A 115,343-nucleotide genomic window follows, 5' to 3' on the forward strand; every position below is an offset into this window, starting at 1 on the left:
CAAGCACGTCAGCTAGCCAGTCAGCTTCAACAAGCGCCAGTCAATCAGCCAGCACATCAGCTAGCCAGTCAGCATCGACAAGCGCAAGTCAATCCGCAAGTACATCGGCTAGCCAGTCAGCGTCAACCAGTGCAAGCCAATCAGCAAGTACATCGGCATCTGAATCAGCATCAACAAGTGCAAGTCAGTCAGCAAGCACATCAGCTAGCCAGTCAGCGTCAACCAGTGCAAGTCAATCCGCAAGTACGTCAGCTAGCCAGTCAGCATCAACCAGTGCAAGCCAATCAGCCAGCACGTCAGCGTCTGAGTCCGCATCGACAAGCGCAAGTCAATCAGCAAGCACAAGTGCCTCTGAATCAGCATCAACCAGTGCGAGCCAATCAGCAAGTACATCGGCATCTGAATCAGCATCAACAAGTGCAAGTCAGTCAGCCAGCACATCAGCGTCTGAGTCAGCATCGACAAGTGCGAGCCAATCAGCCAGCACGTCAGCTAGCCAGTCAGCTTCAACAAGCGCAAGTCAATCAGCAAGCACATCAGCTAGCCAGTCAGCATCGACAAGTGCAAGCCAATCAGCCAGCACATCAGCTAGCCAGTCAGCGTCAACCAGTGCAAGTCAATCCGCAAGTACGTCAGCTAGCCAGTCAGCATCAACCAGTGCAAGCCAATCAGCCAGCACGTCAGCGTCTGAGTCCGCATCGACAAGCGCAAGTCAATCAGCAAGCACAAGCGCTTCTGAATCGGCATCAACAAGTGCGTCAGAATCAGCAAGCACATCAGCATCTGAATCAGCTTCAACAAGTGCATCAACATCAGCATCTGAATCAGCATCAACAAGTGCGTCAGAATCAGCAAGCACAAGCGCGTCAGAGTCAGCAAGTACATCAGCTTCTGAGTCAGCATCAACAAGTGCGTCAGAGTCAGCAAGCACATCGGCTTCTGAATCAGCAAGCACATCAGCTTCTGAATCGGCATCAACAAGTGCGTCAGAATCAGCAAGCACATCGGCTTCTGAGTCGGCATCAACAAGTGCATCAGAGTCAGCCTCAACAAGTGCGTCAGAATCAGCAAGCACAAGCGCTTCTGAATCGGCATCAACAAGTGCATCAGAATCAGCAAGCACATCAGCTTCTGAATCAGCCTCAACAAGTGCGTCAGAGTCAGCATCAACAAGTGCCTCTGAGTCAGCGTCAACAAGCGCCTCAGAGTCAGCATCAACAAGTGCGTCAGAATCAGCAAGCACATCGGCTTCTGAATCGGCATCAACAAGTGCCTCTGAGTCAGCATCAACAAGTGCAAGCACATCAGCTTCTGAATCGGCATCAACAAGTGCGTCAGAATCAGCAAGCACATCGGCTTCTGAGTCGGCATCAACAAGTGCATCAGAGTCAGCCTCAACAAGTGCGTCAGAATCAGCAAGCACCTCAGCTTCAGAGTCAGCGTCAACAAGTGCGTCAGAATCAGCCAGCACAAGTGCGTCAGAATCAGCAAGCACATCAGCATCAGAATCAGCGTCAACGTCTGCCTCAGAGTCAGCAAGCACAAGTGCGTCAGAGTCAGCAAGTACATCAGCTTCTGAGTCAGCATCAACAAGTGCATCAGAATCAGCAAGCACATCAGCTTCTGAATCAGCGTCAACAAGTGCGTCAGAATCAGCAAGCACCTCAGCTTCAGAGTCAGCGTCAACAAGTGCGTCAGAATCAGCCAGCACAAGTGCGTCAGAATCAGCAAGCACATCAGCATCAGAATCAGCGTCAACGTCTGCCTCAGAGTCAGCAAGCACAAGTGCGTCAGAGTCAGCAAGTACATCAGCTTCTGAGTCAGCATCAACAAGTGCATCAGAATCAGCAAGCACATCAGCTTCTGAATCAGCGTCAACAAGTGCGTCAGAATCAGCAAGCACATCAGCATCTGAGTCAGCATCAACAAGTGCATCAGAATCAGCAAGCACATCAGCTTCTGAATCCGCATCAACAAGTGCATCAGAATCAGCAAGCACAAGCGCCTCAGAGTCAGCAAGCACATCTGTTGTTACAAGTAAGGGAATGCCAGAGAGCTTATCACTTGATAGTTTAGATATCGATAGTGTGATTACATCGGATTCAATTAGCACATCAGTATCGCAATCACTATCATTATCAGTAAGCGTAAGCCAGTCAGTGATTCATTCGACTAGTCAAGCACCTCAAACTGATACAACTAAGACACGTAAGCAACTTCCAAATACTGGAACAGCAACTTCGGCTACAAATCTGCTCCTAGGAGCTGTAGCAGGTCTAACAGGATTAGGATTAGTAGCTAAACGTCGTAAGCGTGATGATGAAGAATAAGCTTTCTAACTAATCAGTAATTTGATTATTCTGATCAAAAAATCTGAAAGTTCAGATTGAAGACAAAGGAGTCTGGGATAATAGTCCGTATCTCCTAAAAAAAGCAACGGTTTTTGCCGTTGCTTTTTTACATGTTTACGATAGTTTTTTGGATAGTGGAGTGAATCTAAAATAGTACGATATGGATTCTAAAACATTGTTAGAAATGATAGTGAAATGAACTTAGAATAGTACGCTACGAATTCTAAAACATTTTTAGAGATTTATTTGACTTTCCTAACCTCTCTATTCATATCTTATTTCAATCCACTATATTTAACTTAAATCAACATTTTTAAATTAAAACTGACAAGTAGCTATATAAAAATTAGAGTATTATGAATAGAATAAATCTTTTCTACTTTTGTTTCCGGACATCCTAGACTCTGATAAACTTTTTTAAACTATATGTTTATTCAAATTTTAAACAAGATAATCTTTAGATTTCCTTTTTCTTCCTTTTAGTCTTTGTTTTATTGAATGTCTATCTTGATTTTTTGAGTATCCTAAAAGGTTATGCTATACTAGAAATATGTTAGATTTGGAGAAATATAGTGTGACCATGTGGGAAGAGGACAAGATTCTCTCTTTCCGTCAAAAATTATTAGCTTGGTATGACGAAAACAAGCGTGATTTACCTTGGAGACGGAGTAAGAATCCTTATCATATCTGGGTATCTGAAATTATGTTGCAGCAGACTCGAGTTGATACCGTCATTCCCTATTATGAACGTTTTTTAGACTGGTTTCCGACTGTTGAGAGCTTAGCAAATGCTCCTGAGGATCGCTTATTAAAAGCCTGGGAAGGACTTGGCTATTATTCTCGTGTCCGCAATATGCAAACAGCCGCTCAACAGATTATGAGTGAATTTGAAGGCAAGTTCCCGTCTACTTATGAAGGTATTTCAAGTTTAAAAGGGATTGGTCCTTATACAGCTGGTGCAATCTCTAGTATTGCATTTAACCTTCCGCAGCCTGCAGTAGATGGCAATGTCATGCGCGTTTTGGCACGTTTGTTTGAAGTAAATCATGATATTGGAAATCCTAGCAATCGAAAAATATTTCAAGCTATGATGGAAGTTCTGATAGATCCTGATCGTCCAGGTGATTTCAATCAGGCTTTGATGGATTTAGGTTCAGATATTGAGGCTCCTGTTAATCCAAGACCAGAAGAGAGTCCTGTTAAGGAGTTCAGTGCTGCTTACCAACATGGGACCATGGATCGCTATCCCATTAAGGCTCCAAAGAAAAAGCCAATCCCTATTTATCTAAAGGCTCTTGTAGTGCAAAATAGTCAGGGGCAGTTTCTATTAGAGAAGAATGAGAGTGAAAATCTCTTGGTTGGATTTTGGCATTTTCCTTTGATTGAAGTTGATGAATTCTCAGACCAGACTCAGGACTTGGACCTTTTTAGTCAAGTAGCGGAGCCGATTCTAGAACTGGGACCATCTCCACAGGAGAGTTTTGAACAGGACTATGATCTTAAAGTTGAGTGGCAAGATCTACGTTTTGAAGAGGTCAAGCACATTTTCAGCCATCGTAAATGGCATATCCAGATAATTGCAGGCCGAGTTGCTGAGACAAAGGAATATGCAGATAGAGAAGTCCTTTGGCTAAGTCCAGAAGAATTTAGCAATTATCCCCTAGCCAAACCTCAGCAAAAGATTTGGCAAGCCTACTTGAAAAGAAGCTGCTAGCATCGGTCTTGCGTGTCTTCTTTACTTTTTTTTGGTATAATGAGATAAGGAAAAAGGTGACTAAATGAAAAAAATACTAATTGTAGATGATGAAAAACCCATCTCAGATATTATAAAATTTAATATGACCAAGGAAGGTTATGAAGTTGTAACTGCTTTTAATGGTCGTGAAGCACTTGAACAATTTGAAGCTGAGCAACCAGATATTATTATCTTGGATTTGATGCTTCCAGAGATTGATGGACTTGAGGTCGCAAAAACTATTCGTAAGACAAGTAGTGTTCCCATTATCATGCTTTCAGCAAAGGATAGCGAATTTGATAAGGTTATCGGGCTTGAGCTTGGGGCGGATGACTATGTAACCAAGCCGTTTTCAAATCGTGAACTACAGGCCCGTGTTAAAGCTCTTCTCCGTCGTACAGATCTTGTCTCAGTTGATAGCCAAGAACCTGAAACGAAATTACAAAGTCTGCAGATTGGCGATTTGGAGATTTTACCAGATGCCTACGTGGCTAAGAAATATGGTGAAGAGTTAGACCTAACCCACCGTGAATTCGAACTCTTGCATCATTTAGCTTCTCATCTTGGACAAGTTATTACCCGAGAACATCTTCTTGAAACCGTTTGGGGATATGACTATTTTGGAGATGTCCGTACAGTTGATGTAACCATTCGACGCTTGCGTGAGAAGATTGAAGATACACCAAGCAGACCTGAATACATCCTAACTCGTCGTGGAGTAGGATATTATATGAGAAATAATGATTGAAGTAATTAGACAAACAATTTTGACGAGCGACTTTATCTTTATCCTCATCTTAATTGGCTTTATTCTGTTAGTGTCTTTTCTCTTGCTTGAGAGTCGTCGTGATAATATTCGTTTGAGGCAGATCAATCAGAAAATAAAAGATTTGATTGATGGTGATTATTCTCAGGTTTTGGATATGCAAGGAAGCTCAGAGATAACTAATATCACTAACAATCTTAATGATTTGTCTGAAGTCATTCGTCTGACTCAAGAAAATCTGGAACAAGAGAGTAAAAGGTTGCATAGTATCCTGTCCTACATGACAGACGGAGTGCTTGCGACCAATCGTCGTGGTCAGATTATCATGATTAATGACATGGCCAAGAGACAACTTGGAGTTGAAAGGGATGATGCTCTTAATCAAAATATCTTAGAGTTACTCAAGATTGAAGAAGAGTATGAGCTGAGAGAACTTATTACTCAGAGCCCTGAGCTGATGATTTATTCGCAGAATCTTAATGGCGAATATATCAGTTTGCGCGTTCGTTTTGCCTTGATTCGTAGAGAGTCTGGCTTTATCTCTGGTTTAGTAGCAGTTCTACATGATACGACTGAACAAGAGAAGGAAGAACGTGAGAGAAGGCTTTTCGTTTCGAACGTTAGTCATGAGTTGCGTACACCTTTGACCAGTGTAAAATCCTATCTTGAGGCCTTGGACGAAGGAGCGCTGACAGAACCAGTTGCTCCAGATTTTATCAAGGTTTCTTTGGATGAAACCAACCGTATGATGCGGATGGTGACGGACCTCTTGCATCTATCACGGATTGATAACGCAACTAGTCACTTAGATGTTGAGTTGATAAACTTTACGGCCTTTATCACCTTTATCCTTAATCGTTTTGATAAAATGAAAAGTCAAGATGAGGAGAAGAAGTACGAGTTGGTGAGAGATTATCCGATTACTTCTGTTTGGATTGAGATTGATACGGATAAGATGACCCAGGTGATTGACAATATCCTGAATAACGCCATCAAATATTCACCAGATGGTGGGAAAATTACGGTTAGCATGAAAACAACTGATGATCAGATGATTTTATCAATTTCGGACCAAGGGCTTGGGATTCCTAAAGAAGATTTACCGAAGATTTTTGACCGTTTTTACAGGGTTGATAAGGCTAGAAGTCGTGCCCAAGGAGGAACAGGACTAGGATTGGCTATCGCCAAGGAAATCATCAAGCAACATAAGGGATTTATCTGGGCTAAGAGTGAATATGGCAAGGGATCTACTTTTACTATCGTACTTCCATACGATAAGGATGCCGTGAAAGAAGAGATTTGGGAGGATGAAGTAGAAGACTAGAATGAGTGATATCGGTTTTAAATACAGTATTTTAGCGTCGGGTTCCAGTGGAAATTCATTTTACTTGGAAACACCAAAAAAGAAAATTTTAGTAGATGCGGGACTATCTGGCAAAAAAATTACAAGCCTCTTGAGTGAAATCAATCGTAAACCAGAGGATTTGGATGCTATCTTGATAACGCATGAGCATTCAGACCATATCCACGGTGTGGGCGTCCTGGCTCGTAAGTACGGAATGGATCTTTATGCCAATGAGAAAACTTGGCAGGCTATGGAAAATAGTAAGTATCTCGGTAAGGTTGACTCGTCGCAAAAGCATATTTTCGAGATGGGGAAAACCAAAACCTTTGGTGATATCGATATTGAGAGCTTTGGTGTGAGTCATGATGCAGTTGCGCCCCAGTTTTATCGTTTTATGAAGGATGATAAGAGTTTTGTCATGCTGACAGATACAGGCTATGTTAGTGACCGTATGGCTGGTATTATCGAGAATGCAGATGGCTACTTGATTGAGTCCAATCATGATGTGGAAATCCTCCGAGCAGGATCTTACGCATGGCGACTCAAACAACGCATCCTATCTGATCTTGGACATCTCTCAAATGAAGATGGAGCAGACGCCATGATTCGCACACTAGGTAATCGTACCAAGAAGATTTACCTAGGCCATTTGTCTAAGGAAAATAATATCAAGGAGCTGGCTCATATGACCATGGTCAATCAGTTAGCTCAGGCAGATCTGGGAGTTGGAGTAGACTTTCAAGTTTACGATACTTCACCAGACACCGCAACACCACTGACTGAGATATAGACTGGAAATATAAAAAATGGTAAAAGTAATAGGGTTTTTAAAATTTTCAGATTTTAAAATTGAAAAAGGTTGTAAAAAAAATCATTTTGAAAAATTGATAGACGGTGAGCTGTTTTTTGCAAATTATTCATGGTTTGGTGAAAATGGTACAAAAGCACAGATGGCAAAAGAAGGAAGTGCTGAAAGAGTTGAATTTTTAAAAGTAGTTGGAAGTTCTGTAACTATTAATCCAAGATATTCAATGGTAAATCCTATTGGAATCAGATATAAAAGTTCTGAAGAAATTATAATTAACTCTGCAATGCTATATTCCTTAAAAGAAAGAGATTTAGTTAAAAAGGATAGGGTGAAATCAATTATGAGTACTCTCTTCCCAGATAGTGATGTTGTTATTTATCCTGAAGTTTATAAAAAAAAGACAAATCAAAAACTCATTATGAATTTGATAAACTTAATATTAAGTTTCAAAGTGATAGTGCTAATTGGAAGATATGCTGTTTTGTTATGATTACTGAGAATGATGTAACACAAGATAGAAAATTAAAATCGGAGTTTTTGGAATCTTTAAAAGAAAGAGATTCAGAAAGAGGAAGTATAGCCTATGATGAAAATGGGGAAGAAAGACCTTGGATAATGTTGCCACCAAATCTTTTAGGTAAACTGTTTCAAAAGTATCCCAATCTTAATTACGGTGCAATAGAGTATTATACGAGGGATAAGTATCCCTTTACCATTAATCAAATTAAACAAGATCCCAATTATTTATTACTGGCAAAGGAGGATTCTTATAAAAATCAAAGAGAATTTAGGATTTTTGTTGGTGGACCAAATAATAGTTTTAGTTCAATTGAAGGAAATATACTAAAAACTAATTGGCGGAAAAACATTACTTATGGGACAAACTTTAAAAAACTTGAGAATACACTTGAGAATACGACTCTTAATGCTAATTATAGATAGTTTATTTTTTGTAATAACATTATTTAAAATTTAATGTCGTTTGTTCTATTGTGGAATTCAAGATAACAGAATTTAATTTTGATAATACGAGGTTCAAAAAAGTTTTCGTAATCCTAAAAACGCATAACATCAGGTGTTTACCGCTCTGATGTTATGCGTTTTATCGTGAATATACTTATTAGATTAATACTCAATTAAAATCAAAAAGAGCAGAAATTTTCACCGAGCAAACAGATATATTATATTTTTTGATAAAAACCTTTCGTTGATATTCTAGAATACAGTAGAGTACATTGATTAGCTGGTAAAATTCCAAGGTAATACTTGGACTACGATATTTCTTAAACAAGTCTGTTAACAAAAAAGTGAACTTTGATTTTAATTTGAGTATAATTTCAAAAAGTTGAATTATCACCCAGCCTTTTAAAACCCAGCAAATTCTTTGATTTCTTGAGCTGACATCGAAGAGTCGCAACGGACATTTATTTGTCCATTTGCAACATGGACGAATCCTGGTACAGTAGAGATTTCATAGCGTGAGCGGAAGTCTTGTAAAGCTTCAAGTTGACTTGGTTCTTCGCTATTGATGAAGTAGATGTGAGCTTTGGTTTCAGCCACCACACCAGCCAATGTACCAGCAAATTTACGGCAATAAGGGCAAGTTTTACGACCGATAAAGAAGGTTGCAGTTTCTTTTTTATCAAGAGCTTCTTGCGCACGCGCAACTGTAGTGACTTCAAGATCTTTGATATTATCTAAAAATTGTTCCATGAGATTACCTCGCTTTCATTGATATGTCTAGTATGCCATAAAGTTTCTAAAATTGCTTAGATTTGATACGAAAAAAAGATGAGATTGGTTGGTCTCATCTTTTATAGGACTTTATTTTACAAAAGCATTGATTTCTGCTTCGATGTTAGCAATCTTAGCTTGTGATTCTTCGTTGCTTTCACCTACAACTGCAATGTAGAACTTGATTTTTGGTTCTGTACCTGAAGGGCGAACGGCGATCCATGAACCGTCAGCAAGTGTGTATTTCAACACATCACTTGGAGGAGTAGTTAAGGCTGTTACAGTGCCATCAGCGGCAGTAGATGTTTGTGCTTTAAAGTCTTCAACGACAGTGATAGTTGTTGCATTCCATTCTTTTGGAGCATTGTTACGGAATTTAGCCATAATCGCTTTGATTTGTTCAGCACCGTCAACACCAGAAAGAGTAACAGAGATAGTCTTTTCAGCGTAGTAGCCATATTCTTTGTAGATTTCTTCGATACCATCAGCAAGTGTCAAACCACGAGAGCGGTAGTAGGCAGCAAGTTCAGCAACGACAAGAACTGCTTGGATTGCATCTTTATCGCGAACGAATGGTTTAATCAAGTAACCGAAGCTTTCTTCAAACCCCATCATGTAAGTGTGATTGTGTTTTTCTTCGAATTCTTGGATTTTTTCAGCGATAAATTTGAAACCAGTCAAGACGTTGAACATAGTTGCACCGTAGCTTTCAGCAATCTTAGTTACCAAGTCAGTTGATACGATAGATTTGCAAAGAGCTGCGTTTTCTGGAAGTGTCCCAGCATTTTTGTGGGCTTCCAAAATGTATTTTGCCATGATGGCACCGATTTGGTTCCCTGAAAGGTTAAGGTAGCTACCATCTTTTTGAAGAACTTCAACACCAACACGGTCAGCGTCAGGGTCAGTTGCAACAAGAACATCAGCGCCTACTTGGCGACCAAGTTCTTCTGCAAGAGCAAAGGCTGCTTGACTTTCTGGGTTTGGAGATTTAACAGTTGAGAAGTCTGGGTCTGGAGTTGCTTGAGCTTCAACGACTTGAACAGAGTCAAATCCTGCTTGAGCAAGAGCACGACGAGCCAACATTTCACCAGTACCGTGAAGTGGTGTATAGACAATCTTCATGTCTTTACCAAATTCTTCAATCAAGGCTGGGTTGATGTTTACGTCCTTAACCTCTTTAAGGTATTCTACGTCAACAGCTTCACCGATGACTTCAATCAAACCAGATGCTTTTTCAGCTTCCACATCAGCAACTTCAACTGCAAATGGATTTTCGATAGCACGGATGTAAGTTGTCAAAGCATCAGCATCGTGTGGAGGCATTTGACCACCGTCTTCTCCGTAAACCTTGTAACCATTAAATGGAGCAGGGTTGTGGCTAGCAGTAATCATGATACCTGCGAAGCAGTTGAGGTGACGAACTGCAAATGAGAGTTCTGGAGTTGGACGAAGGCTTTCAAATACGTAAGATTTGATACCATGTTTGGCAAGAACTGCTGCAGATTCAAAGGCAAACTCAGGTGAGAAGTGACGGCTATCATAGGCAATCGCAACACCACGTTCTTTTTCATTTCCACCTTTTGACTCAATCAAACGAGCCAAACCTTCAGTTGCTTGACGAACAACGTAGATATTAATGCGGTTAGTCCCAGCACCAATCAATCCACGCATACCTGCAGTACCAAACTCAAGATTTGTATAGAATGCGTCTTCCTTAGTTTTTTCATCCATATTTTCCAAATCATGACGAAGATAGTCTGGAAGTTCTGCGAAATCAACCCATTTTTGGTAGTTTTCTTGGTAAGACATAGGAAATCTCCTTTAATATATAATCTAATCGCTTACATTATATCACGATTTGAAGTTTTAGTAAAACGTTAGCATGAGTTTCTGAAAAAGTTATGAAATAGAGCTAAACCACAAGTCTTGAATGGCTTAGAGAAACATGCTATACTAACTGTATGATTATTTTACAAGCTAATAAAATTGAACGTTCTTTTGCAGGAGAGGTTCTTTTTGATAATATAAACCTACAAGTAGATGAAAGAGACCGTATTGCCCTAGTTGGGAAAAATGGTGCTGGGAAGTCTACTTTGCTCAAGATATTGGTTGGAGAAGAGGAGCCAACCACTGGTGAAATCAATAAGAAAAAAGATATTTCCCTCTCTTATCTAGCACAGGATAGTCGCTTTGAGTCTGAAAATACCATCTATGATGAAATGCTTCATGTATTTGATGACTTGCGTCGTACTGAAAGACAACTTCGACAGATGGAGTTGGAGATGGGGGAAAAGACTGGTGAAGAACTAGATAAACTCATGTCAGACTATGATCGCCTATCAGAAAATTTTCGTCAGGCTGGAGGATTTACCTATGAAGCTGATATTCGTGCTATCTTGAATGGGTTCAAGTTTGACGAGTCTATGTGGCAGATGAAAATTGCAGAGTTATCTGGTGGGCAAAATACCCGTTTAGCCCTTGCAAAAATGCTCCTTGAAAAGCCCAATCTCTTGGTCTTGGATGAGCCGACTAACCACCTAGATATTGAAACCATTGCCTGGTTAGAAAACTACCTTGTAAACTATAGCGGTGCCCTCATTATCGTCAGCCATGACCGTTATTTCCTCGATAAGGTTGCGACCATAACACTCGACTTAACAAAACATTCTTTGGACAGATATGTAGGAAACTACTCAAGCTTTGTGGAGCAGAAGGAGCAGAAGCTCGCAACTGAAGCCAAAAACTACGAAAAGCAACAGAAGGAAATTGCTGCCTTAGAAGACTTTGTTAACCGAAATCTTGTCCGAGCATCGACAACCAAACGAGCGCAATCTCGACGCAAGCAACTGGAGAAGATGGAGCGCTTGGATAAGCCTGAAGTTGGCAAGAAATCAGCTAATATGACCTTCCATTCTGATAGAGTATCTGGTAATGTCGTTTTGACAGTTGAAAATGCTGCTATTGGCTATGATGGTGAAATCTTATCAGAACCCATCAACCTTGATCTTCGTAAGATGAACGCTATTGCCATTGTTGGTCCTAATGGTATTGGTAAGTCAACCTTTATAAAATCCATTGTGGACCAGATTCCCTTTATCAAGGGGGAAAAGCGCTTTGGTGCTAATGTTGAGGTTGGTTACTATGACCAGACTCAGAGTAAGTTAACACCGAGCAATACAGTCCTAGACGAACTCTGGAATGATTTTAAATTGACACCTGAAGTTGAAATCCGTAATCGCCTTGGTGCCTTCCTTTTCTCTGGTGACGATGTTAAGAAATCTGTTGGAATGCTCTCAGGTGGTGAGCGAGCGCGTTTGCTTCTGGCTAAACTTTCCATGGAAAACAATAACTTCTTGATTCTCGATGAGCCGACAAACCACTTAGACATCGATAGCAAGGAAGTCTTGGAAAATGCACTGATTGACTTTGATGGGACTCTTCTATTTGTCAGCCATGACCGTTACTTTATCAACCGTGTAGCCACTCATGTGCTGGAATTATCTGAGAATGGATCAACCCTTTATCTAGGTGATTATGACTATTATGTTGATAAAAAGGCAGAGCTAGTAGCTAGTCAAGCGGAAGAAGTGGCAGCTGTTAACCAAGAAAAAGAAGTTTCTCCAGTTAATGACTACCAAGCTCAAAAGGAAAGTCAAAAAGAACTTCGTAAATTGATGAGACAAATCGAAAGTCTTGAGACAGAAATCGAAGAACTGGAAACTCAAACCCAAGCAATCTCTGAACAAATGCATACCACCAATGATGCGGATGAACTCATGCAATTGCAAGCAGAACTCGATAAGATTAGCCAGCGCCAGGAAGATGCTATGCTGGAGTGGGAAGAATTGTCGGAGCAGGTGTAAGATGGAAAATCTTGGAAAAGTTTTTCGTGAATTTCGAATCAGTAAAAATTACTCTCTAAAAGAAGCTGCAGGAGAGGCCTGTTCGACCTCCCAATTATCCCGATTTGAATTGGGGGAGTCGGATCTGGCTGCATCTCGTTTCTTTGAAATATTAGATAATATTCACGTGACGATTGAGAATTTTATGGATAAGACTAGAAATTTTCAACATCATGAACATGTCGGCTTGATGGCTCAGATTATTCCACTTTACTACTCAAATGATATTGCAGGTTTTCAAAAGCTTCAAGAAGAACAACTTGAAAAAGCTAAGAGTTCAACAAATCCCCTCTATTTTGAACTGAACTGGATTTTGTTACAAGGTCTGATTTGTCAAAGAGATGCTAGTTTTAGTATGGAGCAAGGTGATTTGGATAAGGTGGCAGATTATCTTTTCCAAACAGATGAATGGACCATGTATGAGTTGATTCTCTTTGGCAATCTCTATAGCTTTTATGATGTGGACTATGTTGCTCGACTTGGTAGAGAAGTGATGGAGAGGGAGGATTTCTACAAAGAAATTGGACGCCATCGAAAACTGGTCTTGATTTTAGCTCTTAATTGTTACCAGCATTGTTTAGAACATCTTGTTTTTGAATATGCCAGCTACTTTGAAGCTTATACAGAGAAGATCATAGGTAAGAGCATCAAACTCTATGAGCGTAATGTATTCCACTTTCTTAAAGGATTTGCTCTTTATCAGAAGGGGCAAAAAGAAGAAGGTTGTAAACAAATGCAGGAAGCCATGCATATTTTTGATGTGCTAGGTCTTCCAGAGCAAGTAGCCTACTATCAGGAACACTATGAAAAATTTGTCAAAGATTAATTTTCCCAAATAAGGGAAAAAATAAAAAGCTCCTTTCAGTTTTGATACAATAGTTTCAAAATTTGAGAGGAGTTTTTATATGAATCGCTATGCAGTACAGTTGATTAGCCGTGGAGCTGTTAACAAGATAGGGAATATGCTCTATGATTATGGGAATAGTGTCTGGTTGGCTTCCATGGGAACTATCGGACAGACAGTTTTAGGAATGTATCAGATTTCTGAGCTCGTCACATCTATTCTCGTAAATCCCTTTGGCGGAGTCATTTCAGACCGTTTTTCTCGTCGCAAGATTTTGATGACAACAGACTTGGTATGTGGGATTCTTTGTCTGGCCATTTCTTTTATCAGAAATGATAACTGGATGATTGGAGCTTTGATCTTTGCTAATATTGTTCAAGCCATTGCCTTTGCATTTTCTCGAACTGCCAATAAAGCTATTATCACAGAAGTTGTAGAAAAAGACGAGATAGTGACCTACAATTCACGCTTAGAGTTAGTTTTGCAGGTTGTAGGTGTTAGCTCTCCTGTGCTTTCTTTTCTTGTTTTACAATTTGCTAGTCTTCATATGACGCTCTTACTAGATGCTCTGACTTTTTTCATTGCTTTTGCTCTAGTCGCTTTACTTCCAAAAGAAGAACCAAAGGTTCAAGAGCAGAAGAGTTTCACCGGGAAAGATATTTTTGCAGATATCAAAGATGGCTTGCACTATATCAGGCATCAAAAAGAAATTTTCTTTCTCTTGTTAGTGGCTTCCAGCGTTAATTTCTTTTTTGCGGCCTTTGAATTTTTACTCCCTTTTTCAAATAAACTCTATGGTGTTGAAGGAGCCTATGCGACTATCTTAACCATGGGTGCAATTGGCTCAATAATTGGAGCACTGATAGCAAATAAATTTAAATCGAGTATGAATACACTTTTGTTCTTATTGATCCTCACAGGAGTAGGAGTTTTCATGATGGGCTTACCACTGCCTAATTTTCTTACTTTTTCCGGAAACCTAGTTTGTGAATTATTTATGACAGTTTTTAATATTCACTTCTTTACTCAGGTACAGACTAAAGTTGACGGAGAATATCTGGGGAGGGTATTGAGTACCATTTTTACACTAGCGATTCTCTTTATGCCGATTGCGAAAGGTGTGATGACATTTTTACCAAGTGTGCACTTAGCTTCCTTTTTGATTATCGGACTTGGAGTTATTTTTCTTTCGTTGGTATCGATAGTCTATATTCAAAGACAGAAGAAGGATTCGAGTGAGCAAAATCAAAATTGAAGATAAAATTAAGTAAATCTGCCCATTATAAAACGTATCGTATCAGTTCATTGAAGTCTTGATATTATACGTTTTTTTAATTTTAAAGACTTTTTAACTATTTTATACGATTTGTTAAACTTATCAAGGTTAAAAAAATGCTACAAGACAGTAGACATCCTGAAGTTTCTATCTTATTTTTAATACTAATTGAGTTATAAAAGGGCATGCTCAAATAACACCTCATCTGTATACAATAAAATGGACTAGGTAATCATTTTAGGAAATTGACCGATTACAATAGTATAGATCCGTGAATGCCATCTGCTTCAGTCTTTTTTCTGTTAATGTAGTATAATAAAAGGTGTAGGGATTCAGTTTTTTAATAGGATTATTCTAAGAACGAAGCTCCAATTAGAAAGAGGAGAAGCATGAAGCAATCACTTGAATTTTTAAGAGAAAGAATCACCGATAAGATGCCCTTGGAGGATATGGTAGCAATATTTGAAGACTTGTGTCGTGAGCCTATTGATGATGAGATGATTTTGTTTGAAACAGGGACATTTACAAGTATATCTGATAAGCCCTTGTTTCAACTATCATTAGTAAGGCAAGCCCCAAATGAAGATGAAGAGTTTTATCAAGTTCACCTTGATATTTTCTATGAAGCAAGTCAAGACAATCAAATCTTTAGTGAATCAACCTGGGATGAAGATTTAGAGGAAAATATTTTTGACTACATTAGAAATTCAGAAGTATTTGTCTATGCTAAAGAGCAGGAATACCTAGCAGTCAAAATGTATCTTGAAGAAACTTAAGAAGGGGTAATAATATGTTTGATTTTTTTAAGAAAAAAACACACAAAAAACTTGAAATCGATCTTCAAAACAATTCAATGATTATTAACGGAACCAGCTTAGCTTTTCCTTTATCCTTGAAAGATATTGAAGCTGTATTGGGGAAGCCTGACCGATTTTTCAAAAAAGAAGGGCAGTTTATCAAATATATTTATGATGAACTTGGTTTCGTATTTGTGCATTCCTTTGAAATTAAACAACACTTAAAGAGTTGTGAGGTCTATATTGATGAGGAGCATTTAATTACTTCGCTTTATTTATATTTTGGAGAGAAGGTCAAACCCATGTGGGACGAGGAAGAATTACCTCTCAATCCTTGCAAGACCCTGATAACTTGTAATGGAATTCCAGAGACCATTACAGATACACTATCAATTTCCTACTTCCCAGAGGTCAAACATGAACGGGAAAGCTACAAGTTAAAAGAAACTGACGAAGAACTGCTACACTTTGACAATATAAATTTTAAACTAACTATTATCCAAGTTTTGATGTACGATTTACGAGTACTGAAACCCTACTTTGACATCTATGATTTTGCGGATGAATTTAGTGAACTGGAAATCGATACAGAAAGTATGGAGATTATTCAGCCAGCACTTGATTATATGATAAATCTTCCGATACCCAAAAAATATGCCGAACAAGTCCAAGAAATCTATATGGATGGCGGAAATGAAATTTATCTGAATTTGATTCCTCAGTGGGATGGAGAAGATGATGGTTTCGATCTAAATGAAGTTAGTCTTAAAGAACTGCAACAGTTTCCAAATCTGAAGCAAGCGACTATCATAAGCAGTAATTTTGAACATGTCAAAGAAACGTTCGACATGCAAGGGGTTCAAGTGAAGGTATTATAATTGTTGCATTTATCTGAATAAATCATAAATGGATGGTATAAGTTCTTTAAGGATAAGGGCTAAAAAGGAAAGAAATCTGGTGATAGATAGTGAACATTCTTGATCTTAATTTTAATCAGAAAGATACGATATTATTAATCCACCCGATGTTATCATCTGCTCAAGGGATGAAGTCCCTGATTGCAAACCAGATGGGGCAAGAGTTTAGATATATCATTCCGGATTTGTCGGCGCATGGGCAATCAGCTCTAGCCCTCTACGAATCGTCTCTTAAGGAAAGCCAGATGATTTATGATTATCTAAAGGAACACCATATAAAAGACTTGAGTTTAGCCTTTGGCGCATCCTTGGGTGGTGTTGTATTACTGCAATTATTGAATTACAAGGATATCAGGTTTGGGAAACTTGTTTTTGAAGGGGTTAGTTTATGGACAAATGCGCCCTTGCTTGATTTCTTTACTAGGTATTTATTGTTAATAAAGCATAGAAAAGCTCTGAGAAATAGAGATCTTGCTGTTCGTAAGATGGTTGCACTTTATGGAGAAAAAGGAGAGATGATGGCGGATTCTTTCATTGCTATGGATGAAGAAAGCATCAAACATATTTCCCATGATTGTGCCTTCGTAGCTTTGCCTAACCTTACGCCAGAGGAACAAAAAAATTGTGTTTTCTTTTATGGTTCAAAAGAATTCGACTTGATAGCTGCTAAAAAAGTTCTTCCAAAAAAGTATCCTCATGCCACATTTCACATTTGGCAAGGATATGACCACTGTCGCAAGATCACTGAAAATTCGGCAGTTTACTGTAAATTATTAAAAGAAATGATTGTAAAGAAAAATACCAGTTTTAATGAGGTAAGACATGACAAGCAAAAAATCTGATCTTGAACATTATAGAAATATGTTAAAACAACCTTGGGGAAAGATACAATATGAAATAACCTTTGCCCAACTTGATCATCTGGAAGGTAAGAAAATTCTTGATTTTGGATCTGGATTTGGCTTGGTCAGTGAATTTCTTTCTCGCAAGAATCAAGTTATTTCTGTTGAACCTAATGAGGAAATGCTTTATGCCAACTCTTCCACATCCTATGAAAAATTGTGGGGAAGTATTGCCCAACTCGCTCGTTTTACGGATAAATCCTTTGATCTTGTCCTTTGCCATAATGTTTTAGAATATATAGATCCTAATGACCGAAAAGACTATCTTCTGGAGTTCAAAAGAATTTTAAAAGATGATGGCTTAATTTCAATTATCAAGCATAATCAAGTTGGAAAAGTTCTACAAAGTGTTATTTTTGCTAATGACATCAACCAAGCATTTAGCTTACTCAATGGTGAAAATTTTGAGAGTCCATCTTTTGAAAGTGGTTCTACTTATAAGATAGAGGAATTATTAGCTTTGTCTGGTCTTAAATTAGAAAACTATTTGGGGATTCGAACATTTTACAGTCTACAACCAAATGAATTTAAGAGCAAAGAAAACTGGTTAGAAGAAATGACAAAGATTGAACTTGCAGTATGTGATTTAAAACCCTATAAAGATATTAGTTTTTTACAACATTTGTGGTTAAAAAAATAATAGAAGCATAGGTTTTGTTTTAAAGTAAATTAAAAACTGATGTATATGAAAAAAAGTAAATGAGATGATTTTTTCAGTTTGTAGCTTGATAGAATTTTTTCCACAAATCTATTTTTCCAATTTTGAAAGAATAATTCTTAGACAGTTCATGATTGTATCTATTTTAGTTTACTACTTTCAATTTTTGTTTTTAGAAATTTCATTATATAATAAAGTGTATCAAAAAAAGATATATTGATACCATAAATATGTGAATAGATATTGAGGAGAAAATGAATGCAAAAAATAATGTTGATTATCAATCCAACCTCTGGTGGCGAAAAGGCTTTAGATTATAAGGAAAAGTTAGAAAATAAGGCTAAAAAATACTTCGAGCAAGTCGATACCAGAATTACACAAAAAGCGCAAGACGCAACCAACTTCGCCACAGAAGCTTCTCGGGAGCATTATGAGGCAGTTCTCGTATTCGGTGGAGATGGGACCGTCAATGAAGTGATCTCAGGTATCGCTGAAAGAGACTACATTCCGAAACTAGCAATTATACCTGGAGGAACTGGAAATCTGATTACGAAACTTTTAGAAATTAATCAAGATATAGACGGGGCTATTGACGAGCTTGATTTCAATTCTACAAATAAGATTGATATCGGAAAATCAAATGGAAATTATTTTGGTTATATCTTTAGTATTGGTTCACTACCAGAGGCCATCCATAACGTTGGGATAGAGGATAAAACAAAGTTTGGTATGCTAGCCTATGCGGTTAATACTGTAAAGTCTGTCGTGACAGATCAAGAATTTAACATTCAAGTTGAAACAGAAAATGGAAACTATATTGGAGAAGCAAGTCACGTTTTAGTTCTTCTTACCAATTATTTTTCTGACAAAAAAATCTTTGATGAAGACAAGGAGGGTTATGCTAATATTTTGATTTTAAAAGATGCCTCAATTCTTACTAAATTGTCAGTTATTCCTGACTTATTAAAAGGGGATGTCGTTGAAAATGATCACATCGAGTACATAAAAGCTCGTCATATCAAAATCTCTTCAGATTGTGAATTGGAAACGGATGTTGATGGCGACAAATCTGATGACCTACCAGTAGAAATTAAGGTGCTAGGTCAGCATATCGAGGTCTATTCTCAACCGAAAGAATAATCTTATTTACCTTTAACAACAATTTTTTAAACAAAGGAAAGCCTATGAAAATTAAAAAATTAGCAACTGTTGGTCTTTGCTCAACACTTCTTTTGACCTTAGTAGCTTGTAGTCAAACTCAAAAGACTTCTGATAGTACTGCTGAAACTTCAGTGACTCAATCGCAGTCGAATCAGGTTTCTTGGAAAGCCACTTATAGCAATTTGAACAATCAACCGAGTGCAGAAGAAGTTCGGAAAGCCTTGGTTGCACATTTGGATAAAGATAGTGTCGATGCATTTTTCAACCTTGTCAATGATTATAACAATACTGTCGGTTCAGTAGGCTTAACTGGAGATTTTTCTACATTTACCAAAACAGACTATGATGTTGAAAAGATAAGCAATCTTTGGGCACCGAAGAAAGGTGATTTTGTTGGTACCAACTGTCGTATTAACAGTTATTGTTTATTGAAAAATTCTATCGAAATTCCGAAGTTAGAGAAAGATGATTCCCTTTTGTTTGTCGATAATGATGCCATTGATAAGGGAAAAGTCTTTGGTACGGAAGACAAAGATGCTTTTGATATTTTATTCTCAAGAGTCAAGACCGAAGCAACGACAGATGTTAAGGTGCATGCTGCTAAGATGGAACAATTCCTTTCTCAATTCAAGTTTAATGAAAATGCAAGAATGCTCTCCGTAGTAGTGCATGATGACTTGGATGGTCAATCCTTATTTATTGGCCATGTCGGGATACTTGTGCCAAGTGAGGATGGCTATTCTCTTTGTCGAAAAGTTAACCTTTGAGGAGCCTTATCAAGCCATCAAATTTGAAACCAAGGAAGATTGCTACAAATATCTAGATACAAAATACGAAAACTATACAGGTGAAGGTCTAGCGAAGCCCTTTATTATGGATAATGATAAGTGGGTTCAACTCTAAAAGTAGTATTTTGGGGATGATTTGCCTAAAGAGTAGGATAAGAAGTTACCAACCGAATGATAGTTAAATTGATATGATTAGAGTAGAGGACACCAAGCATGGATGAACATACATTAAGAGTTGTAAAAATTGATAAGGAAGCTATTTTTGAGCTGCTCTACGAGACTTTTATAGCGCAAGAGCAAGAACTGCTGGACCTGTCGCCAGTAGATCTTATCAATGATTGTGCTATGGATTGGGAAAATGAAGAGTTTATCTTTGCAGCACATCTTCAGGAAAATAGTCTGGGAGAATTGAATCCTCTTCCCAAAGATATTGATATTCAAGAGTTGCTGAAAAAACTACCTGTTACAACAGATTCCGTTCTTGGGAAAGAGAGGATTTATAGAGATTTTTCATTCGACCAATTAAAAAAAATAGTATAATAGTAGTAAATAAAATAGTCATAAGGAGACACAATGGATATTAAAGATTTTACAGAAAAAGAACAAGAAATGATTAAAAAGGGACTAACTTTCTCTAAGCTGAACGATAAGGAAACAGCTGATAAGATTATCGCCTTAATTCCTCAAGATATGATTAAACGGATTCCATTTTTTGTTAGAAAACATGCCATTACACGTACTGTCAAGAGAATCTCGCTTGAGTATCCAGGATTGTACGCTGTAGCTGAACAAGAAGGCCAACTTCCTGAAAAGGAAGCTCAAGAATTGCGCCAAATTCTTACAGATATTTTCCAAGAGAAAATGAACAAGCATAAGATTAAATAAGTTTTGAGATTTAGCAATAAGATGTCGATTGTGCATTAGGAGTTGAGTATGGCTATTGATGGCGTTAAAATCATTGACAGTGATCAAGGGTATGACATTTACAATGAGGTAGTTGGTCGCTATAGAGATGGTGATCATGTGGCCAATATTATCAAGGATATCCTTGATGCTGAGAAAGATTATTGTCAAATAACAGTGACTTCCTATTTTGGAATGAATATTATAGTCTTATCTGTCTAGATGAAAATTATTTGATGACTGATTTTGAACTAGCTGCCCAAGTAGCGTGATGTGAATAAATAGTTTAAGAAAAAGCCTATCGTAGGCTTTTTTCTGTAGATACTATAATAATTTTTTGATAATGTCCTAGGATTCTGATAAAATGGGGTATAAGAAGTTTTAAAATTTTAAATGACAGTTTTTTAAAATTGAAACATTTTGAGAGGTAAAATATGATTACAGGCGAATTAAAGAATAAGATTGATCAGCTTTGGGAAATGCTATGGACAGAGGGGAATGCGAATCCTTTGACCAACATTGAGCAATTGACTTATCTTTTATTTATGAAGGATTTGGACAGAGTTGAACTTGGACGAGAAAATGATGCTGAATTTCTAGGCATTCCCTATGAGGGAATTTTCCCAAAAGATAAACCTGAATATCGTTGGTCAACCTTTAAGAACTTAGGAGATGCGCAAGAAGTTTATCGCCTGATGTCACAAGAGATTTTTCCATTTATTAAGAATCTGAAGGGGGATACTGACGATACAGCTTTTTCACGTTATATGAGGGATGCTATTTTTCAAATCAATAAACCTGCTACCTTACAAAAGGCGATAGCTGCTCTGGATGAGTTACCTACGGATATAAAAGATATTGGTGACATTTACGAGTATCTATTGTCAAAATTATCTCAGGCAGGGGCAAATGGTCAATTTCGTACTCCTCGTCATATCATTGATATGATGGTTGAACTCATGCAACCGACAATTAAGGATATTGTTTCAGATCCTGCCATGGGTTCTGCAGGATTTTTGGTTTCTGCAAGTCGCTACCTAGACCGAAGAAAAGAAGAGTGGCAGACAAATATTGATAGTGTAAAGCATTTCCACAATACCATGTTTCATGGGAATGATACGGATACGACAATGTTGAGACTTGGGGCTATGAACATGATGCTCCATGGGGTTGAAAATCCCCAAATTAGCTATCTGGATTCTCTCTCTCAAGATAACGAAGAAGCTGATAAATATACTCTAGTTTTAGCCAATCCACCTTTCAAAGGTTCTCTTGATTATGATTCAACCTCTGGAGATTTGTTGGCTACGATTAAGACTAAGAAGACAGAGTTACTTTTCCTTGCTCTTTTCTTACGCACTTTGAAGCCAGGTGGACGTGCAGCTGTTATTGTACCGGACGGTGTCCTCTTTGGCTCCTCTAAAGCTCATAAAGGGATTCGTCAGGAAATCGTTGAGCACCATAAACTAGATGCAGTTATTTCGATGCCAAGTGGTGTTTTCAAGCCTTATGCAGGGGTTTCAACTGCTATCCTTATCTTCACTAAGACTGGAAATGGTGGGACGGATAAGGTTTGGTTTTACGATATGAAAGCAGACGGTCTGAGCTTAGATGATAAACGACAACCTATCGAGAACAATGATATTCCAGATATTATTCAACGATTCCATCAATTAGAGAAAGAAGCAGATCGCAAGAGAACAGACCAGTCCTTCTTTGTTCCAGTTGATGAGATTAAGGAAAATGATTTTGATCTGTCCATCAATAAATACAAAGAAATCGAGTATGAAAAAGTTGAGTATGAACCAACAGAAGTCATTTTAAAGAAAATCAATGATCTAGAAAAAGAAATTCAAGCTGGCTTAGCAGAGTTAGAAGAATTACTAAAATAGGGAGATGAACGTATGAAAAAAGTGAAGTTGGGGGAAGTTTGTGAGATAAGAATTGGCAAGACACCAAATCGTTCTCAAACTTTATATTGGGGAGGTGACTATCCTTGGTTATCCATTTCTGATATGAAAGGGAAAATATTATGTACTACAAAGGAAAAAATAACTCAAGAAGCTGTCCAAAAAGAAAAAATGCAAATTGTTTCAAAAGGGACAGTTGTGATGAGTTTTAAGTTATCTATTGGCAAGGTTGGGATTCTTGCTGAAAATATGTACACAAACGAAGCAATAGCTAATTTTGTGGTTAAAAATAATAAGATGCTTTTTAATGAATATCTTTACTATGCACTACAAGGAATAAATTTTGATAGTTTAACAGACAGGGCTGTGATGGGTAAAACGTTAAACAAGGCAAAGTTGAATAACTTGTCTATTGTATACAACGAGCCTTTTATGCAACAGCAAATTGTTTTGAGATTAGATGGTGTTAATAAATTAATTGAATCTCGTAAACAACAACTATCTGAATTATCAAAACTCGTCAAATCCCGATTTAACGAGATGTTTGGAGATCCTGTTTTGAATGAAATGGGTTGGGAAATTGAAACACTTAATAAAATTGGAACTATTGGACGTGGTGTTTCTAAGCATAGACCACGAAATGCTTCGGAATTATTTGGAGGAATCTATCCGTTTATACAGACGGGAGATGTAGCTAATTCAGGAAACTATATTGTAGATTATCATTCTACATATTCTGAGTTTGGTCTTAAACAAAGTAAATTGTGGGATAAAGGGACATTATGTATAACTATCGCAGCTAATATAGCTAAAACAAGTATATTGGCTTTTGATTCATGTTTTCCAGATAGCATTGTTGGTTTTATTCCGGGAGAAAGAACCAATAATATGTTTATTCATTATTGGTTTAGTTACTTTCAAAAGATACTAGAAAGTCAAGCTCCAGAATCAGCACAAAAGAATATAAATTTAAAAATATTAAGTGAACTCAAAGTAATCCTCCCTCCTCTTTCCCTCCAAAACGAGTTCGCAGACTTTGTGGCTCAGGTAGATAAATCACAATTGGCAATTCAAAAATCACTAGAAGAACTTGAAACTTTGAAGAAATCTCTTATGCAGGAGTATTTTGGCTGATATTCTGTCATTGTAATTACGGTAATTATTTGTTATAATACTTCAAAGGAGGAAATCAGATGGTAGTAAAAACAAGAAAACAAGGAAATTCAATCACCATTACCATTCCAAGTGAATTCAATATTCCAAGTGGTGTAAAATACGAAGCGAAATTGTTACCAAGTGGTGAAATTATCTTTACTCCCGAAGAGTCTGGACATCAGATTTCTTATGTATCTGATGATGCCTTTGACTTAAATTTGGACAAAATTTTTGACGAATACGATGATGTTTTCAAAGCTTTGGTGGAAAAATGACAGTCTATCTTACAGAAAGGCAAATTGAAAAAATCAATGCTTTAGCAATTCAACGGTATTCACCTAATGAAAAAATTCAAACGGTTAGTCCTTCTGCCTTAAATATGATTGTCAATTTACCAGAACAATTTGTCTTCGGTAAACCTCTTTATCCAACAATTTTTGATAAGGCAACGATACTATTTGTCCAATTGATCAAGAAGCATGTTTTTGCCAACGCTAATAAACGAACTGCTTTCTTTGTTTTGGTGAAATTTCTACAGTTAAATGGTTATCGTTTTTCTGTAACAGTTGAAGAAGCGGTCGATATGTGTGTAACTATCGCAGTAGAATCCTTAACAGATGAAAAGTTGTCTAGCTACACCAAATGGATCTCAGAACATTCATTTAGAGCTAATGGCCAAATTTAAGATTGGATATTTAAATCCTATAAGTAAAAAATAGATAAACAGACAGTATTAGAATTCTGTAATGCAGAAAACTAATATTGTCTCTTTTTATTGAAATAATGAAAGTGAGAAAATATGGAAACAAAAGTGACAATCATCATTCAAGAAATGCTACCTCTTTTAAACAATGCACAATTACTAGCATTACGGGAGAGTTTAGAGCGTCATTTAGTGAGTGGTGTAAATCAACAGAAGTATACGAATAATTCCTTGTTAGCCTTATTTATTACTGCTAAACAGGTGGAGGGGTGTAGTGCAAAAACCATTCGTTATTATCAAAGAACCATTGAAAACTTATTTACAAGCATAAAGCAGTCTGTAACACAACTGACAACAGATGATTTGAGAAGTTATCTAGCACAGTATCAGTCAGAAAAAGATTGCAGTAAAGCAAATTTGGACAATATCCGACGCATCCTGTCTTCGTTTTTTGCTTGGCTTGAGCAGGAGGAATATATCATCAAAAATCCTATTCGACGGATAAAAAAGATTAAGACCGAACAAACTGTGAAAGAAACTTATACTGATGAACATCTTGAAATCATGCGAGACAATTGTGAAAACTTAAGGGATTTAGCAATGATCGATCTACTAGCTTCTACAGGAATGCGCGTGGGAGAACTTGTTCAACTGAATCGCTCAGATATCGACTTTGAAAATCGTGAATGTGTTGTATTTGGGAAAGGTAAAAAGGAGAGACCTGTTTATTTTGATGCTCGTACGAAAATCCATTTAAGGAACTATATCAATAGCAGAGAAGATAATCATCCAGCACTTTTTGTTACTTTGCTTGGAAAAGCCCAGAGACTTGGAATAGCTGGTGTTGAGATTCGATTAAGAAAGTTAGGTCAAAAGCTTGGAATTCAAAAGGTCCACCCTCATAAATTCAGAAGAACACTAGCAACAAAGGCAATTGATAAGGGAATGCCTATCGAACAAGTCCAAAAACTGCTAGGTCACAGCAAAATTGACACAACCTTAGCCTATGCTATGGTCAACCAAAGTAATGTCAAACATTCCCATCAGAAATTCATCTCTTAAGTGCAAATCCCGATATTTCGAGGAGGTGGTTGCATGAAGAAAGTGAAACTAGGTGAAATTTGTGAGATACAAGCAGGAGGAACTCCTTCAAGAAATAAGCAAGAATTTTGGGTTCAAGGTAATATACCTTGGGTAAAAATAAAAGATATAAACTCAAAATACATCTCTAAAGTTGAAGAACATATTACAGATTTAGGATTGCGGTTTTCCTCTGCAAAATTATTTTCAAGAGGTACGATATTGTATACTATTTTTGCTACTATTGGTGAAGTAGCTATATTAGATATTGATGCTGCAACAAATCAGGCTATAGCAGGTTTACATTTAAAGTCTGAAAAAGTATTAAAAGAATATCTTTATTTTTTCCTTCTTTCTATTAAAAATAGAGTAAAAAACGATAGTAGAGGAGTAGCTCAGAATAATATTAATTTAACGTACTTAAAAAATATAGAGGTCCCTATTGTTGAAAATAGTATTCAGCAAGAAATTTGTAATAATTTAACTAAAATAAATCAAATAATTACTCTACGTAATCAGCAACTCATAGAACTCTCAAACCTTGTAAAATCCCGATTTAACGAGATGTTTGAAGATTATCCTGACTCAGTATTCTTAGATACATATATAAAAGAACTGAGAGCAGGTAAAAGTTTAGCTGGTGAGGAAAATAATAAGAATAAAGTATTAAAAACAGGAGCTGTATCGTACGATTATTTTAATTCCTCTGAAGTAAAAAATTTACCAATTGACTATATTCCCTTAGATGAACATAAAGTTGAAATAGGGGATGTAATTATTAGTCGTATGAACACTTCTGAACTAGTTGGGGCTGCTGGGTATGTTTGGGCTATCAATAGTGATAATATATATTTGCCAGATAGATTATGGAAGGTTATTCTGAATGATCGAGTAAATCCAGTTTTCTTATGGAAGCTTATTACAAATGAGAAAACAAAATTAAAAATTAAGAGAATTTCCTCTGGAACTAGTGGGAGTATGAAAAATATTTCGAAATCAAAATTTTTACAAATTAGAGTCCCCCTCCCCCCTCTTTCCCTACAAAACGAGTTCGCAGACTTTGTGGCTCAGGTTGACAAATCACAATTTACTTGTCAGATGGCTATAAAACTGTGGAGAAATAGCTTAAAATCTAGTATAATATAGCTATCTATTTAATCAAAGTGAGAGAAAAATGGGAAATTTTGATTTTCTTTTAAATAACAAGGAGTATGAATCTTTTTCGAGGCCCTGTATAGAAGCTGAGAATATGATTGGGACATCCACTGTAGCGACAGCTTTCATGGCGCGTCGTGCCTTGGAGCAGGCTGTTCATTGGATTTATAGCCATGATTCTTATTTGGAAGCCCCTTATCGTGCTACCTTGTCTTCATTAGTTTGGGATGATGACTTTAGAGAAATCGTAGATCCAGAGCTTCATAGTCAGATGGTTCTCTTGATACGCTGGGGCAATCATGCTGCTCATGGTGGGGAGATCAAGGAACGTGAAGCGATTTTAGCCTTACATCATTTGTACCAGTTCGTAAACTTTATTGATTACTGCTACAGCAATGAGTTTGTGGAACGTTTTTTTGACGAGAAGTTATTGCCAATTTCAGAGAATGTCAAGAAAAGAGAAACACCACAAGCCATGGTGGAACTGCAAGACAGTTTACCTGTTATGCCTGACTTTTATGAACAAATGGCTGTACAGTCCTTGGAAGTTCAAGAAAATTATACAGAAAAACGTGAAACTGCTGCTCAACGGCAAGAGGTTTCTTTTCATATCGATCAGTTATCTGAGGCTGAGACGAGAAAACTCTTTATTGACATTGATTTACGCTTAGCAGGTTGGACATTTGAAGAAAATTGTCGAGTTGAAGTCGCTGTTAATGGACTGAAACACGGCTCGGGAACAGGTTATTGTGATTATGTCCTTTATGGTAAAAATGGAAAGATTTTAGCCATTATTGAAGCCAAAAAGGCTGCAGTTAATCCAGAAGTCGGTGAAGTACAAGTCAAGGAATATGCTAAAGCGCTAGAGGAAAAAATAGGTTATCAACCGATTTGTTTTATTACAAATGGCCTCAAGCACTACATTCTTGATGGTGTAAATCGTCGCCAGGTTGCAGGATTCTATTCTCAAGAAGAATTGCAATTATTGATGGACAGACGACATTTGCAAAAACCACTGAAGGATATTTCTAGTAAAATCAGAGACGATATTTCTGGACGTTATTACCAGAAACATGCGATTGCAAGTGTTTGTGAGGCTTTTTCTAACAATCGAAGACAAGCTCTTTTGGTAATGGCAACTGGTTCTGGGAAAACTCGAACAGCAGTCTCTCTTGTTGATATCCTATCACGTCACAATTGGGTCAAAAATATTCTCTTTCTAGCTGACCGAACATCTCTTGTAAAACAAGCCTATGATTCATTTAGGAAATTACTTCCAGATCTTTCGGTTTGTAACTTTTTAGAGGATAAAGCTGGAGCACGATCAAGTCGTATGGTATTTTCTACTTATCCGACCATGATTGGAGCTATTAGTGATCAGGAAGAAGTCATTCAACGCCCTTTCACTGTTGGTCATTTTGATCTTATCATTATTGACGAGTCTCACCGCTCTATTTATCAAAAATACAAGGCCATTTTTGATTATTTTGATGCTAGAATCGTAGGCTTAACGGCCACACCTCGTCAGGACCTTGATAAAAACACTTATGGATTTTTTAACTTGGAAAATGGTGTTCCTACCTATGCTTATGATCTTGAAAAGGCTGTTGAGGATGGCTACTTGGTATCCTATCATTCGATCGAAACCAAGTTAGAATTACCTACAGATGGACTTCATTACGATGATCTATCCCAAGAAGATAAAGAATATTTTGATAGCCAATTTGAAGATGATAGTCTAGAAAAAGACATTGATGCTGGAGCTTTTAATTCCTTTATTTTTAATAAAGGTACAGTAGAGATTGTTCTAGATGAACTAATGACGAGAGGGATTCAGACGGCTTCGGGTGATGAGATTGGAAAAACTATCATCTTTGCAAAGAATCATCACCATGCTGAATTTATTAGAGAGATTTTTAATAAACGATATCCTGAAAAGGGGAGCGACTATGCTCAGGTGATTGATTACAGTATTAAACATTATCAAACCTTGATTGATGATTTTAAAATCAAAGAGAAATACCCTCAAATTGCAATTTCAGTTGATATGCTGGATACAGGTATTGATGTTCCAGAGGTTGTTAATTTAGTTTTTTTCAAGAAAGTGCGCTCAAAAACAAAATTTTGGCAGATGATTGGTCGTGGAACGCGTCTCTGTAAAGATTTGTTTGGACCTGATCAGGATAAGGAAAACTTCTTGGTATTTGATTATGGTGACAACTTTGAATACTTCAAAGCAGATCCGAGAGAAGGAAATGGACGTCATATTGTTCCCTTGACACAGCGTTTGTTTAATATCAAGGTTGACTTGATTCGTGAACTGCAAGACCTTCGCTATCAAGAGGATCCATTTGCAAGAGAGTATCGTCAGCAACTGGTCTCAGAACTTCATAGTCATGTAGAGGACTTGAATGAGTTAGACTTTAGAGTTCGTATGGTCTTAGATATGGTTTATACCTATAAGAAATTAGAAAATTGGCAAAATCTTACAACGATTTCATGTGAAAATCTTCATACTCATATATCTCCTCTCATGTTTGATGAAGATAAAGAAAATGAAATGGCGAGACGCTTTGATTTATGGATGTTAGAAATTCAAGTAGGACAACTAACCTCTAAGCCATCACGGACTCATATATCTCAAGTTATGAAAACTGCTCAGGCTCTTGCTTCTGTTGGCAATATCCCTCAGGTCTTTGCACAGGCTGAAATTATCAGGAAAGTGCAAGAACCTGAATTTTGGGAGGAAGTAAGCTTGTCTGAACTTGAAAAAATACGACTTTCTCTAAGAGATTTATTGCAATTCTTGGATAAAAAGATCCGAAAGGTATATTATGTCAATTTTGAAGATCGAATTCTGTCTACTGTATATGAAACCACCCCTTATTTGCAGGTAAATGATCTTCGATCCTATAACGAAAAAGTTGAACATTATTTGAAAGCTCATTTGGATGAGGAAGCAATTTCTAAATTGTATCATAACAAGAAGTTGACTCCTCAAGATTTATTAGCATTAGAAACTCTATTATGGGAAAAATTAGGAAGTAAAACTGACTATCAGCAGCACTATGAGAACAAGGCTATTCCTAGATTGGTGCGGGAGATTATTGGTTTGAATAGAGAGGCCGCTAATCAAGTCTTTTCTAAGTTCTTGTCAGATGAAAGCCTTAATGCTAAGCAAATTTCTTTTGTGAAATTGATTGTCGATTATGTCGTTGAAAATGGTTATATGGATAAGTCTATCCTGACACAAGAACCGTTTAAATCTTATGGCTCCGTACAAGTACTATTTCAACATCAAATACCAGTATTGAGGAATATTGTCCAAACAATTGACTTAATCAATAATCGCGCCGAAGAAGTAGCTTGAAAATAGAAAGAGAATCACCATGCAAACACAAGAAGAAATGAATGTTTTGGTACCTGAAAAACTTGCAGAAATTGAGCGTGATTATGATGTTACTGTTTTGTGGGCAATTGAGTCTGGTAGTCGCGCTTGGGGCTTTGAGTCTCCGGATAGTGATTTTGATGTGCGTTTCGTATACAAGCACAAGCAAGATTTTTATCTAAGCTTGAACGATCATCGAGATGTCATCGAACTACCAATTGACGATACTTGGGATGTGAGTGGCTGGGATTTGGACAAGGCTTTAAAGTTGCTTTATAAGTCAAATCCAACCCTCTTTGAGTGGTTACAGTCGCCAATCGTTTACCAGCAAGATGCAGATTTTATTAACCGTATCCGTCCGCTTGTTAGTCAGTATTTTTCAGAGAAAAAGATGCTCCACCATTACTTGAATACTGCTAGAACTCAAATGAATAAGTATCTTTCAGGAGATAAGGTCAAACCTAAAAAGTATTTCTATGCACTTCGTCCCATTTTAGCTTGTCGTTGGATTGAAAAACATCACTCTGTTCCACCGATTTTGTTTGATGATTTGGTCAAAGAACTCCTCCCTGATGAAATGAAAGACCATGTGTCTAGATTGCTTGATATCAAGGTAAAGGGCCCTGAAGGTATGGAAATTGAGCCGATAGAGCCAATTCAGGACTTTATCATCAAAAATATCCAAGAGCTGGATGACTACGTCCAAAGTGTTACAGAGGAAAAGAAAGACTGGGAAGCTCTTAATCATTTTTTCCTTGAAGAATTACGTCGTGACTGAGGTTAATTATGGGAAAATGGACTTGTAGATGTGGTCAAGCAATGAACAACCACCAAGCGTTCAATCTAAATATTTATTCGGTTTATTCAGATGAGTTCTTAGCAGAAATTTCTCAAGCTGAATTATTTTAACTGACATTCTGTCATTGTAATTACGGTAATTATTTATTATAATACGCCAGAGGAGGGAGTCATATGATTGTAAAAACAAGAAAACAAGGAAATTCAATCACCATTACCAATCCAAATGGTGAAATTATCTTTACTCCCGAAGAGTCTGGACATCAGATTTCTTATGTATCTGATGATGTCTTTGACTTAAATTTGGACAAAATTTTTGATGAATACGATGATGTTTTCAAAGCTTTGGTGAAAAAATGACAGTCTATCTTACAGAAAGGCAAATCGAGAAAATCAATGCTTTAGCAATTCAACGTTATTCACCTAATGAAAAAATTCAGACAGTTAGTCCTTCTGCCTTAAATATGATTGTCAATTTACCAGAACAATTTGTTTTTGGTAAACCTTTTTATCCAATAACTTTTGATAAGGCAACGATACTATTTGTCCAATTGATTAAGAAGCGTGTTTTTGCCAACGCTAATAAACGAACTGTTTTCTTCGTTTTGGTGAAATTTCTGCAGTTGAATAGTTATCGTTTTTCTGTAACAGTTGAAGAAGCGGTCGATATGTGTGTAACTATCGCAGTAGAATCCTTAACAGATGAAAGGTTAGCTAGCTACACCAAATGGATCTCTGAACATTCATTTATTGCTAATGGCAAAAATTAAGCTTGGATGTTTAAATCCTAAAAGTAAAAAAATAGATAAACAGACAGTATTAGAATTCTGTAATGCAGAAAACTAATCTTTTGAATACGTCAAACATTCAACCTTACTAAACAAGAAAAAGTAGCCCACTCAGGCTACTTTTTAAAATTCTTTATAAACATAAGGATTCTCTGGTTTATCGACTTTTACAAAGGATTGAACTTCAAGGGTTGGGAGGACTTGGTTGAGTTCCTTGTGATAGCGATTGCTAATCTTACCTTTGACTCTCACCCAAGTGTTATTTTCATACTGATTGTTGTTTCCTGTGGTCAAGAGGCCAAAAACTCCCGAATCAGCGATGCAGTGCATGATACCAAAGCGAAAGACAAATTGACTATCGCTGTGACTTGGATCGTTGTAGACAAAGCCAATAAACTCGATTTCCTTGCCTTCAAATTCATTTGGATAATCATAGATAGCTTCCATGACTTCCAAGTAATTCTCATCGGTGATGACAATACTAGATTGAGCTAAGTATTTATCAGCAATTTTACGAACAGTGTCTACATAAGCTGTGTGTGAATAAAACCTACTGGTATCCGGCTTAAGATACTGACTGCTCGTACCTTCGCTTGCTTGGATTGCCTTGTCCGTTCCTTCTGACAGAGGAAAATAATATCCTTTTGCCGATACTGTTTGCGAATCTAGCTCGACAGTTGGAAATGTAAACCCAACTAACAAAGGTAAACTTAGGAGGACAGAACTAGCAAGCTTGGCAGAAAACTTATGTAAGTGACTGTGTTCTTTCAAACGCTTGAAGCAAATATAGGCTTGAACAATGGCTAGTAACAAAGATAGAACCATTGTTATATAAGCCAGATAAGAGTAGTGGAGGTTTAGATATTGATTGAGCTTACCAGATAGGTGTAGATAAAGGGTTAAGAAAAAATAACTAATCAAAATAAGAAATCGTATCATATCATCACCCCGACTAGATAAGAATAGACAAGAACAACAAGAGTCACAATGGTCATGAACTGCCAAATAAAGCGAGTTTTAAGATAATTCTTCATCATGAGTAGGTTTTTGACATCAAGCATTGGTCCAATAACCAGAAAGGCAAGAACTGGCGCAAATCCGAAACTAGAGAGCAACGAAGAGCCAATAAAGGCATCTGCCTCACTACAAAGCGATAGTAAGAAAGATAAGAGCATTAAAAGAACAATAGCGAGTAGTGGTGTTGCACTAATTGATGTCAGAATACGAGTTGGTACATAAACCTGGACTATGCTAGCAAACAGACAACCGAAAACCAAATAACGTCCCATATCAAAGAATTCATCGATAGCTTGGATAAATACCTGAAGGATTTTTTGACTTTTACTCAAGTGAGAAAAATCATGCTCATGACAAGCCAATCTATTTTCTTTTTGAATAGGTTCTTCCCAGAAAAATCCAAGAAAGATACCCAATATAGTAGCAACTAGAATCGCGCCCAAAGCTCTTAGGAAAACCATTTGAATTGAATTACCAAAGGCTGAATAAGTCGCAAAAAGTACGATAGGATTGATGATAGGAGCCGTTACTAGAAAAGGTACCGCTGTATAGCTTGGAACCTTTTTCTCTAAGAAACGATTGATAATCGGAACGATTCCACACTCACAAGAGGGAAAGAGAAAACCGATGAAGCTACCAAAAAAGATTCTCCCCAAGCGATTTTTAGGGAGAAATTTATAAACCTTCTCAGGAGTCACATAGACTTCAATGGCACCAGAGATGATACTACCGATTAAGACAAAGGGTAAAGCTTCAATGATAATTGATAGAAAAATAGCGCCAGCTTGTAACACACTAGAAGGTAGACTTTGAAAGAGTGTCATCTATTTTTTCTTTTCAGCCTTATCTTTCTTTTCTTTATCATCTGGAAATGTCACTTGCTTCAAATCAGGTAGTTTAGCGAACTCTTCGAACATCTTATCTAAGTCATCAGTTTTTGTAAATTTAACAGCCATTGGGCATACCTCAATTCTTATTGTTTCCTCTATTATACTATTATTTCTGGGAAATAGTTGGATTTTAAAACAAACATTGCTTTTCTCTTTATAAAGTTGAAATAAAGCAACAAATTAAGGAAAACAAGCTTTCTTCCTTATGGTATAATAGATTCATGGATAAAAAATATGAAAAAATTTCCCAAGATTTGGGTGTAACCTTAAAGCAAATTGATACGGTCTTGTCTTTGACAGCAGAAGGAGCAACCATTCCCTTTATCGCTCGTTATCGGAAAGACATGACTGGTAGTTTGGATGAGGTGGCTATCAAAGCTATTATCGACCTTGATAAAAGTCTTACCAACCTCAATGACCGTAAGGAAGCTGTTTTGTCAAAAATCAAAGAGCAAGGTAAGTTGACCAAAGAGTTAGAAGAAGCCATCTTAGCTGCTGAAAAACTCGCAGACGTTGAAGAGCTCTATCTTCCCTATAAGGAAAAACGTCGCACCAAGGCAACGATTGCGCGTGAGGCGGGGCTTTTCCCTCTTGCTCGCTTAATCTTACAAAATGTTTCTGACCTAGAAAAAGAAGCAGAAGCATTTGTCTGTGAAGGATTCGAGACTCCACAAGATGCTTTAGCAGGTGCAGTTGATATTTTGGTTGAAGCTCTCTCTGAGGATGTCAACTTGCGTTCGATGACTTATCAAGAAGTTCTTAGACATTCTAAAATTACATCTCAACTTAAAGACGAAACTCTAGATGAAAAGCAAGTCTTTCAGATTTATTACGATTTCTCAGAGACGGTTCCTAACATGCAGGGATATCGTACTCTTGCCCTTAATCGTGGTGAGAAGTTAGGCATCTTGAAGATTGGTTTTGAGCATGCGGTTGAACGTATTCAAGCCTTCTTTGCTGCTCGTTTTAAGGTTAAAAATGCCTATATTGAAGAAGTTATTCAGCAATCTGTTAAGAAGAAGGTACTGCCAACTATCGAGCGTCGTATCCGTACAGAGTTAACAGAGAAGGCAGAAGAAGGAGCTATTCAACTCTTCTCAGAAAACCTCCGTAATCTTCTTCTGGTAGCACCTCTTAAAGGGCGCGTGGTTCTTGGTTTTGACCCTGCTTTTCGTACAGGTGCCAAGCTTGCGGTCGTTGATGCGACTGGGAAAATGTTGACGACACAAGTCATTTATCCAGTCAAACCAGCTTCAGCTCGTCAGATTGAAGAAGCTAAGCGTGATTTGGCAGATTTGATTGGCCAATACGGTGTTGAAATTATCGCTATCGGAAATGGAACTGCTAGTCGTGAGAGTGAAGCCTTTGTGGCAGAACTTCTGAAAGAGTTTCCAGAAGTTAGCTATGTCATTGTCAATGAGAGTGGTGCGTCTGTCTACTCAGCTAGTGAACTTGCCCGTCAGGAGTTTCCAGAACTAACCGTTGAAAAACGTTCGGCAATCTCAATCGCTCGTCGCTTGCAAGATCCCCTTGCTGAATTGGTTAAAATTGACCCTAAATCCATCGGTGTTGGCCAGTATCAGCACGATGTTAGTCAGAAAAAACTATCTGAAAGTCTTGATTTCGTGGTGGATACAGTTGTTAACCAAGTTGGTGTCAATATCAATACAGCTAGTCCAGCCCTACTTTCACATGTTGCAGGACTAAACAAAACCATCTCTGAAAATATCGTTAAGTACCGTGAGGAAGAAGGAAAAATCACTTCACGAGCCCAAATCAAGAAAGTTCCTCGACTAGGTGCTAAGGCCTTTGAGCAGGCTGCTGGTTTCCTTCGTATTCCTGAAAGCAGCAACATCCTTGACAATACTGGTGTTCACCCAGAAAACTATGCAGCGGTCAAGGAACTCTTCAAACGCTTAGATATTAAAGACCTAAATGAAGAAGCGCAAGCCAAGCTAAAATCCGTTTCAATCAAGGAAATGGCTCAAGAGCTAGAACTCGGTCAAGAAACACTTAAAGACATTATCGCTGACCTTCTCAAACCAGGACGTGATTTCCGTGATTCCTTTGATGCTCCAGTCCTTCGTCAGGATGTCTTGGATATCAAAGACTTACAAGTTGGCCAAAAGCTTGAGGGAGTTGTGCGCAACGTCGTTGACTTCGGTGCCTTTGTTGATATCGGTATCCATGAGGACGGTCTCATTCATATCTCTCACATGAGTAAGAAATTTATCAAACATCCGAGTCAAGTAGTTTCGGTTGGCGATTTGGTTACTGTTTGGGTGAAGAAAATCGATGCTGACCGCGAAAAAGTGAATCTGTCGCTCCTAGCTCCAAATGAATCTAACTGATTACGTTAAACAGGTTTCTTTAGAAGATTTTGGAAAACCTTTCAAACACCAAGCTCAATGGAATACTCGTCTACGGTCGACAGGTGGACGATTTTTCCCAAAAGATGGTCATTTGGATTTCAATCCTAAGGTTTATCAAGAACTTGGTTTAGAGGTTTTTCGTAAAATTGTTCGTCATGAGCTCTGCCATTATCATCTTTATTTCGAAGATAAAGGCTATCAGCATAAGGATTTAGCCTTTAAACAACTTTTAAAAGAGGTAGACGGGCTCCGCTTTGTTCCTCCCTTATCAAGTGCCAATCAAAAGCCAAATTTAGTCTATGCTTGTCAGTCTTGTCAGCAAATCTATCAACGAAAGCGAAAAATCGATACCAAGCGTTATCGTTGTGGTCTTTGTCGTGGAAAACTCTTCTTGTTAAATCGGCCTAAGGACTGATGTAGTAAATCTAGTTTAGTGCTATACTAAGATTAAGAAATCCGAAAGAGGAATAAATTATGAATACAAAATTTTATAAAATGAGACGAAATCGCATGATATCAGGTGTTCTTGCAGGTCTATCTGATAAATGGAATCTTGATGTAACCCTTGTTCGTTTCCTTTTTGCAATCTTTACAATCGCAAACTTTGGACTCGGAATCATTATCTACATTATCCTAGCTTCGATTCTACCAACAAAAGAAGATATCGAAGCTGAAATGTATGGAACAGGCCCACGCAAGATTAAAGAAGCCCAGCCTATCAATGATGACGAAGGTTGGTTTTGGTAAATCAAATTAACTGTCTATATTTTGATAGCAAAAAAAAGATACCGAGCGGTATCTTTTTTTAAATACTAAACAACTGTCCCAATAGATAGGTCACTCCCATAGTCAACAAACCGATACAGAGGTTACGAATCATGGCTGTTTTTGTTGGGGCTTTTCCAAGTTTAGCACTAGTGTAGCCGGTAACTAATAGAGAAATCGCTACGATAAAGACAGTGGCAGGAATTCTGTATTCGCTTGGGAAAATAATAATCGAAAGCATTGGTGGCAGGCTACCAAGTACAAAGGCGATGAAGCTAGATGCTGCAGCATGCCAGGGATTAGTGAATTCCTCATACTCGATTCCGTACTTTTCCTCAACTAAGGCTTTGAGAGGATTTTTAAGAAATGCTTTATTGGTTAAGAGTTGGGCTGATGTTTCACACTCACCATTTTGAAGATAAGCTGCATAGAGTGATTTTTTAGCAGCTTCCATATCTTTATCCAAAAGTAATTGTTCGCGGGCTACAGCAGCTTCCTCCGTGTCTTTTTGAGTAGATACGGATACATACTCGCCACCAGCCATAGAAAAGGCACCAGCAAGAATTGCGGCTAATCCTGAGAGGAAGATAATCCAGATATTGTTAGTCGCACTGGCAACCCCAATAACAACTCCAGCGATAGAGATGATTCCATCATTAGCTCCCAGCACACCAGCTCTCAAGATATTTAAACGGCCAGCAAAGTTTGCATCAATTTCATGTGTAATTTCTGACATAGTTTTCTCCTTCCTGTCCATTATAAAGTAAAGAGAAAGTGAATACAAACTTTTTAAACTATCTGAAAAAAGTTCTACAATTCTAATTTAAGACAAAGTAAATAGAAGTAGCCATAGCTATTTCTTATGCCAAGATATAACAAAGTTGTATTTGTAACTGACTGCCATAGATGATACAATTAATTTGATGAAATCTTTGGAGGTCTGATTATGACTCGTGAATTTAAATTTGAAACCCTACAATTGCATGCAGGACAAGTGGTAGATGCGACTACCAAGTCTCGTGCTGTCCCTATTTATCAAACAACATCTTTTGTATTTGAAGATACACAAGAAGGTGCAGAACTGTTTGCCCTTCAAAAAGCTGGAAATATCTATACACGTATTACCAATCCAACAACTTCAGCCTTTGAAGAACGTATTGCTGCTCTTGAAGGTGGTGTAGGTGCCCTTGCCACAGCTTCTGGAATGGCGGCTCTTACTTATACTATTCTTGGACTTGCTCATGCAGGTGATCATGTTGTTGCCGCTTCAACTATCTACGGTGGTACTTTTAACCTATTGAAAGAAACCCTTCCTCGCTATGGAATCACCACAACTTTTGTTGATATCGATAATCTAGAAGAAGTAGAAGCAGCGATTAAAGACAATACCAAACTTGTTTTGATTGAAACCTTGGGTAATCCAGTTATCAACATTCCTGATATAGAAAAAATTGCTGAAATTGCTCATAAACACCAGATTCCATTGGTTGCTGACAATACTTTTGCAACACCTTATCTTATCAATGTCTTTTCTCATGGAGTAGACATTGCAGTTCACTCAGCAACTAAGTTTATCGGTGGTCACGGTACAACTATTGGTGGTGTCATCGTTGATAGTGGTAAGTTTGACTGGGCTGCTTCAGGCAAATTTCCTCAATTAGTCGAAGAAGATCCAAGCTACCACAATATCAGTTATACTCGTGATGTTGGAGCTGCAGCTTTTATCGTGGCTGCTCGCGTGCAATTGCTTCGCGATATGGGAGCTGCCCTTTCACCATTTAACTCATTCTTGCTCTTACAAGGTCTTGAAACACTTTCTCTTCGTGTTGAACGTCATGTTCAAAATGCTGAGAAAATCGTTGATTTCCTTGTGAACCATCCAAAGGTTGAAAAGGTCAACTATCCAAAACTTCCAGATAGTCCTTACCATGCCTTGGCTGAAAAATACTTACCAAAAGGTGTTGGTTCAATCTTTACTTTCCACGTTAAAGGTGGAGAAGCAGAAGCTCGTAAGGTGATTGACAACTTGGAAATTTTTTCAAACTTAGCCAATGTAGCAGATGCAAAATCATTGGTAGTTCATCCCGCAACCACAACACATGCTCAGTTGTCAGACTCTGATCTAGAAGCAGCAGGAGTAACTAAAAATCAAATCCGTCTCTCAATCGGTCTTGAAAATGTTGATGATTTGATTGAAGATTTACGACTAGCGCTTGAAAAAATCTAAAAATAACTAGTTTTTATCGAATTAAGCATCCTTCTCACGAATAGTAAAGTGAGGAGGATTTTTATGTACAGTATTTCATTTCAAGAAGATTCGCTCTTGCCAAGGGAACGCTTGGTGACAGAAGGAGTAGAAAGTTTGAGTAATCAGGAATTACTAGCCATTTTATTACGAACAGGAACTCGTCAATCTACCGTTTTTGAAATTGCACAGAAAGTATTGTCTCAATTGAACAGTTTAACTGAGTTAAAAAAAATGACCCTGCAAGAACTACAGACTTTATCAGGTATCGGTAGAGTGAAGGCTATTGAACTACAAGCAATGATTGAGCTTGGAAGTCGTATTCACAAACATGAAACCATTGAGACAGAGAGCATTCTTAGTAGTCAAAGACTGGCTAAAAAGATGCAACAAGAATTGGGAGATAAAAAACAAGAGCACCTAGTGGCGCTCTATCTGAATACACAAAATCAAATTATTCATCAGCAAACCATTTTTATTGGTTCTGCTACTAGAAGTATTGCGGAACCAAGGGAAATTCTCCACTATGCCTTAAAGCATATGGCAACATCCGTGATTCTGGTTCATAATCATCCATCTGGTGCTGTTATGCCAAGTAGAAATGATGACCATGTTACAAAACTTGTTAAAGAAGCCTGCGAATTAATGGGTTTGGTCTTATTGGACCATCTTATCGTCTCACATTCCGGTTATTTTAGTTACCGTGAGAAGACGGATCTAATTTAAAAAACCTGTATCATATACAGGTTTTACAATTCATTGACGACATAATCGAAAAGTGTTTTATCTTTGGGGCGATTTTCAAAAAGAAATTCCGGATGCCATTGAACACCGAGGTAAGGGAAACCATCAGTCGTTGTTACAGCCTCAATAATACCGTCTTTAGGATCATGAGCGACAACCTTTAGATTTTGAGCAAGGTCTTTAATGCTCTGATGATGGAAAGAGTTGATATGGGAGATTTCTCCATAGATTTCTCGAAGAACAGTATCAGGTTCTGTTACCAAACGTTGTGTTGTGTACTCGGCAGAACAATCCTGCCAGTGGTCTTCGATATCTTGATACAAAGTTCCACCCATAGCAACGTTAAAGAGTTGAGTCCCACGGCAAACAGAGAAAATAGGCTTTTTCTGTTTAATAGCTTCCTTGATGAGGGCTAGTTCGAAGATATCTCTTTGAAGATGGTAGTCATCGCTATCAATGGTTTTTGGTTCACCATAGAATTTTGGATCAACATTTTGCCCACCTGTCAAGATGAGCTTGTCAATCATACTGATATAGTGGCTAGCCATTTCTTGATCACCAATCGGTAGGATGATGGGAATCCCTCCAGCGTCTTTAACGCCTTCAATAAAGCTTTTTGCTGCATAGCTCATCATGATGTCATCATCTGGATGAGTTTTTTCGTTTCCTGTAATCCCTATAACTGGTTTTTTCATAAATGCTTACGCTTTCTAATCCTCTTTTCTCATGAAATAGAGGAGAGTTTGCAATTCACTAGTTAAATCCACATATTGAGCCACCACATCTTTTGGTAGTTGGAGATGAACGGGTGAAAAGCTTAAAATTCCTTTAATACCTGCTTCTACAAGGAGATTAGCTACTTCTTGTGATTTGACACTCGGAACAGTTAAGATTGCAGTTTTTACATCTGCATTTTTTATTTTATCCTTGATTTGGGAAATTCCATAAATTGGAATTCCATCGGGAGTTTTCGTCCCAACTTCAGGATGATCATCCAAATCAAAAGCCATAATAATTTTCATTTTGTTTCGTTCATGGAAACGGTAGTGAAGGAGAGCGTGCCCCATATTACCAATCCCCACCAACATAACATTTGTAATAGAATTATCATTTAGAAGATCAGCAAAAAACGTCATTAGTTTTTTGACATCGTAGCCAAATCCACGGCGACCAAGTTCACCAAAGTAGGAAAAATCTCGTCTAACGGTAGCAGAATCAATACCAATGGCCTCGGCAATTTGTTTTGAGTTGGCTCTTTCAATCTTTTCTGCATGAAATCTTTTAAAGATACGATAATAAAGAGAAAGTCTCTTTGCTGTTGCTTTTGGAATAGCAGACTGTTTTTCTTTCACAAAATCACAACCTTTCTAAATACTATTTTATAGAAAGATTGTGAAAAAATCAACAAAAACAAGAAAAAACTAAGAAAATCTTAGTTTATCTTTGTAAAATCATAGTGAGATAGAAAACGATAGAAATTTCCCAGAAGCCCCTGATAGATTTCTTTTCCATTATAGGTCAGAGAAGTAATGACAGTAGTATCTGGAAGAGTCACACAGCCTGAAAGTGATAGCATGAGTGCTTCATAATCTTCGTATTCTAAAACGCGATCGACTTGATAGGTGTCTTTGTAAGTTAATCGAAACATAATTGCCTTCTATCTTTCACTTTTAGTAAAGACATCACGTTCAACAAGACTATCCATCAAGAAGTAAAATTTCTCTTGGTGAATATGAGTTTCTTCTGACTTAAAGATATCGACTAAACGTAGACCAAATTTATCAGTGATGTTGATTTTTGCACCTGTTAAGTCTTTGTTGATGATAATCTTAAGTTGGAAACCTTCCCCACTATTTGGAACTTTTTCAAGAAGACGCGTTAGTTCATAGTTACCAACCTTAGTTTCAAAAAAAGTGTTATCTTTTAGAGTGAACTTTTTGACGGTTGGGCTAAGTGTGTAATTATAACGGCAATTTTTAAGACTAATGGTTTTTTCGAATGCCATTGAGTTAACCTCCAATGATTTCTTTTAGAGTTTGTGCGAGAGTGATTATTTCTTGCCCTGTATTTTGAGGTGAAATGCTGACGCGAACGGATTCGTGTAAGCGAGGAGAGTCTTCACCGTAGAAAGCCTGAAGAACATGACTAACCTGAACGACACCTGCAGTACAAGCAGAGCCAGTTGAAATAGAAATACCTTCAAGATCTAGACGAAGGAGTAGTAGATCATTACGTTGACCTGGGAATCCAATATTAAGGACATAAGGTAGCTGGTCTTTCCCTTGATTGAGGTAATAGTCTGTCCCAGCAATTTCATTTAAGAATGTGTCTTTTAGTTTTTGAACCTTTTTAAAGTTTTGTTCTTGGTTTTCAAGATCATCCTTTAGAGCTGCTACCATTCCCACAATGGCAGGAAGATTTTCTGTTCCTGCTCTTTTTTTCTGCTCTTGATCGCCACCATGAAGGTAGGAGTCAAAATCTGTAGATGCAGCATAGAGAAAACCAACGCCTTTTGGACCATAAAATTTGTGTGCAGAAGCGCTTAGAAAATCAATTCCCAATTTTTCGGGAAGTATCTCTAACTTACCAACTGCCTGAACCGCATCGACATGATAGACGGCTGGATGATTTTTTAGAACTTCCCCAATTTCAGCAATAGGTAAAAGTGTACCAGTTTCATTGTTTGCAAACATAGTAGAAACAAGAATGGTATCTTCACGCAGTGCATTTTTGACCTGGGATGCAGAAATTTCTTGATTTTCAGGCTGTAAAATAGTCACTTCAAAACCGAAATTTTCAACCAAGTATTTGATGGGTTCTAGAACAGCATGGTGCTCAATCGCAGTAGTGATAATGTGCTTTCCACGATTTTGATGGCGGAGGCAGTAGCCGATGATAGCAGTATTATTGCTTTCAGTACCACCAGTTGTAAAGAATATATGTTGTGGCTTTGTCCCTAGTAAACTTGCTAGTTCTTGACGAGCTTCTCGTAATAGTTTACCTGCTTGGCGCCCATGGCCATGAATACTAGAAGGGTTGCCATAAGTTTCTTGCATGACTTGAGTCATTGCTGAGATAGCTACTGAAGACATCGGAGTCGTTGCAGCATTATCCAAATAAATCAAAAACTCACCTAATTTCTATTTAAATAGTGGACTAACTGGTTTTCTTTCATGAATACGAACCATAGCATCACCAATCAATTCGCTAGCAGTGATATATTGTACGTTTTTAGGTTTTCTACTTTCTGTCAATACAGAATCTGTAACCAAGATTTCCTTGATTTTTGTTGCATCTAATAACTCTGCTGCACCGTTAACGAATAGTCCATGACTTGAAACCGCATAGATTTCAGTTGCGCCGTCACGCTCTAAGATTTTAGCAGCTTCAGAGAAGGTACGGCCAGTGTTCAGAATGTCATCGATCAAAATTGCCTTTTTACCTTCGACATCTCCGATGATGTAACCTTGACTGCGTTCAGAATCATCTTGTGCATAATCAATGATGGCGATTGGAGCATCTAGGTATTCTGCAAGACTACGAGCACGTTTAACACCAGAGTTTTTAGGACTTACAACAACCACATCTGAACCAGTCAAACCTTTATCACAGTAATGTTTTGCAAAAAGTGGAATTGTATAGAGGTTATCTACAGGAATGTCAAAGAATCCTTGAACCTGAACGGCATGGAGGTCAAGAGTCAATACACGACTAACTCCAGCTTTCACCAACATATTTGCAACTAGTTTTGCAGTAAGTGGTTCGCGAGAAGAAGCGATACGATCTTGGCGAGCGTAGCCGAAGTATGGAAGAACAACGTTAATAGTATTAGCACTAGCGCGAACACAAGCATCAACCATAATCAAGAGTTCCATCAAGTGGTTATTTACTGGATAACTAGTTGATTGGATGATATAAACATCATATCCACGAACACTTTCTTCGATGTTAACTTGGATTTCACCATCTGAAAATTGGCGTGAAGATACTTTTCCAAGTGGAACACCTGCAGCATCTGCGATTCTTTGAGCAATTTCCTGGTTGGAAGATAGTGCGAAAAGTTTCATGTTTTTTGTATCTGACATCGATAAACCGTCCTCTTTAAACTAAGTGAATCGCTGTAGTGAAACACTTTTAGTGATAAATGCTCTCTACAACAGATTCTATTATTTTTCATCCCTTTTATTTTATCAAAAAAAGAAGATTATTTCAGTATTTTTTCATATTTTCTATAAAACGAACCAATTTTGAAGGAGCTTTTTTGTAATGGATTTCATTGGCTTGTAAAAATTCTTGGAAATCAAGACTACCTTGGTTGCCATCTTCCACTTCTAATTCAAGCTCATAGTCAACAATATCAAAGTATTCGCTTTGATCAAGTGCCATGAGTCCGATCGGAGTTTGCTTTTCGTAGCGAACAGTAGTTAGACAACCTAAAACTACCCAGCCACTGGTTGAAAGTCCACGGCTAGTCAATTCGTCAAGAATCATTCCTTGCGGAAGTTTACATTCTTTAAGACAATGGTTTGCTTCCTCAAGGCTTAGATCTTGATTGTACTCCATATTTCCAACTTTTTGTGGAATTTTTATGGTCAATTCAGCGCTATTTTCAAAAGTACGAATGCGCATAGCAATTTTATGCTTACGAAGGTAAAAATCAGGCGTGTCTAGGTAGTAATTTTTTTGTGTAATAGGTGTGACTCCTGAAAAGTGAGTTTGTAATTTTTTATATTCATCCTGGTTTAGTAGTGTTTTCATTTCAATTTCTAAATGTTTCATTTTTTTAACTTTTTCCTTATCTTTGAAAGCGATTGTATGGTATAATAAGCATTGTATTTATTGTATAAGATTTTTCCTAGAAAATCAAAAACTAGATAAATCGAAGTGTATAGAGAATTGGATGAAAAAGATATATGATTACAGAATGGGAAGAATTTTTAGATCCTTACATTCAGGCTGTCGGAGAGCTGAAGATAAAACTCCGAGGTATTCGAAAACAATACCGCAAACAAAATAAACATTCTCCAATTGAGTTTGTAACTGGTCGAGTCAAACCGATCGAAAGTATAAAAGAAAAAATGGCTCGTCGAGGGATTGGATACGATACGTTGGAACAGGACTTGCAAGATATTGCAGGTTTACGCGTCATGGTTCAATTTGTAGATGACGTGAGCGAGGTTGTTGCCATTCTTCGTAAGAGGCAAGACATGAGAGTGGTTCAAGAACGTGACTACATCACTCATCGAAAGGCTTCAGGCTATCGTTCTTACCATTTGATTATTGAGTATACTGTTGACACGATCAAGGGGGCAAGAACGATTCTGGTGGAGATTCAGATTCGTACCTTGGCGATGAATTTCTGGGCTACTATCGAGCATTCTCTTAATTATAAATATCAAGGCGATTTTCCAGAAGAAATTAAGGAACGTTTGGAAATTACAGCAAGGATATCCCATCAATTAGATGAAGAAATGAGTAAAATTCGTGATGATATCCAGGAAGCACAGGCACTCTTTGATCCATTGCATAGAAAGTTAAATGACGGGGTAGGTAATAGTGACGATACCGATGAGGAATACAGGTAAACGAATTGATCTAATCGCTAATCGCAAACCTCAAAGTCAAAGAGTCTTATATGAATTAAGAGATCGACTAAAAAAGAATAACTTTATATTAAATGATAAACATCCCGATATCGTGATTTCCATAGGTGGGGATGGGATGCTTTTGTCTGCTTTTCACAAGTATGAAGACCAGCTGGATAAGGTTCGCTTTGTTGGTGTTCACACTGGTCATTTAGGTTTCTATACAGACTACCGTGATTTTGAACTGGACCAATTGCTTACTAATTTACAGTTGGATACTGGGGCTCGTGTGTCTTACCCACTGTTAAATGTAAAGATATTTTTGGAAAATGGAGAAGTGAAAATTTTCCGAGCTTTGAATGAGGCTAGCATTCGGAGAGCTGATAGGACTATGGTTGCCGATATTATTATTAACCAAGTGCCATTTGAACGTTTTAGAGGAGATGGCCTGACGGTATCGACGCCAACCGGGAGTACAGCCTATAATAAATCTCTTGGTGGAGCTGTTTTACATCCTACTATTGAGGCTCTACAATTAACAGAAATTGCGAGTCTCAACAATCGTGTCTACAGAACTTTAGGTTCGTCTATCATTGTGCCTAAGAAGGATAAGATTGAATTGATACCGACTCGCAATGATTATCATACGATTTCTGTTGACAATAGCATTTATTCTTACCGTAATATTGAAAGAATAGAATACCAAATAGACCACCACAAGATTCACTTTGTCGCAACACCAAGCCATACTAGTTTTTGGAATCGTGTCAAGGATGCCTTTATTGGTGAGGTGGATGAATGAGGTTTGAATTTATTGCTGACGAACATGTCAAGGTAAAGACCTTTTTAAAAAAACACGAAGTCTCGAAAGGTTTACTTGCCAAAATCAAGTTTCGAGGTGGAGATATTCACGTAAACGGTCATCCACAAAATGCAACCTATCTCTTAGATATTGGGGATGTGGTTGTCATCGATATTCCTCCTGAGGAAGGTTTCGAGACACTGGAAGCCATTGATTATCTACTGGATATTCTGTTTGAAGATGATCATTTCTTGATTTTAAACAAACCCTTTGGTGTGGCCTCGATTCCTAGTGTCAATCATTCCAATACCATCGCTAACTTTATCAAGGGCCACTATGTGAAACAGAACTATGAAAATCAGCAGGTTCACATTGTAACCAGACTAGATCGCGATACTTCGGGTCTCATGCTTTTTGCTAAACATGGTTATGCTCATGCTAGACTAGACAAGCAGTTGCAAAAGAAAGCCATTGAAAAGCGTTATTTTGCTCTAGTCAAAGGAGATGGTTTTTTGGAACCTCAAGGTGAAATTATTGCACCGATTGCCCGTGACGAAGATTCAATCATTACTAGACGAGTTGCAAAAGGTGGTAAATATGCTCATACCTCCTATCGTATAGTGGAGTCTTATGGCAATATTCATCTAGTTGATATTCGACTGCATACAGGAAGGACACACCAGATTCGTGTCCATTTCTCACATATCGGTTTCCCTTTGCTTGGTGATGACCTCTATGGTGGTAGTCTTGAACATGGCATAGAGCGTCAAGCTCTGCATTGCCATTACTTATCGTTTTATCATCCTTTTCTTGAAGAGCGGTTGGAGATGGAAAGTCCACTGCCGGATGATTTCAACACTCTTATTACTCAGTTATCAAATAATAATTTATCTTAAAAGGAGTAAAAACTCATGGAAGTTTTTGAAAATTTAAAAGCCAACCTAGTTGGTAAAAATGCACGTATTGTCTTGCCTGAAGGTGAAGAACCACGCATTCTTCAAGCAACAAAACGCATCGTAAAAGAAACAGAAGTTATCCCTGTCCTACTTGGAAATCCTGATAAAATTAAAATCTATCTTGAAATCGAAGGAATCATGGATGGTTATGAAGTAATCGATCCTGCACATTACCCTCAATTTGAAGACATGGTAGCATCACTTGTAGAACGTCGTAAAGGAAAAATGACTGAAGAAGAAGCTCGTGAAATCTTGGTTAAAGACGTGAACTATTTTGGTGTTATGTTGGTATACATGGGCTTGGTAGATGGAATGGTTTCAGGAGCTATTCACTCTACTGCTGCAACTGTTCGCCCAGCCCTTCAAATCATTAAAACACGTCCAAATGTTAGTCGTACTTCAGGTGCCTTCCTTATGGTTCGTGGCACTGAGCGTTACCTATTTGGTGACTGTGCCATCAATATCAATCCTGATGCTGAAGCTTTGGCAGAGATTGCGATTAACTCTGCTATCACAGCTAAGATGTTCGGTATCGAACCAAAAATTGCAATGCTAAGCTACTCAACTAAAGGTTCTGGATTTGGTGAAAGCGTAGATAAGGTTGTTGAAGCAACTAAAATTGCTCACGATCTTCGTCCTGATCTTGAAATTGATGGCGAATTGCAATTCGATGCTGCCTTCGTTCCAGAAACAGCCGCTCTTAAAGCACCAGGAAGCAAGGTTGCTGGTCAAGCAAACGTCTTTATCTTCCCAGGTATTGAAGCAGGAAATATCGGTTACAAGATGGCAGAACGTCTCGGTGGATTTGCAGCGGTTGGTCCAGTATTGCAAGGTTTGAACAAGCCAGTTAATGACCTTTCTCGTGGATGTAATTCAGACGACGTCTTCAAACTTACTCTAATCACAGCAGCACAAGCTGTACACCAATAAAATACAAGATAGCTCCTTTTCTGTTAAAGGAGCTTTTCAATAGGAAGAATTCAAACTGGTTATTAAAAGGTGATAGGAATATCGGCTTTTGTTAATACTCGGTGAAGTTTATAGATCAAACCTATAGATACCCAAAGAATTGGTTGGAAACATAGTCAATACTGCCAGTTCTATAGAAATTAGCTTCTGCAATCTTTTGAATGACTATTTATTTTTTTACTCACTTAATGTTCAGAAAGGAGGATTTTAATTTGAAATATAAGTATTTACTTTTCGACCTCGATCACACCTTGCTCGATTTTGATGCTGCTGAGGATATAGCTCTGACGCAACTCTTAGAAGAAGAAGGAATAGAGGATATCCAAACTTACAAAGATTATTATGTGCCCATGAACAAAGCCCTTTGGAAGGATTTGGAACAGAAAAAAATTACTAAGGCTGAGCTGATTAACACTCGTTTTGAAAAATTGTTTGCTCATTTTGGCATTGAAAAAGATGGTGCCTACCTAGCAGAGCGCTACCAGTTTTTCCTATCAAAACAGGGACAAACTTTCCCAGGTGTGGAAGATTTATTAAAAAATTTGATAAAACAAGGCTATGAGCTCTATGCTGCGACAAATGGTATTACTGCCATTCAGACAGGACGTTTGGCTCAATCGGGTCTAGCGCCATATTTCAATCAAGTCTTTATCTCAGAACAGTTGCAAACCCAAAAGCCTGATGCACTTTTTTACGAAAAAATCGGTCAGCAGATTGCAGGATTTAGTAAAGAAAAGACGCTGATGATTGGAGATTCCCTGACCGCCGACATTCAAGGTGGCAATAATGCTGGGATTGATACGATCTGGTATAATCCTCATCACCTCGAAAATCCCACACAAGCCCAGCCGACTTACGAAATCCATTCTTATCAAGACTTGCTGGATTGCTTAGATAAACTGTAAAAAGTGGTTTCCATAGCCACTTTTTGCTATAATAGAGGCAGTAAAAACGAAGGAGTCGGCTATGGAACACTCGTCTTGGCATGCTTTGATTAAGGAGCAATTACCTGAAGGTTATTTTGCGAAAATCAATCAGTTTATGGAGCAGGTCTATGCTCAGGGAACTGTTTATCCACCTAAGAAAAAGGTTTTTCAGGCTCTCTTGACTACACCGCTTGAAGAAGTTAAGGTGGTGATTTTAGGGCAAGACCCCTATCACGGGCCAGGTCAAGCGCAGGGCTTGAGTTTTTCTGTTCCTGACTCTATCCCAGCTCCGCCATCCTTGCAAAATATCTTGAAGGAATTGTCAGATGACATTGGTGTTAAGAAATCCCATGATTTGACGGCTTGGGCTGAGCAAGGAGTCTTACTTCTCAATGCTTGCTTGACTGTTCCTGCTGGACAGGCCAATGGTCATGCTGGTCAAATATGGGAGCCTTTTACTGATGCTGTGATTCAGGTGGTCAATCATCTAGATAGACCAGTGGTCTTTGTACTATGGGGAGCTTACGCACGTAAGAAGAAGTCCTTAATTACCAATCCTCATCACTTGATTATCGAATCAGCCCATCCCAGTCCTTTATCTGTTTACAGAGGATTTTGGGGTTCCAAGCCTTTTTCCAAGGCCAATGCTTTTTTAGAAGATACAGGACAAGAGCCAATCGATTGGCTTAGATAAGGAGAGAATATGCCTCAGTTAGCGACAATTTGCTACATTGATAATGGAAAAGAATTGCTCATGCTTCATCGCAATAAAAAGCCTAATGATGTCCATGCAGGGAAATGGATTGGTGTTGGTGGAAAGATTGAACGTGGGGAAACACCACAAGAATGTGCTGCTCGTGAGATTTTAGAAGAAACTGGTCTAAAAGCAAAACCAGTATTAAAAGGAGTGATCACCTTTCCTGAGTTCACACCGGACTTGGACTGGTACACCTACGTCTTTAAGGTGACAGAATTCGAAGGAGAATTGATTGACTGTAATGAGGGAACATTAGAATGGGTTCCTTACGATGAGGTTTTGAGTAAACCGACTTGGGAAGGGGACCATACCTTTGTCGAGTGGCTTTTAGAAGATAAGCCCTTCTTTTCAGCAAAGTTTGTCTATGATGGTGATAAATTATTGGACACTCAAGTGGATTTCTACGAATAAAGGAGTATAGTTATGTTAGTAATCAAAAACGGCCGTGTGATGGATCCAAAGTCTGGTTTGGATCAAGTTTGTGATGTTTTGGTTGATGAAGGGAAAATCATTCAAATCGCTCCTGAAATCCAGGAAGAAGGTGCTCAAGTAATAGATGCTACTGGTCTTGTGGTTGCGCCTGGATTGGTGGATATCCATGTTCATTTCCGTGAACCTGGTCAGACTCATAAAGAAGACATTCATACAGGAGCACTAGCAGCAGCTGCAGGTGGATTTACCACTGTTGTAATGATGGCTAATACCAATCCAACTATCTCAGATGTTGAGACTTTGCAGGAAGTTCTTCAATCTGCAGCCAAGGAAAAAATTAACGTTAAGTCTGTAGCAACGATTACCAAAAACTTTAATGGCCAAGATTTGACAGATTTTAAGGCGCTTTTAGAAGCTGGTGCTGTTGGTTTTTCTGATGACGGAATTCCTCTTGAAAGTAGTAAAGTAGTCAAGGAAGCCATGGAAAAAGCTAAAAAACTAAATACTTTTATTAGTCTTCATGAAGAAGATCCTGGCTTGAATGGTACGCTTGGTTTTAACGAAAATATCGCTAAAGAACATTTTCATATCTGCGGTGCAACAGGAGTTGCGGAATACGCTATGATTGCTCGTGATGTCATGATTGCCTATGCAACCAAGGCTCATGTTCATATTCAGCATTTGTCAAAAGAAGAAAGTGTAAAAGTTGTGGAGTTTGCTCAAAATATGGGAGCAAACGTAACTGCAGAAGTAGCTCCACAGCATTTTTCTAAGACTGAAGCTCTGCTTTTGACTAAAGGAAGTAACGCTAAGATGAATCCACCTCTTCGTTTGGAGTCTGATCGTCGCGCCGTCATTGAAGGTTTAAAATCTGGAGTCATTTCTGTCATTGCTACTGACCACGCGCCTCACCATGCAGACGAAAAGAATGTTGAGGATATTACCAAAGCTCCATCAGGTATGACAGGTTTGGAAACTTCCTTGTCACTTGGTTTGACCTATCTGGTGGAAGCTGGCGAGTTGAGTTTAATGCAATTGCTAGAAAAAATGACCTACAATCCAGCCAAACTTTATAATTTTGAAGCAGGTTATCTAACTGAAAATGGGCCAGCTGATATTACGATTTTCGATGATAAAGCTGACCGAATCGTAGACACGCATTTTGCTTCTAAAGCAGCTAATTCACCATTCATTGGTGAACAATTAAAAGGGCAGGTTAAATACACTATCTGTAAGGGACAAATCGTTTATCAAGCAGATTAGGAGCTTGAGGATGAATTATTTTCGTAAACTTAGAAATCGAAAACGCAATGCTTGTCACGGAGTATATTGTCCAGCCGCTAACCGTTCTAAAATTCAGTATGAAACCAAGGAAAAAGCTGATCACGCCGTAGACTATGATAATGGTGGCTTGGTTAGAAGCTATTATTGCGCCTCATGTAATTGTTGGCACACGACATCAAAAGCTAATAATCCACCCTTGAGCTTGAGAAAATACGGCTTAAAGCTTTTTGGCTTGGATGAAAAGGAGTAGAAAGAGTAGGTATGCATACAACAGAAACTATTAAAGACAAAATCATCTTATTTTTTAAAATTTTCTTTCCTATTTTAATTTATCAATTCGCTAATTTTTCCGCATCTTTTGTCGATACCACGATGACGGGCCAATATAATACTCTTGGTCTAGCGGGTGTTTCCATTGCGACTAGTTTGTGGAATCCTTTCTTTACCTTCCTGACAGGGATTGTCTCAGCCTTGGTCCCTATTATCGGGCACCATTTGGGACAAGGAAAAAAGAAAGAAGTTTCTTCGGATTTTTATCAATTTCTTTATTTGGCTTTAGCCTTATCTATCGTACTTTTTGGCTTGGTTTTCTTTTTAGCACCAATTGTCTTACAATTCATGGGGCTGGAAGTGGCTGTATCCAGTGTTGCAATACGTTATCTGTGGCTATTAGCCATCGGTATTATTCCTCTCTTGCTTTTTAGTGTGATACGTTCTCTACTTGATACACTCGGATTAACAAAATTATCCATGTATCTCATGCTCCTCTTACTACCCTTAAATAGTGGTTTCAACTATGTATTGATTTATGGAGCCTTTGGTTTTCCTGAGTTAGGAGGTGCAGGAGCAGGTCTGGGGACTTCCCTTGCGTACTGGGCTTTGTTGCTGATTTCAGTTTTGGTCTTGTTAAACCATAAAAAGCTCAAGGAATATCAACTTCAAAAACCTATGCCCTTACAAATCAAAAAAATTACGGAAGCTATTTATCTTGGTCTACCAATTGGTGGGACGGTATTTGCTGAGGTAGCAATTTTTTCAGTTGTTGGTTTGATTATGGCGAAATTCTCATCACTTATTATTGCCAGTCATCAGTCAGCTATGAATTTTTCAAATCTGATGTATGCTTTTCCCATGAGTATTTCAACTGCCATGGCCATTGTGATTTCTTATGAGGTAGGAGCTAAACGGTTAGACGATGCAAAACAGTATATTCATATTGGTCGTTTAACAGCTATGGTGTTTGCAGTTTTAACACTTAGTTTTCTCTACATCTATCGTGAAAATGTAGCTAGACTATATGGTCAAGATTCAGAATTTATTCAACTGACAGCATCTTTTATGACCTATAGCTTGTTCTTCCAGTTAGCTGATACCTTTGCGGCACCTTTACAAGGAATTTTAAGAGGTTACAAGGATACGATTGTTCCTTTTTGTCTTGGTCTTCTCGGATACTGGGGTGTTGGGATTCCGCTTGGCTTATATCTTGATTATTCGACTAGTTTAGGTGCGTACTCCTATTGGATTGCTCTTATCATTAGTTTAATGGTAAGTGGAATTCTTTATCAGTGGCGTTTACAAGTTATTATGAAAAGATTCAAATAATTTGTTGAAAAATGATGAAAAAACAACTTGTGAAAATTGTATTTTATATAAAGAAAAGTCTTGATTTTACTGGCTTTTCTTTTTTTATATTGTGAAAAATTATCAAGCATAATCTTTGACTCTAGTTAACCTATAAGTTAGAATAGAACTATAAGAAATTAAACTTAGAAAGGCAAGATTATGTCAACTTTAGATAAAAATCTTTTGCTTGAGATGTTCCGTAAGATGGAAGAAATTCGTCGTATGGACTTAAAAATTGCTCAATTAGTAAAAAAAGGAAAAGTGCCAGGAATGACGCACTTTTCTGTTGGTGAGGAAGCTGCTAACGTTGGGGCCATGTTAGCTCTAAACGCAGATGACCTGATCACTTCAAATCACCGAGGTCACGGTCAAGCCATCGCTAAAGGTATTGACCTTAATGGCATGATGGCTGAAATCCTAGGTAAGTATACCGGAACTTGTAAAGGTAAAGGCGGGTCTATGCATATCGCTGACCTTGATGCAGGTAACCTTGGTGCCAATGGTATCGTAGGTGGAGGTATGGGGATTGCTGTAGGTGCTGCCCTTACTCAGCAAATGAAAAACACTGGTAAAATCGTTGTCTGCTTCTTTGGTGACGGTGCAACAAACGAAGGTGTTTTCCACGAAGCGGTGAATATGGCGTCAATCTGGAATCTCCCAGTAATTTTCTACTGTATCAATAATGGTTACGGAATTTCAGCAGATATTAAGAAAATGACCAATGTTCAACATATCCATGAACGTAGCGCAGCTTACGGTATTCCTGGTATGTTTATCGAAGATGGTAACAATGTAATCGATGTCTATGAAGGATTTAAGAAAGCTGTAGACCATGTTCGTGGTGGTAACGGACCAGTCTTGATTGAGAGTGTAACCTACCGTTGGCTTGGTCACTCATCTTCAGACCCAGGTAAATATCGTACACGTGAAGAAGTAGAAGAGTGGAAACAAAAAGACCCAATCGAAAATCTTCGCAAGTACCTTGTTGAGAACAAGATTGCTAGTGCAGAGGAACTTGAAGAAATTCAAGCACAAGTTAAGGAAGCAGTGGAGGCATCTGTTAAATTTGCAGAAGAAAGTCCATTCCCTCCACTTGAATCAGCATTTGAAGATATTTACGCAGACTAAGGAGAAGTAGAGAAAATATGGAAACTAAATTAATGTCTTTCCGCGATACCATTATCCTTGCAATGTCTGAGGAAATGCGTCGTGATGAAAATGTGCTTTTGATGGGTGAAGATGTCGGAGTTTTCGGTGGAGACTTCGGTACTTCAGTAGGTATGCTTGAAGAATTTGGTCCAGAACGTGTTCGTGACTGTCCAATCTCTGAAGCTGCAATTTCTGGTGCAGCAGCAGGTGCTGCTATGACAGGACTTCGTCCAATCGTTGATATGACCTTCATGGACTTTTCTGTAATTGCCATGGATGCTATCGTTAACCAAGCCGCTAAAACTCGTTACATGTTTGGTGGTAAAGGTCAAGTCCCAATGACAATCCGCTGCGCAGCTGGTAACGGAGTAGGTTCTGCAGCACAACACTCACAATCATTGGAATCATGGTTCACTCATATCCCAGGATTGAAGGTTGTAGCTCCGGGTACACCAGCTGATATGAAGGGACTTCTTAAGTCTTCTATCCGTGATAACAACCCTGTTATCATTCTTGAATACAAATCGGAATTTAACCAAAAAGGTGAAGTACCAGTAGATCCTGACTATACAATTCCGCTTGGTGTTGGTGAAATTAAACGCGAAGGAACTGATGTAACAGTAGTAACATACGGTAAAATGCTTCGTCGTGTCATGCAAGCAGCTGAAGAATTGGCTGAAGAAGGCATCTCAGTAGAAGTAGTAGACCCACGTACTTTGGTTCCACTTGATAAAGACATCATCATTAACTCAGTTAAGAAAACTGGAAAAGTAGTTCTTGTCAACGATGCCCACAAGACAAGTGGTTTTATCGGTGAAATCTCAGCTATTATCTCAGAATCAGAAGCATTTGATTACTTGGATGCACCTATTCGCCGTTGTGCAGGTGAGGATGTACCAATGCCTTATGCACAAAATCTTGAAAATGCAATGATTCCGACAGTTGAAAGCATCAAAGATGCAATCCGTAAAACTCATAATAAACAATAATACATAAAATAAATTATGTAAATAAAATTAATTAGACGAGAAGCTTTGTATCTTTTAGGTGCAGAGTTCTCTACGTTCTTGATATCTTAGATTAGAGCACGGGCTAAAAGCCCTTTGCATCATAAAATTGAACTCGGGCTAAAGTCTGGGTGAAAAAGATAAACTTTCCTAGAAACTAAAGTTTCTTCGTCAAGTTTCCTATTTTCACTGAGACTTTTGACGCCCTTAGTATCTTATAATAGAATAGGAGAGGTCATGGCTGATGATAAGCTAAGAGCGACTCCTGCAGCTAGAAAATTGGCGGATGATTTAGGAATTAATCTCTATGACATTTCTGGCTCAGGCGCAAACGGTCGTGTCCACAAAGAAGACGTGGAAACATTTAAAGACACTAATGTGGTTCGCATTTCACCACTCGCAAAACGAATTGCACTAGAGCATAATATTGCTTGGCAAGAAATCCAAGGAACTGGTCATCGTGGTAAAATCATGAAGAAGGACGTTTTAGCTTTCCTTCCTGAAAATATTGAAAACGATACGATTAAATCACCTGCTCAAATTGAGAAAGTGGAAGAAGTTCCAGATAATGTAACACCTTATGGAGAAATCGAGCGTATTCCGATGACTCCTATGCGTAAGGTTATTGCTCAACGTATGGTTGAATCATACTTGACTGCACCAACCTTCACGCTTAACTACGATGTAGATATGTCTGAAATGCTTGCCCTTCGTAAGAAAGTCCTTGAACCGATTATGGAAGCAACTGGTAAGAAAATCACTGTTACAGATCTGCTTTCACTTGCGGTTGTTAAGACACTGATGAAACATCCATACATTAACGCTTCTTTGACTGAAGATGGTAAGACAATTATCACCCACAACTACGTCAACCTTGCGATGGCGGTTGGTATGGATAATGGTTTGATGACGCCAGTTGTTTATAATGCTGAAAAAATGAGCTTGTCTGAGTTGGTAGTTGCATTTAAAGACGTTATTGGGCGTACCTTAGATGGTAAACTAGCTCCTAGCGAATTGCAAAATTCAACCTTCACAATCAGTAACTTGGGGATGTTTGGTGTTCAATCATTTGGTCCTATCATCAACCAACCGAACTCAGCAATTCTCGGGGTTAGCTCAACAGTTGAGAAACCAGTTGTAGTTAATGGTGAAATCGTGATTCGTCCAATTATGAGTCTTGGATTGACAATTGACCACCGTGTCATAGATGGTATGGCTGGTGCTAAGTTTATGAAAGACTTGAAAGCTTTAATTGAAAACCCAATCTCAATGTTGGTTTAAGTATTTATTTTAGAAATATAGATAAAGGAAGTAAGATATGGCCTTAGAAGTAATTATGCCAAAAGCCGGCGTGGATATGACAGAAGGACAAATCGTCCAATGGAATAAGAAAGTCGGAGAATTTGTAAAAGAAGGAGAAATCCTTTTGGAAATCATGACTGACAAAGTCAGCATGGAATTGGAAGCAGAAGAAGACGGTTACTTGATCGCAATCCTTAAAGGTGATGGAGAAACTGTCCCTGTTACTGAAGTTATCGGTTATCTTGGTGAAGAAGGGGAAAATATACCTACAGCTGGAGCAGCTGCACCAGAAGCTAGCCCAGCACCTGCAGCAAGCGCCTCAAACGATGATGGTAAGAGCGATGATGCTTACGACATCGTTGTTATTGGTGGTGGACCTGCTGGTTATGTTTCTGCTATTAAAGCAGCTCAATTAGGTGGTAAAGTTGCTCTTGTTGAGAAATCTGAACTTGGTGGTACTTGCTTGAACCGCGGATGTATTCCAACTAAGACTTACCTCCATAACGCTGAAATTATCGAGAATATCGGTCATGCAGCAAATCGTGGTATCGTAATTGAAAATCCAAACTTCACAGTCGATATGGACAAACTTTTAGAAACTAAATCTAAAGTTGTCAATACCCTTGTAGGTGGTGTTGCAGGACTTCTTCGTAGCTATGGAGTTGATGTTCATAAGGGTATCGGTACTATTACTAAAGATAAGAATGTCTTGGTAAATGGTTCTGAATTGCTTGAAACTAAAAAGATCATCCTTGCTGGTGGTTCAAAAGTAAGCAAAATCAACGTTCCTGGTATGGAATCATCTCTTGTGATGACTAGTGATGACATCCTTGAAATGAATGAAGTACCAGAAAGCCTCGTTATCATTGGTGGTGGAGTTGTCGGTATCGAGCTTGGCCAAGCCTTCATGACATTTGGTTCAAAAGTTACTGTTATCGAAATGATGGATCGTATTGTACCAGCAATGGATGCGGAAGTATCTAAGAACCTTCGTTTAATCCTTGAACGTAAAGGTATGACTATCTTGACAGACACCAAACTTCAAGAAATCATTGAAGAAGATGGCAAACTTCGTATCAAGGTTGAAGGAAAAGATGATATCATCGCGAATAAAGCTCTTCTTTCAATCGGTCGTGTTCCAGACCTTGAAGGTATCGGTGATGTTGAATTTGAATTAGAACGTGGTCGTATTAAGGTTAACGAATACATGGAAACTTCTGTTCCAGGTATCTACGCACCAGGTGATATCAACGGTACTAAGATGTTGGCTCACGCTGCCTTCCGTATGGGCGAAGTTGCGGCTGAAAATGCGCTTAAAGGAAACCACGCTGTTGCCAAATTGAACTTGACTCCTGCAGCTATTTATACACTTCCTGAAGTAGCAGCAGTTGGTTTAACTGAAGAACAAGCTCGTGAGAAATACGATGTCCAAATCGGTAAATTCAACTTTGCAGCAAACGGACGTGCCATTGCTTCAGATGCAGCTCAAGGTTTTGTTAAAGTTATTGCCGATAAGAAATATGGTGAAATCCTTGGTGTTCATATCATTGGTCCAGCAGCAGCTGAATTGATTAACGAAGCGTCAAGTATCATTGAAATGGAAATCACTGTAGAGGAAATGCTTAAGACAATCCACGGACACCCAACATACTCTGAAGTAATGTACGAAGCATTTGCGGATGTTCTTGGAATGGCTATCCATTCACCTAAGAAAAAATAAAGATAGATAGATTGGACTGGAATTTTTTTCCAGTCTCTATCGTATTAGAAGGTATCTTATGAAATATATTATCAATCATTCAAATGACACTGCCTTTAATATTGCTTTAGAGGAATATGCTTTTAAACACCTTTTGGACGAGGATCAAATCTTCCTTCTTTGGATTAACAAACCATCTATCATTGTAGGACGTCACCAAAATACGATCGAAGAAATCAACCGAGACTACGTTCGTGAACACGGAATTGAAGTAGTGCGTCGTATTAGTGGTGGTGGGGCTGTTTACCATGATTTGAACAACCTTAACTATACGATCATCTCAAAAGAAGATGAAAACAAGGCCTTTGACTTTAAGAGCTTCTCTACTCCAGTTATCAACACTTTGGCGGAACTTGGTGTTAAAGCTGAATTTACAGGCCGCAATGACCTTGAGATTGACGGTAAGAAATTCTGTGGAAATGCACAAGCTTATATCAATGGACGTATCATGCACCATGGTTGTCTTCTCTTTGACGTGGATTTGTCAGTCCTTGCTAACGCACTCAAAGTTTCTAAAGACAAGTTCGAATCTAAAGGTGTTAAATCCGTTCGCGCACGTGTAACCAATATCGTAGATGAATTGCCAGAAAAAATCACCGTAGAAGAATTCCGTGACTTACTTTTGGAATACATGAAAAAAGAATACCCTGAAATGACAGAGTATGTCTTCTCAGATGAGGAATTGGCTGAAATCAATCGAATCAAAGAAACTAAGTTCGGGACTTGGGACTGGAACTATGGGAAATCACCAGAGTATAACGTCCGCCGTGGAACAAAATTCCCAAGTGGTAAGGTTGAAATCTTCGCTAACGTCATTAAATCAAAAATCCAAGACATCAAGATATACGGTGACTTTTTCGGTATCGAAGACGTTGCAGCAGTAGAAGATGTCCTTCGTGGTGTTAAGTACGAACGCGAAGATGTCCTCAAAGCCCTTCAAACCATTAACCTAGGTCGTTACTTCGCAGGGATTACTGCTGAAGAAATTGCTGAAGCAGTGGTGGAATAAGTAAAAAAGAAGTTGGTTTTATATCCAGCTTCTTTTTTGCAAGAATTATGTACATAATTTATATTATGTATCTTATAAACTATCCAAGGCATTTTTCTGCTCATCATTAACGATATGTGTATACAAGTCGGTAACTTGTGTGCTTGCATGTCCCAGCTGGTGGCTGACCAAAACCTGTGACTTGGTCGCATCATAGAGACGAGTTGCTAGTGTGTGACGCAGTTTATGGGGAGTTACCCGAACTTTGAAGTCTTCCGAATACTTAGCTACCATCTTTTCAACACTAGAAGCATCAATCCGATTTGGAACACCTCGATACAAGGTCAGAAAGAGAGCTGTATCAGTCCTTTCTGTCTTATAACGTTTGTCTCGAATAGCAAGATATTGCTCCAGATAAGGCTTAGCAAAGGCGGCTACATTTACCGAATCGCGTTTCCCACCTTTTCGAGTGACGTCAATGACCATCATCTTAAGATTGAGGTCACGAAGGTCTAGGTTAACAGCTTCAGATAAACGGACACCAGATGCCAAGAGAAGGGCGATAATGGCCAAATCACGTTCCTTATTTTTTTTAAACGATGATAGAGCACGATTTGAGAGTTGTTGTGGGTACTCTTGGTCGATATAAGTCAGAAAACCTTCTGTTTCATCACCTAAAAAGAGTTTTTGCTTGATATTCTCAGCCCGTGCAGCCAAGGTTTCTTTCTTTTTCTTGGTAGCAACCTTCTTCATGACATTACGATAGAAATAAGGTTCCCCTTGCTCGTTTTCAACTTCCTCAGTTAAATACTTATAAAGACTAGAAAGAGCTGATAAAGTACGGTTAATGGTTGTTTGGGAGACACCATTTTTAGTTGTATTAGCATTAAGCAAAGGACGTTCACGTAAGTAAAGAATAAAAGATTCCATGTCTTTCTTGGTCATGTTCTCCAGAACATCCAAAGGAATATTTGCCATAGTATCAGCATCCGATATACCAGATTCCAAAACCCAGGTGAAAAATCGATCGTATTCCTTTAAGTATTCGTACAATGTCGTAAAACTGTAGGGAACGGCCAATTTTGATTGGTAGTATTCCAGAACGTACCAGGGCATAACTTGTTTGAGTTTATCAATCCGTTCTAATAAGATCTCGCGTTTCATGTTTTTCTCCAAATATTCTATACTAGTAGTATAGCATAGCTAGTTATATTTTTCAAGAAAATTATAGTTTTTCGGAAAGATGTTATAGGGGAGATTTAGGAATGTTCAAATAAGCTATACAATACTAAAAAACGTCTAGATTCGCTAAGTGAATTATTGATCATTAATTTATTGACTTCAAAAATTTCTAAAGCTTCTACAGTTTAAGTTTATTAGAATAAATTATAAAAACTCGATACCATTATTTAGGAATCGAGTTTTGATTCATATGACTCGGTCTATCATTTTAATTACTAATTTTAGACCAACTATATGCGAGACATAACATAAATTATGTAAACTCGTTTTCCTACAACAATAAATCTTTCACTTTCCCAATTTCACTTTTTGGAATAACTAGGTGAATCATATCACCGAGGTACATTCTGGTTGAACCGTTAACGGTTTGGCTCTTGCCATTATGGACTTGAGTTGTGATGAGGATATTATGTGGTAAGTTGAGTTCATGTACTTGTTTCCCTGCTATTTTATCTGAAACTGGAATTTCAATGAGGGTAACTTCTCCATCATCAGTTACTGATTCAGGTAGCATTTTCTCCAGCATGGCTTCATAGACGGGCGCCCCTTTGAGCAGATCCATAACAATATAGGCAACTAGGGTTACCATCCCTAAAGGCATTAGATTGCGGATGTCACCAACCATTTCCGTCACAAGAATCATAGCTGTCAAAGGTGCTTTTGAGATGGCCCCAAAATACCCGCTCATTCCAAGAATCACAAAGATAGGGAATTGCTGCTGTGTAACGAGGCCTAGATTGACACAAATAACGCCTACTAGAGCACCAAGTAAGGAGCCTAAAGCTAAAATTGGCAAGAAAATACCACCTGGCAGTCCACTTCCGTAACTAATCATGCTCCAGATAAAGCGAATGATGAAGTAAAGTAAAAGAATTTGGAAACTATAATCTTGTTCTGTTAAGGATAAGACAACCTGATTGCCCCCACCAAGTATTTGAGGTAGGAAGATTCCTATTGGAATGATAAGAAGAAAGGCTAGAATAGGATAATTGGCCTTATCCAGATGAACCTTTTGACCAATCCAATCATATACTTTTCCAACGTTAAGAACGGCTTTTTCATAGAGAAAACCTGAGAGTCCTAGAAAAATTCCCATCACCAGATAAATCCAATATTGGCTCAAGTTCATGAGAGGGATATTGTCCGGCATATCAAGTACAGGTGTTAAGCCAAAGATGAGAAGAGAAACGAAGTTTGCTACCAGACTGGCTGCCAAGGTAGAAACCCAGAAAAATCTTGAAAAATGGTGATAGACTTCTTCTACTACAAATAATAACCCTGCAATCGGCGCATTAAAGGCAGCAGCAAGTCCAGCAGCAGCTCCACTCGCGATTAAAGAACGTTCTTCGACAGGGCTAGACTTGAGCCACTTAGCAATTCCTTTACCTCCAACAGCACCTAGTTGAATACTTGGACCTTCACGCCCTAACATGAGTCCACTTGCAATTGCGAGAATACCAAGAACATATTTCTTCCATAGCACACTCCACCAGTTGAGAGACATGAGACCTTTTAACTCTGCCTCAACTTGAGGAATACCAGAACCTTTGATATCTTTTTCCGAGCGTGTTAATTTGGCGCTAAGCCAGCAAATAACAAGATAAAGCAGGGAGATAATCAACAGGTTACGTACAAGATTATCTTGATCATGATAAAGCCCTTGGATGACATGAAATCCTTTTTCAATAGAAAACCGAAAAGACCCAACAATAAGGCCTACGACTAATCCAACGATAATTCCACGTCCTACTTGAGATAGAATTGTACTAGATGCAAAGGCAAATTCTTTCTTGGAACTAAGTGTTTCCGACTGTTCCTCCATAATTTTCTCCTTTAATTATCTTTTTCAGCTTCTGAAACGATCGTTTTAATCGGTTCAAAGCTTGTGCGATGAATGGGTGTAACACCGTGCTTTTCTAATCCTTCTAAATGTTTAGCCGTTCCATAACCAGCATTTTGAGAAAAATCATAACCTGGAAATTCCTGATCATATTTTGCCATGATTTTATCTCTGGTAACCTTAGCAATGATGGATGCAGCTGCAATGGATAGGGAATTGGCATCTCCTTTGATGATGGATGTCTGAGAAATCGGCAAATCCAACTTCATAGCATCAATCAAAAGGTGCTCTGGTTGAGGGTCAAGCTGAGAAATAGCTTCTTTCATGGCTAGTTTAGTTGCTTCATAGATATTGACTTGATCAATGACTTGATTGTCCATAATTCCAATACCAATTGCTAGAGCATTGTCCTTAACAGCTTGAAAAATCTCCTCATGTTTTTTCTTAGGGATCTTTTTACTGTCATTTAAGCCTTTAATCTTACAATTTTTGGGCAGAATGACTGCTGCAGCAACAACAGGACCAGCTAAAGGCCCACGTCCAACTTCATCTACACCTGCAATTAAGCTAGTACCTTGAGCGTAAAGCTCTTTTTCATAAGATAACATGCCTTCTAAGCGGAGATTTTCATCAATTTCAGCTTGAATAGATTTCTTACGTTTTTCAATTTCTTTTTGAACACCTGAACGAGAATCTTTTTCAAATTCCTTAAACAGAGGACTTTCAAGTTCAGTTATCTTTGCTAATTCTTCTTTTATTTCTTTAATCGTTGCCATTGAGGTCTTCCAATGTATCTAATGTATAGTTACCTAGTTTTCCATCACGAACTTCCTTGACGAAAAGGTTGTAAAAACGATCGTAATCATCACGGAAACCAAGGATACGAGTCATGTCCATGATGATTTCAGGAGCTTCATCGTCCAGATTCATTTGTTTAAAACGTTCTTGAAGCTTATCAGGATAATGGGTTTTAAAGTAGTTGAGACCGAAAATAGTCACTTCATCCATTGGAAGCAACTGATCCTTGATTGCTCCAGTAAGGGCAAGTTTAAGAGCAACGGTCTCGTCTTCGAATTTTGGCCAAAGAATCCCTGGAGTATCCAAGATTTCAAGATCCTTATTTGTTTTGAGCCATTGTTGACCTTTTGTCACACCTGGCTTGTTACCAACTACAGCAATTTTCTTACCAGCCAAACGGTTCATCAGCGTTGATTTACCAGCGTTTGGAATACCGATTATCATGGTACGTAAGGTTTCAATTTGAATCCCACGTTCCTTTTGACGAGCTATCTTATCTGCCATGAGTTTCTTAGCAGCGTCCGTTACAACTTTTACCGTAATTTGCTCTTTAGAATTGATTGCCAGTGTTTGAATGCCTTGTGATTCAAAATGCTGACGCCATTCTTTTGTTAATGCTGGGTCTGCTAGGTCTGCCTTGTTCAAAATCAATAGTCTTGGTTTATCTCCGATGATTTTAGTCAGCATCGGATTTTGACTTGACAAGGGCAAACGTGCATCTACTAAAACTGTCACAAAATCAACGAATTTTAAATTTTCCTGAACCTGACGACGCGCCTTAGACATATGTCCAGGAAACCATTGAATAGTTGCCATTCTGTAAAATTCCTTTCTCTTATTGGATTTGTATTTATTTTTCCAGTTTCAAAAATTAAATAGATATCCTTTTTCTAAAATAAATCACTATCTTTTATTATAACATGATTTCTCGTATTTGACGCTTGATTCAATGCCGATTGTAAAATGTTTTCTAAGTAAATCAGTCACAAATGAAATTCCTCATTGTCTAAAACGATTGAAAAATAATAGTGTTCACCATAATTTTTAACATAGTTGCTGATATACTTTTCTGTTTGAAAAATGGATTTACTGCTATCAATAGTTGGATCTTGTTTCTCGTAATACCAATTATCATAAGTATGTGTCAGTTGGCCATTCTTGTAGCAAAACACATCTCCACCTAATATTGTCAGATTGTTTGCTTGGACAATAGCAAGTAAGTCTGGGATTGCTGAATAATCATAAGCGTATGCATCAATCCCTAAGTCACGTAGATCAATTCCTCTTTTATTTCTATTCTCAATATTCTGTTTCATAAAGTTAATTCCTCAAGTTTCTCTTGATAAGCAAAATCGATAACCACCATACAGTCGTTATCGATTTTAATGATTTTTAATCTTTTTCGCCTAGTTGACTATTGATTCTCATCATGATACTTGCAATTTTTTCTCCCCAGTATGGATCTGAAGCATAAAGAACATTCATACCTGATGATTTATTTCCTAGGTATGTTCTGCCATTATCGATGTAATTTTCGCGAATCCACTTAGCTGCACCTAAGATACCCTTGTCAACATCGTCGAAGCTTTTAGCTGAATCATATGGTGTTGTATCGTAAGCTGCGATACCGAAGAAATTATTTTTATCCTTAGCGATTTGGCTACGTCCCCATGAACTTTCAAGGGCACTATGGGCGATTAGATAGAGAGCGTTGATCTGATAGCGTTCTTCAGCTTCTTTAAAGATTGCCCCCTTACCTGCCAGACGACTTCCCTTGATATTCATAAGAGAATAGACTTTATCTAATTCTTCAGCTGTGTAATTGCTTGGTTTTCTTAAATCTCTAAATAAGAAAGGATTTTCAACTGTAAAGTTTTCAAAGTTAATACCATCAGCTGAATAGTATTTTTTGCCAATGGCCATTGATGAATTATGAGGTGCTACACGAATACTTGCGTAAGGTGATAACTCATGGTAAAGATAACGACCATCCGTAGTATAGTGAGGAATGAATTCACTATCTGTGCTGACCGCTACTAGATCACTCTTGTTCATATATCCTGAAAGTCCTGATATTTTGACTGGAAGTCGACCACCTTGAACTTCAGCCCCAGTAACCGAAACAATGCTACCTTGTGAGATATAGCTGAGTTTCTCACCAGAAGCACTGTATACATAAGCTGTAATTGGTGTTACTTTATAATAGGATGATGGATCAGAAATCCATTTTCCATTTCTTTGGAATGAATAGTCTTTACCTTTGATTTTGAAAGTCCCTGTTACATATACCCCATCCTCTTTGAGGTAATACCAAGCATCATAGTTCTTATCAAAAATCCATTCAGTCTTAGCCATATAGCCACCAGATTTTAGATAGTAAGCACCCTGCCATTGATTTTCAGCATAGGTGCCGTCCGACTTGAGGTAGAACCAGCTATTATATTTCTTATCAAAGATCCATTCATTCTCAGCCATGGCTCCACTATCTTTTAGATAGTATTTAGATTTCCATTGGCTACTTAGCATGTCACCATCTTTATTAAAATAGTACCATGTACCGCTGATTTTCTCCCATTTGTCGCGAATAATTTTTCCTGATTCTGTAGCAAAGTACCATTTATCAGCAATTTTTACCCAGGAATTTTCCGCCATAGCACCACTAGTCTTGAGAAGATAATCATTATAAATAGTATTGCTTAACATTGTGCCAGATTCATCAAATCGGTACCAAACACCAGCTATCTTTTTCCAAGTATTACGAGTAACTTTCCCGTCCTCATTGGCATAGTACCATTTATCAGCAATTTTTACCCAAGAATTTTCTGCCATAGCACCACTAGTCTTGAGAAGATAATCATTATAAATAGTATTACTTAACATTGTGCCGGATTCATCAAATCGGTACCAAACACCAGCTATCTTTTTCCAACTATTACGAATACTTTTCCCATCTTCATTGGCAAAGTACCATTTATCAGCAATTTTTACCCAAGAAGATTCTGCCAAAGCACCGCTATTATTCAATAGATAATCATTAAAGATAGCGTTACTAAGCATGATGCCATCTTGATTAAAATAGTACCAAACACCAGCTATTTTTTTCCAATTCGAAACTGGTTGATTATTCTCATAATAACGCCATTGGTTATTTTCTTTTTGCCAACCTTCTTTGTTAACTACTTCTACTATTGCTTCTTTTGAAGATTGTTCCTGGGTATCAGGAGTTTGAGAGGTTGCTTTTTCAGCTTCGCTTTGATTTTTCTTCTCATTGCTTACTGTATTGGTAGCAATCTTTTCTGATGATTGAACATTATTGGTAGCTTGAGAATCCTCGGCATAGACGGTCGTTTTTGCAAAACATGCCATAGAGAGGGCAACCGTACTTGCCAGCAATATTTTTTTCATTCTTTTCTCCTAGTAAATACCAAGATTGGGATTTGTTTTTCCTAAATATTGTATTAAAATCGCTAATTATCCATTTTATTATACAATATTCTGTTAAATATAAAAGTAGTATCTTTCAGAAGAAAAGAACTTGTAATATTTCTACAATATTTTAGAAATAAAAGGCGATAAAAAGTAGTCGAACATAAGCTGAACGACTACTTTTTTAATAACATTATGCCTGACCATAGACTTCTTTGCGTTTCGTTTTAGTTACTTTGCTAGCTTTCTTCCAATGGTTTGGATTGATGAAGATAGTAATGATTGCTAGTGCTGCAAAACCGATACCAACATACCAGTAGGGTGTATCCAGGGTCGTAGAACGTCCTGAAAGATTGACAATCCCACGGAATAGTGTACCTGCTGTAATAATCGCTACTGCCGAATTCCATAGATTAAGACTCATACGAGAAAAATGTGGAAGAACTTTGAGAAAGATTACAAGTAGAATTCCCCCAATAAGAGGTGCTGCAAACAAATAGTGCATATGGACAGAGGTTTCACCAAAACTAAATGCTTCGTAAATTCTAGAAAATGCAAAGAAGAAAATAGTGATTAGTGTATAAGAAATGACTGTTTTTTAAAGCGTTTTTTGCTAGGATTAGTAACCAATGTAGACAATATCACTCACCGCCCTTTCTGAAATTTTGTTTCCCCCAGTCGTTGGCTTATTGATAACCTGACCGTTGAAGTAAAGTGTAGAAGATCCCCCGCCATCAAGATTGTAGGCAGTTTTTGCCCCATAAGATTTCATGACCTCAGCAAGCTGATACAGAGAGAGTCCTTCACTTTCTGATGTACGTCCGTCTGAAACAACAATGATATAGTGGTTTTCATCGATAATACCAATGGCTGTACGAGGATTTGATGCCATGGCCTGTCCTACTTCTGAATTGGTCTCAACTACAATCTCACCATTTTCCACTAAGGATGGTCCAAAAGCCAAGAGATTGACGACACCATCATTAACAAGTTGCTCAGCTGAGATCTGATCTTCGTAAATAACCTTGAAAGAGCCGTCTTTATAAATAGCTAAGTCACCATTACTAGAATCTTCACGAACAGTATCACGATAAACAACTCCATTACGGATAACGTAGCCTGTAGAGATAGCACCATAGTAGTCCCCATTTACCGCTAAAATGGCATTGTTGTCAGCTGCGGTTACAGAGGTTTTTGCAGTTACGTTAGTTCCATAAGCATTTTGAGCAAAGGCTGTTTTTAGATAATCTGATGAATTCAGAGTAACATCTGCAACGTAAACTTGCGTATTATTGACCGTCGTTTCAGTTAAATTAATGGAAATGTTGTCATCTTTATAACTGGAGTCTGTGACGGTAGCTGTCTTAGCAGCTTGACTTGCTGCTGCAGCATTAGAACTTGTGCTTGTTGTAGCGACTGTTGATATTGTCTCAGCCAGGACAAAGGTTTTTAGCATGGAGTAACTAAAGGATCCTGTCAAGAGTAGGCCAAGAACTGAGGCGTAAGCATAGCGTTTCTTTAAAAATTTCATAATACAGTTGATGTCCTTTCCTTAAAGATGAATTTCTTCTGCACTGTCCAAGAGACAGCGAAGAGAAGGATGCCGACGATAACTTTGGCAATCAGAAGGTTGATTCCGAAGACTGTAAAGAAGAGACGAATCAGTAGCGTGTCTAAGACAAAGAGTCCGACTGCTAGACCAAAGTACCCCATCCCTGTTTTTACAAGGCTATCGTCATTTTTAAATACTAGTTTTTTATTTGTAGAATAGTTAAAAATTGAGCTAGTTACACGAGCTACTCCGTTTGCTAGAAAAATTCGTAGACTCGTCGGAACTGTCGGCAAAATCAAGATTGCTAGGGCGTAAACGACATAGTCTACAACAAAGCTACTGAGAGATGATAAGGCAAATTTAAAGATATTTTTATAAATCATGAGCCCGTCTTGGATTGGGCGGAAGTGTGAAGCCTCATTATCATTGATATAGACAGTTTCAATAGGCACTTCTAGAATCTCGTATTCTTTCGTTGCTTCGAGCAACATATTCATTTCATATTCATAACGTTGGCCTTCTATTTTTAACATAAAAGGAATCAAGTTTGTCGTAAAAGCACGAAGACCTGTCTGCGTATCTGTTACTCCTACTCCTGTTTGAAGTTTAAAGAGAGCTTTGGTTAAGCTGTTACCAAAACGGCTACGAAGGGGAACTTTTCCAGAAAAGGCACGTACACCCAAGATTAGCTTGTTTGGATTTTCGGAAGCTTTATTAGCCGTGCGGAAAATATCCCATACCTTGTGCTGTCCATCCGCATCTGCTGTGACAACCGTACCATAAATGTTTTGTTCTTGGATATAAGTAAAGGCTGTTTTTAGAGCCTGCCCTTTACCTTGGTTCACTTGGTGACGAATGACAGTAGCAAATTGTTTTGCTTTATCAAAGATTTTTTGGCACTCTGATGAACTGCCGTCGTCTATGACTAAGATATGAAAATCACTCTTTTCGTGAATTTTTTCGATGAGTTTGATAAGGTTATTATCTGGTTGATAAGCTGGAATGACTATGTAGTTCATATCGATACCTCTTTCTTTGATGATGGTATAACTATACAGAAAATCGCTTAAAGATACCTTATATCAGTTTTCTTTAAGAAAAAGTTTAAAAAACTTTAAGCTTAAACAGACGACTTTATTGCTTAATTGGAACTATAGTTTGAATTTTCAGATAAAAATAAATATACAAAAATCCCCAAATAGTAACTGTATTTGAGGATGTATCTTATCATACAATGAGAGTACTTAGTCTATTTTCTCTCTTAATCTTTCTACAAAGAGATAGGCTGCGGGGCAGGTTAGGGTATTTTTAATAGTAAGATTGTTGATTTGGTAAATTTTCTTACGGTCTGTATGTGGGAACTCGCGACAGGCTTTGGGACGGACATCATAGATAGAGCAGAGATTGTCCCCTCCTAAAAATGGACAAGGCATTGACTTAAAGACTTTATCACCGTCTTCATCTACTTGCAAAAACTCAGCTTCAAAGGCTGGCAATTTCATTTTAAAGTACTTTGCAATACGTGTGATATCTGCTTCTTTGAAGTCTGGACCAAGACTCTTGCAGCAGTTAGCGCAGGCTGTACAATCAATTTCATTAAAAACTTCTTGATGGATTTCAAGCGCAATTTTATCTAAATTTTTAGGAGCTTTCTTCTTTAGATTTCCTAAAAACTTACGATGCTCTTTTTGTTTTTGCAAGGCTAGTTGGTGATAATATTCGATATCGATTTCTTTTGACATAGTTTCTTTCTAATTTTTAATGTTGATACAAACATTTTTATTTTATACATAAATAAAATTATGTAAAATGATTTAGAGACATAATTTTAACAATAATGAGTCTATCCATTCAGGACGAAAACTACCGCTATACTATCATTCTTTCTAAAAAGGGTTTGATGCAGTTGGTTAAAATGCCTTCTATCCATGATTTTTGTGCGGATGATAGGTTTTCTGCATTTAAAGTCTCCTTTAAAAAATCACGTACCTGGTCGGGTGCTATTTCAAACTCAAAAGCCTTCATTTTGTAGAAAAAATCAAATAGATTATTAGATAGGTATTCTCTTGAAAATGGGATTTCTCCAGTTTTTCGATACATGGTTAAAAGCCGAGAAAAGCGAGCTTTTTCTTCTGGAATATCTTGAAAATAAGAGTTTAACAACCATACTTGCTTTTGTTTTCTTTCAAGGAGATCTTGACTAGCAATGCGTTGATCCTTTTCGAGTTCTCTTTGGTACTGTTTTGATTTTATAGAACGTTCTGTCCGATTTTTACCGAAGAGAATCTTTTCCCACTGGCGTTCTTCTAGAGTCAGTGTTTCGCTCAGTCCAAAGTAATCTTGATAGACACGTTCAGCTGGTCCCATTGCTAGAACTAGATTATCCGCATATTGTTTAGCAATCTTGTCTCGCTTCTTTCGTTCCTTTTCTGCTTTGATGCGAAGTTCTTGCTCATAGTCAATTTTTTCTTTTCCTAGTTTAACTAGATAGAGTTGATCGTCAGATTTTCCAAGTAGAAAGGGTTTAATAAATTTCTCAAGAACTTCTTCCATACGAGCTTTCTTCACAGGCTCTGCCTTAGTCCAACTTCCACCTTGAAAAACCTCCAAAAAGAGTTGATAATCCTTTTCTGGTGAGAATTGATTACCTCGATTTGACTTAAAAGCTCCCTTTTTCCATAGCCAGTTGATCAGTCGCTCATCAAAATCTGTTTTATTAACTCGAATGGCTTCTTTTTTCTGGGCTTTTCTGGTCAGATTTTCAAGCTTTCTGAGAAGTTTTTCCTCCTCTTCTAGCTGTTGATCTAGGCTAATTCTTTGGAAATGGCGAACACAGTCACTCCCAATGGGAAAGAGACGTTTGCCGGTAACACCGTTAAAAAGTTCATAAGCATACTTAATAGCATTGCCACAGACACAATTACTCCGACCGATTCCATTAAAAATCAAGGAAACTTCACTCCATTCTTTGGTAGCTTGTTCCCAAGTATCGGCTTTAGAGGCCTCTAAAACTGCATCATATAAGTTTTTTCTAACAGGAATGGACATGATGCCTCCTTTCTTTTTATAGTTTAACGACTTCTACTTGGTCTTTACCAAGTAGAATCAAATATTTCTCAACTGTTTCTATCTGATAAGAGCGAGATAGAGCCTCTGCATAGAGATCTAATTGTCCTCGATAGCGTTCAACAAGCTGACTAGCATGCTCATAACGGTCTGTCTTGTAGTCAAAGAGAACAATTTTATCCTCATAAACTAGATAACCATCTAAAATTCCACGGACAACAAAGTTTTCTTGGCTTTTCTCGTCTCTTTTTAACATTGAGAAAGGTTGTTCTCGATAGAGTTTATCTTGATTTGCAAGAATCTCTTGACCTAGAGCTGTATCAAAGAAAGACAAGATTTTTTCCAGATTAACTTTATCTTTAACAGCTGAAGTTGCCTGAACTTGCTCCAAGGCATCTGTCAAGGTTTCCAAAGTAGGTTTCTTAGCGAGATTGATTCGTTGCATCAATTCATGAGTAGCACTACCAATTTCAGCTCCAGTGACTTTTTCTTTCTTGGAGAAGTCTGGAAGTTCAAACTGAATCATAGTTTCTTTTGGTTTAGATTGACCAGCTACTACTACACCTTCCATATCCATGACTGGTTCATAAAACTTCTTAATCTGACTTGGGGTCTGAACACTCGGAAGATTAATCGCTGCACGGTGGATTTCATTATACACTTCCACTTCTTTCAGCATTTCTAAAGCTTCCTTAATGGTATCAGACTGACGGTTGCTTGTCTGAGAAAGATCTTGGAGCTGGCTTTTAGTTTCCAATTTACCGATAGCTTCTTCTGTCAGTTGTTCTTCACCCTCGAAACGAATACTAAAGTGTAAGTCCTCTTTAGAAAAAGCTTGATAGATGGCCCAAATCCAGTCCTGGAAATTTTGAGCGTCAAGTCTTGTTTCACGAGTCAAAAGACCTTGCCCATTTGTCGGGTATTCTTTAGACTCCAACTTTTCCCTTGATCCCTTTCCAACTAGATAGAGTTTTTTCTCAGCACGAGTCATGGCTACATAAAGTAAACGCATCAACTCAGAATAGCTTGCTAATTGGAGCTCCTCCTCATTTTGACTATAAGTCAAGCTTGGAATCGATAACTTAATCGTAGATGGAACATATTCCTCTTTGGCATTTGTAGCTACTCTAGCAACATACTTGAGCCCAAGGCCATTTTTACGACTTAGGATAACTTCAGACATGGAATCTTGCTTGTTAAATTGCTGATCAATATTGAGAATAAAGACATAAGGGAACTCAAGCCCCTTACTCTTATGAATACTCATAAGCTCCACAGCATCCTTAGGTGGAGCTACAGTGACACTGGCAAGGTCGTGCTTGGCTTCCAAGACTTGATCAATCATAGTAATGAAACGTGATAAGCCTTTAAAATTACTCTTTTCAAACTGGTCAGCTCGTAGTGCTAGGGCATAGAGGTTGGCCTGTCTAGCCTGACCATTTGGTAAAGCACCAACATAATCATAGTAGAAACGTTCGCTATAGATTTTCCAAATAAGGCCATAAAGCGAATGCGTTTTGGAATACAATCGCCAATCTTGGACGGTTTCCATGAAAAAGACTAGCTTCTTTTGTAATTCAGCTTTGATTAAATCCTTTTGAAGACCAATTTTCTCCTGAGCATTGACTAGTTTCTCATAAAAGTTTTCTTGAACCTTATCCTCGGATTTCTGAAGGGCTAATCGAGCCAATTCATCTTCATCAAAGCTAAACATCGGAGACTTCATTAAAGCAACTAAAGCGAAATCTTGAAGAGGGTTATGAATGACACGAAGGGTATCTAACATGACTTGGACTTCTAAAGACTGTAAATAGTTGCTTTGGGCACCATCTGTCTTGACTGGAATCCCATACTCAGACAAGGCAAGTAGAACCTGGTCATTGCGACTTCTGCTTGCAGTCAAAAGAGCAATGTCCTTGAAGGGCACACCTTTATCATTGTGGAGATGCAATATCTCCTTAAGAACCATTCGCATTTCACCAGTCAGTTTATTGGTTGTAATATTTTCTTCGTCATTAGTATCGCTATCTTCATCCTTATCATACAAGAGGACTTCTGCTGTATTTTCTGGATTCGGTTTTAAATCTGTATTTCCGAAAACAAGTTGATGCATGTCGTCATAAGAAATCTCTCCAACTTCCTCATCCATGAGATGCTTAAAAACGTCATTGGTAGCATTTAGTACTTCAGAACTACTACGGAAGTTTTCCTTAAGCAGTATTAATTGATCTTCTTTGCTATCCTGAGCAAAACTGTGGAATTTTTCATTGAAGATTTGGGGATCTGCCTGTCTAAAACGATAAATAGACTGCTTGATATCTCCCACCATAAAACGATTATGCCCGTTCGAGAGAAGTTCCAACATTCTTTCCTGGATATGGTTGGTATCTTGGTACTCATCGACCATGACTTCGTGGAAACGTTCCTGATACTCTTGACGCACCTGAGGAAAGTTTTCCAATATCTCAATGGTATAGTGGCTAATATCAGCAAATTCAAAGGCATTCTCTTCGCGTTTACGCTTTCGATAGGCATCAACAAAATCACTCATGAAAACTTGAAAAGTCTTTGCTAAGTCCCAAGACTCTTGATGATATTTTTCCTGGAATTTCAATAAAGTAATTTGGTCATTTAGTGCAATTAGCTTTTCAAACTTGTCTTTTCTCTCTTGGTTGTACGCTTCTTTCAGTTCTAAGAGTTCAGCCTTGCGACTAGCATTTGTGAGAGCACGGCCACCCTTATCCTTAGAAATACTCACAACTCGCTCTAGAACTTCTTGATATTGATTAAAAGTTGATTCATTGGTTAAAGCTCCAATTTCATCAAGAACGTGTTGGACAGCTTCTAAGTAGGCTGCTTTCCCAAATTCCTTGGCATCATTCTCTAGATGGTAACGGAAGAAACTTTCTAAATCCAAGAGTCTTTGCTGAATGTCTTGAGCCAGCTTTTCTTTAGAACTTGTAAAATCGGCCTTTTCGAATCCTTTTAAGAAAGATTCCTGTAACCAAGCCTGAGGATTACTTGTAGATTGCAAAAAGTCATAAATCATATAGACCTGTTTACGCAATCCACGTGCATCCTTACTTTTACCCGCAAAGTTCTTGACCAACTGACTAAACTGTTCTTGTTCCTTACCTTGGTAGTGACTTTCGAAAACTTGTCGAAACACATCATTCTTTAAGAGGAGTTGCTCACTTTCATTCTCAAGAATCCGAAAGTTTGGGGCGAGGTCAATCAGATAACCATGTTTAGCCAGGAACTTCTGAGTAAAAGAGTCCATAGTTCCAATAGCAGCGTTTGGTAAATCAGCTAATTGTCTTCCAAGATGCTTTTTTAGCTCCATATCTTGAGTCTCTTGGATTTGTTGGCTGATTTTCTTTTCCAAGCGTTCTTTTAACTCGGTTGCTGCCTTTACCGTAAAGGTTGAGATAAAGAGTTGGCGAATTTCTACTCCACGCGCTAGTTGATCAAGAATTCGTTCAGCTATGACAAAGGTTTTTCCTGAGCCAGCTGATGCTGAGACCAGAATATTTTGACCAGAACTGTAAATAGCTTGAATTTGCTCAGCAGTTTTCTTGGGTTTCTTGTCAGATTGAGCTTCTTCAATTTGCAACTTTTCAATCTCTTCTTGGGATAAAAATTTCATCGCTCCAACTCCTCTCTAATTTTATTAAACCATGTTTCTTTATCATTGCTCTTAGCAACCTTATCTAACAATCTTGCCTGACCTAAATGGTAATTAGCTTCAAAACCAGTTATCGACTGATATTGTTGGACATAAGGGGCAATACTTCTGCCGTCTTCTGTGTAAGGATTGATAGCAAATCTACCAGATAAAATCTTCTCTGCAGCTTTCTTATAGATAAGGGCGTTATAGTCCAGCAATAACTGGAATTCCTCATCAGACAACTGATAGGTCTTGTTTTTATTGTAAAGTTCCCCAAGATTCTTTATCTCTTTTTCGAGAAATAACCCTTGATATTTCATACTCTTAGTCGTTTCTGCTAAAGCCTTTGAAAGAGTTTTGACAGTTTGTAAGGACTGAACTGGCTCAGCCATCTCTAAATACATAGCACCAAAGAAGTCGGTATTTCCTTCTTTCTTAAGAGCAGCCAGATAGGTTGGTAACTGTGAATTAAGGCCGTTATAAAAGAGAGGGAAGTTAAACTGAGTTAGAGAAGATTTGTAATCAACAACACCAATAGCATCACTTGTCTTTAAGCGATCTATACGGTCAACTTTACCACGGACATAGACATTTCTGCCGTTTTCTAACTGAACAAAAGCTTGTTCCTTACCACCAAAGACTGCTTCTTCCTGAATTGTTTCAATTTCAGAATTGTGACGAAGAATGTGCCCAGTTGCACGAGCAACATCCAAAAGAACTTCCTTGGTTAATTGGGCTTCCAAACTTTCTTGATAAATGGCTTGAAACTCACGTTCTTGACTGGTTTCAGAGATTGCTTGTTCTAAACGACGATCAAAAGGTGTATCAACAGGAAGTTTCATAGCTCGTTCAAAAATACGATGCAAGAAATTTCCATGACTTCGTGCATCAGGTCGCAGTCGCAATTCTTCCTGTAAGCCTAAGACATATCGAAGGAAATAACTGTATTCGTTTCGATAAAACTCTGTCAATCCCGAAGTTGATAGATAAAAATCTTGATCTTGAGGATACAAGGCTTCCAAAGTTTCAGTAGCTAAGGTCTTACTTCGTGGACTTGTCGGTAGGACAGGATTATCAAGACCTTGATCTTCTAATTTTCTGCCCATAACACGAGCTAGAACCTTAATAAAGGTCAAGTCCTGCTCACTTGTCTCCGACTCACCTTGCTGGTGATAAGTAACAAGACTAGACAAAAGACTGTGATAAGAACCAATATCATCCTTTGATAGGTTTCTTCGATCGATTCTCTTTTCAATCTTGGTAAAACCAAAATCCTGCAATTCTTTTAGATAAATCGACTCTTTACTCTCGTTTTCATTGAGTAAACTTGGCGCTGATAAGACCAATTGCTTCTTAGCAGAGTTTACCAAAGAAAGCATGGTATAGCGATTCTTCTTAAGATTTTCTTGGCTAGCAATCAGCAATTGAGAGCCATCTTCAGTAATCTGGTTTAAAACTTCTCTTTCTTCATCGCTTAAAAGACTAGTATTTTGAGTGATTTTAGGTAGATGATCCTGCGTTAAGCCAAGTGCATAGATGTAATCAGAAGTCAAAGGCGAGATCAAATCATAACTTTGCACCAGAACCGTATCTACCGTTGCAGGGATTGTACGATAATTTGATAAGGACATTCCTGAATGAAGAAGAGCTAAGAAATCATCTAAAGCAACCTGAGTCCCCTCAAATACGGTCGCAAATTGCTCCATTACGTGGCAAAATGCTTTCCAGACCTCCTCTTGTCTTTCTTGCTCTGCCGCTTCCATCGTTTCAGATAAGGATTGTAATTGCTTGGTCACAGATGCATCCTTCAAAAAGTTATTCCATTTTGTAAGGATATTTTCAGTCTTTTGCTTACGACTGGATAATAAAGTTTCTAGTGGATTTAGGACACGGACACGCAGCTCATTTAATTTTTCTAAATCAAATTTTCCATGATGATTTTTTGTAAATTTTTGTTTAAAGTTAGAAAGTCCATCAATACCTAAATAGCGGATATATTGTTCAAAGCTATCGATTTCTTCTTGAGCAAGGTCGGTATATAAGCCAGTTCGTAAGAGATTAATCAAATCTTCCTGACGGAAATTGTATCGTTTCAAACGCCCGATGGATTCTACAAATTGAGTTAGAGGATGATGAGCCATAGACTCACTCTTGCCCAAATAAAAAGGAATTTGATATTGATTAAAAATTGTCTGCAAGGACAGTTTATAGAACTCTACGTCACCAAGTAGGATTCGAAAATTCTTATAGCTAAGTTCTGGCTCTTGGTGCAATTTCTGGCGAATACTACGAGCAACTAACTCCAGCTCTTCTTTTTGTGTCAGACAAGACCAGATTTGCAAGTCCTTTCTATCTTCGTCATTCACATCTAAACTAATTTCAGAATAATCATAAGCACTTTCCAGTAATTTTGAGGCTTTGGCAAAGGCATCAAGTTTCTCATGTTCTTGATAAGTATTTTCTGCCTTAGTCTGATATTTAAAGGCCAAATGTCTCAAAAACTCAACACTGGCTTGATAGAGGTTACCTTCACTAAATGGACTTGTATAAGCTTTTTTAGTCGCATAAGCCCCGATAACAATTTCAACACCCTTACGATAAAGTAGATCCACTAGGTGTTCTTCTTCTGCAGAAAATCGGGTAAAACCATCAATGACTAGGGCAATCTTACTAAAATCACTACTTACTTTATTTTCTTCGATAGCATTGATCAGATATGACAATTGACTCCCTTGCGAAACTTGACCTTGATTCAGATAAGCTGTTACCTTTTCAAAAATCAAGAGTAAATCAGAACGTTTATCAGCGTCAGATAGACTTTCTAAATCCAAAAAGCTCATCTTTGCAGTTGTCATTTCATGATAAATCTCAATCAGTTGTTGGATGAATTGCGGATCTTGCTTAATAGCCCCGTAAACTCGCAAATCCTTAGCGTCTATCTCAGACAAACATTTATAGAAAACCATGCCCAGACCAATATCATCGAGACTAGACTTCGCTGGTATATCGTTTAAAACCAGATAACGAGCCATTTGAGCGAAGCGCGTGACTGTGATCGCAAAAGAAGCCTGCTGACTCAAGCACTCCAGCACGGCACGTTCCTTTTCAAAAGAAAGAGAGTTAGGGGCGATATAAAAGACTCGTTTACCTTGGGCAACCAGTCCCTGAGCCTCCTTGGTTAGGATTTCTGTTAAAGAAGTCCGAATATCGGTATAAAGTAGTTTCATCTCAGCCTCGTTTGATTTTTTCATTACCTTTCATTATACCATTTTTTGACTGCTAATCCTATAAATAGAGGGCTCTTTAACATCTCAAGAAAAGAAAAATGCCAGAAATTTCCGGCATTGATTGATAAGCACTAACTTCATGAAAATACGAGAATCCATAATTCCCAAAATGCAGCAATGTTAATCATGATATGGAGCAAAATAGGATAATAGAGAGAATGAGTTTTTCGGTAGAGGAAAGCTAAAATTGCTCCTCCACTTGCATAGGTGAAAAAGGCGAGCGGTGTTATACCATCAGCAACATGCACATAGCCAAAGACACAGGCTGATAGTAAAACATCTCCATACCAAGGTGAATCTTTAAAAAATGTATTCATCAGAACTCCTCGGTAAACCAATTCTTCTGAAATTGGTCCTAGCAGACAAGTAATAAGCAAAAAATACAGCAACTCTTGTCGCCCTGTCATCTCAATCATTTCATTTAAAGCCATTTGATTGGACGTGGCTGGGGTTAAAAAGGAAAACACAATACCTGAAAGATGATTGACTCCATAAGCAAGAAGCAAATAAACTGGATATCTCCATTTCCACTTCAACTCAAGAATTTTCCTACCTTCGAATACTAGTAAATAAAGAATAGCTATAAAAGTAACGATGAGCTCTAAAAAAGCAAGAATCAAGAAATACTCTCGACTAGCAACTACAAATCTAGCTGAAAAGTGATTAAAAATCCACCAAAACCAAGTCTTCCTATAAATGATTACCAATAAGGCTAGTAAAATCTGTACTACTCTTTTTTTCATGCCAAGTCCTCTGCTTTTTTATCCATTATCAGTATATTGCAAATTTAGTATAGCATATATTTGCCAAAAAGCTTCTTCCAATCATGAATTGTAATTGAAACGTCCTAAATTGACATAGTAATCCTTATTTCCACTAAATTATGCTATAATATAGACAAAACACGTGAAAAGGAACTACTATGATTAAACTACTTGCCCTTGATATGGACGGAACTCTGCTCAACGAAGCCAAAGAAATTCCTCAGGCTCATATTGATGCCATTCATAAGGCTATCGAAAAAGGCGTCAAACTGGTTCTCTGTACTGGTCGTCCTCTCTTTGGGGTTCTTCCCTACTACAAGAAACTAGGACTAGATTTGCAGAATGAATACGTCATCGTCAACAATGGTTGTTCTACCCACCAAACTAGTGACTGGGGCCTTGTTGACTGGCGAGAACTTAGTAAATCAGACATTGAATACCTGAATGACCTTGCTGAAAAGAGTGAGGTTCAGTTAACTCTCTTTGACGAGGAACACTACTTCGTTCTCGGAGGCGAACCAAATCCTATCGTAAAATACGATGCGACACTTGTCTTTTCTGACCTGACTGAGATTTCACTAGAGGAAGCTACCAGTGGTAAATATCGCATGTTCCAGGGTATGTTCTTAGGTACAAAAGAACAAACAGATGATTTTGAACAACGATTTGCTGATGAACTTTGTCAGAGATTTAGTGGAGTTCGTTCTCAACCAGTTATCTATGAAGCAATGCCACTCGGTACAACTAAGGCTTCTGCACTTTCTCGTCTGGCTGAGATTTTGGATATCCAAGCTTCTGAAATCATGGCCATGGGTGATGCCAATAACGATATTGAGATGTTAGAATTTGCAGGGCTTGGGATTGCCATGGGAAATGCTAGCGACTATGTCAAATCTCTCGCGGATGCCGTAACTGCTAGCAATGAAGAAGATGGTGTTGCACGCGCTATTGAGAAATATATTTTGTAGAAAATTAAAAAGCAACTAACAGTTCATTCTGCTAATTGCTTTTTTCTGTATTAAATTAAAGCTGTCAATGCGGTAATAAGTCCAAAAACGATACCTGGTGCATTAGCTGCTGCCAAAGGAATATCACGTTCTTTTTTAAAGAGACCGTAGTAAACCCAAAGACTGCAGTTAAGTGCAGCTACTGCTGGTTGGATAAAATTCCCTTTTTGACCAGCAAGGTTATTCATAATTTGAGGAATATAAGAGACATACATCATTACAGACATAAAGGTTGCAATCCAACCCAAAGTTTTCATTTGTTTTTCAGACATTTTCTTCTCCTTTCAAAAACAGTTTCAATTATACACTATTTGTTTTAATTGTATAAGCAAAAAACTTTTTTGTTAAGAGAATGTAAAATATCACAAGATTGTGACCAGAGGTAACTTTTTGTTCTTATCTTTAGAAAAGGTATGGTGGCTAACAGTTTTATCATACTATTATTATTTAAAAAATCTTGGATGACCATTTACATCCAAATAAAAAACTACCTTCGCCTCCTTATCTGAAATTACTAATGTATAGTCTTAGAATAAAAAATTATTTGGCAGATACTTAACTAACATAAACCATAATGTTGAACCTTTGTAATCCATCTTTTCAAACTCATATGGATAAGAGTGCTCTAATCTTAAAAGGTTAGGATCTAAAACACATTCACCCTCAAGTTTATTATTAGAATGAAAGTTTTTACCAATTTCAATAACCTGTAAAGGTGTTAAATTCGTCTTCTTTGTCATAGTTATATACCACTAAACTCTGTGGAATCAAATGAATCTGTTATCATTAACTTCAAAAACTGAAACTATCTACTACTTCTTCTCAATCGGTGCTACACTGGCTAAAAGTTTTTTGAGGCCGACATCTGGGAAATTGATTTTCAATTCCTGAGTAGCTCCACTTCCTGAAACTTCTAGAACAGTTCCTTGACCCCACTTCTTATGAAGGGCAATATCACCAATTGACCAGCTGGTTTCACTTGAAATTGATTTTGATCCAGCAGCAAATTGTCCAAAAGGTAGTCCTTTTGATTCAATGGATCTTGGTGCTGCATTGCGTTTACGATCTTGTAGAGCTTGAGCTAGGCTCATGCCTTGACCAAAGGCGACACCTCCGCTACTATAGGATGCTTTGAAGCTACTATTAGCAGGACGCGCCAAACCTTGATAAGTTAACAAATCTGAACTAATCTCATTGATAAAGCGTGTTGGGCGATTATAGTTCGTTCGACCAAATAGCAAGCGTGAGTTAGCATTGGTTAGATAAAGAATTTTCTCTGCGCGCGTGATACCGACATAGGCAAGACGGCGTTCTTCTTCCAATTCATCCATGTCCTCTGCTGCACGACTAAGCGGAAAGACATTTTCTTCCATTCCAATCAAGAAGACAACTGGAAACTCGAGTCCCTTGGCCGCATGGAGCGTCATCAAGGTTACTTCTGATGTCTCTTGACTACCAGAGTCTGTATCTGCAATCAAGGCCAAGTCATTGAGGAAGTGACTGAGTTTATCCAAGCCAGTTTCTTCTTCCTGATTATCTGGATTATCATCAAAGTTCTTGGTAACTGAAAGGAATTCCTCGATATTTTCAACACGAGCCTTACTTTCCAAAGTCGCCTGGGCATTGAGAAGATCTATGTAGCCTGTCTTTTCCAAGACTGCTTCCACTAACTCAGTAATGGTTAAATGATCCAGTTGCTCCCGCAAATCAAGAATCATATTGGCAAAATCCCAGATTGACTGGGCTGCCTTACCTTTAATCCCTGATAACATGATGTTAGCTGAAGCATCTAGCATAGACATATTTTGTAGGTTGGCAAAGTCACGGATTTTCTCAACTGTACCAGGGCCAATGCCACGTTTAGGTTCATTGATGATGCGTTCAAAACTAATATTATCACTCAAATTAGAGATGAGATTCAGATAGGCGATAATATCACGAATTTCTTTACGGCTGTAGAATTTTGTTCCACCGACCATGGTATAAGGAATATTAGACTTGAGCAGAGCTTCTTCAATGGTACGAGACTGGGCATTGGTACGGTAAAGAACCGCAAAATCCTTGTGGAGGAAGTTTTGGCTTCGACCAAGTTCATCGATGGTTTTGGCTACAAAGACAGCCTCGTCTTGTTCATCATTAGCACGATAGTAGACAATCTGTTCCCCATCCGCATTTTGAGTCCATAAATTCTTTGGACGGCGATTTTTATTGTTTTTGATGACATCATTAGCTGCTTGGAGAATGGTTTTTGTTGAACGGTAATTTTCCTCCAACAAAACAACCTTGGCCTTAGGATAATCCTTCTCAAAGTCCAAGATATTCTGCATATCAGCACCACGCCAACCATAGATAGACTGGTCAGCATCCCCAACTACACAGATATTTTGGAAGCGAGAAGCCAAAAGTTTGACTAGTTGATACTGGGCGTGGTTGGTATCTTGATATTCATCAACATGGATGTACTGGAACTTTTGCTGGTAATAAGTCAAAACATCAGGATTTTGGTCAAAGAGCCGCAAAGTCAACATGATCAAGTCGTCAAAGTCCACTGACTCTGACTGACGAAGTTCTTTCTGATAGGCTGTATAACACTTAGCTACAATTTGCGTGTACATATCTCCTGCCTGGGCAGCATAAGCTACGTCGTCAATCAGATCATTCTTAGCATTGGAAATGGTTCCCAAAATGGTACGTTCATTCCATTTTTTAGGATCCAAGTTCAACTGCTTGAGAATACGTTTCATGAGCGTTCGCTGCTCCCCTGGATCCACAATCGTGAAATTGCGATTGTAGCCAATGTGGTCGGCATCGCGCCGTAGGATACGCACGCACATAGAGTGGAAGGTCGCGATCAAACAATCCTGAGTAGCTGGGTTGAGGTTATAAGCACGCTCCTTCATTTCACGGGCAGCTTTATTGGTAAAGGTAATGGCCAAGATATTCCATGGGTTGACCATCTTTTCATCAATTAAATAGGCAATACGGTGGGTTAAAACACGAGTCTTACCAGATCCAGCACCCGCCATGATCAGCAAAGGTCCTTCTGTGGTTTGAACGGCCTCGGCTTGACGGGCATTCATTCCCTTTAATAAATCGTTCATTTTCTCTTCCTTATTCTTCAAGTCAATGTTTCTATTATATCAAAAAAGTTTGAAAATAACTTTTCTTAGGAGCCTTCTGATTATTTTAGTTGGCAAGACAAGAAAAGGCTGGGACAAAAGTCCTAGCCTCTCAATTCTCTTTTGATTGTCGAGCAAGACGCAGTGGTTGAGTGGACTCTACTACGCTGATTTCATCAGCTTTTACACCCCTTCTCAACTGTGCGGAGGTGGGACAACGAAATCGAATTCTAACGAATTACCGATTTCTGTCCCACTCTCAGTAATTATTCTATTAATCCTTTATAGACTGCAAAAGCGTCATTAGGGCTTGGGCAGAACGACGTCCTGCTTCTACGATAAATTCATCAAAGGAAACGGATGCTTCATGGTTGGCATTGTCACTCATGGCACGAACAACTAAGAAAGGTAGGTTCAAAGCGTGAGCTGCTTGAGCAATAGCTGCCCCTTCCATCTCTACAGCAAGAACTTGAGGGAAGTGTTCTTTTATCGCTTTGATTTTATCTTCTCCAGCAACAAAACTGTCTCCTGTCGCAATCAAACCTAAATGCCAAGTTTGTTCCAGTTTAGACAAACTCTCTTGAATCAAACTGATAAACTTTTTGTCTGATTCAAAATAGAGAGGCTGTTGCGCCATTTGACCGTAATCATAGCCAAAGGCAGTCACATCAACATCGTGGTAGGCAAGCTTGTCTGCAATCACTACATCCCCTACTGCGATTCCATTTGCCACTGCACCAGCAGATCCAGTATTAATCACTGCATCCACCTGAAAGTGATCCGCTAAGATAGCAACACTCATAGCAGACATGACTTTTCCGATTCCACTCTCTACAAGTACAAGCTCGACAGAACCAATCTTACCAGTATGATAGCTATTTCCCAGAACCTTTTCTTCGCTGGCATCGTCCAAGTGTTGAATCAAGTAAACTAGCTCTTCTGGCATAGCTGCTATAATTCCAATTTTCATGATAGACCCCTTAAATAAATCTCATTGCTAGAATCAACAAAATCAAGAGAAAAATAACTGCAAATAGAATTTTATTCAATTTAGAATTAAAGACATTTCTCTTAGTATTTTCAATCCGACGACTTTTGTGAATAGAAGGTTCAACTTCGATGGTCAGTGTATCCTGGCTAAAACCATGATCTCTGGTTCGTGAATAGCCAAAATTTTGAGAAGAAGTCGGTAAAATCTTAGTTTCCTCATCATCTAGCAAGGGAGGACCTGAGATGTCCTCTCCTCGATTGGCACGTTCAATCATTTCATCTGTTAATAAAGGTTTACCCATGGGTTCCTCCACTATTTTTTTGTAATTCCCAGTACTGGATAGCCATGATGGTCTTTGCATCACAAATATCTCCTGACTGGATCAGTGCTTTAGCTTGGTCAAGATTGACTTCAAGCAACTCCAAAGTCTCATCTTCATCCTGAGGACGAGGATTTTCAACTTTTGTCAAATCACTTGCCAAGTAAAGTTTTAAGCGCTCGTTACAAAATCCAATCGCTGAGTAAAAATCATAGACAAGGCTTAATTTTCCAGTATAGGCTGCCTCTTCCTCTAATTCACGAAGGGCTGCTGCTTCTGGTTCTGCATTCTCCCCGATTTCAAGTTTACCTGCAGGAATTTCATAAGAGACTTTTTCAATCGCCTTGCGATATTGTTTAACAAGGACAATCTTATTTTCTGGAGTGACTGCAAGGACACAAACTGCTCCATTGTGGAAAATCAAATCACGTTGCGCTCTACCTTTGCCAGAAGGTAGTTCAACCTGGTCTTGAACCAATTGGAAGATCGCTCCTTTATAGATTTCTTTACGACTTATAGTCTTTTCTTCGAATTCCATCGTTAGCTCCTATTTATTATTAGGATGATGAGGGAGGCGAGTTGCATATTCATCCTTATTGACTTGACGACCTCGTCCAATAGCAATGGCATCAGCTGGGACATCTTTAGTAATGGTTGAACCTGCTCCAACAAGAGAATTATTTCCAAGCTCTACTGGAGCAATGATAGTTGAATTTGAACCAACGAAAACATTGTTACCAATGGTTGTTTTAAACTTGTGTTGACCATCGTAATTTACAGTGATTGTTCCAGCACCAAAGTTGACATCACTACCAACTTCACAGTTACCAATATAAGTCAAATGACCTGCCTTAGTATTCTCCCCAATGCTAGATCCTTTGACTTCAACAAAGTTTCCAATGTGCACATCTTTTGCAAGGCTTGATCCTGGACGGATATGAGCATAAGGACCAACTGTAACACCATCAGCAACTGAGCTTTCCTCAATCATTGAATTGGTAATCACTGCTCCTGCTCCGATACTACTATCAACGATATAAGTTCCGTTGGTCAAAACAGTTCCTGCACCAATCTTACTAGAACCTTTGAGGGTTACATTTGCTTCTATTTGAACTTCTGGAGCGATCTCAACATCAATGTCAATGTAAGTAGCTTCAGGATTCACAAAACTAACTCCATTGATCATATGCGCTTGGTTAATACGGCGACGCATAATGCCTTCAGCTGTCGCAAGGGCAACACGGTCATTAACTCCGAGACTTTCATCAAAGTCTTTTAGAGTATAAGCACCAACTTTTTCCCCTGCTTCACGGAAAATGCCGATGACATCAGTGATGTAGTATTCACCTTGGGCGTTGTTGGTATTGATATTTTTAAGAGCTTCAAAAAGACGAGCATTATCAAATACATAGGTTCCTGTATTGATTTCTTTGATTTGTTTTTCAAAATCAGTCGCATCCTTCTGCTCCACGATACGAAGCACTTCAGCATTCTCATTACGAACAATACGTCCATAACCAAATGGATCTTCAGCTTCTGCAGTTAGGATTGTAGCTACGTTCTTGTGATTAACGTGGAAATCAATCAAGTTCTTTAGACTTTCACCAGTAATGAGTGGTGTATCACCAGCAATAACCAATGTTTGTCCAGAAAGTCCTTCAAGAATTGGCTCAGCCATCATAACCGCATGACCAGTTCCTAATTGCTCAGACTGTCTTACAAAATCAGTTTGACCAGCTAAAACTTGTTCAACTAGCTCTGCCTTATGACCAACAACCGTTACTGTTTTTTCAGGCTTGATTGCCCCTACACTACGAAAAACATGCTCCAGCATAGAAATTCCTGCAACCTTGTGCATGACTTTTGGTAGATCTGATTTCATACGAGTACCTTTACCCGCTGCTAAAATAACTGCATAATTTGACATATTTTTCTCTTTTCTATAGAAATTCCCTTATATTATATCATAAATTTGTTCATTCAAACACAAAAGAGGGCAAGTGCTATAAAACATCGCATTTCCTAGAGGATTTTGAGTATTTTTTTTGATTTTTTTCACCATTTACGATACACTATAAAAGTATGAGAAAGAAAATAAATCCTGTTTTTATTTTTACTGTATTAGCTACTCTTGTGGGTATTTTAATCATCAATAGACCCAAGTTTGAAGACCATCCAGTCAAAACAAAGCAAAATCCAGTTCAAGTAGAAACTCAAGCTTTACATAATATCAACAAGCCGATTATTGATGTTTCTGGCTGGCAAAGACCATCAGAGATCAATTATGACACCTTAGCTCAAAATATTTCAGGTGCAATCGTTCGGGTTCATAGTGGAGCTCAAGCTTCTGTTGAAAACGATGCTTCATTTAAAAATGGGGTTGATAAGGCTTATAAAGAACACATCACAGAATTTCAAAAACGGAATATTCCAGTCGCTGTTTATGCCTATGTAGCTGGTAAAAATGTCGAAGAAATGGAAAAAGCTGCCGAAGTTTTTTATAATGCTGCTTCTCCCTATAATCCTAGCTACTATTGGTTGGATGTTGAAGACAAGACTATGTCTGACATGAACAAGGGTGTTGAGGCCTTTCGTGCTAAATTAGCTTCATTGGGAGCTAAAAATATTGGCATCTATGTTGGTGTCTACTTTATGGAGGAGCATAGTATCAGTACGGAAAATTTCTCAGCAATCTGGATACCTTCCTATGGGACCAACTCGGGTTACTATGAAAGTGCTCCAAAAACAGATCTTAACTATGATCTTCACCAATACACCTCTCATGGAAACCTTGGAGGCTTTGAAAATCATCTGGATTTGAACCTTATTTCTTCCACAAAAAACAAGGAAGAAACCTTTAGAAAATTGTTTTTAAATCCTTAATCACTATCACCATAAGCAAGTCAGACATTGCTTTCTGCTTGCTTTTCTTTATTTTTCAGTATTAAATCACTGTTTTATCTTTATAGAATATGAATCTCGGAGGAACTCTATGTTATCATGGCTATCAAAAATTATTAAGGGAATTGTTATTGCTCTCGGTTTCATTCTACCAGGGATTTCTGGCGGCGTTCTGGCTGCTATCTTAGGAATTTATGAAAGAATGATTCGTTTTCTTGCTCATCCTTTTAAGAATTTAAAAGAAGATGTGCTCTTTTTCCTACCTGTTGGTATTGGGATGTTACTGGGCATTGGACTTTTCTCCTATCCAATCGAGTATCTTTTAGAGAATTATCAAGTGTATGTATTGTGGAGTTTTGCTGGAGCTATCATTGGTACTATCCCAAGTCTTGTCAAAGAATCAACTCGTGACTCTGATAGAGACAAGGTTGACCACATATGGTTTTGGGCAACCTTCATCATCTCAGGTATCGCCCTCTATGCCTTGAATTTTGTAGTTGGTTCTCTATCTGCAAGCTTCCTAAACTTTACACTAGCTGGTTGTTTATTGGCTCTGGGGATTTTGGTTCCAGGGCTTAGTCCTTCCAATCTTCTCTTGATTCTTGGCCTTTATGGCCCTATGTTAACAGGGTTTAAGACTTTTGATTTATTTGGTACCTTCCTTCCAATAGGAATTGGAGCACTTGCTACTCTTGTCATTTTTTCAAAATTTATGGACTACGCTCTCCGTGTTTATCAATCTCGTGTTTACCACTTTATCATCGGAATTGTTCTTTCAAGTACAATCTTAATCCTCATTCCAAATGCTGGTAATGCTGAAAGCATCAGCTACAATGGATTATCTCTTGTGTCTTATGTCATCATTGCCTTTTTCTTCGCTCTAGGTATTTGGTTAGGTATTTGGATGAGTCAATTGGAGGATAAGTATAAATAATGGCTAAAAAAGTAAAAGTCAAAAAAACCTTGGTCCAACAAATTTTAACCAAGGCAGGAATTAATCATAAAGGAATTCAAATTAATGCCCTGGAAGGTGAGATGCCTCAAGGTTATGAAAAGAGTCAGATTTTCAAGACTCTAGCACTTCTGGGAGATAAGACTGGCCCCATTATCGGTATCCTTCCTATCACTGAACACCTTTCTGAAAAGAAGCTTGCAAAGATTTCAGGTAATAAGAAAGTGAGCATGATTCCACAAAAAGACCTAGAAAAAACAACAGGCTATATCCACGGTGCCAATAATCCAGTTGGAATCCGTCAAAAACATAACTATCCTATCTTTATCGACCAAACTGCTCTTCAACTGAATGAAATGATTGTTTCCGCAGGGGAGGTTGGTCATAGTATCATTATCAACCCTCAAGATCTAGCAGCCTTTGTTAAAGCTGAATTTGCTGATATCTTGGAGGCAAGTAGCACATGAAATTCTATTTTATTCGTCACGGTAAAACACTTTGGAATCTTGAGGGACGTTTTCAAGGAGCAAGCGGGGACTCTCCACTTCTTGAGGAATCCATTGAAACCTTAAAAAAATTAGGCCAATATCTTCAGGAAACTTCATTTGATGTGATTTATTCTAGTGATCTTCCTCGTGCTAAAACTTCCGCTCAAATTATCCAAAGTCAACTGAAAAACAGCTGTCCATTAGAAGAGATACCCTCACTAAGAGAATGGCAACTTGGAAAACTTGAAGGTGCAAAATTTGCAACCTTGGAAGCCATCTATCCCGAGCAATTAAAAGCTTTTCGTACCAATCTAGCAAAGTTTGATTCAACTATGTTTGGAGCAGAGTCTGTCTATCAAACAACTCAGCGGACCATTCAGTTTATCAAATCATTAGAGTCCAAACCTTTTGAACATGTCATGATTGTCGGTCACGGAGCCAATCTCACAGCCAGTATTCGAACTCTTTTAGGCTATGATACTCCACTACTTAGAAAAGAAGGAGGTCTAGCAAATGCTAGTGTTACTATTGTCGAAACAGAAGACTTTAAAAACTTCAACCTCTTAGTCTGGAACGACACTTCTTATCAAAATCTAAAAAGAACTTAACAATCGCTGTTAAGTTCTTTTTAGATTTTGTAGAATATCCGTGAATTTATTTGATTTTTATGATAAAATGGGAGTATCGCAAAAAAGACTCATCGTATCAAGAATTGAGTAAAAACTAGGAGGAAACCATGTCAACAGAACATATGGAAGAACTAAATGACCAGCAGATCGTTCGCCGTGAAAAAATGGCTGCGCTCCGCGAACAAGGAATCGATCCATTCGGTAAACGCTTTGAACGCACTGCTAACTCACAAGAATTAAAAGATAAATATGCTGACCTTGACAAAGAACAACTACACGATTTAAACGAGACTGCTACTATAGCTGGACGTTTGGTAACAAAGCGTGGTAAAGGTAAAGTTGGATTTGCCCACCTTCAAGACCGCGAAGGTCAAATCCAAATCTACGTTCGTAAAGACGCCGTCGGTGAAGAAAACTACGAAATCTTCAAAAAGGCTGACTTAGGAGACTTCCTTGGTGTCGAAGGTGAAATTATGCGTACAGATATGGGAGAACTCTCTATCAAGGCTACACATATCACTCACTTGTCCAAAGCCCTTCGTCCGCTTCCAGAGAAATTCCACGGTTTAACAGACGTTGAAACTATTTACCGTAAACGTTACCTTGATTTGATTTCAAACCGTGAAAGCTTTGAACGCTTTGTTACTCGCTCAAAAATCATCTCTGAAATCCGTCGTTACCTTGATCAAAAAGGTTTCCTAGAAGTTGAAACACCTGTTCTTCACAACGAAGCTGGTGGTGCTGCTGCTCGCCCATTCATCACACACCACAATGCTCAAAACATTGATATGGTTCTTCGTATTGCGACTGAGCTTCACTTGAAACGTCTTATCGTTGGTGGTATGGAGCGTGTTTATGAGATTGGCCGTATCTTCCGTAACGAAGGAATGGATGCTACACACAACCCTGAGTTCACTTCTATCGAAGTTTACCAAGCATACGCAGACTTCCAAGACATCATGGACTTGACTGAAGGCATCATCCAGCACGCTGCTAAATCAGTTAAGGGTGATGGTCCAGTTATCTATCAAGGAACTGAAATCAAGATCAACGAACCATTTAAACGTGTACACATGGTTGATGCAATCAAGGAAATTACAGGTGTTGATTTCTGGAAAGATATGACTTTCGAAGAAGCAAAAGCTATCGCAGCTGAAAAGAATGTCCCAGTTGAAAAACACTACACTGAAGTTGGACACATTATCAATGCCTTCTTTGAAGAATTTGTTGAAGAAACATTGATTCAACCTACCTTTGTCTATGGTCACCCAGTAGCTGTATCACCACTTGCTAAGAAAAATCCTGAAGATGAACGCTTTACTGACCGTTTCGAACTCTTCATCATGACTAAAGAATACGGAAATGCCTTTACTGAGTTGAACGACCCAATCGACCAGCTTAGCCGTTTCGAAGCTCAAGCCAAAGCCAAAGAGCTTGGTGATGACGAAGCAACAGGCATTGACTACGACTACATCGAAGCCCTTGAATACGGTATGCCACCAACAGGTGGTTTGGGAATTGGTATCGACCGTCTTTGCATGCTACTCACTGATACTACAACTATCCGTGATGTACTTCTTTTCCCAACTATGAAATAAAAACTCAAATCTCCTAGTTATCTCTATCTAGGAGATTTTTTAATAATAACAAAAAGACAAACTCAATGTTGAGCTTGTCTTTATATTGTTCAATTAGAATAATCCAAGAACTGTACCATCACTTTCAACATCCATGTTGAGGGCAGCAGGTCTTTTTGGAAGACCAGGCATGGTCATAACGTCACCAGTAAGTGCAACGATAAAGCCTGCCCCCAATTTTGGTACCAATTCACGAATAGTAATTTCAAAGTTTTCAGGTGCACCAAGAGCATTTGGATTATCTGAGAAACTATATTGAGTTTTAGCCATACAGATTGGCAATTTGTCCCAACCATTTTGAACGATTTGAGCGATTTGAGTTTGAGCTTTCTTCTCGAAGTTTACTTTGCTACCACGATAGATTTCAGTGACAATCTTTTCAATCTTCTCTTGGACAGAAAGGTCGTTGTCATACAAACGTGTATAGTTAGCTGGGTTTTCGTCAATTGTTTTGACGAGAGTTTCAGCCAAAGCCACTCCTCCTTCAGCTCCATCAGCCCATACGCTAGCTAACTCAACCGGAACATCGATTGAAGCACAAAGTTCTTTCAAGGCTGCGATTTCTGCTTCTGTATCAGATACAAATTCGTTAATTGCAACAACTGCTGGAATACCGAACTTACGGATATTCTCAACGTGACGTTTCAAGTTTGCAAATCCTGCACGAACAGCTTCTACATTCTCTTCTGTCAAAGCATCCTTAGCAACCCCACCATTCATCTTAAGAGCACGAAGTGTTGCAACAATCACTACTGCATCTGGTGAAGTTGGCAAGTTTGGAGTTTTGATATCCAGGAATTTCTCAGCACCAAGGTCTGCACCAAAACCTGCTTCTGTTACTGTGTAATCTGCCAAGTGAAGGGCAGTAGTTGTAGCCAAGACAGAGTTACATCCGTGTGCGATATTGGCAAATGGGCCACCATGTACAAAGGCAGGTGTACCGTAAATTGTCTGAACCAAGTTTGGTTTGATAGCATCTTTCAAAATCAATGCCAAGGCACCTTCAACCTGTAGATCACCCACTGAAACAGGTGTACGGTCATAACGGTAACCAATGACGATATTGGCCAAACGACGTTTTAAATCTTCAATATCAGTTGCCAAGCAAAGGATGGCCATGATCTCTGAAGCAACAGTGATATCAAATCCATCTTCACGTGGAATACCGTTAAGAGGACCACCAAGGCCGACTGTTACGTGACGAAGAGCGCGATCGTTCAAGTCAACCACACGTTTCCAAAGAATACGACGTTGGTCGATTCCTAGCTCGTTTCCTTGGTGCAAGTGATTGTCAATCAAGGCAGAGAGAGCATTATTTGCAGTTGTAATAGCGTGCATATCTCCAGTAAAGTGAAGGTTGATGTCTTCCATTGGTAAAACTTGGGCATAACCACCACCAGCTGCACCACCTTTAATCCCCATGACTGGTCCAAGAGAAGGTTCGCGGATAGCAATCATGGTTTTCTTACCAATCTTATTCAAAGCATCAGCAAGTCCGATAGTGATAGTTGATTTTCCTTCACCAGCAGGTGTTGGGTTGATAGCTGTAACCAGGATCAATTTACCGACTGGATTACTTTCCACTTCACGAATTTTATCAAAACTAAGCTTAGCCTTGTATTTTCCATACAACTCCAAATCGTCGTAAGAAATACCAAGATTCTCAACGACTTCTACGATTGGTTTTAACTCGATACTCTGTGCAATTTCAATATCTGTTTTCATAACAAACTCCTCTACCTCTAATGTGTTATTTCATTATAACATAAAATAAGATTTTTAACAGTCATTATGTTTGTTAACGTTCGTAAATATGGCTAAATCACAGGCTTTATTTATCTCTATTTAAATTTTTATATGCCTTTATAGGTTTTAACTATAGTTGAAAGCTTTCTACTAACTCAGAAAGTAGCTATCAATTTCGGATAAATCATGTAGAATTTCGTCATCAGAAACTCCTATATACTCAGCTAATTCAATTGTATATTCAAAACGAAGACGTGTATTGATAGATAAATCAAAAGAGTAATCCTGTAATTGTCCTAGTTTATGATATTTATCCATAACATCATTAAAAATAATCTTGTATTTATCATCTAACTTTTTGATATGATTATCTAAGTTTTCCCTGTAATCTTGAATTAATTCCTGTTCCCTATCACTTAAAATTCCTTTACCTATTTCCCAAATTATTGAAGTAGCTATTGAACCTACTACTGCTCCTAAGACAGGGACAGGAATAAGTGTTTGACCAACGCATGAACCAATTGTCGCTAATGTTGTATCCAATGTATTGATAGTTATAAAATTTATAAATTCATCCTCAGTAATCTCATTTGTTCTAAGTTTAGTAATAATATCTACCATGCCGTAACTTGCTGTTACAAACGCACTTGCATTAGGAGCACTCATTTTAAAAACATTAGTGAGACCATAAATCGCGTAACCTGATATAGAACCTTTTACCGCACCTTCCACTGTTTCCAGTCCACAGTCTAACCAATCTGATTGATCAAATTCAAAAATTGTTTTTCCTTCTTTGTATTTCCCATACACATTGAACATCAAAGCTAAACCACCCTGTAAAACAGCTGCATTTCTTGCAATCTTATTGGCTTCTTTTATTCTTGGCAATGAATTTTTTTGTGCTACTAATCGTTTTTTATTTAATTCTTGTTGTTTTAGTCTGACTGTTTTACGAATATTCTTCTCTTCGGAATCTAAAAAAGAATTAATTGAATTTTTTTGAGCATCATTATAATTTAGAACAGATGATTTCATCCAAGATTTATATGAAGTAAGTCCCTTGCTTTCGGTAATATCATTGATCATTTGTCGTATATCGGTAATTTGTTTAATAGACAATCTTTTACCATCAAATTCAACTTCTTTGGCGCCAGCCATAATTTTTTCGTATACTAGCACGTGATCTTTTGGAAACATCATTTTCATTTTTTTACTGTAATGAAATGATTGAGCTAGTTCATCACGTAAATTATTATAAAACTTCATTTGAATGGTATTTCTACCAATTAATAAATCGGCTGGTCCATTATCATTCAATACTTTTACAATAGGATTTAATCCTTCAAAAGCTCTTCTCGCATTCACAATTCCTGCTTCTGCAAATTCAGCAATAAAACCGTGACCGCCGTATTCACCTCCACGATTCTTTAGAATAACGTCTTCAATGTTATCTCTAGCATAGTTTAAAATTTTAGAGGCATTGTCCTTGTTTAAAATGACATGTCGAGCTTCATCCTCAATCATTTTCATGGCAATTTGTAAGTCTTGAATTCTCAAGTTGTTTAAACAATTGACATAAGCACCTATCCCTTGATAAAATGCTCTATTAACAGCCTGATTCATCATTTATTTTAATTTCCTTATTAATCATCGAAGTAAGTGAGAGGGTTGAATTTACTAAAGCACCTGCTTGATATTTTTCTTCTTCAGAAAATAAGCTATAGTCCAGCCCAGTTAAAGATAAGTTGGCTAAATAAATCCCCTCAGTTTGCTTTTCAATTAAATTAATTAATTCACTAATTTCTATTATTGATTTATCAGTTTGTCTAATTAATAACTCAATTTTCTTTTGTTCATCAAGCGCTTCTTTAGCTACTTCTTCATTTTTTTTATTAGCAAAAACACCTGCTCCGACAGACGCTGTTAACATTAAGCCAGCAATCCCCCAACCAACAGGGCCCGCCATGGCTAAAAAGGCATTGCCAGCAGCCATACCTCCTCCTCCTGCTGCTAGACTTCCTCCACCTAACCAAGCTAATGCCGCACTATTTGCTGCTGCACCTGTCAAGCTAGAAATTGCTGTTCCTGTTGATGCGACACCAAAAGTAGTTGCAACTCCCATAGCTGCAGTAGGACCTAAAGTTGCGACTGTCACACCTAAAGCACTTAAAGAAGCTGTAGCTGCCGTACTACCGCTGGCTAATTCTGCTTCTTTGATTGACTGAGTAATAGCTAACTGCTTATCTTCGAAATTCTGTATTTCAACAATTATTTCGTCTAATTTTGTTTCAAATTCTTTCGGTTTATTTGCTAATTTACTAATTCTTTCTTCAATGATTTTGACAACTTTGATCGCCTTGTCTCTACTTTTATAAAGCTCAGTCGATTTATTCGTTAGATCTGTGGCTTTTTCATTATATGTTTGAATAGATTCATGATAGTTCTCAACAGCTTCGGACCTTAGTTTACCATTAAAAAGATCTATTGAATCAATTTGAGATTTTGCTTCCGTTGCAACTTTACCAGCTTGATTAAGCGTGCCAGATGCAACCTCTGTTACTTGTTGAACAGTATCATTCGCTACTGTAGCAGCTTGACCTGAAACGTCTGAAACAACATTTCCTATCTTATTTGATACATCTCCTATTACTTTTACAGAATCTGATAATAAATCTCCTGTAACTTTCCCAGCGCTATCTAAAGCTTTTCCAGCTTCATTAAGTACGCTACTGGTTGTCTTACTAGCATCATCAATTACTTTACTAGCTTCTTTAACCATATTATCTGCAAACTTAAAAAAGTCCATAACGGCTTCCCCTTTTCATATATAACTAAAATAATTATCTTATATCTTAAATTAATTGTCAATAATAATATAGTTATAAAGTTTAGTTATATTTTATCGCTTTCATTTTACTTACTGCTCATTTTTTTGTACAATAGTTCTATGAAAATTTTAGTTACATCTGGTGGTACAAGCGAAGCCATTGATAGAGTTCGCTCCATTACCAACCACTCTACTGGTAGACTTGGTAAAGTTATAACTGAGACTTTACTGAAGGCTGGGCATCAGGTTTGTCTGATTACTACGCAACAAGCACTAAAACCAGCACCACACTCAAATTTATCCATCATTGAAATCAAAAACACTTCCGATTTACTTCGAAAGATGAAACGGATTGTTCCTGATTATCAAGTTTTGATTCATTCCATGGCAGTCTCTGACTATAGTCCTGTTTACATGACTGGTCTTGACCAAGTCCAAGCAAGCCAAGATTTAAGTGAGTTTTTGCATAAGAAAAATATGGAAACAAAGATCTCCTCTAAGGCTGAGGTGCAAGTCCTATTTCTCAAGAAAAATCCAAAAATTATTGCTCTTGTCAAAGAATGGAACCCCAATATTCATCTCATCGGCTTTAAACTGCTTGTCGATGTTACCAAGGAGCATCTGATTCAAATCGCTAGAGAAAGTCTTGAAAAGAATCAAGCTGACTTGATTGTCGCTAATGACCTCACTCAGATTAATGAAAATCAGCACCTGGCTTATCTAGTAGAAGAAAAAGATTATCAGCTTTCTACTAGCAAGCAAGAAATTGCTGACTTGTTAACCAAGAGAATTCAAGAACTTGATCGTTAGAAAGGAAAATTATGGCTCGTATTACACTCGCTGTTACAGGCTCTATCGCTTCTTACAAGGCTGCTGATTTGGTTAGTAACTTGAAGAAACAGGGGCATTCTGTAACTGTACTTATGACCCAGGCTGCGACTGCCTTTATCCAACCTTTAACCCTTCAAGTCCTATCTCAAAATACGGTACATCTAGATGTTATGCAGGAACCTTATCCTGACAAAGTCAATCATATCGAACTTGGCAAAGAAACAGATTTGTTTATCCTTGCCCCTGCTACTGCTAATACGATTGCAAAACTAGCACACGGTTTCGCAGATAATATGGTAACCTCTACTGCTCTTGCCTTGCCCCACTATGTTCCAAAACTAGTGGCGCCTGCTATGAATACCAAAATGTATGACCATCCAGCAACTCAAACAAACTTAAAAACTTTAGAAACTTATGGTTATACAATTATTGCTCCAAAAGAGTCCCTACTGGCCTGTGGCGATGTAGGACGTGGTGCTCTTGCTGATCTTGATACTATTTTACAACAGATAAAGGAAAAACTTCATGAACAAACGCTCTAATATTGCTCCTATTGCTATCTTTTTTGCCAGCATGATTGTCATTCATTTGCTGAGCTCTATTGTCTTTAATGTCTTGCCATTTCCAATTAAACCAACCATTGTCCATATCCCAGTCATCATTGCTAGTATCATCTACGGACCACGGATTGGGGCTATCTTAGGTTTCTTGATGGGAATGATTAGCTTGACTGTCAATACGATCACTATTCTCCCAACTAGCTACCTCTTCTCTCCATTTGTACCAAACGGTAACATCTACTCCCTAGTTATTGCGATTGTACCACGCATCCTTATTGGTTTAACTCCATACTTTGTCTACAAACTCCTCAAAAACAAGGCAGGGCTTATCTTCGCGGGAGCACTTGGTTCCCTCACAAATACTGTATTTGTACTAGGCGGAATCTTCTTCCTCTTTGGAAATGTTTTTGATGGAAATATCCAAAAACTATTAGCTACTGTTATCTCAACAAATTCTATCGCAGAACTCATAATCTCAGCAATACTTACCCTAGTTATTGTTCCGAGACTTGAAAAAATCAAAAAATAAGAGGTCGGGAAAATCCCGGCCTCGATTTTTATTTGCCCTAAGTAACTGACTTTGTATTTAATTAAGATTACAGACTTCTAAAAGTCCCTTTGACGAGACTATCTAAAAGCATGATTGTAAAGATTCACGGATATGAGAAAAAGGTTCAATCTTGATAAAATCTTTACTTTCCCACAGCCTTTTATCTGCTTATTATTGGGCAAGACGTGCTTCTTCTAAAATCTTTTCAATCTTTGTTGTCAGCAAATCAATAGCTACTGTATTGGTCACTCCTTCTGGAATAACGATATCTGCATAACGCTTTGTTGGCTCGATAAATTGATGATACATGGGTTTCACCACACCAAGGTATTGGTCAATAACGCTATCCAGGCTACGACCACGCTCTTCCATATCACGTTTAATACGGCGAATGATACGGACATCATCATCTGTATCTACGAAAATCTTGATATCCATCAAATCACGAAGTCGTTTGTCCTCCAAAACCAAGATTCCTTCTACGATAAAGACATCCTGAGGTTCTTGACGATAAGTTTTAGAACTTCTGGTATGGGCAGCATAATCATAGGTAGGAATATCAACTGGACGACCTGCCAACAACTCTTTGATTTGCTCAATCATCAAATCAGTATCAAAAGCAAAAGGATGGTCATAGTTGGTCTTAATACGCTCTTCAAAGGTTAGATGAGATTGATCTTTATAGTAGGAATCATGCTCAATCATAGAGATTTTTTCATTTGGAAAATGTGACAAGATTGCTTTAGATACGCTTGTCTTTCCTCCTCCAGATCCCCCTGTTACTCCGATAATGATTGGTCTATTTTGCATTGTATCCTCCTTGTATTTTCCCTTGTCTATTTTACCATATTTTTGATAAATTTTACAGATGGAGTTTTCTAGAAAATAGAAAAAAAAATCCTCATAGCTAGAAGCTACAAGGATTTGTAATTGATTAATCGAAGTTAACGTATTCTTTAGAAAGTTCAAGAACTTCTTCCATTGTTGAACATTCAGTAAGAGCACGGTTAGCGTATTCTTGCATTTTAGCAGTGTCGAGTTTCTTCATCAAGCTACGTGTACGAAGTACAGATGTTGCTGACATAGAGAACTCATCCAAGCCCATTCCGACAAGAAGTGGAACAGCTGTTTGGTCACCAGCCATTTCACCACACATACCAGCCCATTTACCTTCAGCGTGAGCTGCTTTGATAACGTTGTTGATCAAACGAAGGATTGATGGGTTGTATGGTTGGTAAAGGTATGAAACTTGTTCGTTCATACGGTCTGCCGCCATTGTGTATTGGATCAAGTCGTTTGTACCAATTGAGAAGAAGTCAACTTCTTTTGCAAATTGGTCTGCAAGCATAGCTGCTGCAGGAATTTCGATCATGATACCAACTTGGATGTCATCCGCAACTGCAACACCTTCAGCAAGAAGGTTAGCTTTTTCTTCATCGAAGACTGCTTTAGCTGCACGGAATTCTTTCAAAAGCGCAACCATTGGGAACATGATACGCAATTGACCGTGTACAGAAGCACGAAGAAGAGCACGGATTTGAGTGCGGAACATTGCGTCTCCAGTTTCAGAGATAGAGATACGAAGAGCACGGAATCCAAGGAATGGGTTCATTTCATGAGGCATATCGAAGTAAGGAAGTTCCTTGTCACCACCGATATCCATTGTACGGACAACAACTGGTTTACCGTTCATTCCTTCAAGGACAGCCTTGTATGCTTCGTACTGCTCATCTTCAGTTGGGAAGTCTTGAGAATCCATGTACAAGAACTCTGTACGGTAAAGACCTACAGCTTCTGCACCGTTGTCATTAACACCTTCAACGTCTTTTGGAGTACCAATGTTTGCTGCCAATTCGAAGTGTTTACCATCAGCAGTAACAGTTTGAGCATCCTTCAAAAGTGCCCATTCAGCTTTTTGTTGAGCGTAAGCTTCACCAGCTGCTTTAAATTCAGCCGCTTGTTCTTCAGTAGGGTTGATAATCACTTCACCTGTAATACCATTAACGGCAAGTAGGTCACCATCTTTAACGATTTCAGTGATATTGTTTGTACCCAAAACTGCAGCGATTTCAAGTGTACGAGCCATGATAGCTGAGTGACTTGTACGACCACCAATGTTTGTTACAAAAGCTTTTACAAAGTTTTTGTCCAATTGAGCTGTATCAGATGGAGTCAAGTCGTGAGCAATCACGATCACTTCTTCATTGATAGAAGCTGGGTTTGGCAATTTTTTACCAAGGAGGTTAGCCAATACACGTTTTGTTACGTCGCGGATATCCGCTGCACGTTCTTGCATGTATGGGTTGTCTTCCATGCCTTCAAAGATTGTGATAAACATGTCTGTAACTTCTTTCAGACCTGCTTCTGCATTCACTTTCTTAGCACGGATAGTTTCTTTGATTTGACCGATCAATTCAGGGTCAGCAAGAACCATCAAGTGGGCGTCAAATACTTGTGCCGCTTCTTCACCAAGCGTACCTACAGCCTTCTCGCGGATAAGAGAAAGCTCGTTTTGAGAAGCTTCAAGAGCAACATCCAAACGAGCCTCTTCTGCATTTGTATCTTCGACTGTAACAGTCTCGAATGATAAATCCGGTTGAACGAGTAGATATGCTTTTGCAACTGCAACACCGTCAGATGCTGCGATTCCTTTAAGCATTTCTGTCATTTCCTTATGCCAATCCTTCTTTTTCCATTGTTTCTGAGATTGCAGCGATAGCGTCATCAGCGTCTGCACCTTCAGCAGTGATTGTAACGTCAGCACCTTGACCAACACCAAGGCTCATTACACCCATGATAGATTTAAGGTTAACTGATTTACCTTTGTACTCAAGAGTGATATCTGAAGCAAATTTGCTAGCTGTTTGTACCAACAATGTTGCTGGACGTGCGTGAATACCTGTTTCTGCCACTACGTGGAAATCTTTAGAAGCCATAGTTTGACTCTCCTTTAATAGTTTTCTTGTTGAGTTACATATCTGATAACCCTTACAATTTAGTATTATATCACCTTCATTGATATTTTTCAAGTATTTTATGGACTTTCTTCAATTTCCTTTCAGATAACTTGCTGAAAATCTTCTATTAAATTTAGCAAAACACAGTATGTAGTTTTTGTTAAGTTGTCTATAATGAAATCATTGATTTTTCTGTCGTTGTTTCTCAATATTACACTATATATTGTGTTTGTTAGTAAAATCAGTAAAATAAGTACACAAGATTTAGTTTTAGAAAGTTGACAAAGTTTTTTTTTCTGATATACTAAGAAAGTAATAAATTTTTAAAGAGGAGTTACAGAAATGGTAACCGTATATTCTAAAAACAACTGTGTCCAATGTAAAATGACGAAACGTTTTTTAGACAGTAATAATGTTGAATATAAAGAAATCAATCTTGATGAACAACCTGAATACATTGATCAAGTAAAAGAGCTTGGCTTTAGTGCTGCTCCTATTATTCAGACACCAACAGAAGTTTTCTCTGGTTTCCAACCAGGTAAACTCAAACAACTTGCTTAAGAATCAGGACAAAAGCTTCTATGTCTACCTTAGAAGCCTTTCTTTTGTAATTAGATAAAGGAATTTTTATGGGATTAAAACAACTTGAAGATGTGACTTACTTCCGTCTTAATAATGAAATTAACCGTCCTGTTAATGGACAAATTATGCTTCACAAGGACAAGGAAGCTTTAGAAGCCTTCTTTAAAGAAAATGTTGTACCAAATACAATGGTTTTTAACTCAATTACGGATAAAATCAACTTCCTCGTTGAGCATAACTACATTGAAACAGCATTTATCAAGAAATACCGTCCAGAATTTTTGGAAGAACTGCATCAATTTATCAAGGATCAAAACTTCCAGTTTAAGTCTTTCATGGCTGCCTATAAATTCTATAATCAATATGCTTTGAAGACTAATGACGGGGAATACTACCTTGAAAGCATGGAAGATCGCGTCTTCTTTAACGCTCTTTACTTTGCGGATGGTGATGAAGCGATTGCTATTGATATTGCTAATGAAATTATCCACCAACGTTATCAACCTGCTACTCCTTCTTTCTTGAATGCAGGTCGTGCTCGTCGTGGTGAGTTGGTATCTTGCTTCTTGATCCAGGTAACAGATGATATGAACTCTATCGGACGTTCTATCAACTCCGCACTTCAACTTTCACGTATCGGTGGTGGTGTGGGAATTTCCCTCAGCAACCTTCGTGAAGCTGGAGCTCCTATCAAAGGATATGAGGGTGCTGCTTCTGGTGTCGTACCAGTTATGAAGCTTTTCGAAGATAGCTTCTCTTACTCTAACCAACTTGGTCAACGCCAAGGTGCTGGGGTTGTATACCTTAACGTCTTCCACCCAGACATCATCGCCTTCCTTTCAACTAAGAAGGAAAATGCCGATGAAAAAGTTCGTGTCAAGACTCTCTCGCTTGGTGTTGTGGTACCAGATAAATTCTACGAATTAGCACGTAAAAATGAAGAAATGTACCTCTTCAGTCCTTACTCTGTAGAGCTTGAATACGGCGTGCCATTTAACTACATCGACATCACAGAAAAATACGATGAATTAGTTGCAAATCCAAACATCCGTAAGACAAAAATCAAGGCGCGTGATTTAGAAACTGAGATTTCTAAATTGCAACAAGAATCTGGCTATCCTTATGTCGTCAACATTGATACTGCTAACCGTGCAAATCCAGTTGATGGTAAGATTATCATGAGTAACTTGTGTTCAGAGATTCTTCAAGTCCAAGAACCAAGTCTTATCAACGATGCTCAGGAATTCCTAAAAATGGGTACTGATGTTTCATGTAACCTCGGTTCAACAAACGTGGTCAACATGATGACTTCACCTGACTTTGGTCGCTCCATCCGTGCAATGGTACGAGCTTTGACCTTCGTTACAGACAGCTCTCATATCGTAGCTGTTCCTACTATTGACCACGGAAACAGCCAAGCTCATACATTTGGACTTGGAGCTATGGGACTTCACAGCTATCTTGCTCAACAATTGATCGAATACGGATCACCTGAGTCTGTTGAATTTACAAGCATCTACTTTATGCTTATGAACTACTGGACCTTGGTTGAGTCAAACAATATCGCACGTGAACGTGGTGTTACCTTCCACAACTTTGACAAATCAGACTATGCTAACGGAAGCTATTTTGATAAGTATTTAACTGGCGAATTCCTTCCGAAATCAGACCGTGTTAAAGAGCTCTTCAAAGATATCTTTATTCCTACTGCTGCTGACTGGGCTGAACTTCGTGATAAAGTTAAAGCAGATGGACTTTACCACCAAAACCGACTTGCTGTAGCGCCAAATGGTTCTATCAGCTACATCAACGATGTTTCTGCCTCTATTCACCCAATTACGCAACGTATCGAAGAACGTCAAGAGAAGAAAATTGGTAAGATCTACTATCCTGCTGCTGGTTTGTCAACAGAAACAATTCCTTACTACACTTCCGCTTATGACATGGATATGCGTAAGGTAATTGATGTTTATGCTGCTGCGACTGAGCACGTGGACCAAGGACTTTCACTCACACTCTTCATGCGTAGTGATATTCCAACAGGCCTTTACGAATGGAAGAAAGAAAACAAACAAACGACACGTGACTTGTCTATCCTTCGTAACTATGCCTTCAACAAAGGTATCAAGTCTATCTACTACGTCCGTACCTTTACAGATGATGGTGGAGAAGTCGGTGCTAACCAATGCGAGAGCTGTGTGATTTAATTCAACTCTCAAAGAAATTACATTTACTTAATCCATTAAACGTATTTTGCTGATAAAATCATGTAAGAATTTAAAAGTCGGGCTTCCGACTTTTTGTTCGATTATAGCATAGAATTATGATAAAATAAGAATGATTATGTTATCGCATTACTACACACAGAAAGAGATTTCAAATGAAAACTTACTACAAAGCCATTAACTGGAATGCCATCGAAGATGTCATCGATAAATCAACCTGGGAAAAACTGACTGAGCAGTTCTGGCTCGATACGCGCATCCCTTTGTCAAACGACTTAGATGACTGGAGAAAGCTTTCTAACAAGGAAAAAGACCTTGTCGGTAAAGTTTTTGGAGGTTTGACCCTTCTTGATACCATGCAATCAGAAACTGGTGTCCAGGCTCTTCGTGCTGATATTCGTACACCTCACGAGGAAGCTGTTTTTAACAATATCCAGTTTATGGAATCTGTCCATGCTAAGTCTTACTCTTCTATCTTCTCAACCTTAAATACCAAGTCTGAAATTGAAGAAATTTTTGAATGGACTAATACTAATCCATATCTTCAGAAAAAAGCTGAAATTATCAATGAAATCTACCTAAACGGAACTCCTCTTGAAAAGAAAGTAGCGAGTGTTTTCCTTGAAACCTTCCTTTTCTACTCTGGTTTCTTCACACCACTCTACTATCTTGGAAACAACAAGTTGGCCAACGTGGCAGAAATTATCAAATTGATTATTCGTGACGAGTCTGTACACGGAACCTACATCGGCTACAAGTTCCAGCTTGGTTTCAATGAATTACCAGAAGATGAGCAAGAAAAACTCAAAGAATGGATGTACGACCTTCTCTATACTCTTTATGAGAATGAAGAAGGCTACACAGAGAGCCTCTATGACGAAGTCGGATGGACTGAAGAGGTTAAAACCTTCCTTCGCTACAATGCTAACAAGGCACTCATGAACCTGGGACAAGATCCACTTTTCCCAGACTCAGCAGATGATGTCAACCCAATCGTTATGAACGGGATTTCAACTGGTACATCAAACCACGACTTCTTCTCTCAAGTTGGTAATGGTTATCTACTTGGTGAAGTTGAAGCTATGCAGGATGATGATTATAACTATGGACTAAATTAATACCTAACCTAAAAAACATCAAAGTTTATTTAAAAACTAGATGTTTTTTTTTGTTTATTTTTGTTTTCTTTAAGTTGCTTAGCTGTTTAAAATATGATAAAATAATATTAGATTTGGGGGTGGTTCAATGCTGAAGCAAGAAAAATTAGATACTATTTTAGACATTGTTAATACAAAAGGAACTATCACTGTTAAAGAGATTATGAATCGCCTTGATATTTCCGATATGACAGCTAGACGATATTTACAAGAGTTAGCGGATAAGGATTTGCTGGTTCGAGTTCATGGCGGTGCTGAAAAACTTCGAACAGGTTCCTTATTAAATAATGAGCGTTCTAACGTTGAAAAACAAGGACTACAAACAGCAGAAAAACAAGAAATTGCTCGCTTTGCAGGTCACTTAGTTGAAGAAAGAGAAACTATTTTTATTGGTCCAGGTACCACATTAGAATTCTTTGCGCGTGAGCTTCCTATCGATAATATTCGAGTTGTTACCAATAGTTTGCCTGTATTTCTCATTCTAAACGAGCGTAAGCTAACTGATCTCATTCTAATCGGTGGTAATTATCGTTCAATTACAGGAGCTTTTGTCGGTACTCTCACTCTTCAAGATATAGCTAGTTTGCAATTTTCAAAAGCCTTCGTTAGTTGTAATGGTATCAAGGATCATGCTATCGCTACTTTTAGTGAAGACGAAGGTGAAGCACAGAAATTAGCACTAGAAAACGCCAATAAAAAATATCTCCTAGCTGACCATAGCAAATTTGATAAATTTGATTTTTTCACATTTTACAATATCTCAGATATCGACACCATTATCACTGATTCAAAATTAAGTGACCAAACACTCCAATCACTATCTAAACAAACTAAAATTATCAAGTCAAAACCTTAAACTCTACAACTAGTCATAGAATTTAGTAGCTACTACTAATTCCATGGCTAGTTTTTTTATTTTATATTAAGCGTGCAATCTAAAATATTTCAATTATTTTTCAAATCTATGATTTCTGTATTTTTAATTTAATAGATTCCTCGAATCTGTCTTTTTATATTCCATTTCACGAAGTCATCCTTTTTAGTTTATTATAACAGTTACTTGTATTTTCTATCATTTCCTCTACTTTTTTGATATAATAAATTTAGAATGATTCTTCAAAGGAGGCATCTATGCGTTTTAATCAATTCAGTTACTATCCTGTAAGCCAACAAGAAGCTTTACAGGAATTATCCAGCCTTGGATTCAAGCTTGACCAATCAAATTCTGATAAAGAACTGTTTGAAGCTTTTGTTAGAACTTGCTTTTTCAATTACAAAAATACAGATTATCCCCTCTCAACTTTAGCTGTAGATAAAGAAACTGATCTGCTCACTTTCTTCAATTCTGATCGTGAATTAACTGCAGAGATTTTCTATACTGTTGCCTTTCAGTTGCTTGGTTTCAGCTACTTAACGGACTTTGAAGATGGTCTTGTTTTTCACAAAGAAACGGCATTCCCTATTGTATACGGAGATTTGATTGACAATCTCTATCAACTCCTTAACACGCGCACTAAAAAGGGAAATACCTTGATCGATCAATTGGTTAGCGATGGTCTTATCCCTGAGGACAATGATTACCACCACTTCAATGGCAAGAGCTTGGCAACCTTCTCTGCAAACAATGCTATTCGGGAAGTTGTTTATGTGGAAAGTCGTATTAATTCTGATAATGATGGACTGCCAGATCTTATCAAGGTAAACATTATTCGTCCATCTTACCACGGCAAAATTCCAGCTGTTATGACGGCAAGTCCTTACCATCAAGGAACCAATGATAAAGCAAGTGATAAAGCTCTTTACAAAATGGAAGCTGAGCTAGAAGTCAAGGAAGCACATGAAATTTCTCTAGAAAAACCAACATTAGACTTGGTTGAACCTGTTGGAGAAGCTGAACTCGTTCCAGAAGCTGAAGAAAAACTCACTCATATCAATAGCAGCTACACACTTAACGACTACTTCCTTCCAAGAGGATTTGCAAATATCTACGTATCTGGTCTTGGAACCAAGGATTCTCAAGGTCAAATGACCAACGGAGATTACCGCCAAGTTGAAGCCTATAAAAATGTTATTGATTGGCTCAATGGTCGTTGTCGTGCCTTCACAGACCACAGTCGTAAACGTCAGGTCAAGGCTGACTGGTCAAATGGAAAAGTTGCCACTACTGGTCTTTCTTATCTAGGAACAATGTCTAATGGTCTTGCAACTACAGGAGTTGATGGTTTAGAAGTCATTATTGCTGAAGCCGGTATTTCTTCTTGGTACAACTATTATCGAGAAAATGGTCTGGTAACAAGCCCTGGTGGCTATCCAGGGGAGGACTTCGATTCATTAGATGAATTAACTTATTCTCGTAATCTCTTAGCTGGTGACTATATCCGTGGAAACGAGTCTCATAAAGATTCTATAGAAGAACTGAAGAAAAATCTAGACCGTAAAACTGGAGATTATAACCAATTCTGGCATGACAGAAACTACCTACTTAATGCTGAAAAAGTTAAGACTGAAGTTGTCTTTACCCACGGTTCGCAAGACTGGAATGTCAAACCACTTCATGTCTATCAAATGTTCAATGCTCTTCCAAGCAATATTAAGAAACATCTCTTTTATCATAACGGTGCCCATGTTTATATGAACAACTGGCAGTCTATTGATTTCCGTGAATCCATGAATGCTCTTTTGACGCAGAAATTATTGGACCAAGAAACTGACTACCAACTTCCAAGAGTCGTTTGGCAAGACAATACTGCTCCTCAAACCTGGCTGTCACTTGAAGATTTTGGAAATCAAACTGACCATAAAACTTTCTCTTTAGGTACTGAAGAAGCTGTCATTCAAAACCACTATCAAGACTCAGACTTTGAACGTTTTGGAAAGACCTACCAAACCTTTAACAATGAACTTTATCAAGGTAAGGTGAATCAGATTACCATTGATCTTCCAGTGACTGAAGATCTTCATATCAATGGTCGTGTTAAACTAAACCTTCGTCTCAAGTCAAGTACCAATAAAGGTCTTCTCTCTGCTCAACTTCTCGAACTTGGTCAAAAGAAATACCTTCAACCTTATCCTGGAGTCTTGTCTGCTCGTACGATTGATAATGGTCGTTACCATATGCTGGAAAACCTTTGCGAACTACCATTTAGTCCAAATGCACAGCGTGTTATTACCAAAGGCTACCTCAATCTTCAAAATCGTCATGATTTATTAAAAATTGAAGAAGTTAAGCCAGATGAATGGATGGAATTCCAATTTGAACTCCAACCAACTATTTACAAACTAAAAGAAGGCGATACAGTACGTCTCGTTCTTTACACAACAGACTTTGAGATTACTGTACGTGACAATACAGACTATCACTTGACTGTAGACCTTGAACAGTCCAATCTTGAGATACCTTTTCAAAGGGAGGTAACTGTAGATGAACAAAGCCGAGCAAAGACACCAGCTCATCCGAGCCCTAATCACTAAACAAAAAATTCATACCCAAACTGAATTACAAGAACTACTGATTGAAAACGGAGTACAGGTCACACAAGCAACACTTTCAAGAGACATCAATCTGATGAATCTTTCTAAGATTCGTGAAGGGGAGCACTCCTATTATTCAATCAACACTGACTCTACATCCAAGTGGGAAAAACGGCTAGAAGTCTATATGGAGGAAGCCCTCTACATGATGCAACCCGTCCAACACCAGGTTGTTATCAAAACCTATCCAGGTTTGGCACAATCCTTCGGATCTATCTTGGACGCCCTAAACTTCCCTGAAATAGTGGCTACTATCTGTGGAAATGATGTCTGTTTGGTTATCTGCGAGGATAAAGAACAAGCTCAATCTTGCTTTGAACGTCTCAAACAATTTGCACCACCTCTATTCTTTGATCGCTAATAAAATCCCGTGATGACTCTCATCACGGGTTTATTTTATGATTTGTTATTTTCAGCTTGCTTTTTAGTTCTTGCTAGTCTCAAAGCACGATTTGGATTGAGGCGATTAAAGAGTTCTTCTAACTTTTTCTCATTCCAGACGTCTGCTGCAGAAACAAAATTTCCATCAGCATCACGGAAAGATATCGGTTTATCTCCCATAGCTATCTCCTAGTCTACAAACTCAAACTCAAATTTACCGATACGAACTAGATCTCCATCCTTAGCACCACGGGCACGGAGAGCTTCATCAACTCCCATACCACGCAACTGACGAGCAAACTTCATGACAGACTCATCACGATCAAAGTTAGTCATGTTAAAGAGTTTAATGAGTTTTTCACCTGAAAGTACCCAAGTTGCATCGTCATCACGACTAATTTCAAATGGTTTTTCTTCTTCGTCAAAGCCATAATAAACTTCTTCTTCCATTTCTGACTCATCATAAAGAAGGAATTCTGGCGTCTTATCAAGAAGCTCTGCTGTTGCATCTAGTAAAGGTGCAAGACCTTGCTTAGTCAAACCAGAGATTGGGAAGATGGCCGGAAGATCCTCAAATTCATCATAGTTAGCTACCAATTTTTTCTTGAATTCTTCAAGGTTTTCCTGACTTTCTGGCATATCCATCTTATTAGCAACAATGATTTGGGGACGCTCCATGAGACGAAGGTTATAAGATTCCAACTCCTTGTTAATAGCTAGATAATCTTCGTAAGGATCGCGACCTTCACTGGCTGACATATCGATGATGTGAAGGATAACGCGAGTACGCTCAATATGGCGAAGGAACTGAGTTCCCAAGCCCACGCCTTGACTAGCACCTTCGATCAATCCAGGAAGGTCTGCCACTGCAAAGGACTCACCTGATTGAGTACGGACCATTCCGAGGTTTGGAACGATTGTTGTAAAGTGGTAGGCACCAATTTTAGGTTTTGCAGAGGTAATTACGCTGAGCAAAGTTGATTTTCCAACTGAAGGGAATCCAACCAAACCAACATCAGCAAGAATTTTAAGTTCTAACTGTAATTCGCGCTCCTGACCAGGTTCTCCATTCTCAGAGATCTCTGGCGCAGGATTTTTGGGTGTCGCAAAACGGATATTCCCACGGCCACCTAGACCACCGTGAGCAACGATAAACTCTTGGCCGTGCTCAATCAAGTCAGTGATAACTTTTCCAGTTTCTGCATCACGCACAGTTGTTCCCTGCGGTACTCGAACAATCAAGTCTTCTGCACCGCGTCCGTGCATTCCTTTGGTCATTCCTTTTTCACCCGATTGGGCTTTGAAATGACGATTGTAACGGAAGTCCATCAGGGTACGTAAACCTTCATCTACAACAAAGACAACGTTACCACCACGACCTCCATCACCCCCCCAGGGTCCACCGTTAGGGACGTATTTTTCACGGCGAAAGGCAACCATCCCATCGCCACCATTTCCAGCCTTGACCTTGATCTTGGCTGTATCTAAAAACATACTCATATTCTTTTCTCACTCTAAAAAGGGCTGGGAAATCCCAGTCACCAACTATTACTACTTGCTAGAAAATCTAGCATTTTAAAATCTGCTAAATACACCAATGGCTGTAGCAAAGATACCTGCTAAAGTTACAAACAACATAATCAAAACGACGAATAGTGTCAATTTCTCAAAAAATGTTTTTTTACGTTTTCCATTATCACCAAATGCCATTATTTTCTCCTTTTCTATAATTCCCTATTTTTAATATTCTTCCGAAACTGGAGCAATTGCCCATAAAATTAAGTAAGCAATAAGTCCACTACCATAACAAAAAGCTAGAACTCCCCAGATTACACGTACAATTGTAGGATCAATATCAAAATAATTAGCTAGACCAGCGCATACTCCACCGATTTTTTGATCTCGACTACTTCTCATAAATTTCTTTTTCATTTCTTCATTTCCTTTCTTCGATGATCTTAGTCATTCCAATAATCTCTCAAATCATTCAACTGTTTCTTGGATGCTTTTAACATTCGTTTAGAACTTTTGACTGGAACTGAAACTGCCTGTTGTGGCAAGTAAAATACTGTCTTTAAAATCCTTTGTGTCATCGGTTCATCACGAGTTAATTCTTTTTCAAAATTATTTGAGATGATGGCATCCAAATAAAACTCATGGACTCTCTTAGCAAAGTTTTCAGCTGAAATTTCATACAATTTTTCAGCCAAAAGTTTTTCATCCATCTTTGGAGTTGCAATAAGAGCCTCTAAAATAGCCCCTGCTAGATCTCTCTCTTCATAATAAAGAGTTCCAAACATCTTATCGCTAATCAAATTATCTAGATAAGGATTTCCGTGAGCAATAATTGGTGTCTTGCTAGCCAAACTTTCTAGATAAGTTAACCCCTGAGTTTCACTTGTAGAAGCTGAAATAAAGAAATCAGCCGCCTTATAGTAAAGTGCGGTCTCACTCGGAGCGATCATACCTGTAAAGATAACAGAATCCTGAATCTGCAAATCTTCTGCTTGCTCCTTGAGGTTTTCCAGATAAGGTCCATCCCCAGCAACGACTAATTTAACATTTTGCTCTTCTTTTAGAACATCTGGAAGTGCTGCCAGAACAGCTTGAATGTTCTTCTCGTAAGAAACACGTGAAAGACTAAGAAGCATCTTTTCATCTTTCTTAATGCCTAATTTATCACGTAAGTCTACGATATGTTCTGGTCCAATCTCAGGTCGTTCAAACTTGGCAAGCTCAATACCTGTAGGAATGACACGCTTTTCAACTTTGACCTTATAATCCGATAACAAGTCACGCACAATCTCACTCGGACAAATCACTCCATCAACATCATGAAGGAAGCCTCTCACAAGGTACTTAACCATACCTGGACGAATCAACATCCCCTTAGCGATATAGTGGACATAATCTTCATACTGGGTATGATAGGTATGAATGACTGGGATTTTCAGTTCACGCGCTATCCAAATCCCTAACAAACCAAGAGAAAACTCAGTCTGCGTATGAATAATATCCAGCTTGTATTGCTTAGCAATCTCAAGAGCTTTTGTAAATCCACGATAGGCGAAACGTCGATCCTTAAAGGCAAAGAAAGGAACACTAGGGATACGGATAATCTGCCAGTCTTCATAACGATTAACGTCCTTGTCTGTTGTTGTAAAGATAAAGACGGCATGTCCTTGCTTTTCAAGTTCTGTTTTTAAGGTTCGAATACTGGTCGCAACACCCGACACCTGTGGGAAATAAGTATCTGTAAATAACCCAATTCGCATATACTACCTCATTTTTTTCCTAAAGCTGCTTGCTCCCGATAGAATTTTAGCCAGATTTCAAGCAAATGCTCTTCTGAGTATTCTCTTGAAATAGCCTTTGCCTTTTCTTTCAATTCTCTCAGAGCTTCTGGATGCTCCCGATAGTCCAAGATAGCTTCTTTCATCTCATCCACATCAGTAGTTGGTCTATAATTTCCCTCCAGAATGACCTTGTATAGATCCAAATCACGAAGCATAATGGGAGCTTCACAACTTGCTGCCTCTAAAATAGTCATTGGAAAGAGCTCGTTATAGCTAGGAAGTAAGAACAAATCAGCTAAAGCATAGAGTTCTCTCATCCGTTCTGGATCAACAATCCCTGGGAAAATCAAATTTTCTGGAGGATTATCCATAATCTTTTTATAGCGTTCATAACCATCCGTTATACCACCAAATGAGAAACCACCAGCCCAAATAAAAGTAATATCAGGTAATTCCTCAGCTAGAGTGATAAAGTCATCAATACCTTTACGCTTTTGAACCTGACCTGCACCAACGACTACAAACTGATTCTCATCAATTCCCATATCTTTACGAAGTTGTTCAACTTGCTCTATAGGAAGCGGATGCCATTTTTCTTTGTTGACAAAGTTTGGAATATAGGTCACTTTTTCACGTGGAATTCCAGCAGCCACTAAATCCTCAATGAAGGTAGGATTGACCACAACCAGATGCTCCATACGGTCATAAAAAGAAAATACATAGCGTTTGACAATCCCCTTTAAGAAGAATGGAATCTTCAAACTACCTTCCAAGGTATCAGGTAAGAAGTGAACATAGCCAATCTTACGTCCAGAACGTTTTTTCTGAAAGGTCGAGAGATAATAAGGAAAATCAATCGTATGAAAATGAGTAACATCCGCTTCGATTGGAAGATTTTCTGTTACGATCAGTTGGTCTTTCGCATCTCGTTTTAAAAGCTGTACCAGTTCACGGTAAGCACCAGACACACCTTGGCCCGCCACTTTTTCACTTGAACTTAGCATATTGATGCGTAATTTCTCTTTTTCCATAGTAACCATTATACCATTTTCTTCAAATAAAATCAGCAAATAAAAAGAGAGATAGCATAAAAGCTGGGAATTTCCTGGCGTCTACACTATTTCTCTTTTTATCATTTACTTACTTGATACCTAATGCAATGCGAGCATAGCGGCTCATTTTTTCAACCGTCCAAGCTGGATACCAAACTAATTTGACTTCAACGTTAGTAACCTCTGGAACGTCCGTCATAGCATCATAGATTTGGTCGGTTAAAAGATCTGCCAAGGGACAACCCATGGTTGTTAAGGTCATATCAATTTCAGTCTCACCTGTATCGCCATCAAAACGAATCTCGTAGATCAAGCCTAGATTGACGATATCAATCCCCAACTCTGGGTCAATCACTTCTTCTAGGGCTGTCAAAATACGTGTTTTGATATTTTCAATCTGTTCTTCTGTGTAAGCCATCTTCACTCTCCCTTAACTTAATCTTCAATGAAATCACGAAGTGGTTTGCTTCGACTTGGCTGGCGAAGTTTTCTCAAAGCTTTGGCTTCAATCTGACGGATACGTTCACGTGTTACGTTAAAGACTTTACCAACATCTTCAAGAGTACGCATTTTCCCATCATCGAGACCAAAACGAAGACGCAAGACATTCTCTTCACGGTCTGTCAGAGTGTCCAAGACTTCATCCAACTGCTCACGCAAAACAATACGAGTTGTATAGTCCACTGGATTTTCAATTACTTCGTCCTCGATAAAATCACCAAGATGGCTGTCATCCTCTTCACCAATTGGCGTTTCAAGAGAAACCGGCTCTTGGGCAATCTTCAAGATTTCACGAACCTTATCAGGAGTCATATCCATACGTTCAGCGATTTGCTCAGGAGTTGGATCTTGTCCCAACTCTTGAAGAAGATTACGTTGTTCACGAACAAGCTTGTTAATGGTTTCCACCATGTGAACTGGGATACGGATGGTACGAGCTTGGTCAGCAATGGCACGAGTAATGGCCTGACGAATCCACCAAGTCGCATAAGTTGAGAATTTGAACCCTTTAGAGTAGTCAAATTTATCAACGGCCTTCATCAAGCCCATGTTTCCTTCTTGGATCAAGTCAAGGAACTGCATTCCACGTCCAACATAACGTTTAGCGATAGATACTACCAATCGAAGGTTTGCTTCTGCAAGGCGTTGTTTCGCTTCGATATCACCCGCTTCAACAGCAAGAGCCAATTCTTTTTCCTCTTCATTTGTAAGCAGAGGCACAACCCCAATTTCTTTCAAATACATACGAACAGGGTCATTGACCTTAGCAGAGGTTGAACCAATCAAATCTTCATCAGTCAACTCTGGTTCTTCCTCAGTGCTCAAAACACGCGCACTTGGATTTCCTTCGTTGTCCGTAATTGAGATACCAGCATCTTGAATGCGTTGCAAAAGATTCTCAATACCTTCCACATCTAAAGTAAAAGGGATTACTAAGGCGTTATTGATTTCATCATCTGTTGCCGTACCAGTTTTTTTATGATTGCGAATAAATTCCGCTACTTGAACGTCAAAGGTTGTTACTTCTTTTTGTTTTGTTGCCATTCTTACTCCATTCTTCTTTTTTGGGCAATTAAGCGTTCTAGCTCTTCTAATGCGGTGTCTGTATCACCGACATGGCTAGCTTCCTGAACTTTCTTTTTAATTTGCAGATTTTCCTGATTCAAAAGAGCTCTTTTTCGAGACTCTTCCACTTCAGCTAACTCGTGAGGGGACATCTCAGGTGGCAAATCTAAGGCTAGGACTTGATACCAAGCACTCTCCACTTCTCTGGTCTGATGAGCCAAATCCTCAGACGAGATACTTCCATTATCAATCAAGAGTCCATACAAGGTCTGAAACTCTGGAGTTTCAAAAATAAAGTCATCTCTTAAGCGGTAGTCATTGAGTACCAAGGGATGTTCCATCATTCGGTAGAGAATATGAGCCTCCGCTCTCATCACTGCTGTCAGTTGCTTGGTGACAGACATAGTGATAGGACTAGGACTATAGGTCTCCTTGACCTTCTCCTTTCTCTGTCTAACACGACTTTCATTGACAATATGTTCGACTTGCTGATAGTCAAAAGATGGCAAGTGATCCGTCAAAATGTGAATGTAGGAATTCTGAGCTGTGATAGAGGGTTCCTTGGCGATTAAGGGAGCAATTTTCTCTATGAATTCAATTTGAGCTTGTAGATTTTCACTGTTTTCCGGTCTGAAATGATGGATGTAAAACTCAACTGGACTGATGCGTGTATTGGTTAAGAGATAAGCCAAGTCTTGAGGAGAGTTTTTCTGCAAATATTCATCCGGATCCATCGCGTCAGGAATCTGGACTACTTGGACAGGTATATCTTTAAGCTCGTCCAAAGCTTTAGCTGTGGCAGCTTGCCCAGCCTTATCTCCGTCATAGGTGACGATTACTTTTTTGGTAAAGCGTTTCAGATGTTCCACATGTTCACTCGTCAGTGCGGTACCCATCGAAGCAACTGCATTTTCAATACCAGCACGATAAGCCGCAATGACATCCATAAACCCTTCCATCA

At 38.3% G+C, this 115,343-nt stretch carries 111 protein-coding genes and 3 pseudogenes (1 of these 114 running past the window's edge); 65 read left to right on the forward strand and 49 right to left on the reverse strand.

From position 1 onward, the window contains the following. The 8 genes and pseudogenes from QM917_RS03060 to QM917_RS03095 all read left to right on the forward strand — a co-directional run. Window positions 1–1,946, forward strand: a pseudogene (locus QM917_RS03060) (hypothetical protein); the annotation flags it as partial. 141 nt (window positions 1,947–2,087) lie between these two features. After that, window positions 2,088–2,330, forward strand: a complete 243-nt coding sequence (locus QM917_RS03065) for an LPXTG cell wall anchor domain-containing protein (protein WP_414284879.1) — start codon at window positions 2,088–2,090, stop codon at window positions 2,328–2,330. A 571-nt stretch (window positions 2,331–2,901) separates the two neighbouring features. Continuing rightward, window positions 2,902–4,065 (forward strand): A/G-specific adenine glycosylase, encoded by a 1,164-nt coding sequence (mutY, locus tag QM917_RS03070; RefSeq protein WP_414284776.1) that lies wholly within the window; start codon window positions 2,902–2,904, stop codon window positions 4,063–4,065. Between the two features lie 64 nt (window positions 4,066–4,129). Next, the gene (gene yycF, locus QM917_RS03075; RefSeq protein ID WP_075231732.1) at window positions 4,130–4,834 is read left to right on the forward strand and encodes a response regulator YycF; all 705 of its coding nucleotides are present in this window, start codon (window positions 4,130–4,132) and stop codon (window positions 4,832–4,834) included. Continuing rightward, on the forward strand, window positions 4,827–6,176 hold the full coding sequence (vicK, locus tag QM917_RS03080) for a cell wall metabolism sensor histidine kinase VicK (RefSeq protein ID WP_414284777.1): 1,350 nt from the start codon (window positions 4,827–4,829) through the stop codon (window positions 6,174–6,176). Before yycF ends, vicK begins: the two co-directional genes overlap by 8 nt. Window position 6,177: 1 nt before the next feature. After that, window positions 6,178–6,987: an MBL fold metallo-hydrolase gene (locus QM917_RS03085; RefSeq protein ID WP_414284779.1), complete on the forward strand. Its 810-nt coding sequence runs from the start codon at window positions 6,178–6,180 to the stop codon at window positions 6,985–6,987. Window positions 6,988–7,003: 16 nt separating this feature from the next. After that, window positions 7,004–7,495 carry a hypothetical protein gene (locus QM917_RS03090; protein ID WP_414284781.1) on the forward strand — a complete coding sequence of 164 codons (492 nt, stop codon included), beginning with the start codon at window positions 7,004–7,006 and terminating at the stop codon, window positions 7,493–7,495. After that, complete coding sequence (locus QM917_RS03095) at window positions 7,492–7,947, forward strand: hypothetical protein (RefSeq protein ID WP_414284783.1); 456 nt, start codon at window positions 7,492–7,494, stop codon at window positions 7,945–7,947. Before QM917_RS03090 ends, QM917_RS03095 begins: the two co-directional genes overlap by 4 nt. A gap of 423 nt (window positions 7,948–8,370) precedes the next feature. On the opposite strand, the gene QM917_RS03100 is transcribed toward QM917_RS03095, so the two are convergent. Both QM917_RS03100 and QM917_RS03105 read right to left on the reverse strand, forming a co-directional pair. After that, entirely contained in the window at window positions 8,371–8,718 is a 348-nt protein-coding gene (locus QM917_RS03100; protein ID WP_414284785.1) for a GxGYxYP domain-containing protein, read from the reverse strand. 111 nt (window positions 8,719–8,829) lie between these two features. After that, complete coding sequence (locus QM917_RS03105) at window positions 8,830–10,548, reverse strand: phospho-sugar mutase (protein WP_414284786.1); 1,719 nt, start codon at window positions 10,546–10,548, stop codon at window positions 8,830–8,832. Window positions 10,549–10,700: 152 nt separating this feature from the next. Here QM917_RS03105 and QM917_RS03110 point away from each other — a divergent pair, with 152 nt between their 5' ends. The 22 genes and pseudogenes from QM917_RS03110 (at window position 10,701) to QM917_RS03215 (ending at window position 31,846) form a co-directional block, all read left to right on the forward strand. Continuing rightward, window positions 10,701–12,602, forward strand: a complete 1,902-nt coding sequence (locus tag QM917_RS03110) for an ABC-F family ATP-binding cassette domain-containing protein (RefSeq protein WP_414284787.1) — start codon at window positions 10,701–10,703, stop codon at window positions 12,600–12,602. Window position 12,603: 1 nt separating this feature from the next. Continuing rightward, window positions 12,604–13,467 carry an XRE/MutR family transcriptional regulator gene (locus QM917_RS03115; protein ID WP_414284789.1) on the forward strand — a complete coding sequence of 288 codons (864 nt, stop codon included), beginning with the start codon at window positions 12,604–12,606 and terminating at the stop codon, window positions 13,465–13,467. Between the two features lie 79 nt (window positions 13,468–13,546). Then, a complete protein-coding gene (locus QM917_RS03120; protein WP_414284790.1) occupies window positions 13,547–14,740 on the forward strand; it encodes an MFS transporter in 1,194 nt (397 codons plus the stop codon). Between the two features lie 410 nt (window positions 14,741–15,150). Further along, window positions 15,151–15,537: a hypothetical protein gene (locus QM917_RS03125; RefSeq protein ID WP_414284791.1), complete on the forward strand. Its 387-nt coding sequence runs from the start codon at window positions 15,151–15,153 to the stop codon at window positions 15,535–15,537. A 14-nt stretch (window positions 15,538–15,551) separates the two neighbouring features. After that, window positions 15,552–16,436, forward strand: a complete 885-nt coding sequence (locus QM917_RS03130) for a DUF6892 domain-containing protein (protein WP_414284793.1) — start codon at window positions 15,552–15,554, stop codon at window positions 16,434–16,436. An 89-nt stretch (window positions 16,437–16,525) separates the two neighbouring features. Continuing rightward, a complete protein-coding gene (locus QM917_RS03135) occupies window positions 16,526–17,317 on the forward strand; it encodes an alpha/beta hydrolase (RefSeq protein WP_414284795.1) in 792 nt (263 codons plus the stop codon). Beyond that, the gene (locus tag QM917_RS03140) at window positions 17,298–18,017 is read left to right on the forward strand and encodes a class I SAM-dependent methyltransferase (protein ID WP_414284796.1); all 720 of its coding nucleotides are present in this window, start codon (window positions 17,298–17,300) and stop codon (window positions 18,015–18,017) included. The genes QM917_RS03135 and QM917_RS03140 overlap by 20 nt, the downstream gene beginning before the upstream one ends. Window positions 18,018–18,293: 276 nt before the next feature. Continuing rightward, window positions 18,294–19,175 (forward strand): diacylglycerol/lipid kinase family protein, encoded by an 882-nt coding sequence (locus QM917_RS03145; RefSeq protein ID WP_049548234.1) that lies wholly within the window; start codon window positions 18,294–18,296, stop codon window positions 19,173–19,175. 44 nt (window positions 19,176–19,219) lie between these two features. Then, a pseudogene (locus QM917_RS03150) lies at window positions 19,220–20,099 on the forward strand (DUF4300 family protein). Between the two features lie 98 nt (window positions 20,100–20,197). Beyond that, window positions 20,198–20,524: a hypothetical protein gene (locus QM917_RS03155; RefSeq protein WP_049548232.1), complete on the forward strand. Its 327-nt coding sequence runs from the start codon at window positions 20,198–20,200 to the stop codon at window positions 20,522–20,524. Between the two features lie 33 nt (window positions 20,525–20,557). Then, entirely contained in the window at window positions 20,558–20,869 is a 312-nt protein-coding gene (locus QM917_RS03160; RefSeq protein ID WP_049548231.1) for a hypothetical protein, read from the forward strand. Window positions 20,870–20,917: 48 nt separating this feature from the next. Then, on the forward strand, window positions 20,918–21,109 hold the full coding sequence (locus QM917_RS03165; RefSeq protein ID WP_049548230.1) for a hypothetical protein: 192 nt from the start codon (window positions 20,918–20,920) through the stop codon (window positions 21,107–21,109). 212 nt (window positions 21,110–21,321) lie between these two features. Then, entirely contained in the window at window positions 21,322–22,779 is a 1,458-nt protein-coding gene (locus tag QM917_RS03170) for a type I restriction-modification system subunit M (protein ID WP_049548229.1), read from the forward strand. 12 nt (window positions 22,780–22,791) lie between these two features. Beyond that, a complete protein-coding gene (locus QM917_RS03175; protein ID WP_414284798.1) occupies window positions 22,792–23,931 on the forward strand; it encodes a restriction endonuclease subunit S in 1,140 nt (379 codons plus the stop codon). 59 nt (window positions 23,932–23,990) lie between these two features. Continuing rightward, on the forward strand, window positions 23,991–24,227 hold the full coding sequence (locus QM917_RS03180; RefSeq protein WP_000260607.1) for an AbrB family transcriptional regulator: 237 nt from the start codon (window positions 23,991–23,993) through the stop codon (window positions 24,225–24,227). Beyond that, the gene (locus QM917_RS03185) at window positions 24,224–24,637 is read left to right on the forward strand and encodes a type II toxin-antitoxin system death-on-curing family toxin (protein ID WP_049549513.1); all 414 of its coding nucleotides are present in this window, start codon (window positions 24,224–24,226) and stop codon (window positions 24,635–24,637) included. Before QM917_RS03180 ends, QM917_RS03185 begins: the two co-directional genes overlap by 4 nt. Window positions 24,638–24,751: 114 nt before the next feature. Next, the gene (gene xerA, locus QM917_RS03190; protein ID WP_049549514.1) at window positions 24,752–25,717 is read left to right on the forward strand and encodes a site-specific tyrosine recombinase/integron integrase; all 966 of its coding nucleotides are present in this window, start codon (window positions 24,752–24,754) and stop codon (window positions 25,715–25,717) included. 33 nt (window positions 25,718–25,750) lie between these two features. Beyond that, a complete protein-coding gene (locus QM917_RS03195) occupies window positions 25,751–26,881 on the forward strand; it encodes a restriction endonuclease subunit S (protein ID WP_414284800.1) in 1,131 nt (376 codons plus the stop codon). Window positions 26,882–26,909: 28 nt separating this feature from the next. Next, window positions 26,910–30,260, forward strand: a complete 3,351-nt coding sequence (locus QM917_RS03200) for a DEAD/DEAH box helicase family protein (RefSeq protein ID WP_414284802.1) — start codon at window positions 26,910–26,912, stop codon at window positions 30,258–30,260. Window positions 30,261–30,279: 19 nt separating this feature from the next. Further along, window positions 30,280–31,056: a DNA polymerase beta superfamily protein gene (locus QM917_RS03205; RefSeq protein WP_414284803.1), complete on the forward strand. Its 777-nt coding sequence runs from the start codon at window positions 30,280–30,282 to the stop codon at window positions 31,054–31,056. A gap of 194 nt (window positions 31,057–31,250) precedes the next feature. Continuing rightward, entirely contained in the window at window positions 31,251–31,436 is a 186-nt protein-coding gene (locus tag QM917_RS03210; RefSeq protein WP_371607761.1) for an AbrB family transcriptional regulator, read from the forward strand. Beyond that, the gene (locus tag QM917_RS03215; RefSeq protein ID WP_371607760.1) at window positions 31,433–31,846 is read left to right on the forward strand and encodes a type II toxin-antitoxin system death-on-curing family toxin; all 414 of its coding nucleotides are present in this window, start codon (window positions 31,433–31,435) and stop codon (window positions 31,844–31,846) included. Before QM917_RS03210 ends, QM917_RS03215 begins: the two co-directional genes overlap by 4 nt. 141 nt (window positions 31,847–31,987) lie before the next feature. Here QM917_RS03215 and QM917_RS03220 read toward each other — a convergent pair whose 3' ends face one another. The 3 genes from QM917_RS03220 to QM917_RS03230 are packed head-to-tail and all read right to left on the reverse strand — an operon-like array spanning window position 31,988 to window position 33,837. After that, complete coding sequence (locus QM917_RS03220) at window positions 31,988–32,803, reverse strand: TIGR03943 family putative permease subunit (protein ID WP_414284805.1); 816 nt, start codon at window positions 32,801–32,803, stop codon at window positions 31,988–31,990. Next, on the reverse strand, window positions 32,800–33,705 hold the full coding sequence (locus QM917_RS03225) for a permease (protein ID WP_414284807.1): 906 nt from the start codon (window positions 33,703–33,705) through the stop codon (window positions 32,800–32,802). The genes QM917_RS03220 and QM917_RS03225 overlap by 4 nt, the downstream gene beginning before the upstream one ends. Beyond that, window positions 33,706–33,837: an SPJ_0845 family protein gene (locus tag QM917_RS03230; protein WP_000268695.1), complete on the reverse strand. Its 132-nt coding sequence runs from the start codon at window positions 33,835–33,837 to the stop codon at window positions 33,706–33,708. A 155-nt stretch (window positions 33,838–33,992) separates the two neighbouring features. Here QM917_RS03230 and QM917_RS03235 point away from each other — a divergent pair, with 155 nt between their 5' ends. Genes QM917_RS03235 through QM917_RS03245 form a run of 3 tightly spaced genes read left to right on the forward strand, consistent with a single transcriptional unit; the run spans window position 33,993 to window position 36,890 of the window. Next, entirely contained in the window at window positions 33,993–36,122 is a 2,130-nt protein-coding gene (locus tag QM917_RS03235; RefSeq protein ID WP_371607756.1) for a Tex family protein, read from the forward strand. Further along, window positions 36,109–36,558, forward strand: coding sequence for a SprT family protein (locus tag QM917_RS03240; protein ID WP_414284809.1), 450 nt, complete (start codon window positions 36,109–36,111; stop codon window positions 36,556–36,558). The genes QM917_RS03235 and QM917_RS03240 overlap by 14 nt, the downstream gene beginning before the upstream one ends. 59 nt (window positions 36,559–36,617) lie before the next feature. Next, window positions 36,618–36,890 (forward strand): PspC domain-containing protein, encoded by a 273-nt coding sequence (locus QM917_RS03245; protein ID WP_049503317.1) that lies wholly within the window; start codon window positions 36,618–36,620, stop codon window positions 36,888–36,890. A 58-nt stretch (window positions 36,891–36,948) separates the two neighbouring features. Here the strand turns inward: QM917_RS03245 and QM917_RS03250 are convergent, their stop codons facing one another. Further along, window positions 36,949–37,644 (reverse strand): VIT family protein, encoded by a 696-nt coding sequence (locus QM917_RS03250; protein ID WP_414284810.1) that lies wholly within the window; start codon window positions 37,642–37,644, stop codon window positions 36,949–36,951. Between the two features lie 210 nt (window positions 37,645–37,854). Here QM917_RS03250 and QM917_RS03255 point away from each other — a divergent pair, with 210 nt between their 5' ends. Continuing rightward, complete coding sequence (locus QM917_RS03255; RefSeq protein ID WP_025171264.1) at window positions 37,855–39,135, forward strand: O-acetylhomoserine aminocarboxypropyltransferase/cysteine synthase family protein; 1,281 nt, start codon at window positions 37,855–37,857, stop codon at window positions 39,133–39,135. A 63-nt stretch (window positions 39,136–39,198) separates the two neighbouring features. Beyond that, window positions 39,199–39,879: a RadC family protein gene (gene radC, locus QM917_RS03260; RefSeq protein WP_414284812.1), complete on the forward strand. Its 681-nt coding sequence runs from the start codon at window positions 39,199–39,201 to the stop codon at window positions 39,877–39,879. Between the two features lie 23 nt (window positions 39,880–39,902). Here the strand turns inward: radC and QM917_RS03265 are convergent, their stop codons facing one another. The 7 genes from QM917_RS03265 to QM917_RS03295 all read right to left on the reverse strand — a co-directional run bounded on the left by QM917_RS03265 (window position 39,903) and on the right by QM917_RS03295 (window position 44,676). Then, window positions 39,903–40,592, reverse strand: a complete 690-nt coding sequence (locus QM917_RS03265) for a gamma-glutamyl-gamma-aminobutyrate hydrolase family protein (RefSeq protein WP_414284814.1) — start codon at window positions 40,590–40,592, stop codon at window positions 39,903–39,905. A gap of 15 nt (window positions 40,593–40,607) precedes the next feature. Then, window positions 40,608–41,249 (reverse strand): redox-sensing transcriptional repressor Rex, encoded by a 642-nt coding sequence (locus QM917_RS03270; protein WP_000660647.1) that lies wholly within the window; start codon window positions 41,247–41,249, stop codon window positions 40,608–40,610. Between the two features lie 80 nt (window positions 41,250–41,329). Continuing rightward, the gene (locus QM917_RS03275; RefSeq protein ID WP_414284815.1) at window positions 41,330–41,545 is read right to left on the reverse strand and encodes a DUF4649 family protein; all 216 of its coding nucleotides are present in this window, start codon (window positions 41,543–41,545) and stop codon (window positions 41,330–41,332) included. Between the two features lie 9 nt (window positions 41,546–41,554). Next, window positions 41,555–41,902, reverse strand: a complete 348-nt coding sequence (locus QM917_RS03280; protein WP_075230512.1) for a DUF1831 domain-containing protein — start codon at window positions 41,900–41,902, stop codon at window positions 41,555–41,557. 4 nt (window positions 41,903–41,906) lie between these two features. Then, window positions 41,907–43,022 carry a cysteine desulfurase family protein gene (locus QM917_RS03285; protein ID WP_414284817.1) on the reverse strand — a complete coding sequence of 372 codons (1,116 nt, stop codon included), beginning with the start codon at window positions 43,020–43,022 and terminating at the stop codon, window positions 41,907–41,909. A 15-nt stretch (window positions 43,023–43,037) separates the two neighbouring features. Next, entirely contained in the window at window positions 43,038–43,982 is a 945-nt protein-coding gene (locus QM917_RS03290) for a ribose-phosphate diphosphokinase (protein WP_414284819.1), read from the reverse strand. 124 nt (window positions 43,983–44,106) lie between these two features. Further along, window positions 44,107–44,676 carry a CYTH domain-containing protein gene (locus QM917_RS03295; RefSeq protein ID WP_414284821.1) on the reverse strand — a complete coding sequence of 190 codons (570 nt, stop codon included), beginning with the start codon at window positions 44,674–44,676 and terminating at the stop codon, window positions 44,107–44,109. Between the two features lie 134 nt (window positions 44,677–44,810). On the opposite strand from QM917_RS03295, the gene QM917_RS03300 reads away from it, so the two are divergent. The 15 genes from QM917_RS03300 (at window position 44,811) to QM917_RS03370 (ending at window position 59,457) form a co-directional block, all read left to right on the forward strand. After that, on the forward strand, window positions 44,811–45,482 hold the full coding sequence (locus tag QM917_RS03300) for a GTP pyrophosphokinase family protein (RefSeq protein WP_075230515.1): 672 nt from the start codon (window positions 44,811–44,813) through the stop codon (window positions 45,480–45,482). Next, window positions 45,466–46,284, forward strand: coding sequence for an NAD kinase (locus QM917_RS03305; RefSeq protein ID WP_414284823.1), 819 nt, complete (start codon window positions 45,466–45,468; stop codon window positions 46,282–46,284). The genes QM917_RS03300 and QM917_RS03305 overlap by 17 nt, the downstream gene beginning before the upstream one ends. Then, window positions 46,281–47,180: an RluA family pseudouridine synthase gene (locus QM917_RS03310; RefSeq protein ID WP_414284825.1), complete on the forward strand. Its 900-nt coding sequence runs from the start codon at window positions 46,281–46,283 to the stop codon at window positions 47,178–47,180. Before QM917_RS03305 ends, QM917_RS03310 begins: the two co-directional genes overlap by 4 nt. A gap of 15 nt (window positions 47,181–47,195) precedes the next feature. After that, window positions 47,196–48,170, forward strand: coding sequence for a phosphate acetyltransferase (gene pta, locus QM917_RS03315; protein ID WP_049509200.1), 975 nt, complete (start codon window positions 47,196–47,198; stop codon window positions 48,168–48,170). Between the two features lie 251 nt (window positions 48,171–48,421). Beyond that, on the forward strand, window positions 48,422–49,114 hold the full coding sequence (locus tag QM917_RS03320; protein WP_414284826.1) for a YjjG family noncanonical pyrimidine nucleotidase: 693 nt from the start codon (window positions 48,422–48,424) through the stop codon (window positions 49,112–49,114). Between the two features lie 61 nt (window positions 49,115–49,175). Next, window positions 49,176–49,829, forward strand: a complete 654-nt coding sequence (locus QM917_RS03325) for a uracil-DNA glycosylase (RefSeq protein ID WP_371607744.1) — start codon at window positions 49,176–49,178, stop codon at window positions 49,827–49,829. Between the two features lie 9 nt (window positions 49,830–49,838). Further along, window positions 49,839–50,303: an NUDIX hydrolase gene (locus QM917_RS03330; protein WP_371607743.1), complete on the forward strand. Its 465-nt coding sequence runs from the start codon at window positions 49,839–49,841 to the stop codon at window positions 50,301–50,303. Between the two features lie 12 nt (window positions 50,304–50,315). After that, window positions 50,316–51,587, forward strand: coding sequence for a dihydroorotase (locus QM917_RS03335; protein WP_414284829.1), 1,272 nt, complete (start codon window positions 50,316–50,318; stop codon window positions 51,585–51,587). Between the two features lie 10 nt (window positions 51,588–51,597). Further along, the gene (locus QM917_RS03340) at window positions 51,598–51,858 is read left to right on the forward strand and encodes a hypothetical protein (protein ID WP_414284830.1); all 261 of its coding nucleotides are present in this window, start codon (window positions 51,598–51,600) and stop codon (window positions 51,856–51,858) included. Window positions 51,859–51,869: 11 nt separating this feature from the next. Beyond that, window positions 51,870–53,210 (forward strand): MATE family efflux transporter, encoded by a 1,341-nt coding sequence (locus QM917_RS03345; RefSeq protein WP_414284832.1) that lies wholly within the window; start codon window positions 51,870–51,872, stop codon window positions 53,208–53,210. Between the two features lie 180 nt (window positions 53,211–53,390). Then, on the forward strand, window positions 53,391–54,359 hold the full coding sequence (locus QM917_RS03350) for a thiamine pyrophosphate-dependent dehydrogenase E1 component subunit alpha (RefSeq protein ID WP_414284834.1): 969 nt from the start codon (window positions 53,391–53,393) through the stop codon (window positions 54,357–54,359). Between the two features lie 17 nt (window positions 54,360–54,376). After that, complete coding sequence (locus QM917_RS03355) at window positions 54,377–55,369, forward strand: alpha-ketoacid dehydrogenase subunit beta (RefSeq protein ID WP_414284836.1); 993 nt, start codon at window positions 54,377–54,379, stop codon at window positions 55,367–55,369. Between the two features lie 255 nt (window positions 55,370–55,624). Beyond that, window positions 55,625–56,668 carry a dihydrolipoamide acetyltransferase gene (locus QM917_RS03360; protein WP_414284838.1) on the forward strand — a complete coding sequence of 348 codons (1,044 nt, stop codon included), beginning with the start codon at window positions 55,625–55,627 and terminating at the stop codon, window positions 56,666–56,668. A 37-nt stretch (window positions 56,669–56,705) separates the two neighbouring features. Further along, window positions 56,706–58,409: a dihydrolipoyl dehydrogenase gene (gene lpdA / locus QM917_RS03365; protein WP_075227378.1), complete on the forward strand. Its 1,704-nt coding sequence runs from the start codon at window positions 56,706–56,708 to the stop codon at window positions 58,407–58,409. A gap of 58 nt (window positions 58,410–58,467) precedes the next feature. Then, window positions 58,468–59,457, forward strand: coding sequence for a lipoate--protein ligase (locus QM917_RS03370; RefSeq protein WP_414284840.1), 990 nt, complete (start codon window positions 58,468–58,470; stop codon window positions 59,455–59,457). A 72-nt stretch (window positions 59,458–59,529) separates the two neighbouring features. Here the strand turns inward: QM917_RS03370 and xerS are convergent, their stop codons facing one another. From xerS to QM917_RS03440, 14 genes and pseudogenes are all read right to left on the reverse strand, one after another. Next, window positions 59,530–60,600, reverse strand: coding sequence for a tyrosine recombinase XerS (xerS, locus tag QM917_RS03375; RefSeq protein ID WP_315639175.1), 1,071 nt, complete (start codon window positions 60,598–60,600; stop codon window positions 59,530–59,532). Window positions 60,601–60,949: 349 nt separating this feature from the next. Then, window positions 60,950–62,500 carry a ClC family H(+)/Cl(-) exchange transporter gene (locus QM917_RS03380; protein WP_153225341.1) on the reverse strand — a complete coding sequence of 517 codons (1,551 nt, stop codon included), beginning with the start codon at window positions 62,498–62,500 and terminating at the stop codon, window positions 60,950–60,952. Between the two features lie 11 nt (window positions 62,501–62,511). Then, entirely contained in the window at window positions 62,512–63,294 is a 783-nt protein-coding gene (locus tag QM917_RS03385; protein WP_153225342.1) for a ribonuclease HII, read from the reverse strand. Then, window positions 63,281–64,132 (reverse strand): ribosome biogenesis GTPase YlqF, encoded by an 852-nt coding sequence (gene ylqF / locus QM917_RS03390; RefSeq protein WP_000201329.1) that lies wholly within the window; start codon window positions 64,130–64,132, stop codon window positions 63,281–63,283. Before ylqF ends, QM917_RS03385 begins: the two co-directional genes overlap by 14 nt. 167 nt (window positions 64,133–64,299) lie before the next feature. After that, window positions 64,300–64,632 carry an Imm40 family immunity protein gene (gene imm40 / locus QM917_RS03395; protein WP_371607733.1) on the reverse strand — a complete coding sequence of 111 codons (333 nt, stop codon included), beginning with the start codon at window positions 64,630–64,632 and terminating at the stop codon, window positions 64,300–64,302. Between the two features lie 76 nt (window positions 64,633–64,708). Continuing rightward, the gene (locus tag QM917_RS03400; RefSeq protein WP_414284843.1) at window positions 64,709–66,721 is read right to left on the reverse strand and encodes a glucosaminidase domain-containing protein; all 2,013 of its coding nucleotides are present in this window, start codon (window positions 66,719–66,721) and stop codon (window positions 64,709–64,711) included. Window positions 66,722–66,935: 214 nt separating this feature from the next. Then, window positions 66,936–67,381, reverse strand: a pseudogene (locus QM917_RS03405) (hypothetical protein). After that, on the reverse strand, window positions 67,362–68,273 hold the full coding sequence (locus tag QM917_RS03410; protein WP_414284844.1) for a phosphodiester glycosidase family protein: 912 nt from the start codon (window positions 68,271–68,273) through the stop codon (window positions 67,362–67,364). The pseudogene QM917_RS03405 and the gene QM917_RS03410 overlap by 20 nt, the downstream one beginning before the upstream one ends. After that, the gene (locus tag QM917_RS03415; RefSeq protein ID WP_075231336.1) at window positions 68,270–69,313 is read right to left on the reverse strand and encodes a bifunctional glycosyltransferase family 2/GtrA family protein; all 1,044 of its coding nucleotides are present in this window, start codon (window positions 69,311–69,313) and stop codon (window positions 68,270–68,272) included. Before QM917_RS03415 ends, QM917_RS03410 begins: the two co-directional genes overlap by 4 nt. A gap of 225 nt (window positions 69,314–69,538) precedes the next feature. Next, window positions 69,539–70,036: a YkgJ family cysteine cluster protein gene (locus tag QM917_RS03420; protein WP_000031465.1), complete on the reverse strand. Its 498-nt coding sequence runs from the start codon at window positions 70,034–70,036 to the stop codon at window positions 69,539–69,541. Window positions 70,037–70,163: 127 nt separating this feature from the next. Beyond that, window positions 70,164–71,342 (reverse strand): hypothetical protein, encoded by a 1,179-nt coding sequence (locus QM917_RS03425; protein WP_075230171.1) that lies wholly within the window; start codon window positions 71,340–71,342, stop codon window positions 70,164–70,166. A gap of 16 nt (window positions 71,343–71,358) precedes the next feature. Further along, window positions 71,359–75,006, reverse strand: coding sequence for a helicase-exonuclease AddAB subunit AddA (addA, locus tag QM917_RS03430; RefSeq protein WP_414273407.1), 3,648 nt, complete (start codon window positions 75,004–75,006; stop codon window positions 71,359–71,361). Further along, window positions 75,003–78,254: an ATP-dependent nuclease subunit B gene (gene rexB, locus QM917_RS03435; RefSeq protein WP_414273408.1), complete on the reverse strand. Its 3,252-nt coding sequence runs from the start codon at window positions 78,252–78,254 to the stop codon at window positions 75,003–75,005. Before rexB ends, addA begins: the two co-directional genes overlap by 4 nt. 137 nt (window positions 78,255–78,391) lie before the next feature. Then, a complete protein-coding gene (locus QM917_RS03440; protein ID WP_414273409.1) occupies window positions 78,392–79,057 on the reverse strand; it encodes a lysostaphin resistance A-like protein in 666 nt (221 codons plus the stop codon). A 179-nt stretch (window positions 79,058–79,236) separates the two neighbouring features. Here QM917_RS03440 and QM917_RS03445 point away from each other — a divergent pair, with 179 nt between their 5' ends. Then, complete coding sequence (locus QM917_RS03445; RefSeq protein WP_371607725.1) at window positions 79,237–80,046, forward strand: Cof-type HAD-IIB family hydrolase; 810 nt, start codon at window positions 79,237–79,239, stop codon at window positions 80,044–80,046. Between the two features lie 50 nt (window positions 80,047–80,096). On the opposite strand, the gene QM917_RS03450 is transcribed toward QM917_RS03445, so the two are convergent. The 7 genes from QM917_RS03450 to glmU form a co-directional block, all read right to left on the reverse strand. Beyond that, a complete protein-coding gene (locus tag QM917_RS03450; RefSeq protein ID WP_049509788.1) occupies window positions 80,097–80,357 on the reverse strand; it encodes a SemiSWEET family transporter in 261 nt (86 codons plus the stop codon). 255 nt (window positions 80,358–80,612) lie between these two features. Continuing rightward, complete coding sequence (locus tag QM917_RS03455) at window positions 80,613–80,825, reverse strand: hypothetical protein (RefSeq protein ID WP_075231325.1); 213 nt, start codon at window positions 80,823–80,825, stop codon at window positions 80,613–80,615. A 72-nt stretch (window positions 80,826–80,897) separates the two neighbouring features. Beyond that, entirely contained in the window at window positions 80,898–83,186 is a 2,289-nt protein-coding gene (gene pcrA / locus QM917_RS03460; RefSeq protein ID WP_414284846.1) for a DNA helicase PcrA, read from the reverse strand. A 292-nt stretch (window positions 83,187–83,478) separates the two neighbouring features. Beyond that, window positions 83,479–84,174: a 5'-methylthioadenosine/adenosylhomocysteine nucleosidase gene (locus QM917_RS03465; protein WP_049529649.1), complete on the reverse strand. Its 696-nt coding sequence runs from the start codon at window positions 84,172–84,174 to the stop codon at window positions 83,479–83,481. Between the two features lie 10 nt (window positions 84,175–84,184). After that, window positions 84,185–84,496, reverse strand: a complete 312-nt coding sequence (gene macP / locus QM917_RS03470) for a cell wall synthase accessory phosphoprotein MacP (RefSeq protein ID WP_060955683.1) — start codon at window positions 84,494–84,496, stop codon at window positions 84,185–84,187. After that, window positions 84,489–85,052, reverse strand: coding sequence for an NUDIX hydrolase (locus QM917_RS03475; RefSeq protein ID WP_414273413.1), 564 nt, complete (start codon window positions 85,050–85,052; stop codon window positions 84,489–84,491). The genes macP and QM917_RS03475 overlap by 8 nt, the downstream gene beginning before the upstream one ends. A 9-nt stretch (window positions 85,053–85,061) precedes the next feature. Next, window positions 85,062–86,441, reverse strand: coding sequence for a bifunctional UDP-N-acetylglucosamine diphosphorylase/glucosamine-1-phosphate N-acetyltransferase GlmU (gene glmU / locus QM917_RS03480; protein ID WP_414284848.1), 1,380 nt, complete (start codon window positions 86,439–86,441; stop codon window positions 85,062–85,064). 155 nt (window positions 86,442–86,596) lie between these two features. On the opposite strand from glmU, the gene QM917_RS03485 reads away from it, so the two are divergent. The 5 genes from QM917_RS03485 to lysS all read left to right on the forward strand — a co-directional run bounded on the left by QM917_RS03485 (window position 86,597) and on the right by lysS (window position 91,082). After that, complete coding sequence (locus QM917_RS03485) at window positions 86,597–87,397, forward strand: glycoside hydrolase family 25 protein (protein WP_414284850.1); 801 nt, start codon at window positions 86,597–86,599, stop codon at window positions 87,395–87,397. A 109-nt stretch (window positions 87,398–87,506) separates the two neighbouring features. Then, window positions 87,507–88,349, forward strand: a complete 843-nt coding sequence (locus tag QM917_RS03490) for a DUF368 domain-containing protein (RefSeq protein ID WP_371607716.1) — start codon at window positions 87,507–87,509, stop codon at window positions 88,347–88,349. Then, window positions 88,349–88,834 carry an aminoacyl-tRNA deacylase gene (locus QM917_RS03495; RefSeq protein ID WP_414284851.1) on the forward strand — a complete coding sequence of 162 codons (486 nt, stop codon included), beginning with the start codon at window positions 88,349–88,351 and terminating at the stop codon, window positions 88,832–88,834. The genes QM917_RS03490 and QM917_RS03495 overlap by 1 nt, the downstream gene beginning before the upstream one ends. Then, complete coding sequence (locus tag QM917_RS03500) at window positions 88,831–89,463, forward strand: histidine phosphatase family protein (RefSeq protein WP_371607714.1); 633 nt, start codon at window positions 88,831–88,833, stop codon at window positions 89,461–89,463. The genes QM917_RS03495 and QM917_RS03500 overlap by 4 nt, the downstream gene beginning before the upstream one ends. Before the next feature lie 128 nt (window positions 89,464–89,591). Continuing rightward, window positions 89,592–91,082: a lysine--tRNA ligase gene (gene lysS / locus QM917_RS03505; protein WP_414284853.1), complete on the forward strand. Its 1,491-nt coding sequence runs from the start codon at window positions 89,592–89,594 to the stop codon at window positions 91,080–91,082. Between the two features lie 93 nt (window positions 91,083–91,175). Here lysS and QM917_RS03510 read toward each other — a convergent pair whose 3' ends face one another. From QM917_RS03510 to QM917_RS03520, 3 genes are all read right to left on the reverse strand, one after another. Next, window positions 91,176–92,846, reverse strand: coding sequence for a formate--tetrahydrofolate ligase (locus tag QM917_RS03510; RefSeq protein ID WP_371607712.1), 1,671 nt, complete (start codon window positions 92,844–92,846; stop codon window positions 91,176–91,178). Between the two features lie 171 nt (window positions 92,847–93,017). Then, complete coding sequence (locus QM917_RS03515) at window positions 93,018–94,493, reverse strand: hypothetical protein (RefSeq protein WP_414284855.1); 1,476 nt, start codon at window positions 94,491–94,493, stop codon at window positions 93,018–93,020. Continuing rightward, the gene (locus tag QM917_RS03520; RefSeq protein WP_414284856.1) at window positions 94,474–95,673 is read right to left on the reverse strand and encodes a hypothetical protein; all 1,200 of its coding nucleotides are present in this window, start codon (window positions 95,671–95,673) and stop codon (window positions 94,474–94,476) included. Before QM917_RS03520 ends, QM917_RS03515 begins: the two co-directional genes overlap by 20 nt. A gap of 141 nt (window positions 95,674–95,814) precedes the next feature. On the opposite strand from QM917_RS03520, the gene QM917_RS03525 reads away from it, so the two are divergent. From QM917_RS03525 to QM917_RS03535, 3 genes are read left to right on the forward strand one after another with little or no spacing between them, the layout of a single operon-like run. Continuing rightward, on the forward strand, window positions 95,815–96,504 hold the full coding sequence (locus tag QM917_RS03525) for a phosphopantothenate--cysteine ligase (RefSeq protein WP_075231313.1): 690 nt from the start codon (window positions 95,815–95,817) through the stop codon (window positions 96,502–96,504). A gap of 11 nt (window positions 96,505–96,515) precedes the next feature. Then, on the forward strand, window positions 96,516–97,067 hold the full coding sequence (coaC, locus tag QM917_RS03530; RefSeq protein WP_311522323.1) for a phosphopantothenoylcysteine decarboxylase: 552 nt from the start codon (window positions 96,516–96,518) through the stop codon (window positions 97,065–97,067). Continuing rightward, entirely contained in the window at window positions 97,051–97,614 is a 564-nt protein-coding gene (locus tag QM917_RS03535) for an ECF transporter S component (protein ID WP_001042711.1), read from the forward strand. Before coaC ends, QM917_RS03535 begins: the two co-directional genes overlap by 17 nt. Window positions 97,615–97,806: 192 nt before the next feature. Here the strand turns inward: QM917_RS03535 and udk are convergent, their stop codons facing one another. The 3 genes from udk to QM917_RS03550 form a co-directional block, all read right to left on the reverse strand. After that, the gene (udk, locus tag QM917_RS03540) at window positions 97,807–98,445 is read right to left on the reverse strand and encodes a uridine kinase (protein WP_007555045.1); all 639 of its coding nucleotides are present in this window, start codon (window positions 98,443–98,445) and stop codon (window positions 97,807–97,809) included. A gap of 124 nt (window positions 98,446–98,569) precedes the next feature. Next, complete coding sequence (ptsP, locus tag QM917_RS03545; RefSeq protein ID WP_025171271.1) at window positions 98,570–100,303, reverse strand: phosphoenolpyruvate--protein phosphotransferase; 1,734 nt, start codon at window positions 100,301–100,303, stop codon at window positions 98,570–98,572. Between the two features lie 4 nt (window positions 100,304–100,307). Beyond that, window positions 100,308–100,571: a phosphocarrier protein HPr gene (locus QM917_RS03550; protein WP_000146952.1), complete on the reverse strand. Its 264-nt coding sequence runs from the start codon at window positions 100,569–100,571 to the stop codon at window positions 100,308–100,310. A gap of 363 nt (window positions 100,572–100,934) precedes the next feature. Between QM917_RS03550 and nrdH the strand changes: the two genes are divergently transcribed. From nrdH to QM917_RS03580, 6 genes are all read left to right on the forward strand, one after another. Continuing rightward, on the forward strand, window positions 100,935–101,153 hold the full coding sequence (nrdH, locus tag QM917_RS03555; RefSeq protein WP_000259242.1) for a glutaredoxin-like protein NrdH: 219 nt from the start codon (window positions 100,935–100,937) through the stop codon (window positions 101,151–101,153). Between the two features lie 68 nt (window positions 101,154–101,221). Then, on the forward strand, window positions 101,222–103,381 hold the full coding sequence (gene nrdE, locus QM917_RS03560) for a class 1b ribonucleoside-diphosphate reductase subunit alpha (protein ID WP_281334956.1): 2,160 nt from the start codon (window positions 101,222–101,224) through the stop codon (window positions 103,379–103,381). A 173-nt stretch (window positions 103,382–103,554) separates the two neighbouring features. Next, window positions 103,555–104,517 (forward strand): class 1b ribonucleoside-diphosphate reductase subunit beta, encoded by a 963-nt coding sequence (gene nrdF / locus QM917_RS03565; RefSeq protein WP_049526102.1) that lies wholly within the window; start codon window positions 103,555–103,557, stop codon window positions 104,515–104,517. A gap of 127 nt (window positions 104,518–104,644) precedes the next feature. Beyond that, window positions 104,645–105,412 carry a DeoR/GlpR family DNA-binding transcription regulator gene (locus QM917_RS03570; RefSeq protein ID WP_049526101.1) on the forward strand — a complete coding sequence of 256 codons (768 nt, stop codon included), beginning with the start codon at window positions 104,645–104,647 and terminating at the stop codon, window positions 105,410–105,412. A gap of 275 nt (window positions 105,413–105,687) precedes the next feature. Further along, window positions 105,688–108,027, forward strand: a complete 2,340-nt coding sequence (locus tag QM917_RS03575; RefSeq protein ID WP_414284857.1) for a Xaa-Pro dipeptidyl-peptidase — start codon at window positions 105,688–105,690, stop codon at window positions 108,025–108,027. Next, window positions 107,978–108,448: an arginine repressor gene (locus tag QM917_RS03580; protein WP_075231622.1), complete on the forward strand. Its 471-nt coding sequence runs from the start codon at window positions 107,978–107,980 to the stop codon at window positions 108,446–108,448. Before QM917_RS03575 ends, QM917_RS03580 begins: the two co-directional genes overlap by 50 nt. 35 nt (window positions 108,449–108,483) lie before the next feature. On the opposite strand, the gene QM917_RS03585 is transcribed toward QM917_RS03580, so the two are convergent. The 9 genes from QM917_RS03585 to dnaG form a co-directional block, all read right to left on the reverse strand. Further along, the gene (locus QM917_RS03585; protein ID WP_049502767.1) at window positions 108,484–108,648 is read right to left on the reverse strand and encodes a hypothetical protein; all 165 of its coding nucleotides are present in this window, start codon (window positions 108,646–108,648) and stop codon (window positions 108,484–108,486) included. A 9-nt stretch (window positions 108,649–108,657) separates the two neighbouring features. Next, window positions 108,658–109,968 (reverse strand): GTPase ObgE, encoded by a 1,311-nt coding sequence (gene obgE, locus QM917_RS03590; RefSeq protein WP_414284859.1) that lies wholly within the window; start codon window positions 109,966–109,968, stop codon window positions 108,658–108,660. Window positions 109,969–110,043: 75 nt separating this feature from the next. Beyond that, a complete protein-coding gene (locus QM917_RS03595) occupies window positions 110,044–110,178 on the reverse strand; it encodes a DUF4044 domain-containing protein (RefSeq protein WP_049548929.1) in 135 nt (44 codons plus the stop codon). Window positions 110,179–110,208: 30 nt separating this feature from the next. Then, the gene (locus QM917_RS03600; protein WP_075229473.1) at window positions 110,209–110,400 is read right to left on the reverse strand and encodes a PspC domain-containing protein; all 192 of its coding nucleotides are present in this window, start codon (window positions 110,398–110,400) and stop codon (window positions 110,209–110,211) included. A gap of 26 nt (window positions 110,401–110,426) precedes the next feature. After that, window positions 110,427–111,743: a glycosyltransferase family 4 protein gene (locus QM917_RS03605; protein WP_414284860.1), complete on the reverse strand. Its 1,317-nt coding sequence runs from the start codon at window positions 111,741–111,743 to the stop codon at window positions 110,427–110,429. A gap of 8 nt (window positions 111,744–111,751) precedes the next feature. Then, window positions 111,752–112,804, reverse strand: coding sequence for a glycosyltransferase family 4 protein (locus QM917_RS03610; RefSeq protein WP_414284861.1), 1,053 nt, complete (start codon window positions 112,802–112,804; stop codon window positions 111,752–111,754). Between the two features lie 100 nt (window positions 112,805–112,904). Further along, window positions 112,905–113,234 (reverse strand): metal-sulfur cluster assembly factor, encoded by a 330-nt coding sequence (locus QM917_RS03615; protein WP_000331926.1) that lies wholly within the window; start codon window positions 113,232–113,234, stop codon window positions 112,905–112,907. Between the two features lie 17 nt (window positions 113,235–113,251). Continuing rightward, window positions 113,252–114,361 (reverse strand): RNA polymerase sigma factor RpoD, encoded by a 1,110-nt coding sequence (gene rpoD / locus QM917_RS03620; protein ID WP_000201894.1) that lies wholly within the window; start codon window positions 114,359–114,361, stop codon window positions 113,252–113,254. Window positions 114,362–114,363: 2 nt separating this feature from the next. Next, window positions 114,364–115,343, reverse strand: partial view of a DNA primase gene (gene dnaG / locus QM917_RS03625; protein ID WP_414284862.1) — the 3' portion only. The gene runs 781 nt beyond the window's last position; 980 of the gene's 1,761 nt are visible here — the last part of the coding sequence; the start codon falls outside the window, past its right edge; the stop codon is at window positions 114,364–114,366.

The sequence above is a fragment of the Streptococcus infantis genome (genome assembly GCF_047460685.1).
GTDB lineage: Bacteria > Bacillota > Bacilli > Lactobacillales > Streptococcaceae > Streptococcus > Streptococcus infantis_AD.

Coding starts and splice junctions, on each gene's coding strand:
- QM917_RS03235 (WP_371607756.1), top strand. CDS start 33,993: ATGGATAAAAAATATGAAAAAATTTCCCAAGATTTGGGTGTAACCTTA.
- QM917_RS03580 (WP_075231622.1), top strand. CDS start 107,978: ATGAACAAAGCCGAGCAAAGACACCAGCTCATCCGAGCCCTAATCACT.
- QM917_RS03100 (WP_414284785.1), bottom strand. CDS start 8,718: ATGGAACAATTTTTAGATAATATCAAAGATCTTGAAGTCACTACAGTT.
- QM917_RS03350 (WP_414284834.1), top strand. CDS start 53,391: ATGTCAACTTTAGATAAAAATCTTTTGCTTGAGATGTTCCGTAAGATG.
- QM917_RS03445 (WP_371607725.1), top strand. CDS start 79,237: ATGATTAAACTACTTGCCCTTGATATGGACGGAACTCTGCTCAACGAA.
- QM917_RS03170 (WP_049548229.1), top strand. CDS start 21,322: ATGATTACAGGCGAATTAAAGAATAAGATTGATCAGCTTTGGGAAATG.
- QM917_RS03595 (WP_049548929.1), bottom strand. CDS start 110,178: ATGGCATTTGGTGATAATGGAAAACGTAAAAAAACATTTTTTGAGAAA.
- QM917_RS03330 (WP_371607743.1), top strand. CDS start 49,839: ATGCCTCAGTTAGCGACAATTTGCTACATTGATAATGGAAAAGAATTG.
- nrdF (WP_049526102.1), top strand. CDS start 103,555: ATGAAAACTTACTACAAAGCCATTAACTGGAATGCCATCGAAGATGTC.
- QM917_RS03455 (WP_075231325.1), bottom strand. CDS start 80,825: ATGACAAAGAAGACGAATTTAACACCTTTACAGGTTATTGAAATTGGT.
- QM917_RS03490 (WP_371607716.1), top strand. CDS start 87,507: ATGTTATCATGGCTATCAAAAATTATTAAGGGAATTGTTATTGCTCTC.
- QM917_RS03370 (WP_414284840.1), top strand. CDS start 58,468: ATGAAATATATTATCAATCATTCAAATGACACTGCCTTTAATATTGCT.
- coaC (WP_311522323.1), top strand. CDS start 96,516: ATGGCTCGTATTACACTCGCTGTTACAGGCTCTATCGCTTCTTACAAG.
- QM917_RS03615 (WP_000331926.1), bottom strand. CDS start 113,234: ATGGCTTACACAGAAGAACAGATTGAAAATATCAAAACACGTATTTTG.
- QM917_RS03425 (WP_075230171.1), bottom strand. CDS start 71,342: ATGTCCATTCCTGTTAGAAAAAACTTATATGATGCAGTTTTAGAGGCC.
- nrdE (WP_281334956.1), top strand. CDS start 101,222: ATGGGATTAAAACAACTTGAAGATGTGACTTACTTCCGTCTTAATAAT.
- QM917_RS03250 (WP_414284810.1), bottom strand. CDS start 37,644: ATGTCAGAAATTACACATGAAATTGATGCAAACTTTGCTGGCCGTTTA.
- nrdH (WP_000259242.1), top strand. CDS start 100,935: ATGGTAACCGTATATTCTAAAAACAACTGTGTCCAATGTAAAATGACG.
- QM917_RS03240 (WP_414284809.1), top strand. CDS start 36,109: ATGAATCTAACTGATTACGTTAAACAGGTTTCTTTAGAAGATTTTGGA.
- QM917_RS03570 (WP_049526101.1), top strand. CDS start 104,645: ATGCTGAAGCAAGAAAAATTAGATACTATTTTAGACATTGTTAATACA.
- QM917_RS03210 (WP_371607761.1), top strand. CDS start 31,251: ATGATTGTAAAAACAAGAAAACAAGGAAATTCAATCACCATTACCAAT.
- rpoD (WP_000201894.1), bottom strand. CDS start 114,361: ATGGCAACAAAACAAAAAGAAGTAACAACCTTTGACGTTCAAGTAGCG.
- QM917_RS03220 (WP_414284805.1), bottom strand. CDS start 32,803: ATGATACGATTTCTTATTTTGATTAGTTATTTTTTCTTAACCCTTTAT.
- xerA (WP_049549514.1), top strand. CDS start 24,752: ATGGAAACAAAAGTGACAATCATCATTCAAGAAATGCTACCTCTTTTA.
- macP (WP_060955683.1), bottom strand. CDS start 84,496: ATGGGTAAACCTTTATTAACAGATGAAATGATTGAACGTGCCAATCGA.
- QM917_RS03385 (WP_153225342.1), bottom strand. CDS start 63,294: ATGGCAACGATTAAAGAAATAAAAGAAGAATTAGCAAAGATAACTGAA.
- vicK (WP_414284777.1), top strand. CDS start 4,827: ATGATTGAAGTAATTAGACAAACAATTTTGACGAGCGACTTTATCTTT.
- QM917_RS03485 (WP_414284850.1), top strand. CDS start 86,597: ATGAGAAAGAAAATAAATCCTGTTTTTATTTTTACTGTATTAGCTACT.
- QM917_RS03355 (WP_414284836.1), top strand. CDS start 54,377: ATGGAAACTAAATTAATGTCTTTCCGCGATACCATTATCCTTGCAATG.
- lysS (WP_414284853.1), top strand. CDS start 89,592: ATGTCAACAGAACATATGGAAGAACTAAATGACCAGCAGATCGTTCGC.
- QM917_RS03145 (WP_049548234.1), top strand. CDS start 18,294: ATGCAAAAAATAATGTTGATTATCAATCCAACCTCTGGTGGCGAAAAG.
- QM917_RS03195 (WP_414284800.1), top strand. CDS start 25,751: ATGAAGAAAGTGAAACTAGGTGAAATTTGTGAGATACAAGCAGGAGGA.
- ylqF (WP_000201329.1), bottom strand. CDS start 64,132: ATGGCAACTATTCAATGGTTTCCTGGACATATGTCTAAGGCGCGTCGT.
- QM917_RS03310 (WP_414284825.1), top strand. CDS start 46,281: ATGAGGTTTGAATTTATTGCTGACGAACATGTCAAGGTAAAGACCTTT.
- QM917_RS03130 (WP_414284793.1), top strand. CDS start 15,552: ATGTTTGATTTTTTTAAGAAAAAAACACACAAAAAACTTGAAATCGAT.
- QM917_RS03165 (WP_049548230.1), top strand. CDS start 20,918: ATGGCTATTGATGGCGTTAAAATCATTGACAGTGATCAAGGGTATGAC.
- QM917_RS03110 (WP_414284787.1), top strand. CDS start 10,701: ATGATTATTTTACAAGCTAATAAAATTGAACGTTCTTTTGCAGGAGAG.
- QM917_RS03245 (WP_049503317.1), top strand. CDS start 36,618: ATGAATACAAAATTTTATAAAATGAGACGAAATCGCATGATATCAGGT.
- QM917_RS03200 (WP_414284802.1), top strand. CDS start 26,910: ATGGGAAATTTTGATTTTCTTTTAAATAACAAGGAGTATGAATCTTTT.
- QM917_RS03215 (WP_371607760.1), top strand. CDS start 31,433: ATGACAGTCTATCTTACAGAAAGGCAAATCGAGAAAATCAATGCTTTA.
- QM917_RS03280 (WP_075230512.1), bottom strand. CDS start 41,902: ATGGCATTCGAAAAAACCATTAGTCTTAAAAATTGCCGTTATAATTAC.
- QM917_RS03495 (WP_414284851.1), top strand. CDS start 88,349: ATGGCTAAAAAAGTAAAAGTCAAAAAAACCTTGGTCCAACAAATTTTA.
- QM917_RS03475 (WP_414273413.1), bottom strand. CDS start 85,052: ATGGAATTCGAAGAAAAGACTATAAGTCGTAAAGAAATCTATAAAGGA.
- QM917_RS03255 (WP_025171264.1), top strand. CDS start 37,855: ATGACTCGTGAATTTAAATTTGAAACCCTACAATTGCATGCAGGACAA.
- QM917_RS03345 (WP_414284832.1), top strand. CDS start 51,870: ATGCATACAACAGAAACTATTAAAGACAAAATCATCTTATTTTTTAAA.
- QM917_RS03415 (WP_075231336.1), bottom strand. CDS start 69,313: ATGAACTACATAGTCATTCCAGCTTATCAACCAGATAATAACCTTATC.
- imm40 (WP_371607733.1), bottom strand. CDS start 64,632: ATGAAACAGAATATTGAGAATAGAAATAAAAGAGGAATTGATCTACGT.
- QM917_RS03335 (WP_414284829.1), top strand. CDS start 50,316: ATGTTAGTAATCAAAAACGGCCGTGTGATGGATCCAAAGTCTGGTTTG.
- QM917_RS03605 (WP_414284860.1), bottom strand. CDS start 111,743: ATGCGAATTGGGTTATTTACAGATACTTATTTCCCACAGGTGTCGGGT.
- QM917_RS03440 (WP_414273409.1), bottom strand. CDS start 79,057: ATGAAAAAAAGAGTAGTACAGATTTTACTAGCCTTATTGGTAATCATT.
- QM917_RS03465 (WP_049529649.1), bottom strand. CDS start 84,174: ATGAAAATTGGAATTATAGCAGCTATGCCAGAAGAGCTAGTTTACTTG.
- QM917_RS03185 (WP_049549513.1), top strand. CDS start 24,224: ATGACAGTCTATCTTACAGAAAGGCAAATTGAAAAAATCAATGCTTTA.
- QM917_RS03085 (WP_414284779.1), top strand. CDS start 6,178: ATGAGTGATATCGGTTTTAAATACAGTATTTTAGCGTCGGGTTCCAGT.
- QM917_RS03230 (WP_000268695.1), bottom strand. CDS start 33,837: ATGGCTGTTAAATTTACAAAAACTGATGACTTAGATAAGATGTTCGAA.
- QM917_RS03575 (WP_414284857.1), top strand. CDS start 105,688: ATGCGTTTTAATCAATTCAGTTACTATCCTGTAAGCCAACAAGAAGCT.
- QM917_RS03410 (WP_414284844.1), bottom strand. CDS start 68,273: ATGAAATTTTTAAAGAAACGCTATGCTTACGCCTCAGTTCTTGGCCTA.
- QM917_RS03105 (WP_414284786.1), bottom strand. CDS start 10,548: ATGTCTTACCAAGAAAACTACCAAAAATGGGTTGATTTCGCAGAACTT.
- QM917_RS03520 (WP_414284856.1), bottom strand. CDS start 95,673: ATGGACTTTTTTAAGTTTGCAGATAATATGGTTAAAGAAGCTAGTAAA.
- QM917_RS03290 (WP_414284819.1), bottom strand. CDS start 43,982: ATGTCAGATACAAAAAACATGAAACTTTTCGCACTATCTTCCAACCAG.
- QM917_RS03155 (WP_049548232.1), top strand. CDS start 20,198: ATGGATGAACATACATTAAGAGTTGTAAAAATTGATAAGGAAGCTATT.
- pta (WP_049509200.1), top strand. CDS start 47,196: ATGGAAGTTTTTGAAAATTTAAAAGCCAACCTAGTTGGTAAAAATGCA.
- QM917_RS03275 (WP_414284815.1), bottom strand. CDS start 41,545: ATGTTTCGATTAACTTACAAAGACACCTATCAAGTCGATCGCGTTTTA.
- QM917_RS03325 (WP_371607744.1), top strand. CDS start 49,176: ATGGAACACTCGTCTTGGCATGCTTTGATTAAGGAGCAATTACCTGAA.
- QM917_RS03550 (WP_000146952.1), bottom strand. CDS start 100,571: ATGGCTTCTAAAGATTTCCACGTAGTGGCAGAAACAGGTATTCACGCA.
- QM917_RS03225 (WP_414284807.1), bottom strand. CDS start 33,705: ATGACACTCTTTCAAAGTCTACCTTCTAGTGTGTTACAAGCTGGCGCT.
- QM917_RS03125 (WP_414284791.1), top strand. CDS start 15,151: ATGAAGCAATCACTTGAATTTTTAAGAGAAAGAATCACCGATAAGATG.
- QM917_RS03510 (WP_371607712.1), bottom strand. CDS start 92,846: ATGAAAACAGATATTGAAATTGCACAGAGTATCGAGTTAAAACCAATC.
- QM917_RS03340 (WP_414284830.1), top strand. CDS start 51,598: ATGAATTATTTTCGTAAACTTAGAAATCGAAAACGCAATGCTTGTCAC.
- QM917_RS03515 (WP_414284855.1), bottom strand. CDS start 94,493: ATGATGAATCAGGCTGTTAATAGAGCATTTTATCAAGGGATAGGTGCT.
- QM917_RS03600 (WP_075229473.1), bottom strand. CDS start 110,400: ATGAAAAAGAAATTTATGAGAAGTAGTCGAGATCAAAAAATCGGTGGA.
- QM917_RS03500 (WP_371607714.1), top strand. CDS start 88,831: ATGAAATTCTATTTTATTCGTCACGGTAAAACACTTTGGAATCTTGAG.
- rexB (WP_414273408.1), bottom strand. CDS start 78,254: ATGAAACTACTTTATACCGATATTCGGACTTCTTTAACAGAAATCCTA.
- QM917_RS03175 (WP_414284798.1), top strand. CDS start 22,792: ATGAAAAAAGTGAAGTTGGGGGAAGTTTGTGAGATAAGAATTGGCAAG.
- addA (WP_414273407.1), bottom strand. CDS start 75,006: ATGAAATTTTTATCCCAAGAAGAGATTGAAAAGTTGCAAATTGAAGAA.
- udk (WP_007555045.1), bottom strand. CDS start 98,445: ATGCAAAATAGACCAATCATTATCGGAGTAACAGGGGGATCTGGAGGA.
- pcrA (WP_414284846.1), bottom strand. CDS start 83,186: ATGAACGATTTATTAAAGGGAATGAATGCCCGTCAAGCCGAGGCCGTT.
- QM917_RS03205 (WP_414284803.1), top strand. CDS start 30,280: ATGCAAACACAAGAAGAAATGAATGTTTTGGTACCTGAAAAACTTGCA.
- mutY (WP_414284776.1), top strand. CDS start 2,902: ATGTTAGATTTGGAGAAATATAGTGTGACCATGTGGGAAGAGGACAAG.
- QM917_RS03610 (WP_414284861.1), bottom strand. CDS start 112,804: ATGGTTACTATGGAAAAAGAGAAATTACGCATCAATATGCTAAGTTCA.
- glmU (WP_414284848.1), bottom strand. CDS start 86,441: ATGTCAAATTATGCAGTTATTTTAGCAGCGGGTAAAGGTACTCGTATG.
- QM917_RS03535 (WP_001042711.1), top strand. CDS start 97,051: ATGAACAAACGCTCTAATATTGCTCCTATTGCTATCTTTTTTGCCAGC.
- QM917_RS03090 (WP_414284781.1), top strand. CDS start 7,004: ATGGTAAAAGTAATAGGGTTTTTAAAATTTTCAGATTTTAAAATTGAA.
- QM917_RS03585 (WP_049502767.1), bottom strand. CDS start 108,648: ATGGGAGATAAACCGATATCTTTCCGTGATGCTGATGGAAATTTTGTT.
- QM917_RS03400 (WP_414284843.1), bottom strand. CDS start 66,721: ATGAAAAAAATATTGCTGGCAAGTACGGTTGCCCTCTCTATGGCATGT.
- QM917_RS03180 (WP_000260607.1), top strand. CDS start 23,991: ATGGTAGTAAAAACAAGAAAACAAGGAAATTCAATCACCATTACCATT.
- obgE (WP_414284859.1), bottom strand. CDS start 109,968: ATGAGTATGTTTTTAGATACAGCCAAGATCAAGGTCAAGGCTGGAAAT.
- QM917_RS03525 (WP_075231313.1), top strand. CDS start 95,815: ATGAAAATTTTAGTTACATCTGGTGGTACAAGCGAAGCCATTGATAGA.
- QM917_RS03140 (WP_414284796.1), top strand. CDS start 17,298: ATGACAAGCAAAAAATCTGATCTTGAACATTATAGAAATATGTTAAAA.
- QM917_RS03120 (WP_414284790.1), top strand. CDS start 13,547: ATGAATCGCTATGCAGTACAGTTGATTAGCCGTGGAGCTGTTAACAAG.
- QM917_RS03420 (WP_000031465.1), bottom strand. CDS start 70,036: ATGTCAAAAGAAATCGATATCGAATATTATCACCAACTAGCCTTGCAA.
- QM917_RS03380 (WP_153225341.1), bottom strand. CDS start 62,500: ATGGAGGAACAGTCGGAAACACTTAGTTCCAAGAAAGAATTTGCCTTT.
- radC (WP_414284812.1), top strand. CDS start 39,199: ATGTACAGTATTTCATTTCAAGAAGATTCGCTCTTGCCAAGGGAACGC.
- lpdA (WP_075227378.1), top strand. CDS start 56,706: ATGGCCTTAGAAGTAATTATGCCAAAAGCCGGCGTGGATATGACAGAA.
- QM917_RS03295 (WP_414284821.1), bottom strand. CDS start 44,676: ATGAAACATTTAGAAATTGAAATGAAAACACTACTAAACCAGGATGAA.
- QM917_RS03450 (WP_049509788.1), bottom strand. CDS start 80,357: ATGTCTGAAAAACAAATGAAAACTTTGGGTTGGATTGCAACCTTTATG.
- QM917_RS03305 (WP_414284823.1), top strand. CDS start 45,466: ATGAGGAATACAGGTAAACGAATTGATCTAATCGCTAATCGCAAACCT.
- QM917_RS03300 (WP_075230515.1), top strand. CDS start 44,811: ATGATTACAGAATGGGAAGAATTTTTAGATCCTTACATTCAGGCTGTC.
- QM917_RS03115 (WP_414284789.1), top strand. CDS start 12,604: ATGGAAAATCTTGGAAAAGTTTTTCGTGAATTTCGAATCAGTAAAAAT.
- ptsP (WP_025171271.1), bottom strand. CDS start 100,303: ATGACAGAAATGCTTAAAGGAATCGCAGCATCTGACGGTGTTGCAGTT.
- xerS (WP_315639175.1), bottom strand. CDS start 60,600: ATGAAACGCGAGATCTTATTAGAACGGATTGATAAACTCAAACAAGTT.
- QM917_RS03095 (WP_414284783.1), top strand. CDS start 7,492: ATGATTACTGAGAATGATGTAACACAAGATAGAAAATTAAAATCGGAG.
- QM917_RS03360 (WP_414284838.1), top strand. CDS start 55,625: ATGGCTGATGATAAGCTAAGAGCGACTCCTGCAGCTAGAAAATTGGCG.
- QM917_RS03265 (WP_414284814.1), bottom strand. CDS start 40,592: ATGAAAAAACCAGTTATAGGGATTACAGGAAACGAAAAAACTCATCCA.
- yycF (WP_075231732.1), top strand. CDS start 4,130: ATGAAAAAAATACTAATTGTAGATGATGAAAAACCCATCTCAGATATT.
- QM917_RS03160 (WP_049548231.1), top strand. CDS start 20,558: ATGGATATTAAAGATTTTACAGAAAAAGAACAAGAAATGATTAAAAAG.